A 111362-nucleotide genomic window follows, 5' to 3' on the forward strand; every position below is an offset into this window, starting at 1 on the left:
TAGGGTAAACAAAGAATTCTTATCAAGTCCTGGGATGATGCTGTTTCCTGGACAGAAACCTGAAAAAACCCAAAAACCAGGAATAATGTCTATAATGCTTAAAAATATTTAATTTTAGCTTTTAAATAAAATGGATGGTATTTAATATAAATAATATTTATTAAAATAAGTGCATCATCTGTTTTTTTAAATAAATTTAACATGCTATTTAAGTATAATAAACAGCCCAATGATTATTAAAACAAATGGGAAAATAATATGGCCATATTTTTTGATTTTATCTCTTAAAATCTCGTTATTTGTAAGACTATGGCTAATAAAACACCAAATTCCAATCATTAAAATAAATATTCCCACCACTTCCAATGTTTGATACAAATCCATACTTGCAAATAAAGGCATATAAACTCCAATATTGTCTCCTCCGTTTGAAAAAGACACTAAAGCCACTAAAAATATTGACGATGATTTAAATCCCTTATTTTGGCTCATTTCATCTACATGAATTTTTTCATTTTTTTTCAAGTTTATAATGGCTTTAATACCGATAAGTATGGGAATTATGCCCAGCAATCCTAAAAAGGATATAGGTATAATAAATTTAAAGAAATATCCCATTAAACTTATCATAATTAGAGATAGAATTCCTATATACTGACCAATAACTACATGAGCATTTTTAATATTTGGATTTGCAAAAAATAACGTTAAAATAAAAAGATCATCTATATTAGTAGCTACAAATGCCATAATGCTTGTGAAAATTAAAACTATATCTACCATGGGAATTCTCAAGATATATATTGGGTTAATTTAAGATTTAAGGTGAAATATTAATTAGCTATGTCCATATAAAGCTATTTGGAATCGAGTTAATTGTATAAATGTAATTAAATTAAACTATATACTTTTATATTAGATGTTTATATATAAAACAAAATAAAATGTTGTGGAGTGGAGATATAATATGAATATTGGCAATTTAAGCGAAGAGTGCCCTAAATGTGGTTGTATGGATAAAACAATTAAAAGAGACATAGAAAGAGAGCACAGGGCAAGGGCAACGACCGGAGCAGTGCTTTGTTCTGAGTGTGGACATGAATTTAAATCCAGGGAAGAATGCCAAGAAGAAGATTAGTTTATAATGGTTTAATATCTCTAAAATTCTGGTTTGTATTTAAATGTGTTTTGTTTTAAATCTATAGAACAAAAATTTCATGTTATTTATACAATTTAAATATATTTACACAAAGGTTGTATAATTCCATTACATCTTTTTAAAGATGTGTTAAATTTTACACTTGAAATGGACGTCTGGAGTAGTATTTAAATTCAAATTAAAGAAAGATATAATAATCCTATAAACTAATTTATTACTCATGGGTCTTTATAAATTAAAGTTTTTATACTTTCTTTTCCAATTAAATATTCATGTTTATTTTATAATTTAAGTTTCAAGAATTAGAGAATATGAAGATTAATAAATGAGTTGTAATAAAGTGAACAAAGGTTGAATCAGAGTAAATAAAATAAAAAAATAAAAAGGGATAATATGATAGTGAAGGAATGGTGTATGTATTGCGGAGAATGCGCGGGTGTATGCCCACGATGCCTAATAGAAGTAGGCGAAACAAGCATAAAATTTGATGAAAGTTCATGTAAAGATTGTAAAATATGTGTACAAGCATGTCCAGTTCGTGCTTTGGTAAAAGAATAGGGGCAAGGTGAATTTAATGTTAATTGAAACTGATGTTTTAGTAGTTGGGGCAGGTCCTGCAGGTTCATCTGCGGCCAAACATGCAGCTTTAAACGGTGCAAAAGTCTTAATGATAGAAAAGAAGTCTGAAATAGGTGCACCTAAAAGATGTGCTGAAGGAGTATCTAAGGACGGATTAATAAAGTTAGGAATAGAACCAAGCAGCAGATGGATAACCTCAGAAATTGATGGAATACGCATGGTATCGCCGGGCGGTACAGATGTCTGGCTTACTGAAGATACAGTAAAACTTCCTGAAATGGGCTATGTAGTAGAAAGAAAGGTTTTTGACAAGTTTATGGCAATGGATGCAGCAAGAGCTGGTGCAGATATAATGTTAAAGACTCTTGCTAAGGGTTTAGAAATAAAAGATGGCCATGCATTTGTGAAAGCTGAAAAGATGGGCGAGGAATTTGAAATTAAAGCAAAACTTGTTATAGGTGCCGATGGGCCAGAATCGCGAGTTGGAAGATGGGGCGGACTTAAAACTGCAATAAAACCTAAACACATGGAATCTGGCGCTCAATTTGAGATGGTGGGCGTTGAAATGCAAAATCCAAACGCATTGGAATTCTATTTTGGAAGTGTTGCTCCTGGAGGGTATGCATGGGTATTTCCAAAGGGAGATGACATTGCAAACGTAGGTTTAGCAGTTATATCTACATTAACAGAAAAAAGTGCCTATGAACATCTTGTTGAATTTGCAAAAACATGTCCAACCACCAAAAATGCTACAGCAGTGGAATTAAATATAGGTGGAGATCCAGTAGGGGGAATACTAAAAAAGATAGCTACTGACAATGTAATGGTTGTTGGAGATGCAGCAGGAATGGTAAATCCGTTAACTGGCGGAGGCATAATAAGCGGTATGCAAGGCGGGCTTATTGCTGGTGAAATTGCAGCAGCAGCTATTAAAGAAGATGATGTATCTGAAAAAAGGCTTGTTGAATACGAAAAGAGATGTGAAAAAGAACTTGGGGAATCATTTGACAAGTATATTAAGGCAAGAGATTATCTTGATTCTCTTGCTGATGATGAATTAGATTCTATTGCAAAAGCTTTAAATGAAGCCGAATTTGAAAGAATTAGCACAAATGAGCTTCTTAAAGTGCTTTTAAAGGTTTCACCTAAAGCTCTATTAAAACTTGGAAAATTATTTTAATTAGTTCGAATTATACAGTTTAAGGCATTTAAACTGTTTTTCTTTTTTAAATTCTTTTTTTAAAATAAAATAATCAATATACATAAAAGGAAAAATATATTAGCTATTTGATGGTATGCTTTATCTGCAATGTACACCATTTCTTCCTTTTTTGTAAAAAGAGAGAGATATAATGGGATCGTGGCTAAAAATGCAGGTACGATAGCAACTGCAAATTGAATGTAATTCATATCTCCAGAAAGCAGTATATAAATTAAAAGAGCACCAGCTATAACCCCTAGAATGCTTGCAGGCACAGGTTTTGATTTATACATAGTATATGTTCCCATACTTGCAATATACATGAAGATATAAACACTTAAAGGCACTATTAATACATTGCCTAGTAAAACACAGCAAGATGCTATTCTAAGAACGGTATTTGTTGCAGTACTTGTAAAAGGCGCTAATGATGTCTCTTTAAGTCTTAATGGAGGTAATGTATATGCTAATTGATTTAAAAGCATTAATCCTAAGATTATTGTAAATTCAGGGAGTAATGTGGTCAGTGAAATTATGAAAACAGATACTATTAAAATTCCACAAAAAAGAACAATCCATTTTTTATCAACATGATCCTGAATAAATGCCCTATTCCGTTTAGCATAATCTCTACGATCGATTTCAAGGTCAGTTAAATCATTCAGGCTGTATAAGGCTCCCCAAAGTATTGAAACTAGTAGAAGACCTTCTAATATTTGATAAGGGTTAGTGATAACAGTTCCTGAAAAATAAGCATATGTAAGTGCAAGTAAATAAGCATTAGCATTTTTAGATGCCCACGCTGTTCTTGTGGACTTAATAAGGGTTTTTAACATCTTTTTTTATCCTTTCATATTATTTAAATGTCACATACATGTTTTAAATCTATATCAATAGTTAATATGGTATGAAGCTTATTAATTTATTTTTCCAGAGCATCACATATAAATCTTGGTCTTTGACCATATTTATGGATATATTTTTCAATAATATCATCATCAGCATCTTTAATATGCATCTTAACGATTTTTATGGTTTCTTTCTTGGAATATGATATTTCAACAACATCAAAAAATATTTTAAGGATGTTAACAATGATTCTTGAAATTATACCAAAATCTGAGAATATATCATATTTTTGTCCTCTTATATAAATTCTCCAAGCAGTCTGAAGAAGTATATTGATGTTCTTAAATTTTTTCCTGTTTTTTAAATACTCTAAGATACAAAGCAAATAAAAATTAAAAGCCCTAAAACCTTTATAGTCAGTCCATTTACTGAAACCTACCATTTTTTTGTCTAATTTATGTAGATCATGAAAATTATCGGCAATTAGAACCACATCATATTCTGAAAGTTTTTTGTAGAGATCATCTTTGGATTTAGCTCCAGTATCTTTGATTAATTCTTTAAAAAGCAGATTAAAAACCTGTTTTGAGCTTAAATCTACTTCTTTTATATCAAATTTGACATCATAAACATTTAAATTAGAATTATTAAGCGCATGGAATATATTTGCAGATTTACCAACACCGGGAGCACCTACAACATGAATTATCATGCCCCTACGTGTTTTTAAAGTTTCAAGTATTTTACATAGTTTTTTGTAACAAGGGGTAATTAGGAAGGGAGCATGGTCATCAATAGAGTTTACTTTATATTTCTCCATGAGTCATTATATTGATTTTTGAGGTATATAAATATCAGACAATGATTTAACATAAAAAAAGCTCATTTATACATTAAAATTAAAAATTGGGAGATGAAGAAGTTATAATAAAAGATTTATATAAACCGCCGCAGAATATTAGACTATGCAAGAGTCTGCACAGATTAGAAAAAAAATTGAAGATTCAAAGGAAAACAGGAAAAAATGTGCATGTCCATATTGTCCAAGTTATCCTCATGACTGTGATGGAGAAGTTCTCTACTGTACTAAAGACAATGACTGTGAAATTAATGTAAATGGATGTATATGTAATGAATGTTCTATTTACAAGGAATATAAATTAAAAGGAATATATTATTGCAATAAACATGAAAATAGGCAAAATAAGTTTTTAATCCGTAAAAAGAAGCATGGTGAAGATGATCAAGCTTATCAAAATATGTTAAATATTAAAGATATGGCAATTTCAGGTAAAAGTACAGTGTCATCTATGGGATCACTTAAAAAACAGCCATTTTCATTTAATGACATTCATTTTATTCCAGCTCAAGTTAATAAAATTCCATTAAATGCAGATGAACATGTAAATAATGAAGTGTTAATTGGTCCTAAAGCAAAGAAACCATTTAAAGTTTCATCACCTATCATGATTTCAGGCATGAGCTTTGGAGCGGTTTGCAAAAATGTGAAATTAGTAATAGCAAAAGTAGCTCGTGAGCTTGAAATAGCATTTAATTCTGGCGAAGGAGGCATATTAAATGAAGAATTAGAAATTGCCAGAAATCAAATGATTATCCAGTATTCAACAGGAAGATTTGGGATCAATGAAAAACTACTTAAATCTGCCGCTGCAGTTGAAATACGTTTTGGTCAAGGCGCATATCCTGGTAAAGGTAGTTATTTACCTGCAGACAAAATAACATCTGAAATTGCAGAAATAAGAGGTTTAAAAGAGGGAGATGCAGCATATTCTCCAGCAAATCATTTTGACATGAAAAATCCAGAAGAAATAAAAGAAAAGGTCTTTGAACTTAGAAAAATCACAGAAGGAGCTCCAATAGGTGCAAAAATTGGATGTGGAGATATAGAAAAAGACATTGAAGTTTTGGTTAATTCAAAAGTGGATTTTATAGCTCTTGATGGATTCGGTGGAGGTACAGGTGCAACTGATCTTTATGTAAGAGAAAATGTGGGAATTCCAATTATTGCAGCACTCCCAAGGGCCTATAAATATCTCGATGAACTTGGAGTTAAAGATGAAATTTCACTTATTGCCAGTGGAAAACTATTTGATTCAGCTGACTTTGCAAAATGTTTAGCTCTTGGTGCAGATGCAGTTTATATAGGTACTGCAGCGCTTATAGCTATAAATTGTGAACAATACAGGATTTGTTACACGGGTAATTGCCCTACAGGGATTGCAACTCAAGATCCAGAATTAATGAAACAGTTAAATATTGAAGAAGGAATTTTAAAGTTATCAAATTTTATCAATATATCAACAGAAGAAATTGCTAATTTTGTAAGGATAGTAGGAAAAGAAGATGTGAATAAATTGGATAAAAATGATCTTATTTCACTTAATAAAGATTTATCAAGGATTACAGGTGTTAAATGGATTAATGGAGGAATAATTTTTTCTTAATTTATTACTTGGTGATTGTTTAATTATATTTTTAAAATTTATTTCTCATTTTTTCATAAAAAATGCATATATGTGTTAATATTATTTGATTATGTAAATATATTATTTATTAATTTTAGATTTTGTTGAAATAGGAAAATATTAATATTGGAAGATGATCATTAAAAAATATAATAATCCAGACTAAAAACACTTGTCATATGCACTCATAATTAATGATATATTCATATTTGATGGAAAATTCACTCAAAAATTTTTATTTTCTTTTATTTGGTGCACCATCATCAAAATAACATTCAAATATCATTTATTCCTGGCATAAAGGAGTAAAGAATGGAAAAGCAACTTAAAAATAATATTAAACCCTTTACATTGATAATAATTTTAAGCTCATTTTTTTTCTTTTTAGGTAGTCTTAACGTTGTTTCAGCGGATCAGAGTGCAATTTATGTCTCAACAGAGGGAAATGATAGTTGGGATGGTGAATATGCTGCTCACACTCCTGATACTCTTTTTGGTCCAAAATTAACTATAAAAAATGGTACAGGAACCGTTCTTGAAAACGGAATTGTTAACATTGCTTCAGGGACCTATAACGAGCATGATATAAACATTGATAAGAATATGACTATTAATGGATCAGGCAGTAGTTCTACTATAGTTAATGGAACATACAGCGGAAGAATATTCAACATAGCCAGTAATATTAATGTTACAATCTCTAATATGACAATCACCTGTGGTAAAGCACTTGATGGAGGTCAGGGAAGCGATGGAACTGAGAGTAATCCTGATGGTGGTTCTGGTGGTTCTGGTGGTTCAGGAGGGGCCATTTATAACGCGGGAAATCTATACATAAAAAATTGTAATATTAATTTTAATAATGCAGGTAGTGGTGGTTCTGGTGGCGATGGTTATTCTATGGGCCCAGGTTTTGGAAAATTAGGTAGTGGTGGTTCTGGTGGTTCTGGAGGCTCAGGTGGAGCAATCTATAATTCAGGAATTCTTCAAATAACTGACTCTAATTTTATAAATAACTATTCTGGTTCTGGTGGTTCTGGTGGAGATGGGGGCAGTGGTATAGTTGTCGTGGGATCATACAATGGAGGAGATGGTGGTTCTGGAGGTAGTGGTGGTTCTGGTGGGGCCATTTATAACACTGGAACTATGAATATGTCTAACTGCATTTTTGACAATAATTATAATGGAAACGGTGGGGCTGGAGGCTCAGGGGGCAAAGGTAGTGAAACTATTGAAGGATTTGATGGAGGTAATGGTGGTTCTGGTGGTTCTGGTGGTTCCGGGGGAGCTATATGCAATAGTGGAACTGTGCATATAACTGGAAGTACATTAAATAACAATTATAATGGTGCTGGAGGAAAAGGCGGCGAAGGAGGTCGTGGAGGAAACGGTGAATTTTCTGCAGGTTCTGGGGGAAACGGCGGTTCAGGTGGAGCTGGAGGCTCAGGAGGAGCCATATATAATTCAAACTACCTAGATGTACAATCCTCTTCTTTAAACAATAATCATAACGGTAATGCAGGTTCAGGTGGAAATGGAGGACATGGTGGAGGTAGTCTTGATGCAAAACATGGGGGTAATGGTGGTTCTGGAGGCCAGGGTGGTTCAGGAGGAGCTATTTATAACACTGGAACTTTGAATATAACTGGAAGTACATTAAATGATAATTATAATGGTGCTGGTGGTTCTGGTGGTAGTGGTGGTTCTGGTGGCGATGGTGCTGATGCAGGTACTGGAGGCGATGCAGCTAATGGCGGTTCTGGCGGTTCTGGTGGGGCCATTTATAACACTGGAACTATGAATATAACTGGAAGTACATTAACTGGTAATTTTAATGGTAATGGCGGAGTTGGAGGTAATGGTGGTTCTGGTGGCGATGGTGCTGATGCAAGGGCTGGTGGTTCTGGTGGTTCTGGTGGTTCTGGTGGTTCAGGAGGGGCCATTTATAATACAGGCACATTAACCATAAATACATCTAATATTAATAACAATCATAATGGTAATGGAGGAGATGGTGGTTCTGGTGGTTCTGGTGGTTCTGGAACGGATGCAGGTACTGGTGGAAATGGTAATAGTGGCGGTTCTGGCGGTTCTGGCGGAGCCATCTATAACATTGGAACTTTGGATATAACTGGAAGTACATTAAATGATAATTTTAATGGTTCTGGTGGTGCTGGTGGCAATGGTGCTGACGGAGGTCATGGTGCAAACCCACGACACGGCGGTAACGCCGGTTCTGGTGGTGCTGGAGGCTCTGGAGGAGCTATATTTAATTCAGGTTCCATTTTAACAGTACGATCTTCTAATATTAACCGGAACCGTAATGGTAATGGTGGAAATGGAGGTATTGGTGGTGATGGAGGCAGCACCAGTACCATATTTAAATATGGCGGTGACGGAGGAGCGGGCGGTAACGGTGGCTCTAGCGGACATGGTGGTGCCCTTTATAATTCTGTAAATGATTTTTCCAGTACGCTCTATGTTTTAAACTCAAATCTTACCGATAATCATGCAGCTAATAGTGGAAATGGTGGACGCGGTGGTTATGGGGCGTCTGGTGGATGGTTAGGAGGTTCCGGACACGACGGTCCTGCTGGAAGAAAAGGTTTCAGTGGTTCTGGCGGCGCTATTTGGAATTTGAAGGGTACAGTATATATAATAGGTAATAATATACTTAATAATAAGGTTGGTTCTGGTGGCAGCGGTGGAGCTATTTCTTCTGAATCTGCTTTTAATTATATAAATTTTAATAGGATAATGGGAAATGATCCAATTCAAGTTGAAGTATTTGGATGGGGAGATATAAAATATAACTGGTGGGGTTCAAATGCACGTCCCAGTGGAGCTGTTATAGGAGGACTGAGTTTTGATCCTTGGATAATCCTTACTATTACTCCAGCAAATACAGTTCCATATGAACATATTTTAAATGGTCAATTTGCAGGAATTACTGTTGATTTATTACATGATTCAAATGGTGTTTATCATGATCCTGCAGAAGGTCATGTTCCAGACCTGCCTATAAGTTTTACAAATCCAAGTTGGGGAAGTTATCAAGGTATAGTGCCAACTATTTTGACTAATGGAATCGCACAGATCACTTATCATGCAAATGGCGCTTTACCATTACCTGATTCAGTGCAGATTGCAGCGACTGTAGATGGAAATAACATATTAACTCATCTTGTTATTGAAGAAGATGATAGTGTGAGCATTTCTGTTACAACAAACGGAGGAGGGCATTATCTCGATTTAAACGTTGGCGATACAGGTATATTCACTGTAACTTTGCATAATGATTATGATACTACTGTTTCTAATGTACAACTTAAATTAACTGTACCTGCAGGATTCACTGTTAATCCTCCTTCTGGAACTAATTATGATCCTACAAGTGGTATTTGGACAATACCTAATTTAAATCCAGAAGAAACAATATCAATCACAATTACTAAATTATTTAACTCCGCTGATGCATCAAATAGCTTTATTTGTTCAGCAGAAATTTATTCTGGTCACCAGACAAATCCACCTATACCAGCAACAATTCATGTTAAATATGCTCCAGTTGAGCTTATAAAATCCGATAGTGCTAATGGAAGAGTAAATGTTGGCGAAGTATTCTACTATGTTATCACTATTCATAATCCGGGCCCAGATTCAGCAACAAACGTGACTTTAACTGATGTGCTGCCAGAAGGTCTTGAATTTGTGAAAGCTTCAGGGGGAGGAATATATGACTCTGTAACCAGAACAGTGAGATGGACTGGATACAATATACCTGTAGGTGATTATTTATTTTATATTTACGTTAAAGCATTAAATCAAATAGCAGGAGAAGATATAACCAATAATGCATCTGAAACTCAAGCTGAATACCCATATCAAGCTCCAGTGCATGTAATATCAAATAATGATGTTGTGCATGTAAAAGAAGCCATTGTAACTGTTACTAACACAGCTAATGGTGGATTACAAAATATCCAGTTAAATGTAGGTTATATGGGAACTTTCACTGTAACTGTAACTAATAATGTTGGGGACGATGCTACAGGAGTTATTGTTTATGTTGATGCTCCAGATGGATTTACAGATTGGTATCAATCATCTGGAATTTACGATGGCCATGTATGGGATATTGGAACTCTTAAGGTTGGTGAAATTGTAACTCTTGTTGTAAGCGGTATTATGACACCTGAAATGGCGGGAACAACAATTACAAATAATGCTAATGAGATTCAGAATGAATTTCCATTCCAGGCTGTTGCATTACCTGCAACAATTTATGTTAAAAAAACAAACATTTTATTTACAAATACGGTTGATAAAAGCCGTCCTGATGTCGGTGATTTAGTAACATTTACTATTAAAGTTAAAAATGTCGATGGGCCTGATCAAGCTACTAATGTGGTTGTAAACGATTTATTAACAGGTTTTAATCTTGGAACAATTAGTAAAGGAACATATGATAATGGAATATGGACCATAGGCACATTAGATATTGGAGAGGAAGCGATACTGACTCTTGTTGGTATGATAACACCAGACATGGCAGGTACAACCATTACTAACACTGCAGTGGAGACTCAATCTGAATATCCTCAATATAACATTACAAATACCAGCATATACGTGCCTAAATCAGATTTATATATTAAAGCTTCTTTAAGCAAAAAACCAATTGTAGGGACTATAATAACTATAAAATTCAAATTAGGTAATAATGGGCCAGATCCGGCAGAAAATGTAAAAATAATATTTACAATACCAAAAGAACTTAAATATGTCAGTTTAAATGTAGATCAGGGTTCAGTGGCTTATGATCCAACAACAAGGATAATAACATGGACTTTAGATAACGTACCAGTAGGGGACCCTTATTTATACCTTACAGTGAAAATAATGGAATCAGGAACATATATAATCGATCCTTTAGTCTTTTCAGCAACCTATAATGTCAATACGCAAAGTAATCCTGGATATATTAAATTCAAAGCGTATAAATCTTCAAGTAAAACAGTTAAAATGCAGAAAACTGGAATACCAATAAACTGGGTTTTATTGGCAGTGTTAATGGTTATAAGTGGGTTGTTAATGCCAAAAAGAAGGTAAGTTTTCAGCTAAAATCTTATTTTTTATTTTTATTAATTTAACTTGAATGAGGTATATGCTTAATTTTAATAATAATTTTAAATAAAGATAATTATGATTAAATAGTATTGACATTGGAAATAAAATTAATTTTAAACCTTATTTTAGAGGAAAACATTATGAAAGTTTTATGTATAACTGAAGAATCTCTCTTCCGGCCTGAAGCTGTAAGATGGAGAAAAAGAATGGGTCTTTTAGAACCAATAGGGGATACAGTGGTTATTTTACCCTGCAGCATGAGAAAACCTTATTCATCATCAAGATCCCACATGATCTTCCAGAAAGCCACAAAAGGCATTCAGGAAGTTATTTTAACTTCTCCCTTTGGAATCTGCCCTCGTGAAATGGAAAAAACATATCCAATACAATCCTATGACACTTCAACCACAGGAGAATGGTCACATGAAGAAATTAAAGTCGTTGGTGAATGCCTTAAAGATTATGTTGGCGAAAAAGAAGTAATTGCACATGTAGAAGGAGGTTACAAGCAGGTGTGTGAAAAATATCTTGAGGAAGCTGTTTATACATGTAAGGATGGTAAAACCACATCACGAGAATCATTTTTAAACCTTAAAGAGGAAGTGAAAAAACATCCAAGGATTAAAGGAAGAGTTAAAACATTAAACATGCTTAGATCGATTGCAAGATATCAATTTAACAGTAAAGAAGCTGATGCTTTGATACCAGACGATGTTAAAGTTCTGGGGAGATTTGATAGAAGAATAATGGTAAATGGAAAGCAAATTGCTACGTTACATTTTAAAAATGGTCTTTATTCATTGAATTTAGAAGGAGGAAATATATTAAAAAATATCCATAAAAAATGGATTAATATCAACTTTGAACTTAAAACAAACTCTCTTCTGTCTCCAGGGGTGGCTGAAGCTGATCATGATATAATTCCCGGTGATGAAGTCGTAATTTTAAAAGATGAAGAAGTTATAGGGGTGGGAAAGGCTATTTTAAGTGGAAAAGAGATGGAAATGGCTAGTAAAGGAGTTGCAGTTAAAGTAAGGCACAGAAAAAAATAGGCCATTACAAAAATATAAATAACTTTAAGTAATATAAATAAAGACATTAAAACACCCTATTTTTAAATAATATAAAATTAAAAAGCAGATTTATTTGGAAGTATGGGGTAAAATAAACTAAAATAAGTTTAACTAATTAAAAAAATAGGTAAATCTATTAAATTTACTAATTATGAGGAGATATTATGTCAGAAGAAATAATAGGAAAAATTAAAGAAGCATTATCAACAGTAGCTGACCCTCACATGGGTATCAGTATAGTTGAAATGGGAATTGTCCAGAACATTGATATAGATGAAAATGACACTACTGTTGCAAAAATTACTATTAGACCAACAAATCCTGGCTGTATGAGTGCTGCAAACATTGCTATGAACGCAAAAATGGCAGCAGAAAAAGTAGATGGAATTGATAAGGTCGAAATAGTTGTTGAAGGCCATATGATGGCTGATGCAATTTCTGAAATGGTTAATAAATAACTTTTTTTAATTTTTTAACGGGGCAGTAGATGGAATTACCTTATAACGTTGTAATCGTTACAGGCGTTCCGGGAGTTGGTAAAACAACAATCTGCAGACGAATATCTGGAACTTTAGGCTATGAATATGTAAATTATGGGGATCTGATGCTTTCTATTGCAAAAAGCAGAGATCTTGCTTCTACAGATATTGAAATGTTCTCTTTGGACATGGAAACTCAACATGAAATCTGGAAAAGCACAGCATTAAAAATAAAGGAAAAGAAAAACGTTCTTGTAGATTTGCATGGTGTAGATCAATCATTAATTGGATATATCATTTCACTGCCAGTTGAAATTATAAAACCAGATATAATCTTTGTAATAGAGTCTTTGGAAGATAAAATACTTAAACAGAGAAATAAAGACACAAAAATAAGAATTGTTGATAATATAAAAAGCTTAAAAGAACATATGGGTATTTTAAGGAATACAATGGCAATATGCTCTGTTTTATTTGCTTGTAATCTAGTAATAATGAAAAATGATGATTTAGAGGAATGTTTAAATAAAATGGAAAACATTCTAAATAATAGCAACACTGCTTAAAACAAAACAGGTTTCATTAGCAAAGTTTATATATGATGAAACCTAAACCTTGAAACTACCTTTTTACAGGTTTTGAAATCTTTAAAAAAGCCAATTAAATATTTGGATTTTAATTAATTGATGGGGGGCCCGTGGCTCAGGTGGTAGAGCGCACGGCTGATAACCGTGAGGCCCTGGGTTCGAATCCCAGCGGGCCCATTAATTATTAATTTTAATTATTTTAATTTTCAGTAAATATTAAATTATTTAAAAAAATGAAATGTAGTTGCAAAAAATTTATAACTGAAAATGTTATATATTAATAGTTGGAGCAATGTGGTAATTAATTACCTCATTTTATTCTATTTTTTTTATTACAGATTTATATGGTATTTATTTAGATTATATTCATGTCAGCGCTGCATTTTGCAAATTCACGGAGTTTTTTAACGGCTTCTCCAGATTTAACTGATTTAAATCCAAGTTTAACACCATCTTTGAAGTTGTCGACAATTCCTGCTACAAAAAGAATTGCACTGACATTTACAAGGCATAAATCAAGTCTGGCGCGGTCTGTTTCAGTTTCATCTCTGCATTTTAAAACATCAAGAGTAATCTTCTTATTTTCATCAAGATTATCAGATGCTTTTATAAGTTTTTTATCTGTTTTTACAATGCCAAAATCTTCAGGATAAACATATTTTATTTCAATTTTATTATTATCAAGTATTGCAATCTTAGTTTTACCGATAGTGGATATTTCGTCCATTGCAGGGTTTCCTTCCCCATCAAATCCATGGACTACCATTGCTCTTTTAACACCTAAATTTTTAAGAACATTGGCCATTATTTCAACATATTCAGGGTCAAAAACTCCAAGTAATTGAATATCTGCATTTGCAGGAGAGGTAAGCGGACCTAAAATATTAAAAACAGTTCTAATACCAAGTTCTTGCCTTACAGGCATCACATGCTTCATTGCTGGGTGAAAATTAGGTGCAAACATGAATCCAATATTCGTTTCTTCCATGCATTTTTCTACTTGGCGAGCATCTGTATCTATGTTAACACCAATAGCTTCCAGTATATCAGCACCGCCGCATTTACTTGTAATACTCCTATTTCCATGTTTTGCAATCACCACTCCACAAGAAGCTGCAATTATGGCAGAAATCGTGCTTATATTGAATGTTTTAAGCTTATCTCCTCCAGTTCCACATGTGTCAACTAAAGGCTTAGTTATATTTGGTGAAACAGGTACGCAGACTTTGCGCATAGCTTTTACAAATCCAGTGATTTCTTCAATTGTTTCTCCTTTCATGGAAAGTGAGGTTAAAAAAGAAGCTATTTGAATATCACTGGCATTACCACTAACTATTTGCATCATACATTCATAAGATTCTATTTCACTTAGATCTTCATAAGCTACTACATTTTTTATGCATTTATTTATCATAAAATCACGTAATTTTAAATTTTGGTTGATTCATTAAGTTCCCTGCAGAATTCACCAATTTTTTTAATTATTAAATCTTCATCGTTAAGATTTTCAGTGATTATGTTTAATATGGCACTTGCAACAATTGCACCATCACCACCAGCACCTATAACTTCTTTTACTTGTTCGGGCTTAGAAATACCAAAACCCACACTAATTGGAAGGTTAGTATGGCTTTTTATCCTCTTTATTAGTTCAACAGTGCTTGTTTTAAGTTCAGATCGTGCTCCAGTGATTCCCATCACTGCAACAACATAAAGAAAACCAGAACACATATTATTTATCTTCTGTAACCTTTCGTTGCTTGTAGTTTGGGCCGCCATGAAAATCTGTTGAATATCATGCTTTAGGGCAGCTTTAACAGCATCTTCTGCTTCTTCTGGAGGTAAATCTGCTGCAAGAATTGCATTTACTCCATTTTCATTTGCCATTTTATAAAATTCATCAATACCCATTTTATATATTAAATTATAATAAGTGAGAACTCCTATGGGGATATTGGTAAATTCTCTAACACGTTTTATAAATTCAAAACCACGGGTTGTGGTCATCCCGGCTTCAAGTGCCCTAATATCTGCTAATTGGACTGTAGGTCCATCTGCAACAGGGTCACTGAATGGAAAACCAATTTCCAGTGCATCAGCACCATTATCTACAAAGGTTTTAACTATTTTGAGGGATGTTTCAAAATCAGGGTCACCTGCAACAATAAAAGGGATGAATGCGCCTTCTTTTTTAGCTTTAACTCTCTGGAACATGTCTTCATAACTTTCTATATTCATAATTTCACCCCCATAAGGTCTGCAAGTATGTTAACATCTTTGTCTCCCCTGCCTGAAAGATTTACAACAATAGTTTTTCCTTTATTCTCATTTGCATATTTTTCTGCCATTGCAACAGCATGAGAACTTTCAAGGGCTGGAAGAATGCCTTCATATTCTGAAAGAAGCTTAAATCCCCTAATAGCTTCATCATTTGTGATAGGATAATAATTAGCTCGTCCAGTAGTCTTTAAGAGAGAATGTTCAGGCCCTACACCGGGATAATCCAAACCTGCAGATATGGAATGGGCTTCAGCAATCTGACCATGATCATCCTGGAGAACAAAGGATAAAGAACCATGAAGAACTCCTTCAGTACCTGCTGAAAGGGTTGCACCATGTTTACCACTTAAACCTTCGCCACCGCCTTCAGCACCAATTAACTCAACTTCTCTGTCATCTATAAACTCTGAAAATATTCCAATTGAATTACTTCCACCACCAACACATGCAATTACAGCATCTGGAAGTTCACCTTCTTTTTCAAGGATATCTGATTTTGTTTCTTTCCCAATTACGGTCTGGAAGTGTTTTACCATCATAGGATAAGGATGGGGTCCCATAGAAGACCCGATTAAATAATGGGTATTTTCTACATTTGTAATCCAATCCCTTAGAGCATCATTAATAGCGTCTTTTAAGGTTCTTGAGCCTGTTTTAACAGGTATAACTTTAGCACCAGATAATTCCATCCTAAAAACGTTTAATTTTTGTCTTTCTACGTCTTCAATTCCCATATATACTTCTGTAGGCATCTGGAACAATGAACCAATCACTGCAGTTGCAATTCCATGTTGTCCTGCACCAGTTTCAGCAATTAATCTTTCTTTTCCCATATATTTTGCAAGAAGTCCTTGTCCAAGGGTATTATTTATTTTATGTGCTCCTGTGTGAAGTAAATCCTCTCTTTTAAAGTATATTTTACATCCAAGTTTTTGGGAGAGATTTTTAGCATAATAGAGAGGTGTAGGTCTCCCTGCAAATTCCCTTAAATAATATTCAAGTTCTTCATTGAATTTTTTATCATCTTTGTACTTTAAAAATGATTTTTCAAGTTCTTCAAGGGCAGGAATAAGGAGTTCTGGTACAAATACTCCTCCGTATTTACCGAATTTACCATCTAACATCATGAGATCACCTTACAATTTTTCATAAATTCTTCTATTTTAAGCGTGTTTTTTACTCCAGGACCATCTTCAATTCCTGAATTCACATCAACATAATCAAAAATTTCTTTAATTACTTTTCCTTCCTTTTTAATTCTATCTGTATTCATTCCACCAGCGATAATAAGTTTAATATTTGGATTGCTATTTTTAGCAATTTTTCCTGCCTTCAGGGCAATTTTAAGTGGAATTTGTTTTCCAGTTCCTCCGCTTTTTCCTGAAACTTCAAAATCAAACAATAAATACGGGCAAACTTTTGCTAATTCCTTTATTTCTTCTTTTTTTAAAGAATCAATTTTTTCAGAGATTCCAATAGCCTTAATAATGTTAATTCCATGTATTTTACTTATTTCATCTGCAGATAAGGAGTGTAATTGAACATTGCAGATACCACATTCTTCTGATTTTTCCATGGCTTCTGCAGCGGTTTTTGGTTCAATTACAAGCACTAATTTATTTAAATCATTTATTGAGTCTTTTAATTCCCTTATTTTTTCAATATCAATATACCTTTTGGATCTTTTTATGTTTATAAATCCAATAAAAGCAGGATTAACTTTTTTACAAGTTTGAAGGTCTTTTAGACTCGTAATTCCACAAATTTTAACTTTCATTTTTATCTACCTTCATATTTTTTCCTGCTTTTACTATTTCTTCTACTTTTTTCAGCATATTCGATGATTCCATAATGATTGATCCTACTAAAATAGCATCGACACCGAAACTTGCCAGAAGTTTAACATCTGTGGCATTGTTAACTCCACTTTCAGATACAAGCACTGTATTTTCATCTACGTACTTTGCAAGTTTTCCTGTTCTTTTAAGGTCAATACTAAAATCTTTGAAGCTTCGATTGTTTATTCCGATTATATCTGCACCAGCTTTTTTAGCCATTTCTATTTCTTCTCGGTTCTTACATTCCACTAATGCATCCATTTCAAGATAATGGCATAAATCGATTCCAAATCTGAGATCATTATACAAATCTGCCATTAAAAGCACTGCATTTGCCCCACATGAACGGGCTTCATAAATCTGGTACTCATCAATTATAAAATCCTTTCTAAGAAGTGGTAAATCAGTTATTTTAGATGCAATGCGCAAATTTTTAATACTGCTTTTAAAGAATGACTCTTCAGTTAATACGGAAACTGCACTTGCTCCTCCTTTATCTAATAATGGAACAACATCTTCAACCAGGAGATTGGAGATATTACCTTTAGAAGGAGACGCAGGTTTATATTCACAAATTACAGAGAGGTCATTTTTATTTAAGAGTGCTTTTTTAAAGTCTGCCTTTATTTTTGTCCGCTTGATATTTTCTTTTAATTCAGCTAAAGGCCTGTATTTCATATCTCTTTTTAGAATATTCTTCCGTTCTGCAATTATTTGTGATAATGTTATCATGTTTTGATCTCCAGGAAGTTTTTAATTATTTTAACACCTTCAACAGTGCCTATTGACTCTGGATGAAATTGAAGACCAAAAATAGGACTTTTAACATGTTTTATTCCCATTATAATGCCATCATCTGTTTTTGCTGTGATTTCAATGCATTCTGGAATGCTTTTTTCATCACAGACAAGTGAATGATATCTTGTTGCAATGAGTGAGGTTTCTACTCCTTTAAATATACCATTGTCTGAGTGTTTAATTTGGCTTAATTTACCATGTATAGGATTTGATCTGGTAATTTTACCTCCAAAAGCTGCAAAAATCCCTTGATGTCCCAGACAAACTCCCAAAATAGGAATTTTTCCTTTAAATTCATTTATCACATCCATGCAAATTCCAAAATCTCTTTTTTCCAATGGATTTCCAGGACCAGGAGAAATTATTATTTTATCTGGCTGAATCTGTTTTATTTCTTCAATAGTTATTTCATCATTTCTTTTAACTAGAATGTCCTTTTCAAGTTCTCCCACTAACTGGTACAGGTTATATGTGAAAGAATCATAGTTATCAATTATAAGTATCATCTTTATTTTCCCTCTCTGGATTTTCTACGGCTTGCAAAATCTCTCAAAAATTCTTTGAATTTTTGGAGCGCAAAACCCGAAGGTTTTTGCAAGCTTTGATTTTGATTGTTTGCAAAACTTTCAGTTAGAGAAATGCGTAGCATTTCTATACCACAAAAATCATAGATTTTTGAAGTTTTGCAACCGTAAAAATTCATAGAATTTTTACATGCCCGAAAATTCGGAGAATTTTCGACGGCTTGCAATTTCAAGTGCTCTTATAAGAGCTTGTGCTTTGTTTTCACATTCGAAATACTCATTTTCAGGGACGGAATCATGTACAATTCCGGCCCCGGCCTGTAATTTAGCTTTATTCCCTTTAAAGACAAGTGTTCTAATAGTAATTGCAAAATCGGCATTCCCGTTTAATGAGAAGTAACCTAAAGCGCCAGCATAGGGTCCTCTTGCAATTCCTTCAAGTTCGTTTATTATTTCCATTGCCCTTATTTTAGGGGCGCCGCTTACGGTTCCTGCAGGGAAAATGGAGCCAAATGCATCAACAGCAGTCATATTTTTCCTTAATTTTCCTGTTACGCGGGAAACAATATGTTGAACGTGTGAAAACTTCTTTACTGTCATGTATTCTGGAACCTGGACAGAATCAAACTCACTTACTTTTCCCACGTCATTTCTTGCAAGATCAACAAGCATAAGATGTTCTGCAAGCTCTTTTTCATCATTTAAAAGCTCAATTTCTAATTTTTCATCTTCTACTTTGTCTTTTCCACGTTTTCTGGTCCCTGCAATTGGATATGTTTCTATATTATTATCTTCAACCCTTACAAGCATTTCCGGGCTTGAACCTATTATTTCGTGGTCTTTAAGTTTTAAATGATACATATAAGGTGAGGGGTTCATTTCACGAAGTGTTTTATAAATTGAAAGTTTATCTCCAGTAATTTCATATTCGCTGGCGTTAGAAATAACGCTTTGAAAGATTTCTCCTGATTTTATTTTTTCTTTAGCATTTATAACCATATTTTCAAATGTTTCCTTTGAAAAATTATGCTTTTTGAATTTAAACTCAATATTACCTATTTTGTAGGATTTTTTTGCTATTTCATTAATTTCATTTACTCTGTTTTCTCCAAGAGTGATATATTTACATTTATTTTGCAATCTGTCAAAGATAATAGCATCCAAGAATAAACCAAATTCAAAGTCAGGGTATGGGGAATCTTGAACTTCAATATTTTCAAAATGTTTAACTGCTTCGTAGGAAATGTAGCCTACAAGGCCACCTATGAATCCTTTTTTTAAAATATTTCCAGATATAATCTTTTTTATTTCTTCAAAAGGGTTATCTGTTTCTATTTCTTTTTCAATTCCGTTTTTTTCTATTTTTAAAATATTCCCTTTAGCTTTTAGGATTGCAACGGGCTTGAAACCTAAAACTGATAGTCTTGCAAGTCCACTGTCGCTTTCCATTGATTCAAGGAGAAAAGAGCTTTCTGAATTGTGATAAATACTTTTAAATAGTTCAAAAGGGGAATCAAAGTTTAATTCAATAATTTGTGGTTCGTTTAATTTAATATCGCCAAAAACATTCACTGCCTTTCATATTAGTTCACCATGTTATTTTAGTATAGTAAGTTGTATACTATAAAGTACTATTTAAAGCTTTATAGTACATAAATATACATTAAACAGAAGTCTTAAAATATAATAAACGACATAGCTATCTTTAGATCATATATGTACGCTGATGATAAAATAGGAGATTTCTATGTGGGAAAAAATTAAACATAAATTTGAAAAATACCCTGCCCGTATGAGTGTAGCACGGAAAATAGTGGAATATGGGCTTAAAGTAGGTGAAAATGGAAAGATTTACTGTGGCGAAATCGAAATAAATGATGTGGCTATTGCAAGGGCAACAAATGTAGATAGGAGAAGTATTAAGGCCACTGTAGATATTATACTTCAAGATGAACAGCTTGCAAAGATATTTGGAAATATTACGCCGGCAGGGCCTTTAGTTAAGAATGTTGCAAAGGATCTGGGTTTTGGAATAGTGGAAATAGAGGCTGAAGCTGAAAATCCTGGAATAATTGCAAAAGCAACAGATTTAATATCCAGTAATGGAATAAGCATAAGACAAGTACATGCAGGAGATCCAGAATTTGAGGAGAATCCTCGTCTTATTATCATAACAGAAAAACCACTTGAAGGAAACCTTATAAATGAATTTTTAAAAATTGAAGGTGTAAAAAGGGTTTCTATTTATTAGCAATGATTAAATATATAAATATTAAAAATATAAATTAAAAAAAGTTATTCAATTTAATATAACTCTTAAAATAGCATAATTTGGTGATAAACATGGATGACGTATTATTAACATTAATAGTTTGTTTGGCAGGATTCATTGGAGTATCTTTACTCATATTTGGACTAAACAGAAATGTAGAAATTTAGATATTCTTAAAATTCTTTTTTTAATTATATAAATTATTTTTTCTAAAATTTAATGGTGAATTTTATTTCGTTGCATTTTGTAAACATTTAGCTATCTGCAATTAGATTTTAATATCTTATTAATTATAAATAAATGGTTTAAAACAATAATGTGCTGATTAAAATATATAAAAAGTAAAAAAAAAAAGATTGAAATTTAAAATAAAAAATAGAAGTTAAAAAAATGATGACTTATTTATTATCTTCTTCATCTAATACTTTTAAAAGCTCTTCCCATGCTTCTAATGATTCTTTAGCTTCCTGGTCGCTTAAAACCTCTATAGCATATCCGGAATGAACAAGTACATATCGACCTACGTCAACATCTTCAACTAAATCTAATTTGGCATTCTGTCTGACTCCACCGAAGTCAACAACTGCTACATTATCGTTAATTTCTACTATTTGAGCTGGTGCTGCGATACACATTGAAAATCTCCTCTTTAAGTTTTAAATAGATTAAAATATAAAATATTTTTATAAAAATTTCTAATTTTAATTCAACTCATTTTTTTTAATAATTTTAATATGTGTTCCTTACATATAAAAATATGTTGAGGAGGATTGGTTATGGACATCACAGTTATTGGCGGAGGGCCTGCAGGTAGAACTGCTTCTATTGAAGCAGCAAGCATTGGAGAAAATGTAACTCTAATTGAGGGAAGTGCTATTGGGGGCACATGTCTTAATGAAGGGTGTATGGTTGTTTGTGGATTAAATGATGTTTCAAAATTTTTAAATGATGCAAAAAACTTTGAAAATCTTGGAATAATTAAAAATAATTATGAATTTTCATTTAAAGAAGTCACAAAAGGAGTTAAGAAGACAGTAGGTAAAATAAGCCATGTTCTTGAAACTGAAACTAAAGATGCTGGTGTAAAAATAATAAATGGTGTGGGAAAGCTTAAAGAGGATTATGTTGTTTTAAATAATGAAAACCTCAAATATGATAAATTAATAATAGCAACAGGTGCAAGACCCTTTATTCCAGAAATTGAAGGTGCTGAAAATGGTATTACTTACAAAGACATATTAAATTTAACAGAAATTCCAGAAGAATTAATTATTATTGGAAGTGGAGTAATTGCTGCCGAATATGCAAATATATTTTCTAATATGGGTTCAATAGTCCATGTTTTATGTAGAAATCAATTTTTAAGTATTCTGGATAAGAATATAAAAAAATATGTAACTAAAAATCTCCTTCCAGATGTTAATATCCATGAAAATCTGCAAACCAATAAAATTTACAAAGACCATGTTTCTACAGATAAGGGTGAAATAAATGGTAAAGTTCTCTTTGCAACAGGAATGACACCTAATTCAGAAATAGCAGTAGATATGGTGGATATTAATGAAAAGGGCCATATAATTGTTGATGATGGGATGCAGACAAGTCATGAGAGTATATATGCTGCAGGTGATGTTGCAGGTAAAATTGGAAACACTCCTATTTCAAGGGCAGAGGGAGTTATTGCAGCAAGAAATGCTTGTGGAATCCATTCCAAGATGGAATATACTTATATTCCTCAAGCAATAAATCTTTATTACGATGTTTCATTTGTAAGCTCTAACAATAAAGATGAAGGCGTGGAAGGGTATATCCCAGGATCTGCAGGGCCTGGCTCTTTTTGGAGAGTGCTTGAAGGCATGACAGGGCTTACAAAGATTAATATTAATGAAAATCGAGATATAAATGAATTATATTCAATATCCCCATCATCACGCACCAGCATGGCGTATATATCAAAGTTACTTAAAGAAGGGCAGAATATAGATGATTTTGATGATTTTATTGAAGTTCACCCTTCAACTGATGCTATATACAAGTTAATGAGATTTTTTGCAAGGTTTGAATAAATGCAAATTAGATAAGCTAAAATTTAAAATTTAATTTTTAAGTATAATCAAATAATTCAAAAATAAAAAAAATAAGTAATTTAATCTATTCTTTAGGCGTTTGCATTTTTTTATATAAGAAAAATGCAGCTACAGCTAATATAATTAGTACAACTACTACAATTGCAACAATTCCTAAAATTCCAAGCTTTCCAAGAAAACTGAGACTTATGCCTTTCAATACAGAACCAAGTAACATATTTATCACAAAATCACCTTTTTTTTAAATATATCCTTAAATAGTAGTGTCAAACTTAAATACTTTCTCCATTTAGATATTTTTTACAAAATTCTAAATAACATTATAAATTATATAACTAATTAGTCATAATTCTATTAAAAGAAACATTATAGGTGAAAAAATATGTTAAATTGGAAATCTTTAGGTATAGGAATTATTTTAGCTATTACATTATTTTTTACATTTTTATCATATAATATGGGCTATATAAGTGCATTGAGCTTTTTTATTTCTGCTTTTATTGGAGGTTATTTAGTTGGGGGCAGTACTAAAACTGGGGCAATCCATGGGGTGCTTATAGGCCTTTTTGGTAGCATATTATCTGTTTTAATATTATTGGTATTAGCTAGCTTCTATTCAAACAATGCTGTATCATTATTAAGCATACTCCTTACAATACCTCTATTCTTTATTTATGCAGTTATAGGATCGATTGGAGGAATAATTGGGGCATTAATCAAAAATAGACTTAGTAATGGCCAATAACTCATTAAATTTAACTTTTCCATTTATTTTTAAAAGTTAAAAAAAATATAATTAATTATTTAATATTCTCATAAATTATTTTTGCAATTTTATCAGCAGATTCAAGGACATCTTTTGCATATTGTGAAGCTTTATGTTTTGTTTTATCCATATTTTCCATAAAATTCGCTACATTGTAATGGAGATTATCCAAATCACTTTCAACCATTGCTCCTTCAAATATTTGACTCATATCATGATAACGTCCGTATTTTACACCTAAAAGAGTTATAATTGGTAAATCACAGGCAATAGCTTCATGAAGCATCACACCATCGTCAGTGATAATAACAAAGTCTGCTAATTTGTATAAATCACGTACCCAATCAATATAGCCTAAATACAAAATTCCAGGAGTTTCAAGGTATTCAAGATATTTTTCATCAAGAGGATGCCCAATAACAACTATATTGGCTTTGAGGTTACTATCGCGAAGTTTACAGGCTGCAATGGCCATCTTTTCAAAAAGTGTAGAGCCTGATGATAATAAAATAGTAGGTAATGATGGATTGTACTCATCTGGCATTAATTTCAGTGCATTTTCTTTATTTCCATTGATAATCTCTGTGTTGATAGGCATAAAAGTTTTATACACATTTTCAGAAGTATTTTGATAATTAAATAGGGGAGATTCTGGAAGGGCTATTACAGTAGTGAACTTAGATATTTTTGAGTCAGAAGGGGTTGAAACAACACCTACTGAAGGAATACTTGCAATTTTAGCAGCCATACAACCTACTATGGCTCCACCACCGATTGTTCCAATAACTACATCTGGTTTTACATTTCTGTATAATTTAATTGCATCAAAAATAGCTTTGACAGTTTTAAGTCCGCCCTTTATTAAAGTAGATTTTGTAGCAGCATGTCCTCCTGCTTGAGGAATACTTGTTTCATGCCATTTGATGCCATTTTTTTTAAATAATAAGCCTGCTGATCCATGATTTAGGGCAAATTCACATTCAACACCATATTTAGATAATGATTTGGAAATATTAATGGCAATTGCTGCATCTCCTCCAATACCACGTCCTGTAACCATAAATAATGCCTTCATTTAATCACCATCAATTTAAATGTTTTTTAAATATTAACCATGTTTTTTATTAACTTATTTTCTTTTATTAGACTAATTAATGATATAGATGGAATAACAAAAAAAAATTAATAAATGTTATGGGATGTTATTCGTATAAAACTGCATTGCCTCCTACAGTTACAATCATTGTACTTCCTTTAAGTCCGCCAATGCTTTCATAGTTAATATTAACGCCTAAAACTGCATTTGCACCAATTTCTTTTGCTTCATATTCTAAATTTTTTAATGCTTCATTCCTAACTTTGCTCAAGTCATATAACTTATTGTTGGTTGGTGTCATTTTTTTTAAAATAGAAGATTTTTCTCCATTTTTATCTTCTTTTAAGATAGCTTCTGCAGTTATTAGGCCAAAATGTTTGATTATATTTTTATCTTCAATAACAGGCACAGTAGAAAATAGAAGGTCCATTTTAGGTAGATCAACAGTTTGTTTTTCTTCTTCTATTTCTTTTCCCAATAATCGGGATATAAAATTGCCTATTAAACCCATAACATAGGTTATTGTTCCAATAAAAACTACAAATAGTAAATAATTTACAAGTATAGGAACTGCAGCTTGAATAGTAAGTGCAATACCTCCTAATGTGAATAAATTTAGGACAAGTGGGTCTTTAGGGAAGAACCAACCGTAGATATTGATGATAAGGAATATTAGAAGGGCGCTTATAGCTCCAGTGCTTTTTCCATGTTTCCTTCGGGCAATAAATGATTCACTAAAACCTGCAATTAATGGAGATACTATAAACATTATATTAAACCCAAAAACAACTAAATTAGCATAAACACAAATAACAGCAGATATAAACCCTAATACAGTTCCGATGAGTATTGCAGCGAATCTCCATCGATTATCTACAAAAAAACTTTTTATTGAAGCAAGCAATGTATCTATCTCCATTATCAAACGTTATTCAGTTATTTATTCATATTTTACGGCAGTACCAAACACGGTTACCATGATTGTGTTTCCCATGGTTCCTCCAAGGTTATGGTATCCTATATTAACGCCTAATATTGCATTAGCACCGAATTTTTCTCCTTTTTCTTCCATGCTGTTTATTGCAATATCTCTTGCCTTTTTTATTTCTTCTTCATATGCAGAAGTTCTACCGCCAACAACGTCCCTAACACCAGAAAAGAGGTCTTTATAGACGTTTGCTCCAATAAGAGCTTCTCCGGTTACTAAACCGAAATATTCTGTTATTTTTTTGCCTTCAATATTTGGAGTGTTTAAAATTAGCATTTTATTTCTTCCTTTTGATGTATGGCCAATAATATAATATTTATGGCATATTAATGATTTGGTTTTAAAGAAGAGGTCAAAAAGGAGTGAAATTAGTTTTTTTGAAGATTTAGGAGGAACACAGCTGGAAATTATGAGTATAACTCCATATAAAATAGAAAATAATTTAATAATTAAATTATTTTTTTTATTTAACCATATTGGCTTATCAAAAGCCATTTTAAGGCCTTAATTAAAATACCAATAATAATTCCTGCTAAAAGTCCTGTAGAAAATCTCAGTAGGTTATTGCTTTTTTCTGTAACCAAACTTTTGGGTTAAACCATCTAAAAAAGTTGGAATAATCGCTAATATTCATATTAACATAATTTCAGGATTGTAATTAATAATTACCATGTATGTGTAAATATAATATGAAAAAAAGCCCATATAAATGCCTGTGCATCTTGAACATACTGGCATGTACCATTTACCGATTTAAATGTTCTTCCAGGGGTTCTGTGACATATGTATACTGGCATCAATTTTGGATCTTTTGAGATTTAATTTCCTCCTTAAAATGAATTATAATGGGTTTTTTGTTTATATCTATTTGTTTTATTTTATTCTCTTTCTTTACACAAATTATATTAATAAATTCGGCCCCATTAAAATCTGAAAGTGATAGAATGGAATATGCCATAAAAACATCTAATTTAACTAAAGATTTTGGAGATTTTAGGGCAGTTGATAATTTAAATCTCAATGTTAAAAAAGGAGAAATTTATGGGTTATTAGGGCCAAATGGCGCAGGTAAAACCACTGTAATCAAAACATTATGTGGACTTTTAAGTTGGACTACTGGTGAAGCTTATTTGTTTGGTCATGAGCTTCCTGATAAAAATTTAGCTTCTTCTATAGGTTATATGCCTCAAGAAACAGCACTTTATGTAGGTTTAACTGTGCATCAAAATATTAAATTTTACGGTGATGTATTTGGCATCTCACAAGAAAAGATTGAAGAAAAAGAGAGGGAACTTCTTAAATTTGTGGACTTGTGTGACTGGAAAAATGAACTTGTCCAAAATTTAAGTGGAGGAATGAAACACAGAGCATCACTTGCATGCACATTAATACATAAACCAGAACTTCTTTTTTTAGATGAACCAACTGTAGGTGTCGATCCAGAGCTTAGGGTCTCATTTTGGAAATATTTCAACCAATTAAAGGCCGAAAAAGTTACTATTTTAATTACAACTCATTATATGGATGAAGCAAGGCGATGTGATCGTGTAGGATTCATGAATCACGGAAAACTTATTGCAGAAGGCACACCTCAAGAACTTCTGGATAAAGCAGGTGTGGATTCTCTTGAAGATGCATTTTTAGAACTTTCAAGGCAAGAGGGAACAATATGAAATTTTATAGAGCTCTTGCAGTTACAAAGAGAGTGTTCAGTGATATAAGGAATGATAGGCGTACACTTGCCCTTATTTTTTTGGCACCAATACTTGCAATGTCTGTTTTTGGACTTGCATTCAGCGGGGATGTTGAAAATGTTCATGTAATAGTAGTAAATCATGATAAAGGGTTTACAGCTCCAGGAGGTAATTATACATCACTTTCAGGTGAAATAATATCCAATTTGGATAAGAAAGTGCTTGATATTGAGTATGTGGACAATGAGGAAGTTGCTATAGAACAAGTAAAGAATGGTAAAGCTTACGCTACTATTATTTTCCCTGAAAAATTTACAGAAAATGTATATACCAAAATTAAGAACCCTAATTCTTCAGCAAACACCAGAATTACCATGAAAGCAGATGAAAGTATTGTAAATGTAAAAAATGCAATATATGGTACTGTAACTGATGCTATTACCATAACAATGGATGATAATGGATTTAAATCTCCAATAACTGTTAATTTAAATCCAGTTTATGGGAAGGATGCCCAGTTCATTGATTTCTTTGTTCCGGGAATAATGGCATTTGTAGTATATCTTTTAACCACATTACTCACCCTTATAACTTTTGTTGGAGAAAGAGTGTCGGGTACCTTAGAAAGGCTTTTAGCAACTCCTCTAACTGAAGAAGAAGTTGTGGTAGGATACGGGATTGCTTTTAGTATACTAGGAACAATACAAGCTACAATTCTGTTATTAATAGGTATTCTTGTCTTTAATATAATGATAGTCGGCAATGTGTTATATGCTTTTATTACAATAGCTCTCCTTGCTATTGTGTGCCAGTCTCTTGGAATCCTTCTTTCCAGTCTTGCAAATCGGGTTGAACAAGCAATTCAATTTTTACCATTTGTAGTGCTTCCTGCATTTCTGCTTTCAGGAGTATTTTGGCCAATAGAAGCAATTCCATATTGGTTAAGGCCTTTGTCTTATCTTGTCCCGCCTACTTATGCTGCAGATGCATCAAGGGCTGTGATGCTTAAAGGATGGGGACTGAGCATGATCTGGACAGATATAGCTGCACTGATTCTATTTGCAGCTGTATTTCTAGGGATAGCCATATGGTCCCTAAAGCGAAAAGGTTAGATAATCCCTATTTTTGAAAAGATTTAAATAGATGGCTTTATGAATAAGATTTATGGAAACAAGAACAAGAAGAATAATTGTTTATATATGTGCGGCTTTCCTGGTTGTACTTGGAATTTACAGCATGATCTATATGAAAGATTACTATCAAGGACTTATCTGGACAGTAATAGGGATATTTTTCATAGTTTTAGGCTATTTTAAATTAAAAGGATAATTCCATTAAAAAAAAAGACTATTTTTAACTTTATTTATTTTAATTCTGTTAAAACAAGCTAAAATTCAAAAAAATAAAAAAATGAAAATAAAATGGTTTGAGGAAAATTGTTTATTCCTCATTTTCTAGCTGCAAGTAAAAACCAAAGCAGTCCACCGCCTATTAAAAGCAGTATTATTAATATTACCCACCAATAGGATAATAAACCGCTTAACCCGTTTCCTTGTGTTCCCTCAGGTGTAGTTCCATATGAATTGGGAGTAGTGTTATTTGTTGTTGGGGCAGGTGTAGTTGTTGGGTCTGTGTTTCCTGTAGTTCCTGTATTTCTGCCTGTTTTTGCTGCATTTACTGTTATAGGTAATGGTTTTATTGTAATGGGAGCAGTTACTGTAGCTAGTGGATTAGCAATATCTGCTACTGAAGCTGTTGTAATAATTGGACTGGATATTGGGCCGCCGTTTGCTGTGAAAGTAGCTGTAGCAGTACCATATTTCAGTTTAGACTGACCAATACTTCCCCAGGTAGTAGCGAAAGTTACTGGTATTCCAGAAGGATACTTAGCAAACTCGCTGTTATGAATAATACCATTTGAATCTGCGTATAAATCTGCAGTAACCTGAGAAGTCATAGTATTAAATATTTCTGTGGGATTAGCAGTTATGGAAAGTTTGAGCCATGGATCAGCATCCACATTCCCAAAAATAAGGTTAATAACCGTTTTTGGATCTGTATTAGAACCCCACCAGTTATACTCAGCATTCACCAAACCAATGGGACTGTAAATAGAACTACCTGTAGTTGCTGTGTTTCCTACAATCCTGCTGAAATGAATCTCACAATTACTACCATCATTGTTGATAGCACCACCGTTAGTAGTTGCTGTGTTTCCTGTGAAGGTACAGCCAGTCATAGTGTTTGTAGCAGAAGCAATACTACCCACGTAAGTAATAATTGAGTTTTGGTTGTTGATAGCACCACCGTTAGTAGTTGCTGTGTTTCCTGTGAATGTACAGCCAGTCATAGTGTTTGTAGCAGAAGCACTACTACCTACGAAAGCACCAATTGAGTTTTGGTTGTTGATAGCACCACCATTAGCAGTTGCTGTGTTTCCTGTGAATGTACAGCCAGTCATAGTGTTTGTAGCAGAAGCACTACTACCTATGAAAGCGATAACTGAGTATTGATTGTTGATAGCACCACCATTGGTTGCCGTGTTACCAATGAAAGCACAGTTATTTAGATTTAATGTCCCCTGATTGTTGATAGCACCACCGTTACCTGCGGTATTTCCGTTTTTTAATGTTAAATCGGATATGGTTACTGTGCACCCTGAATTTATTGTGAATATTCTGTCATGACCTCCAGCATCGATTATGGTCTGGTCTTGGCCTACACCTTTGATATTCACATTTTTACTGATTGTAATCCCATAATCTGTGTGTGTAGGGTCTGTATTGGTGTTGAAAGTCTCTGGGGCAAGAATTACAGTATCTGTACTTGTAGTACTTGCATGTGCAATCCCGAAACTAATAGTTTTATAAGGATTATCTATGGTCCCTGCTCCTGTATCATCACTTCCAGTACCATTAACATAAATATCAGTTGCTGAAACAGCACCAATGAGTAAACTAACTGAAATAATAACAAATAAGAGTAAAATTAATGTTTTTCCTAATTTTTTGTTCAATTTTTCACCTCCTTTATGCCCTATAATATGCTAATATATCATCTTTATTTTATTTTAATATAAAAAATTATTGTTAGGTTTCGTGACGTTTTTCATGAGTATAAGTAAATTGTCAATGTTAATAAACGAATATTGGGGAGAATCAAATAAAATCAAGCAAAAATAGGGTAATTTAGATAAAAAAATATTTTCAAATGTTATAAAAAAATTTTGAGCTAATTTTCAGCATAGGGGTTATAAAAAAGCCTTCTAAACCCTAAAACTTTAAATATATTTCTTTTTACAACTATATCACGTTTTCCTATTAATATGCGGCGCAATAAATCCCCAAGGCCGCCTCCAGTTAAAACATCCATTACATAATCAAAATAATGAGGATTTTCAATTCCAAGCTTCTTTTCAAGGAATATCTTAAGAGTTCCACGCCTGATAAATGCTATAACTAATACGGTAATGAGAAATAGGGCTAAAGTAACAAAAAAACTGCCATAAATGTATCCAATACCATAATACATTCCTAAAGCGCCACCTAAAATAGCATAAGCGATTCCAAGACCCACTGCAAATGAATGATTCCCTACCTCGCCCATCATAACTTTTCCTTTATAATCCAGGGGAGCATATCCTATACACGCTGCCAAAATGATTAAAGGAACAATTAATCCGTTAAAACCAGCTAAAATCATGGAAACGATTACAATAAAACACATGGTGATTATTGTTGAGCAGGCAGCACCTGGCTGCATATCTGCAATGTTTAAGGGCTGGATCATAAGCCCGATAAGGATGGATACAGGCCCTAAATAATAATAACCAACAGCAATCACAAGAAGCATCCCTATACCTCTTGAAATCTGTCCAATTTCAATGGAAATATTTTTAATTTTTTTTCTACCAATAATATCATCAAATAATGCAAAAATACCAATAATAGCGATTAAATAATTATAAGGGATCGGTAAAAAGATTACCATGGCTATAAATGGTGCAATTCCAACGGCACGTGGAGTGCCACCTCTAATTGTTGTATACAAACTTCCGCCGGATTTCTGGATGATCCATTTTAAAAGCAATGTTAAAACAGCAGATATTAAAAATGTAAAAATGATTTCTGTATACATTAATTCACCTATTAATAAAATAGAAAAAAATAGTATATTAAATTTGTTAAATTTACCGTACTATTTTCATAATTTATCTAAAACCTCAATAAATTGACTGGCATCAGAATATTTCCTTTCATATGAATCATCCTTATAGGTTTCATATACTATGGCATGAATTCCTTTCCTGGCAAGTGGTTTTGTAACATATAATGGGCTTGATCCACCTGGAGAATACATATTTAAAAATGGAATCTTCTTGGTAATATTATTCACATAATCTATAGTTTCATCATCTTTGGATACAGGATATATGAATCGAGAGTATTTATAACCGATTTCCTTCCCTAAATCTTCATGGATATCTACAACAAGTTGAGGTTTGGCATTTATAACATCAGGCACCACTATTTCATTGGCGATCAATTGACCATTCATCCTACCAATGGTGAAATGCAAAGGACTTTTGGTTACATGAATCTTGTAAAGAATGAATTTTTTAGATAATGTATTTGATTTATCTTTAAGTACGGCTTCGGTAGCATTATGGAACTCAGATTCACGGGGATGGACTCCTGTTATTAATATAACAGTTTCTTTAGAGTTTTGATTTCCATAAACTACTTTTTCAGCCCATCCGTAACTTTTATTTCCTAGATTCACTGCTGAACTTTTACTTTCTAAAGGATTAGCGTTCATGGCAGTATTCCAACTAATTCCAATGATTGAAAAAGTTAAAATTAGAAATATAGCAGATATAATAATGATATTTGTTTTTTCTATTTGTATTCCTCCGAAAATATTGAAAATACTGTCTATTAAATGCTGAAAATGATTTTTGGGTATGTTAATTCACTAAAAAAAAAATAAAAGAAGGTATGAAATTTTTTAATTGATCATAGCTGGTCTAATGCAGTAACAAATTGACTGGCATCAGAATATTTGGTAGCGTATGAATCAAATTTATATGTTTCATAGACCAATGTAGGAATTCCTCCTTTGGCTAGTGGATTTGTAACGTATTTGGGGCTTGTACCTTTTGGTGAATACATTGCCAAAAATGGCATTTTTGAAATGATTACATTGGCATAGTTTCTTGTTATCCAAGTTTTTGATATTGGATCTAAGAATTTAGCATATTTATACCCACTTTTTTTTCCCATGTTTTCATGTATGTCTACAGCAATTTTAGGACGGATTGCTTTTACATCCCGAACAACAAACTTGTTTGCAAGTAACTGTCCGTACATCCTGCCCCTATTGTAGTTCCACGGGCTTTTTGTTACATGAACTCTGTAAACCACGTATCTTTTTGATAAACTGCTTGATTTATCACTTACCGCGGCTGCAATAGCATCATGGAACCCGTATTCACGGGGATGGACTCCCGTTATTAATACAACAGTTTCTGCAGCGTTAGGATTTCCATAGACACTTTTTTCAACCCAACCATATTTGGTTCCACCAATGCTAGATCCTGCAAAACTCACATCAACAATGGAAATTACAAATAATAAACAAATGAGAACTCCAATTATTTTCCGCATTTTCCGCCTCCCATATTATAATAAAGAATGATTTTTAATTCTTAATAAATAAATTTTGCTTTTTTTTTGAATTTAAAATAATTATTTCAGACCATACCTTAAAAGTGCTGCAATCCCTCCAAGAGATTTTAATTGTTTCCCACCTTCATGTTCACTGCTTATAACCATCACTTTACCGCCAGTATTTTCTACAAGGTTCATAATTCCTTCAACATCATCTTCACGTACCATTTCATCTAAAACAAGTAACATTTCTGCAGCACCAGCATTAGAAGCATCCATAACTTCTTTTTTTCCATATGTAACTAAATTTGATGATTTTCCAATTTCCTCTAAAACTTTATTAATAAACCTCATTTCTTGAGCTATACGATTTTCAGCAGCCATCTCCTCAATAGTGCCCTTCCTAAGGACTTCCTGTATTCCTACTCGTCCGCCAGTTCCTGTACTCTCAACTCCTGAAATTTTGGCAAGTTCCGGGTATTTACCACCTAAAAAATTGTAAAATTCGCCCTTAGTAAATCCTGGGCCTGCTATAACAATCCCTTGAATGTCTTTAAATCCAGAAAGTGCTTTTGCAACTTCGTCAAAGAAATTAGCTATATTTTTTCCTCTATCCTTTTGGATAATCCGTTTTCCAGATATTCCGCCTATGATGGGACCATAATAATCTATTCCATACTGTTTGATAATTCCTAAATCTGCTACATCATCTTCAATTGCAACAATAATTGCCGATGGTTTTTTAGATGAATCTACAGCATTTTTAACCCTTTTTATAGCCCATCTTGACCATTTTTCCTTGGTGATCTTTATTGAATAATTTAATTTTAAATCAAGTGTGTGATGAGATCCAAGGGGGACTAAATCTTCAGGCCCATGTTCTATTATGCCAGTGGCTCTTAATTTTCCTGTGTATTTATGGAAATTTATACTTTCAACAAGTATTCCCATAAAAAATGTTTTTTTAATTCCCCTATCACTTCTTAAACGTTCCCCTGTGGAATCTTGGATTCTACGGGTTGTTCTGGATGATATTAAATCGCCAGTTTCTATTATATGTGATAAATGCCACAAATCGTCTAATGTTTCTGGAACAAGTTCAATTACTCCTTTTTTTGTATCTTGATGAACAATGCGCATATTATCACCGCTGAATTTATAATTATAATAATTGTTTACTAATTAAATCTTGAAAACTTTTCAATTCTTAGGTTTTTAATTTATTAATTTAGGTGGAGGATGTTTTGTTGTATTTAGATAATGATTATGTCATTTTCAATTAAATATTTTCTTATTAAATTTTTTAGGGTTCATAATCTTTTTTACATAGTTTATTAATCATTGATAATCCAGTATGAAACCTTTATATATATGATTATAATAAACAAAGTTCAGGAGGTAATAATTTGACTAAAGAATTAGAAAACAAAATAAAAAGCACAATGAAAGATGTAAAAGCATGGCAAAGAGTACCAACGTCTGTAAATGGGGTTTATATTGTCAAAGCTCCGGGGAATACAGATAATGATACATTAATGATAGAAATAAATCCATTGAACGATAGAGGTACTTCTATGAAACGGAAAGGTTTATTTTTAAAAAGTTCTTTAGAATTTGAAGGTTTTGAGGAAGTTTTTAAAAGTGAAAATGTGATGGTGCTTTTGAACACCATTGAAAATATTAATGGAGGGTCAAAAAAGGAAGAAATTAAAGCAATAGAACTATAGAATAATATTAATCAAATATGGGACGAATTTAAACAATATTTTTATTTTATTTCTTTTTAATTAGAACTGTTTTTTAAATTAAATCCTCTGGCATTTTGCTTGTTAACTTATTGTGTATTTATTCTTTAAAAGCAATTAGGTTAATTTTCAAAATAAAGTTAAAATAAATTGATTGAAATATAATATTAAATTATAATAAAAAGAAAATCTAATTAATATATAAAAAAGGTGGAGATTTTTCATTGAAAGTAACAGTAATTGGTGGAACAAGAGGATTAGGCAAATGGATAGCCCAATTTTTGAAGGATAAAGGTTTCAGTGTAGTTATAACTGGAAGAGATGAAATAGCTGGAGAAAAAATATCTAAAAAACTTGGGGTCAAATACACTTCAAATAATGCTGAAGCTGTATCTAACGCTGATATCGTTATTTTAGCAGTTCCTATTGATGCTGTATCAAGTGTAATTCCAAAAATTGCTCCTTTTTTAAAAAGAGGTTCTCTTTTTATGGATGTTACTTCAGTTAAGGAAAAACCTGCTGAGATCATGAAAAAACATGTTTCAGAGGGTATTGAGATAATTCCTACACACCCCTTATTTGGGCCACGAATCAGGTCATTGGATGGTCAGGTTGTAGTTTTAACTCCTGAAAATAGGGGTGAATGGTACAAAAAAGTCTTTAAATTTCTTGAAAATGAAAATGCAAGAGTATTAGTTACTACGCCTCAAAATCATGATAAAATGATGAGTATAGTTCAGGGATTAACTCATTTTGCATACATAGGTATTGCAGCAACTATTGAACGGCTTAAAATAGATGTTAAAGAATCCCGGAAATTTGAAAGTCCAATTTATGGTTTGATGGTGGATATGATAGCACGTATAGTTGCACAAAATCCTTATCTTTACTACTCGATACAGACTCAAAACAGATATGTTAAAGAAACTCATGAAACATTTATATCTGTTTACAATGAGTTAAATGACATGATTTTAAGAGAAGATGAAGCAGGATTTGTTCATGTTATGGGAACTGCTGCTAAACACCTCGATGATTTAGAAGCAGCTCTTGGAAGGTCTGATAAGGCAATATCTGCTTTAACAGAAGAAATTAGGATTCTAAAAAATTCTATAGGGAATGAAGTTGGATTAAAACATATTTATTCTGATAATATCCATGTTGGTGTCTTAAAAAAAGTATCTTCTGATTTTATTGTCTTAAATGAGAATAATAAGAAAGTAAACTTAAAATTATCAAATGTAGAAGTCATGGATGATAATGAACTTATTAAATGGAAAACTGAGAATCTTCCAAGGAAATCTTATGATATTTCGGCTGTTTTTCCAGAAAACTGCGATCCTGATATAATTGTAGAGACTATGGGAAATTTAAAGGATGTAGTTGATGTATCAATTGCTGATAAATATCAGGGAAATCAAATTGCACCGGGAAATATAAGTATCACCTTTAAATTTGAAGTTATAAATCCTGATGCTAGATTTGAGGTTGAAAATCTTTTGAAAGGTTTTGGATCGAAGATTCGTTAAAATATATTTAATTACACTTGTTCATGGGTTTGATTAATCTGTGACACTCTTTTATGTCTAATTTTGATGAACTACCGTTAAATTTATAATATTTTAAGATAATATTATATATCGTAGTTATTTAATATGGTATATATGTATAAAAACAAAAGCTTTATATATTAGAATATATCAAATATTATAGTAACTCGAGTTAACTAAAACATTATTTGAATTTAAAATTAATTTTAACAGATATAACTCATTATAACTAAATAAAAGGGGGATTATTATGGCAAATAAAGAAATGAAACTAAAAGTCGCAGAAGCATTCTCACAAGCAGATGTAGGAGTCTCTGTTGCCAGAATTGATCCAGCATGTATGGAAAAATTGGATCTTCTTGATGGAGACACAATAGAAATTGAAGGGAATAAAATAACTTCAGCTACAGTGGTATCATCTCAATCAGATATTGGCTTAGGGATTATAAGAATTGATGGATACATAAGGAAAAATACTGGGGCTTCAATAGGAGAAGAAGTAACAGTAAGACATGCAGATGTTAAAGAAGCTCAAAAAGTAGTCTTAGCACCAGTTGATCAACAAATAATGGTTCAAGGAGATGTAAGAGGAGCTTTTGCAGGTAGAGTTCTATCTAAAGGAGACTTAATCATATCTGGTTTTAGAAAACCAACAACTTCAATGAGAGGAAGCCTTTTCGATGAATTTTTCCAAGATATGTCCCCAATGGGCGAAATTAAACTTGCAGTTGTATCAACAAAGCCCACAGGAATAGTTAAAGTCATACAAACCACTGAAGTTGAAATACAACAAAATCCTGTGGATATTTCCAAATTAGAAGGCATAAAAAACATTGTGGATGTAACCTATGAAGATATAGGTGGGCTTAAAGAAGAAGTTAAAAAAGTAAGAGAAATGATAGAAATTCCTCTTAAAAGACCAGAACTCTTTGAAAGACTGGGAATAGCACCACCTAAAGGAGTGTTAATGCACGGACCACCAGGTACAGGTAAAACATTACTTGCAAAGGCAGTTGCAAATGAAAGTGATGCTCATTTCATTACAATCAATGGGCCTGAAATCATGAGTAAATATGTAGGTGGTTCTGAAGAAAGATTAAGAGAAATATTTGAAGAAGCAGAAGAAAATGCCCCGTCAATAGTATTTATTGATGAAATAGATGCTATTTCACCAAAAAGGGAAGAAGTAACTGGAGAAGTAGAACGAAGAACAGTAGCACAACTTTTAACTCTTATGGATGGCCTTAAATCCAGAGGACAGGTAGTGGTAATAGGTGCAACTAACAGACCTGATGCCCTTGACACTGCAATTAGAAGACCTGGAAGATTCGACAGAGAAATTGAGATAGGAGTTCCAGATAAGGATGGAAGAAAAGAAGTACTCCAGATACACACCAGGGGAATGCCATTAGAAGAAAATGTGGATTTAGATGAAATTGCCGATGTTACACACGGATTTGTAGGTGCAGATATAGAATCTTTAGCTAAAGAAGCTGCAATGAGAGTTTTAAGAAGAATACTTCCTGAAATAAAATCCGATGAAGAAGAAATTCCTAAAGAAGTTCTTCAAAAAATAATTGTAAAAAAAGCAGATTTCAAAGAAGCATTAAAAGAAATTCAACCTTCAGCACTTCGTGAAGTTATTGTACAGGTTCCTGATATTAAATGGGAGGATATAGGTGGGCTTGAGAGTGCTAAACAAGAATTAAGTGAAGCAATCGAATGGCCGCTTAAATATCCAGAAAATTTCGAGAAATTTGGTGTAAATCCACCTAAAGGAGTCTTGATTTATGGTCCGCCGGGCACTGGTAAAACATTACTTGCAAAGGCTGTTGCTAATGAAAGTGATGCTAACTTTATTGCAGTTAAAGGCCCTGAACTTCTATCAAAATGGGTTGGTGAATCTGAAAAAGGTGTAAGAGAAGTTTTTAGAAAAGCAAGACAAACAGCACCTACAGTAATCTTTTTTGATGAAATTGATTCAATTGCATCTACAAGAGGTGGAAACACTGATTCTGGAGTTACTCAAAGAGTTGTAAACCAGCTTTTAACAGAAATTGATGGGATGGAAGAACTACAGGATGTAGCAGTTATTGCAGCTACAAACAGGGTAGATATACTAGATCCCGCTTTAGTACGGCCTGGAAGATTTGACAGACACATCAAAGTGGAAGATCCTGATGAAAATGCAAGATTTGAAATATTTAAGGTTCACACCAAAAACATGCCTCTTGCTGAGGATGTTAATCTAAAATATCTTGCTAAAAACGCAAGCGGATATTCTGGAGCAGATATAGAAGCAGTATGCCGTGAATCAGTGATGTTAACACTCAGGGAAGATATGGAAGCAGATCATGTGAAAATGAAATTCTTTAGGGAAGCAATGAAGAAAGTTAAGGCAGAAGAAAAAGAAGTGGAGTTAATACAGTACCACTAATTGGAATTTAGGGAAGTTAAAGTATAACTTTCCTTACTTTTATTTTATTTTTTTAATTAAAATTGTAATTGATTAGAATAAGAAAATTTATTAAATATTTACCTAAAATAGATTATTTATAGTTTAAAAAAAGTTTAGGGAGTTATTTATCTTCTTTTTTTACTTTAGTGTATTTTGGGGAGGAATATGTCTCTAAAGCTTCACGTTTAATATACTTTCTTAGATCTTCAACCTGCAGAATATAATCATCGATTATTTCAATAATTTCTTCATAAGGCCTGAGTTGCCTGGCACGTTCTGATAATAATTTTTTACGTTTTTCTGTATGGCTTAACTCTTTTCCAATACTTATTATACCTAAAATTTTAGGTTTTTCAATTATTGACTCGTTCAGATACAAATTTCTAAGAGATCTAATATCTTTAGTTATTTCACGTCTTAATTTTAAAATATCGCTTTCAAGACGCTGTAATTTAACTAATGTGGATCTAGCCTCAAAATCTGAAGATAAATTTAATTCAGATTCATCAATATACATTTCCTGAAGTTTTTCATAGTACTCTTCAGGACTTATTATTAAAAATTCATCTTCTTCCATATCTACTGATTATGAAGAATCATTATATATAGATATCGGTGGATTATTATTTTTAATAAAAAAGGATTTATTGTTCATCATATCTTTAACAATGTGCTTAGAAGCCTTTTTTAATCTAAAATTAGAAAATACAAGTTTCAATGTAAAATCCATAATAAAGTTTTACAATATAAAATGAAAATGATATAATTAGGCTTTTTAATGATTATTATCCCTTTTTTTAATGTTTGGATTGTATATAAAAATACCAATCAGACTAAACTTAAATATAATTAACCATATAATTAGGTGAGAAACTGTTAAGTAAAAATAAATGATTTTAAGCTATTTTAATAAAAAAAGATTTTATCAGGTGAAATAATGAGTAATGTAAAGGATATGTCGCTTGCGCCAGAAGGAAAGAAAAAAATAGAATGGGTACAAAGACACATGCCGGTTTTAGAGCATATAAAAGCAGAATATGAAAAAGAAAAACCATTCAAAGGAATAACAATAGGTTCATGTTTACATCTTGAACCAAAAACCATAAACCTTGGATTAACACTCCTTGCAGGCGGTGCAGAGGTTGCAATGACTGGATGCAATCCTCTTTCAACGCAAGACGATGCCACAGCAGCAGGAGCAGCAATGGGCCTTAAAATGTATGGTTGGAGAGAAGAAACCACAGAAGAATACTATGAAACCATTCATAAGGTGCTTGATCACAAACCTGATATTTTAATAGATGATGGCGCGGACATGATATTTTTAGTGCATAAAGAAAGACCAGAACTAATAGAAAGTATAATGGGTGCATGCGAAGAAACAACAACTGGAATTCACAGACTAAAGGCAATGGCCGAAGACAAAGCACTAAAATTCCCTGTAATAGCAGTAAACGATGCATACACTAAATATTTATTTGACAACAGATATGGGACAGGCCAATCAACATTTGACTCTATAATGGGCTCAACCAACATCTTAATCGCCGGAAAAACAGTAGTTGTTTGCGGATATGGCTGGTGCGGCCGTGGGGTTGCAATGAGGGCAGATGGTCTCGGTGCAAATGTTATTGTAACTGAAATCGATCCAATAAGAGCATTAGAAGCTAAAATGGACGGATATAGGGTTATGAAGATGGAAGAGGCTGTTAAACATGCTGATCTTCTTTTAACTGTAACTGGAAACATAGATGTGGTTAAAGGGGATCATTTCAAAAATATGAAAGATGGATGCATACTTGCAAATTCAGGCCACTTCAATGTGGAGATAAACAAAAATGACCTCCTAAAAATGGCAGTTAAACATGAACAGATTAAAGCAGATATTGAAGGCTTTGTAATGGAAGATGGAAGAACATTATACTTACTTGCAGATGGAAGACTTGTTAATCTTGCAGGCGAGCGTGGACAGGGTCATCCGGCAGAAATTATGGATATGAGTTTTGCTGTACAGGCTTTATCAGCTAAACATTTACTTTCAAGTAAATTGGAGAATCAAGTTTATAAGGCTCCAGATAAAATTGATGATATTGTGGCAAGACTTAAATTAAAAGCAATGCATATTGAGATTGATGAATTAACCCCAAGACAAATCGAATACACTGAAAATTGGGAAGAAGGAACCTAAAAACATTCCATATTCTCTTTTTAACTTAATTTTTATTTTTTTTAATTTAAACAGGTTTTTTCGATGGTTTACAAAAAAGTAATAGATAAAGGAGAAAAGCCTAAACGTCTTTTTATTGGAGGAGTACATGGACATGAAGGGCTAACAACCATAAAAGCATTATCACAAATTTCTGATGTTGACGTTAAAAATGGAAATCTTACAATTTACAATTTTGATGAAAGTCATTATATTAGCACTCTTGACAGGCATTACTACAACTTGGATATGGGTAAAAAGATTGTATCCATAATTAGAGATTTAAAACCTGAAATGTATGTGGAATTGCACTGTTATAACTCCAACAGTTTTGAAAGATTAACAGATACAAACAGAAAGGAACATACAGGAGTTCCACCTTTGATACACCTTGAAAAAGGCGTTTTAATAGGTTCAATATCTCCATATATCCGCACATCTCTTTTTGATGAATGGGATGTTTGTATAACTCTTGAAATTCCATGTAAACCCTCAAAAGAATCTATGGATGTTTATTTGAATGTGATGAGGGCTGTTGCAACTTCAAAGGATAAGTATGAGTTACTGGATAATTTAAGGGTTGATTATTCTGATCAGGTTGATACTGCAGCTAAGTATGCTGTGGAATTGTATTGGGATGGATATCCTCCATTATAACTCAAATTTAGTAGAATTATAAGTATCTAAAACTTTTGTTCTGATTCCCATTTTTCAATGCAATCTTCAATACTTAAACAAACTTCTCCTTCCACGATTTCCTGTTCCAGTTTGGTTTTTCTGATGGAATCTCTTAAAGACCCATGCATATTGGCTGCTTTAATTTTAATACATCGACGTTTTAATTCATCGTTAAGTTCTTCCAGCATTTTAATTCCAGAGTAATCAATGAAAGCTGAAGCTTCAAAATCCAGAACAAACAATTTAGTATCTTTATATTTTTTATCTACCAGATCTATAATGGTATTTTTTACACTATCTGTGTTTAGGAATATCTGAGAGCCATCAACCCGGACAATTAGTGTATGGGAGATTATTTCACTTTCAGGGTGGCGTCTTATGTCTAAAAACTGGTCAGTGCCAGGAATACGCCCCAATATGGCGATATCTGGATTGTACATGTTTTTAATTAGCCCCATGATGGATAGTATCACTCCTATAACGATTCCTTCCAATGCACCAAAAAATAACACTGATAATAATGTTACGATGGCAATGGAGAATTCTATCCTGCTGAATTTATAGATAGAACGAAAATGAGGGATGTCAACAAGGGCTTTTATAACAAACAATACGATAGCTGCCAGTATGGTCTCTGGTAAGTTGTAGAAGATGCCTGTGAAAAATAAAAGGACTAATAGAATAAGTAATGCTGATATTCCTCCTGCTAACTGTGTTTTAGCTCCACTTTCGTCATTTACTGCTGTACGTGATAGGCTTCCTCCAATGGGCAGCCCTTGGAAAAGTCCCACGGCCACATTAGATGCTCCTAAAGCCAGCAATTCCTGGTTTCCATCAATTTTATATCTGTATTTGGCAGCATATTCTTCAGCAAATAAATATCCTTCAATGTAGCTAACCAGAAAAACAGTGGCCGCCAGGGTAACTAACACATTAACATCTATTAAGCTGGGATCGGGAATAATCAGGCCAGGTAATCCTTGGGGGATGTAACCAACTAATTTAACACCTAAAGAAGCCAGATTGGTTAAAGTAATAAGTATTATTGATCCTATAACTAGAAACAATGTATTAGGGAGTTTAGGGAACTTTTTAGTGGCTACATATAAGAAAATAATCCCACCTATGCCTATGATCAGGGTGTAGAGATTTGTCTGATCAATATGCATTAAAAGATAATAAATACGCTCGAAGAAATTTCCTGAAGAGCCAGGTATTCCAAATAGTTTAGGGAGCTGTCCAGAAGCAATAAATAAGGCAATACCTGCTAAAAAACCAGTTAAGACAGTTTTAGAAATAAATTTAACTATGAATCCCAACCTTAAAGTCCAGGAAATCAGGGCCAGGGCACCCGCTGCCACTGCAATCAATGAGGCCATCATGAGATATTGGCCAGCACCTGTAATCGCCAAAGAGCCCAGAGTAGCACCAACCAGTATGGAAAGGGTGGAAGTAGGCCCAATTGATAGATGACGGGATGATCCAAGAACCATATAAACTAACAAAGCAACCATGGCGGAATAAAGGCCCACTTCGGGCGGTAAATTTGCCAGAGAAACAAAAGCAATGACTTCAGGAATGGTAAATGCGCCTACGGTAATTCCTGCTATTATATCTGGCCGCAGCCAGTCTTTATTGTAGGATCGAGCCCATTTGGTTATTGGAAAGTATGATGAAAGGTTTTTCATAATATTTGATCCATAATATGATTATAGTACTTTAAAAGTTCCAGATAACATTAGATTTGGCCTTTTTCATATATGAATTTTATTTAAAACAAACCACTTTTCTTTAATTTTTCTGCTATTTATTGTGCTAGTTTATCCATCTTTTCTTTAATTAATTACTAGAAAATGAATTAATTTTATTTTGGTAAAAAAAATTTGATTAAAAATTTAATCAAATAAATACATTTTAACTATTTTATATCATCTAAATTTTATCTTTTATTTTCCCTTTAACTTCTTTACCTTTTCCTTTTATTTTCCCTTCAGCTTCTTTAGCTTTTCCTTTAATTTCTCCTTCCATCTCTTTAGCCTTTCCTTTTATTTTTCCTTCCATTTCCTTAGCTTTTCCTTTAATCTCACCAGTTTTTTCTCCCATAAAATCCCTCCATTGAATTATTTTACAATTGTTTAGTTAATATTAATTTTATGTACTTCTTTTTCTATTTTAGGTAGTTTAATGGTTAAAACGGAGTCTTTAAAATCAGCTGATGCCTCTTTGACCTTTATTTCTGATGGAAGTTTTAGTGTTCTTTTTGTTTCACCGTAACTCCTCTCTTTTTGGATATAATTGATGTCTTGACCTTCACTTTCCTCTTCGAACTTTGCCATGATATCTATACTTTCCCCTGCAATTCCAATGTCTATGTCTTCCTTTGTCACACCAGGAAGGTCTATTTTTAGTATTATGCTATCATTGGTTTCAATAACGTCTGCTAGTGGTTTTTGAGGTGTTGTATAATCTGATAGAGTTTTTCCAACTTCTACTTGCTTTACTTTAATAGTATTCATTATTTCATTCAACAATTTCTCTGCCTGTGTCTTCCTTTTTCCAACTTCTTCTTGCATATCATCTGTTTTGTCCATGACATCTTCTTTCATTTCATTTACTCTATCACTAACATCATCTGTTTTATCAGAGGCACTTGATTTAATGTCACTCATCTTATCTTTCACATCTTCTTGCATATCATCTGTTTTGTCCATGACATCTTCTTTCATTTCATTTACTCTATCACTAACATCATCTTTTTTATCAGATACACTAGACTTGATACCGCCCATCGTATCTTTTACTTTTTCTTGCATATTGTCTGTTTTGTCCATGGCATCGTCCTTCATTTCATTTATCCTATCACTAACATCATCTTTTTTATCAGATACACTGGACTTAATGTCATCCACTTTCTTTTTCACATCTTTTTTATCTACCATCATATCCCCTCTAACTTTTTTTATTTGATAAAAAAAAATAATAAATTAAATTTTCAAACTGCAAATGGTTATTCGGTCTTGAAAACTATGCCTTTAATTAGAACTTTATCGCCAATAGTTTCAATCATTTCATAGGGCACTATTTTTTTATCACCTAAGCCAATTTTTGCCGATATTCCTGCTTCTTTTAAAATAATAGATTTTACAGTGTTGGTTTCAAAATCCCAATCTACATCGTTTACTAATCCCACTTGGTCTCCAGATTCGTCTATAACATCTTTCCCAATCAATTCATCCGATATTTTCATTTTTTTACACTCTCCAACGAATTAATCTCCAATTAAATTTTATAATTGAGTTCTATTTCACCTATAATATCATATGTTCATAGTTACTGTTAAAACCTTTTATTTATGTTGATAGTTATTATTAAATATTTCTATATTTACATATAAAAAAAGATATTTTGCTGCATGAGGAATGATAATCAATTAATTAAAAAATAATGTTTTTTATGAATTTTTTGTATTTAATCACTTTTTACAAGTTTTATTATGAGTCGATGGAAATCTTCATCGTCCATTTCTAAAGTTACTTCATCTCCAACGTGTATATCTACAGCCTTAACCCACTTGGATGGGAGTATGACGTGGTATTTGCCGTTACAATATACTAGTGTGCGTTTTTTCATCTTTTTTCACCATCCTACGAATCAATCGCCAATTTAAAAATAAAAATATATGAATTAAAAATATTAAAAAAAAGATTTTAATGAATTATTTGGGCAACTAAGTGGCCCGGTATTTTAAGGTATTATAAACCTATTTATCATATTTTTCAAGATATTCTGCAATAGCTATCCTTATATGATGGCTGATGGGACTTCCGCCTTTACGCTTAGCATATTCTTTCAAGTGTTCTAATTGTTTTTTATCCAGTTTTAAACCTACAGCTATTTTTTTTGACATAAATAATCAACTCTATTTCATAATTAACATTTTGTGTATTATTATGTACTCATAGCGTATATAATGAGTTACAAGGTTATACAAAATATAGCTTTTATAAACATATAGGTTTATTCAAGATTGGATAATAAACTACTATTTAAGGAATCCTCATTTTAATACACATACTATGTTATATTCACTTGATCGATAAATTCGCAGTAATAAACCACCAACAACAGCAGCTAACGTTATAATCATAAAAAACAAGTAATAATACGTTTCCATGCAAGAACCTCTTTTTTTTTATTGTTAAAAATAGTTAATGGACTCGAATTACTGGAGTATTGTCATATAAATAAAAAAAATGTGTGATTAGAAGTTGTCTATGACTTCTCCTAATAGTTTGATGGATTTTTCTTTATCTGGTCCGATTGGTGAGCCGGCTACGTATTGAGTTACACCCATTTCACCTAGTGCTTCGATTTTTGGTACGAAGTCTGATGGTGTTCCTACTACAGAGAATGCGTCCATGAGTTCGTCAGTGACAGCTCCGATTGCTCCACCGAAGTTTCCTTCACCAAGGAATTCTCCGAATTTAACGCCAGTGTTAGGATCCAACCCGTGTCTTTCGAAAACTGGAGGCGGAGATCCTGCTGCAATGAAGGCAACAACGATTTTTGCTGCGCCTAATGCTTTACCTGCATCGTCATCTATAGAACAGCACGTGTATGCTGCAATATCTACATCGGAGATGGATTTACCTTCTGCTTTTGCTCCTTCTTCTATTAGCGGAACAGCCGCTTCAAAATCTTTAGGATTGGATGCGTTGATTAAAGCACCGTCTGAGAATCCTCCGGCTGTTTTAAGCATCATTGGTCCTTGGGCTCCCATATAAATAGGGATTTTTTCCTGAACTGATTTTACTCCCATGAGGCTTGCGCCAGTTTCGGTTTTTTCACCAGCCATTAAAGTGGTCATCATATCAATGGCGCCTTTTATGGTGCTTACTGGTTTGGTCCATTCAATTCCTAATGCATCGAATGTAGCTTTGTCACCAGGACCGATACCTAAGGTTGCTCTTCCGTTGGATATTTCATCTAAACTTGCAACTGCGGATGCGGTTATGGCAGGACTTCGCACGTAGGGGTTGGTTACACCAGGACCAAGCTTAATGGTTTCAGTTCCTGCTGCAATCAATGCCAATGTTTCATATACATTTTTGTTGTTGTAGTGGTCAGTAATCCACGTGTATTCAAAACCTACATCTTCTGCTAGTTTAACCAGCTTTACAATCTTGTCTATAGGTTCATTTGGAACAAATTCAATACCAAATTTCATACTATTCATTATACCACCTCTGCATGTTACTATGTACTTCATAGTATATATAATGATTTATAATGTTATACAAAATTTAACTTTTAAAGTACCATGAAATACGCCTATCAATGAAGATATGATGAATTTAATTGAAAATTCTTTTTAAACTAAAAACAAAACAATAAAATAAGCTATTTAATCGAAAATAGGTAAAAAGAGATTCATGTAAAAAGAGAATAGAAATTCAGAAATTATAAATTTATTATATTAACCTTATTTGATGGTTGCTAACCAGTTAACTACTTCATCTGCGATATCATCTGAAATATCTTCAATCAGATCTTTTTCACTCCAGCCGCATACTTCTGATTCATCAATATCGCCAACAACATCTTCCATACGTTCCTGGTCACTGTAGGTTCCCATTTCGGATTTACAAAAACTAAAATCATTGTCGTGATTTTCAAAGAGAACATCCCATTTTTTTGTATCTCTAAGCTCCCAATACCAATAATAATTTTTAACAGTTTCTTCTTCGGGGTCCTGCTTATCTGGGTTTTCTTCTTCTTCATAACCAACAATTAACACAATATTATTATCTAAATATATATGTTTTTCCCAAACATCCTTATCTTCGTGCATACGTTCTAATTCTGTTTCTTCTATCATATCTACAAGTTCTTTTTTGTCAATCATTTTTAAATCCCCCAAGATGAAAATATTATACGAAGTTAGACAATAATTACGTTTTTTTCAAGAAACAATTACATTTCTTTATATATATTTATTTATTATCATTAATTAAGATTTTTACATTAGCCTTTACCATTTTTTTGAAACTTTTTTTCCTAAATTAAATATTATTTTATTAAAAGTAATACCAGTAACAAAAAATTTATACCAATAAGAACATAGCGTAATGTATGTTTTTATGGTCATTTCTAGATTTTTTAAATCTTAACATAATTAGTTTTATATTAACATTAATTACCATATGCATAGTTTCTTATGGAGTATACGTGTCCAGAAAAAGTTATAAAATACTTAATACTCACATAAAACTTAAAATTTTAACTGATGAAGAGTCCATAAAGAGCGGAAGTAAAAAAGAGACTATAATTCTATATATAATGAACTTAAGTGATCAAAGTCATGGTATTATAGAGGGAGGATTTATTACAAGAGGTTTAAAGCATAACTTCGGAGATATAAGCCTTAATTTGAATGGAACACCCTTATTTGTTACACATAAACGGATTAATGATCGGGTAGTTCTTGATAAAACTGAAGTTTTTAATTATTTTAACAAGGAAGGTTATAAAGGTAAAATTAAAATAAAGGCTTTTTTAGTGGATGATTTTGGAAATGAATATAGGAGCGATTCTGTAATTCTTAATCTAAACAATATGGAAATTAAATTCGCTAAATTTCATGCATTTAATTTTTTATAATTATGGAAAAGCTTCTTAATATTACAATTTTTTTCAAATTAAGATATTAATCTTTATCTTATAAAATTAAAAAAAAAGATTTTTTTATTTAAGGATCTTCAAGTGTTTCATTTATTTGTTGAGTTGTATTTCAATTGCTGAAACGTTACTGTTTGATCCTTCCCTGTTTGATACTTCTTCTGTGCTGATAGCGATTGATCCAAGTTCTACATCTAAAATAAACTTGTTTCTTACAATTTCTGCTACATCGACTGCTCTCGAAATGGCTCTTCCTCTGGCTTTCAACATTACTTCAGATGTTCCACTGTTCATTTGAGTCACCACAGCTAACACGTAATTCATTACTGGTTTTGTTCCTATGTACACTACATTTTCTTCTGACATCACTTTTACCTCCAAGAAATAATGATTATTATAAGATTTGGCGTATTATTATATACAACCTTCGATTTTAAGGTCATAATAATTGAAAATTTTTGTTTGAGTTTTTAGCAAAATAGAGTTTAAATTTGACTAGGGAATGTTTTTTAAGCTTATATGCGAAAATTATTTATTTTATATTCTTTTATCAGGAATTCTTTGATGATCAGAAGCACCTTTTCCAGGTGTGTCATCAACATACTTTTTAGGTACTTTTTTGGACTTTTTATCTGGTAGTGGCCTTATAAGTCCACGTTCCATAGAATAGCCTTCTTTCAGCAAGTTATCTAAAACTTCCTTGAAATCTGCCCTTGATAATTCAGGGAATTCACGTTTTAAGTTAATATATAATTTTTTTTCAAGATAAACGCCATTATGATCTTTTAAGAGCTCGTTGGCTTTTGTTTCTATTAAGGATAGCTTATCATTATCAGTCATATTTTATCTCCAGGATAACCTCTAATTTAGAGGTTTGTAAATTAATCATTATTTTAATTGTATATGTTTTTTATAAATAATGTATTTTTATTTAGTTTTAATCCAGAACCATATCAGACTTTAATGGGTACTTAAAGTTATCACAGAGAATTTCAGAAGATTACTGAATAAAGTAAAAGCTTTAAAAAAAACTTTTCATGAGTGTTTATTTTTTATATTCCATAATAAGCATTGTAATATCATCAAACTGTTCTCTATCCCTTACAAAAATATTAATTTTATCCTGGACATAAAATAACAACTCTTTAAGACTGGAATCCTTCTTAGTATTCATAATTTTTAGCAACCTTAAATCTCCAAATAATTCATCATCACAATTAATAGCTTCTGTTACACCATCAGTATACAAATAGATTCTATCTCCCTGTTCTAACGTAATCTCCTCTTGATAATATTTGATGTTCTCCATACCTGCTAAAACAAACCCTGGTTTTGATTTTAGCCAATTATAATCTTTATTCGCATGTTTTAAGAGTGGGAGATTATGTCCGGCATTAACATAGGTAAATTTACCAGTTTCTATTTCTAAAATGCCCATCCATGCAGTTACAAACATGTTTTCATCATTTCCTTCACATAACTGATTATTAACTGTTGCAAATACTTCTTCCGGATTTTTTCCAAGTTGTGCCTGGGTTTTAATCAATGTTTTTGCAATTACCATAAATAATGCTGCAGGTACGCCTTTTCCAGAGACATCTGCAATTACAATTGCTAAATGGTTTTCATCTATCAAAAAGAAATCATAAAAATCTCCACCAACCTCTTTTGCAGGTATATTGGTTGCATAAATATCGAATTCATCCTGACCAGGAAAAGCAGGGAATTTTCGAGGTAACATGTCCGCTTGTATTTTTTTTGCAACATTTAACTCTGTATTTATCCTTTCTTTTTCAGCAGTGACTTTTTCCAGGTTTTTAATATATATCTCTAAATCTCTGGTCATTTTTTCAAATGAAAGGGCTAAAATCCCAACTTCACTTTCATCTGTTGCATAATGTTCGAATTTGGATATAATCTGGCTACTATCTGCTATTTTGGAATCGCTAACATAATTTTTGGCAATATCTGATATTGATTCTATGGGGGTTGTGATATTTTTTTCTATGTACCATAAAAATCCGATTGAAGAGATATAAAAAACAGAAAGTATTAGAGTAATGTTTAAGTAAACAGACTCCCAAAACCCGTTTCCTATAGCCGAAACAGTAAAAAATGATCTAATCCCTGTTAATATGGCAATAATCGTGCCAATAATAATAAAAATTACAATTAACTTTTCTGTTAGGGAGATCTTTATTTCAGCTGTCTTTTCCTTTACTTCTTTCGTAATTGGCTTGAAAACATATGCTGCAATTAACAAATAAAATATAATTCCTATAGTCATTCCCCAAGTGTCAGTTGCAGTAACTACTGAATAGATACCATAAATGATACCAATTATAGCTGCCGTTATCAGCATTCCGTCAAATATGTTAGGTGGTATCAATATCTTCTTTGTTTTACTTGGTTTATACATTGAAATACCATAAAGATTAGCTCCAATGATAATTAAAGTTCCCAAAATTATAGAAAAATCAAAGTTATTAAATGCAAATATCAATGTTGTAAACGAAACTAAGTTATATAGTCCTAATCCGTCCATTAAAAATCCAAGTAATCCTGCCATGATAGATGAAGTTATAAATATGATTATTACAAATTTTGTTAGATTTTTCACAGTATTTAATCGTGGTAGGCTGTTATCTTCACCAATATTCCATGTGTACCATAATTTGTAAGGGATATAGCCATACAGGAACTGTGCAATAAAACTAACAATATAGATTTCTGGAGGGTAGCCTGCTATTAAATCTGATGCCAAATTTCCAAGAGCTGCCCCTGCTGCTCCCCATGGGCCAAAAACCAACCCTAAAGCAGGAGGTAATGCACTGGCAGGACGTAATTCTGTTACAGAGATTATTTGAAAGAAATAATGAAATGGAACTGTTAAAATAAAAGTGATTAAACTGGAAATAACTAATCGCTTAACATTGGATTTAATGCCAGAATTATTCATTTTAATCAGTATATCCTCTTTAATAAGCATCTAACTATTTAATTTCTTTTGAATGGTTAAAATATTCTTTCCATCCTTATATTCATATGCAATATTGTCCACGTTCTTTTTAATCAGGAGAATTCCTAATCCTCCAACTTTTTTTTCTTTTATTTCCAAAGAAATATCGGAATTTTCATTTTTTAATGGATTATATGGGATTCCACAGTCTATAAACTGTACTGTAATCTGTAAAGGATTTTTATTTATATTACAGCAAATTAATACTTCTCCATCTTCTGATTCATAAGCATAATTTGCAATATTTACATATGCTTCTTCAATTGAAAGTTCAAGCTGCAATAGTGCTTTTATATTGTACTCTACAGAATCTAATTCTTTAATTACAAAATCCAATACATTCTGTAGGTTTTCTATTTTTGCAGGTACTGTTATTTTATTCATAAATACCTATCTTTTCTAAATTTGTTACTATTTGGAAAATTACAATATTATAACCAATTACAGTAATATTTTAGTTTATATCCTGATTTATATATCATTTAACGTTATCTAATTGTTAAAATATCTATAAATCCTGTAGCTTCAAAAACTTCCATAACGAAATCATTTACATTCTCAATTACCATATTACCTTGCTTATTCATTACTTTTTGTGTTGAAAGAACTACACGAAGTCCTGCACTTGAAATATATTTTAATTCTTCAAAATCCAAAACCAATTCTGTAACATTTGGAAGATCTTTTTTTAACTCGTTTTCTAACTCCGGTGCTGTGTTAGTGTCCAGTCTACCGTCTAATCTAATTATTAACTTATCTTCTTCTAATATTTTATCAATATTCATGATTTTCCCCCTATATGAACTTTTTAGATATTTTACAATAAATCTATTAAAAAGCTAATTATTCTATCTCTTTATTGTAATAACTGTACTGTTTAAACCTATAAGTCTGGCATAACTTATATTATCTGCCATCTTTTGTAATACATCAATATTTTCAAATGAATCTTTTTCTTCAGCCAAATAAGTTGATGGATTAAATTCAACCCCTGAATCTTTAAAAGAAATTGTTATTTCATCTTCTCCTATTTTGGATATAATATCAATACATTCTATTTCATTATGATTATATTTTATTGTATTTACAGCCATCTCCTCAATGGTAAGACCTATACGTAATGCTATTTTTTCATCTACCCCATTTTCTTTTGCAAAGTTAATCAATTTTTCAGATAATCCTACTGCATCATCAATGGAATTTTCTATGGTCACATCCAGAGTAGGTGCATCCTCATGATTTCCCAATAAGAAAAATCCTGAAAGCTTCCCATGGGAGCGTTTAGCAATTGTCTTTGTTACAAAGTATATCATTATAATTGTGACTATTTCAGCTATTAAGAATGATATCCAAATCCCATCAGCACCCATAACTCCAGAGAGTATATATGCAGATATTACAGGGATTAAAAGGCCTTCTGTTAATGAAATTATAAATGATAGTTTCTTTCTAAGTATTGCCTGTGTATAGAACATCATTAAAAATGTTATACCTGTACCGATAATACTTAATGAAAATATTCGTATAGCGTTGATTCCCACAGCAATGTCGACTGGATCGTTTACACCGAATAAATTTAATAATGTGGTGGGGAATGCCAGTAATATTATTGTAAATACAGTTCCTGATAATAAAACTATTTTAAGGGATCTGTTAATAGTGAATTTTACTCCTGAATAATCTTTTTCTTGGAAGTATATGGAGACTATAGGGGACATTGATTGAGCAGTTCCAATTAAAAATATGTATATTATAAAAAGACAGTTGTAACACACTGCAAAGGCTGTTAAACCAGGTTTACCTATTACAAGGAATATGAGTGTATTGAAAAAGAATAGTTTTAAAGTTAAGAATAGTTGTCCAGATGCTGCAGGGAATCCTGATGATATAATATCCCATATTGAGGATAATTTACATTTTGTTAGGGATATTAGGTGTAATGTCCGATCTTTAGCAAAGAAATATTGCATTACAAATATAGTGCCGACTGTGTATCCGGTTATTGTAGCAAGAGCAGCTCCTTGTATATCCATACCTAAAACTAATATATAAAATAGGTCCATTATTAGGTTCACCACATTTGCAAGTAGAAGAGCATAAAATGATAGCCTAGGTTTCCCGTCTGCTCGTATAAAATAGGCAATTCCCATTAAAATAAATAGGAAAGGTGATCCTAAGAGATATACTCCTAAAAATTTCTTAACCAATATTGCAAGTGCGGGATTGGTGGTGAGTGCACCAACAATGTTATTTAGGAAGAGTAGTCCGAAAACAGAGAACATTAATCCAATAATTAATAACATGAGCATGGAAATGGTAAAATACATGTCTCCTTTTTCTTCTTTTCGCTCTGCTTTTGAAACAGATGCAAGTAGAGAACCTCCTAAACCAACCATCCAATAAATCAAATTAATAAATGTGATTATTGGAGCAATAAGGGCCATAGCGGAAATATTAATTGGTCCTAAGAAGTTACCTACCATTAAAGTGTCTACAAACGTACTTATGTTCATAGCCATTGACATCAATAAAGTAGGTAAGAAAAATTCCTTAAATTTTTCAGATATTAATTTATAATTTCTTTCGTACATTTGGGCTCCTCAATTAAAGAAATTCATCTCTTTAAGGTACTGTATAAACATTACAAGGTATTCATCACTTATTAAAGGCCATTTATATCCTAAACGATATAAAATTTGTATTGTATAATTATTTACAACAGAAACCAGGGCACGCCCTTTACCTTTACCCATACCAACAGCAGTTACAAGTCCTGAAATTGCTTCTTGTTTTGATTCATCTTCCATAGCTTCAGCAAATGCAATTTTAAATTCATCTTCTTCTGCACCTTCAATGTCAAGGCCCACCGAATTCATGATTTCTATAATATCGGCAATGTAGATATTGTGGTTATTGTAAGTATGGAATAATGTACATTCTTTAGGAGTTCTTGCTAATGTTAAAATTGCTCTTGCAGTACTATCTATTGGTGTAAGCTCTACTTCTCCTCCTAATGTAGAGTAAGGTACTTTTCCAATGGCACCATATGCCTTTAAACGGTTAATAAACCCATTAGTTTCAAAGTTAATCTGGAATTCACTATCTGATTGTCTGGCCATTAGATTACCGGCACGCATAATTTTACCGTTCAATCCGTTACTAACAGCTTCTAATACAACACGTTCAGCTTTGAATTTACTGCTAAGATACTTATTATCCAATGCCTGGCCCACATATAATGTTTGTTCATCAAATATAGTGTCTAATGGTGGGAAATTATCTACACTTTCTCCAGCAACACTTGTTGTTGAAACCTGTATAAATTTACAACCTTTCTGCATGCAGAATTCAACACCATTAACCACACCACCTATGTTAATATCTTCAATTTGAGTTCCTGAAGCGAAATGCTTTACATTTGCAGCACAATTAATAACAGTGTCTATAGGAAGCGGTAAAGACTTTTCAAAGTCAGATTTATTTGTAATATCTCCTTCGATTATATGAATCCGCAAACCAAACAACTCTTCATAATTTTTACTGAAGTAATAGAAGAGAAGGGTTTTTAAACGTTCTTCAGGAGTTGTACGCCTTCCTTTTCTAAGCATACAGTAAATAGAGCCTGTTTCGTTTTCTAAGAAGTCATGTAAAACATGTATTCCTAAAAATCCAGTTGCACCAGTAAGTAAAACATTTCCAAGCTCCTCTTTTTCTCCATTTACAAAATTCTCTATAGTATTTTTTTCTAAAATCTCATTAATGCTGTCGTATGAATAATCTTCATGTTCTTCTGCAGATTCTTCTGCACCTGTTATGAAATTAGCTAAATCACGAGGAGTAGGATGTGCAAAAACATCACCATACTTTATTTCATATCCTTCATTCATTGCTTCAATTGTAATTTTAGTAACTAAAAGCGATGTACCTCCTAAATCAAAGAAATTATCAGTTGCCCCTATTTTAGGCATACTTAATATCTCCTGGAATATTTCTGCAAAGAATTCCTCAACATCATTTTCTGGAGCAACATAATCTTTCTCTGCTAAAACAGGTTCTGGAAGCGCTTTAACATCAGTTTTACCATTAGGAGTTTGAGGTAACTCATCAATTTGCATAAATATTGTGGGAACCATATATTTAGTTAATCTCTTCTTTAATTCATCCCTTAAACCATCAACACTGATTTCATGGTCACCAGTGAAATATGCACATAAATGATCATTAGATTGTACCTGTTTAACAACTACAACAACAGATTTGACACCATTATACTCTGAAATTGCATTTTCAATTTCGCCAATCTCAATCCTCAATCCTCGAAGCTTAATTTGATTATCAAGCCTGCCTAAAATGGAATACTCACCATTCTTTTCTTTCTTGGCAAAGTCTCCAGTTCTATAATAACTACGACCATCAATCATCACAAAACTCTTATCGGTAAGTTCATCTTTATTCCAGTAACCTCTAGAAACCCCCACACCAGCTACATACAATTCGCCCACAACACCAGAAGGCAAAGGATTACTATCCATATCCATAACTCTTTCAGCAACGTTTAATAATGGTTTACCAACAGTAATGTTATCGTCAGGGACGTGTTTGGTGTTACATGAAATTGTGGTTTCTGTTGGACCATATACATTGTATATTTCTCCATCAGTACAATTTTGGAGCATTTTATGTAATTGTAAAGGATATTTCTCTCCAGCTACAGTAATCACCGTACAATCAGCTAATACATCACTTATACCATCAATTTCCAAATATTGTAGCATTCGGGAAGGTGTTGCACTAAAAGAATCTGCATTTGTCCGTTTGAATAATTTTATAAGCTCTAATGGATTGTTAGCTTCTTCCTCATTGGCAAAGACCAAAGTCACACCATTCATAAGGGGAATAAAGGCTTCATGTAGGAAAAGATCAAAAGATACAGTTGCTATAGAAATGATTTTATCTACTTTATTAACAAAGGCATGTGCATAGCAATTTTCCGGGTCAGGAGATACATAATTTGTTATGTTATCATGAGTTAACATTACTCCTTTTGGGTTTCCTGTAGAACCAGATGTATAAATGAGATAACATAGATTTTCAGGTGATAATTCAGGATTTGGATTTTCTTCGTTCTCTTCCTGGAGTAATTCATCAATATCCAATGCATTAGGTATATCTGCCTTGGTAATGATATATTTTGCATTACTATCCTCTAAAACATATTCTATCCTATCTTCTGGAAATTCAGGGTCAACAGGAATGAATGCACAGCCTGCTTTCATAATACCCAGTATGGTGGCGATAAGGCGGCTGTCACGTTTTAACATGAACATAATTCTATCTTCAACATTTACGCCAAGTTTAATCAGGGCATTGGCAATACGATTAGCTTTTTTATTTAATTCATCATAAGTAAACTCCCCGTCTTCAGCGATTAAAGCAATTTCATTTTTATGTAATTCTGCCTGTTTTTCAAAGACTTTATTCAATAATTGTTCTTCCACAGGGTTTATTTTGAAGTCTTCAGCATCTTCTTTGTCTATAATGGAAATATCTTTAATTAATGCCTTAGGATTTTCCATTAACTTATCTAAAACAATATTAATGCTTCTAATAAATGTCTCTATTAAATATTCAGAATAAAGGGCGTCATTATACTGTGAAAATATATTAAAGCTCTCACCAGTATCTACAATGTTAACACTTAACTTAAATTTCAGTGCTTCGTATTCTAAGCTTTCACGTTCTACAGTACGGCCATTAATGGTTATATCTTCAATAATTTTTCCATGATAGGCATATAAAAAGTCAGGGAACATGTCATATTTATCAGAAATCTTTGTAAATGGATAACATTCATATTTTAGTACATCTAACCAGATATTTTCCACATAAGCAAAATAATCTGTTGCCTGCATATCACTATTTATATTTAAAGGAACAGGCAATGTTTTTACCATCATAGCAAGACTATTTTGAAATTGTGGATTACCTCTACCATTAGAAATTGTAGAAATCAGAATATCTTTATGATATACAAATTTACTCAATGTAAATACAGTTGCTGCTAAAAATAGATTATTAGGAGTAATTGCATTATCTTTACAGAAATTTTCAACCATTTGTTTATCTAAAGAAACACTATACTCTCCTAATTCGCCATCTTCTTCTTTTCCAGTTAAATCTGGAGTAATAATTGTTGCACTATCATAATTAGGGATTCTATTTGCAAAATATGATTCTGCTTCGCGATATAACTCACTATTTTCAACTGCAAGCTCCTCTAAGCTAAAATCAAAACCATTATACTCCTCGTTGTCTACAATTCCGCCATCATATATACTTGCAAGATCATTAAAGAGGATATTCAAAGAAGTACCATCCACAATTATATGGTGGAAATCAGATAACAAACAGATTTCATGGGGACTTTCATAAATTTCAAACCTGAATAAAGGCCCATCAAATAAAGAGAATGGTTTTATAAAGTCTTTTATAACTGCATCATTAACTATTCCTTCTTTAATGTTTACATTGGCCTTAAAGTCGTCACGCCGTTCTTGATATATTTCACCCTCTCTCATAACAAACCTTGTTTTAATATAGGGATGTTTCTCAATAACGTCTAATATGGCAGTTTTTAGTTTCAGAGGGTCGATATCTTTCTTGAAACGTATACATTTAGGAAGATTATAGGTTAATTTCTCCGGATTTTTAACACAATCGAAGTATACACCTAACTGATTTTGAGTTAAAGGATAGAAATCCTGTATCGCGTAGTGTTTTTTGCTAACGCTGGATGATGCTGAAACTTCATTTGCAATTTCCCGTATAGTTCTAGCCCTCATAATGTTGGTTACATTAACATTAACGCCAAATTTCTTTGAAATCTTGGCAACTAACTTTAAAACAGATAAAGAAGTAAGACCTAACTGGAACAAGTCTGTTATTACACCAAAATCAGTTGTATCTAAAATCTCAGAACACATATCAAAAATATCTTTTTCTAAATCAGTTTCAGGAGATATAATTTCATCAAGCCCATAATCATCCATTTCAGGGGCAGGGAAATTCATTAAATCTGCCTTTCCATTAGGAGTCATAGGGAAAGCATCCATTCTAACAAAATAGGATGGGACCATATATGAAGGTAGTGTATCTATAAGATTATTCCTTAAATCATTAATATCAATTTCATCATCCTCAATAAAGTAAGCACATAAATGTTCAGTATCCTTCACATTTTTAACCAATACAATCACGGATTTAATTCCATTGTACTCTGTGATGGCGTTTTCAATTTCACCAAGCTCAATTCTTAAACCCCTAAGCTTAATCTGGTTATCCATACGACCTAAAACATATAATTCACCAGTACTATCCCTTTTTGCCAAGTCCCCAGTGTTATAATAACGAAGACCATTATACATGATAAAACGCTCTTTAGTTAGCTCCTCTCTATTCCAGTAACCTCTGGCAACACCTGCACCAGCTACATAAAGCTCACCTACAACATTATAAGGCAAAGGATTAGCATCCATGTCCATAACTCTATCAGTAACATTTAAGAGAGGAACACCAGCAGAAATATCGTCACTGGTTATGAGTTTCCCGTGGGATGCAATTGTAATTTCAGTTGGACCATAGGAATTGTAAATTTCAGCATCAGTGTACTTTGAAAGGGTGTTATAGAGCTGTGGAGGGAAGCCTTCTCCCCCTACAATTATCACATTGCATCGGGGAACTGTTTTTTGTATTTCCTCAATTTCTAAGTACTGTAATAATCTGGTTGGCGTTGCCCCAAATGCATCTGCATCAGTTTTATCAAATAGCTTTACAAGCTCTAAAGGATTAATAGACTGTTCTTCATTGGCAAAAACAACAGGCATACCATTGGTAATTGTTGCAAAAATCTCACGTAAAAATACAATAAATGAAACAGTAGATATTGAAATCATCTTATTTGATTTAGTTAATAAAGCATGGATTGGAATGTTTTCAGGGTGTGGAGACACGTAATTGGTGATACCTCCATGAGTTAACATTACTCCTTTAGGTTTTCCAGTAGAACCAGAAGTATAAATGAGATAACACAAGCTTTCAGGAGTTAATTCGGGGTTTGGATTCTCCTCGTTGTCTTCCTGGAGTAACTCATCAACATCTAATGCATTAGGCATATCTGCCTTTGTTATAATATATTTTGCATCACTATCTTCTAAAACATGCTTAATTCTTTCTTCAGGGTATTCTGGGTCAACAGGAATAAAAGCACAACCTGCCTTTATAATACCAAGCACAGCAGCAATAAGACGGCTGTCACGTTTTAACATAAACAATATTCTGTCTTCAACTTCCACGCCACGATTAATCAAGGCGTTAGCTATACGATTAGCTTTTCTATTTAACTCATCATAAGTAAACTCGCCATCTTCAGCAATTAAAGCAATTTCATCCTTACTTTGCTCTACTTGCTTTTCAAAAAGCTTATTTAGTAATGGTTCTTCCACAGGGTTCATCTTGAACTCTTTTTCTTTTCCATCATCTTCTAAAATAGAAATATCTTTTAGTCGCGCCTCAGGATTTTCCATTAACTTAAATAACAGAGTGTTAATGCTTTCTGTGAATGTATCCATTAGTTCTTTAGAGTAGAACGCATCATTATAATTGGAAATTATTTTAAACTCATTATCATCATTATTATCTTCAATACAAACAGTGAGTTTAGGTGGTTTGAAATGCCCTTGATTTATATTGCCTGATAAGCCGTAGACATATAAAAATTCAGGTAAAATATAATTTAAACTTGAAATCCGGGTAAAAGGATAATAATCATAATCTAAAACATCCAGAAGAGAATCCTGCAGGCTTGTTAAATAATCATTCACAGTTTTATCAGTATCAATATTTACACCAAAAGGTAATTCCTGACCTATATGAAGGTTATTAGAGATAATGCCAATTAAAATATCTTTATTAAACACAAATTTAGCTAAAGCAAACAGTGTAGCTCCTAAAAACAGGTTGTTAGGAGTAATTACATTATCTTTACAGAAATTTTCTATATTTGATTTATCAAGAGAGATAGAACTCTCCTTCAAGACTCCCTCTTCTTCTTTTTTATCTTTAATGTCTGATGAGATGGCTGTTGCACCATCACTGTTTTGCATCATGTTTTTGAAATATGTAGAAGCATCATAGAATTCGCTTGTTTCTATTTCAAACTCATCACAGGTCTTATCAGGATTATCTGCAATATCATACAGCAATTTTTCAATATTATCTACCATATGCGTGATTTGAGCATCGGAAAAACAGTCTTTGTTATATTCAACCAGTAAAAGCTGTAAACCATCTTTATCTTTTAGGGATGGATTTACACGGATATGAAAAGGAAATTCGCTTTTAGAGTTATTAATCAGGTATTCTACATTTGCATCTGTGGAATTGGATACCATAGAATACATGGAAAGCATTGCAGGATCTATGCCTTTTTGCTGTAATTTTGCACTGTACATATTAAAAGATAACTTACCATGGGTCAGACCAGCTTTTAGCACCGATTTTGTGTATAATAAGACATCTTTAAATGTTCTGTTTTTATCATAGTCCAATTTAAGAGGCATCATATTTACAAACATGCCTAACATATCATGGATTTTTTCTCCAAAATCCCTACCATGGTATACGCTGTTCCAGACCATTTCATCGCTGCAGTTACTTTTTGCAAAGTATAATGATACAGCAGATAATGCTAATACAAATGTAGATATCCTTACACCATTAACTGAGGATAATTCCTTTAATTTATCGCGTAATTCTGGTTTTAGATGGAAATAATTTCTTTTAATGCTTAGATCATCAGATGAATACCAATCCTTTGAATATCCATCTAAATTAGAAAGCCAAAATTCTTCATCCGCTTTAGCTTCTTCGCTTTTAAGGTATTCTTTTTCTTTTTTAACATATACTTCGTATGAAATATCGGATGGTTTGTATTTTTCTCCTTTTTTTAAGGCTGATACACAATCTGTGAGGTTATTTGCAAAAATATTTACAGAAGTTCCATCAATGATTAGATGATGTGCACGACCAAGCACAATAAGTTCTTTTCTTGTTTTAATGAGTAAAAACTTGTAAAGGGATGCATCAAAGATTTCCTTAAAAGGCGTTAGTGAAAAGGATTTTATAAAATCATTAATTTCATCTTCACTCTTATCCTGCATATCTAAATATGAAAATAAATCCCTATCATCAGCATAATACTGCATAAAATTCATATCTTCATCTTTGGTTATGCGCAGGCGAAGATTTCCACCTATGCAGGTATCTAAAGCTTTTTTTACATATTCTTCATCAAAAAGTGGAAATTTAGATTTAAATGGAACAATATAAGCTTCATTACCAGGGTTACTAATCTCTGTTATAATAGTCCTTTTTTGTGCATTTGATAAATCAAAGAAATCCATATATGTCCAACTCCTTTTATGCAGTTTCTCCTATTTTTTCATGATTTACGTTTTCAATATCCTCTAGATTTATTAAAATAGGTTCAGTGATCTTGTTTTTTGAGCATATGCCCAGCATGTATTCTCCACCACAAACATTCCATAATCCCAATTTAACTGTATTATCCTTATGTATAAGTTTTATTTCATCATCAATTTCAATAGAAAATTCATCAAGGGGAAGATGAAATCCTAAGCCTGTCATTTTCATATAACTCTCTTTTAAGACCCATAAACTAAAAAAAGCTTCTTTTTTGTTGCTGTTATTTAAAATATATTCATATTCGCTTCCAAAAAAATAACGCTCGGCCACATTTAAATCTACTTCATCAACGTATTCAATATCCACACCAACAGGAGAATTACTAACTGCACAGGCCACATATTCCTCTGAATGAGACAGGTTAAAATGAATATCAGAATAATTTTTTAAATAGGGCTTACTATATTTATCCACGTCAAATATTGGATCATAGATGCCCATTTCACCTAATGCATGGTTTAGGAGAATTTCCACACCAAGAGATAATTGTTTGTCTTTTTGGTGGAAATACCTATCGGCCTTTTTTAGCCTCTCGGAGGATACAGAACCCTGCAATTTGTTGAAATCAAGCTTGGATACGTCCATGTAGTATAACAACATTTTATTCACAATCAGAATATGCCTATCAACGTATATATACTTGATTTATGTAATATTGTCAGTTAATACTGTTGGGGTATTATGTCTTCTGTAATTTTAAAAAAAGAATATTTGTGTTTTTAATGGGTTTAAAAAAGATTTAGTTGTTAAGACGGTTTTCAAGTGCTGCCTTATAGGAAAGCTTATATTATTTTCAATCAATTTATTATTAGATATCTAAATAAATATTATTCTAAGATGTGATTAAATGGAATATCAAGAAAATATTGTTGCATATATAGATTTTTTAGGAGTATCCAGCGATTTAATGTCCGTTGAACATGATATGAGTCATCTTATGGGTAAAAAGATCATGTTTGACGCTATTCGAAATTTAATTACAGACACTATTAGGGAAGTTATAGGGGATAGTATAACTCTTTATTGGATGTCAGACTCCTTAATTTTGTCTTCTCCTTTATTGTTTAGCATTGAAGAACCGTTAGAAGAAAAAATAAAATATATTGAAGATACTTTTTATAAAATATCTGTAGGTGCAGGTATTTGCCAATGTATATCTGCATGTCAAATATATTTTGCTAGAGGAGGCATAGCTATGGGTCCAATGATCTCAAGTAAGGTTAGCGAGGAGCCATTTGGAACGGGTTTAGTTAGGGCTACTGAACTAGAGAAAGAACTAGCTGATTTTCCAAGAATAATATCATCTGCTATACTTAGCCCTTTTGCATTGAAATTAAAAAATCCAATTAATGATATGAAAATGTATGTATTTGATATTAATTTACCTTTTATTGATTATTTATCGTTTGCTGAATATGCACATGGTGAAGGAGTAGATAGGGGCGATGGTCCTGTTAGATTAATGTTAGCTGGCCATGCTGAAGGAGTACATGATTTAGTGATTAAGTCAAAAAAGAATCCAACTCTTCGCGGGAAAGCAAAATGGCTTTTAACTTATCATAATCTACATATTGAAAAACGTGGGGGTTTCAGCGATCTTATAGTTGATCTAACAATAGATTAATACATTTTAATATTTTGAATTAACGAACAATATTAGAATTTAAAAAATTTTTATGAAGTAAATTTAATCTAATCACATGTTCTCATATAAAACAACGATTAACCCTACTAAAATTAAACCAATGCCCAAAATTTGAAATCCCCTACTATCTTTTTTGTGAAAATTATTTATGTAAGTTATAACTATACTTAATTTGGCTTATAGAAAGCTTTTATGCTTTATTTTAAGGAGGAGAGAAAAATGGCGAAATTCTGTCCAGGTTGCGGTAATGAAAATAAAGATGCTTCCAAATTCTGCGAAAATTGTGGATATGATTTAGGTAGCTTAGAAAAAGCACCTATTGAGGAAACTAAAGTTGAAATTAAATCAGAAAAAACAGTTGTAAGTGAAACGGAAAGTCATGGAAAAGTTAGAGAGCTTATTGGAAAGCTTGAAGATCCAAATCCTCAAGTAAGGTTTAATTCTGCCTTGGAACTTGGAGTTGTTGGTGGAAGTGGGCTTGATCTTTTACACGAGGCTTTAATTAGTGAAAGTCTTTATACACGTTGGGGGGCTGCTTATGCACTGGGAGGCGTTAAAAGCCCTGAATCTATTCCTTATCTTATAGATGCACTTAGAAAAAATGATCATGAAACCAATATCAATATTGTGAAGTGGATACTTCATGCAATGGGTGAGATTGGGGGTGAGGAGGTTATAGACCCACTGCTTGAGGTAATAGATAAAAAAGTAAAACTTGATTATGATTATAGTGTTCAGGGATGGACTACACGTGTTTTAGGTTATGTTGGAAATGAAAGAGTCATTAATATATTGAAAAATAAGATACAACGTGACTGGAGAAGATATGTATGGCTACGTGCTGAGGGAAGATGGGCTATTGGAAAAATTGAGGATAAACTTCAAGATAAAAGGATGGAACCAGGTTCAAAAATTCAATATGCTAATTCAGATTTTAAATCATTAAATCTAACTCCCGGTGAGACTAAACTCCTTAGATCCTATAATCTTAGGGATAAAGATGATGTTGGAGAGATGATGATGAGTTATACGCTCCTTGATCTAATTATAAGGGGGGTTTTGACCACTGAACAGCATATCAAATTAAAGAATGTAAGAAAAATTATTGGAAAATCATATACATCGCTGGTGGAGAGCTGTGTTATCAAGCAAGGAGATAATTTTGAAAGTACAAATCTAAATCCACTTGAAAAGGAAGTTGTTTCCTATGTAAAAAAAGATAAAGGAGTCACTTTTGAAAAATTTGCAGTTATCATGGATAATGATAGGATAGGAAAAAATTTCAGGAATAAATTTGTTAAATACCTTGTAAATGAAGGTTACTTTAAGGGCGGCTTTTCTGGAATGATGGGTGCCAGTTTAACTGATAAAGGCAAAGAAACACTGAATATCGTGAATGAAGCATTATATGAAGGAAATGATCTTAGAATTTGGCTTAAATACAATCCAGAAATGGCTTATGAATATTTAGATAATATGGGAGGGAATGTCCTTTTTAAAAGGCATTGCCTTACTAATCATGAAGATATTCCTATACTAACACGAAAACTTTTTGAAGCTAAAAATCATCAAGAAATATTATATTGCTATTACTGGCTTTTAGAAGGTCCAAATACAGATCTAACTCCATAATTTCTTTATTTTTTTAAGAGTTGGTCTTCAAGATATTATTGGTAATCAATCTTAAAACTTCTATAATGGTTGATACAACAAGACCAATAACAGCCAGTATTAAGAGTAATTTAAGGCCGATTGCAATCCATTCTGTTTGAATAATAAAAGGAAATACCACATATAATTCGTAAACCACTACAAATCCAATGATATTCAATATTATTTGCACCAGGGTTCTAAACCATCCTCTTTGATATATTAAAAATCCAATATTTGCTAATATATTGGCAACAATAGAAAGGTTCAAAATAAAGAGTACCTGGGTCCAGGTAGGTGCAATAAAGAATATATTCCAATTCAGGAGGTTATTGACAATATATAAAAAAATTATATTAACTATAATTGCTCCAATAAATCCGGAATTTTTAAATTCTTTTTCTTTTAATATTTTATTCTTTACAGATGATTTATTTTCATTGTCATTATCCATGATAACACCACATGTCTACTTATTATTTTAAAAAACTATGAATATAAATTTTATCAATCTTTAAAACATTAAACCAGTTCATTTTTCAGGGTGGCTTTCATGGATATACTTTTCTCCTCGAAGCGCAGAGAAAATAGCTGCTAATGCAGGCATTGCTGCTTCAATGTAAAATGCAAGCTGAAGTGCAGGATATGCATTGCTCGAGAAGTCTTAAAATCATTTTGAATGAATCTAATAGTTTATTTATATTTATCTCCACAGGGATAGCTTTAAACTGATTTTGGAGGTTTTATAAACAACGATAAAAAAAATCCAACAGCAAGTATTAATGCGATAAAGTCGAATGCTGTTTTAATAGAAGATATTATTGATTTATTAACTATTATAGCGTTTTTTGATTTATCTGGACTTTCTATTTTTTCAATATCTACAGATTTAGCATTATCTACCCATGATTCTACCTCATGCTTTAACTGGGTGGTGTCATTATCTGGAAACTCGTTTTCCATAGCAACATAAAGTCCACTGAAGATGCTTAATATAAATATAATACCTACAACTGCAGTTCCCATTGAAGCGCCTAAATTATTAATGGAAACCATGAAACCAGATGCATCAGAAATTTTTCCCTGATTTACTGAAGATAGAACCAGGTGCGATGCTTCGGTGAAGCAGAGGCCTATTCCAATACCAATTATGAAGATACCGGGGATCAAATCAACAATTTGGGTATCTAAAGAAAATTGGAATCTTAAAATGAGGATTCCAATAATTCCAATAATAAAACTAGAAGATAAAACCCATTTATATCCAAATATATTCGATATTCGGGTGGATATATAGAAAAATATAACTGCAGATACTGCTAGAGGTATGAAGGTTACGCCTATTACTATACTTTCCAATCCCAGAACCAGTTGCATGAATAATGGCATTATAAAAAGAATACCATATAAACTGAGGGTCATGAAGGATCTTAAAATGGATGATACTAAAAATGTGCGATTACTGAGTAAATTAATGTCAAAAAGGGGTTCTTCATCCTTCTTTAAAAGATTCTTTTCCTTGAAGTAGAATAATACCAGTAGAATTATTCCAGTAGCTATTAGTAAAGGAGACATTTTCCATGTTGAAATGTTATTAAACATCAAAAACCCGGCTACCAGAAAAGACAGTCCCAGGGTAGATGAAATTGATCCCCACCAATCAAAGTCAGAGCGTTCCAGTATCGGTTCATCATCCTCTAATTTTCTTGAATAAACGATTACAGCAGCCATTAATAGAATTAAGATAATAAATGCTCCTTTCCAACTGAAGTATGTTGTGAAAAACCCACCTAATAATGGCCCGATTATTATACCTACAATGGCCAATGATGCCCAAAGACCTATTGCAAATTCATGGTCCTTACCAGAATAAGAATCCGCGATAATAGAAGCTGTGGCTGGGATCATTAAGGCAGCTCCAACTCCTGCTATTAAGGAATAACCAATGAACAAAATGGATGGATTGAAACTTAATATGGATATAAAGGCCCCTAAAATGTATATAATGGCACCAATCATAAGAATTCTCTTTTTACCTAAAAAATCCTGAATTTTACCTGCAGAAAGCATCAAAGCACCTACGATTAGAGAATAAGTTGCAATAATAATTTGCAGCATCCTTATAGTAGTATTCAAATCTTTAGTTATTTGAGGTATGGCAGCGTTTAAGAAGGTTGAACCTAATAGGGCTATAAAAAGAGTAATTGACACGATTATTAATGGAATCCATTTACTGTTAGAATTCTTCATACATCTCACTAATCAATTAAATAATACAAAGAGTACTATTAAATTATATGGAGTTATTTTTATTTAATTTTTATTCTTGAAAAAAACAGGGATTCTATATTTTCCACTTAAAAACGCAGAAAATATGGCACTAATACTTGTAATTAGAGCTATAATGGGATCTTATTCTATTCATACAAGCATTTCACATCTTATCATTGATTAGATTTCTATTTCCATGAATAAGGGTCAAACTCAGAAGGGAGAATATACATGATTTCTGCATATCCTCTTTTTAAAAGCTCTGCATTTACATTGGTATCTCCAGCATATACAACAGCAAGAGTTCTTCCATACTTATCATAATGCTTGGCATCATCTATATCTAAACCAACTGTTTTTCCAAGACATAAACTTGTCACGAAATCTTTTGCTCCCTGATATCCTGCTTCATCCCTTTCTGGTGTGTTTACACCTGAAAGCCGTATTCTTCCAATTCCTTCAATATTAATGGTATCTCCATCAACCACATAGTTGCAATATCCGCTTGCTTCATAATGAATATTGCTTGAGGGTGTGGAGGTGCCGTTTAATCCGCTTGGGGAAGTTTTGGATTGATTATAATTTGAATCAGAATTATTTTCGCTTAGGCAACCTGAAATCCCTGTTATGCTGATTATTAAAATTAAAACTAAAATTGATTGTATCCATTTCCAATTTTGGCCCCTCATGATGAAAGGATATTTACTAGCTGCTTATTATGATTTGTGATTTTAAAAAAGGGTTATATACCAAATTCAAGGTTAATATTAATTTAAAGCCGATAAAAGAATTTTAATTAAAAAACAGATTAAAATGGTTCTTTAAACATTTATAAACCTATTAAATCGCCTGAAACATAGCAAAAAAACTTTTATTTAGCTTTCAATATGTTTTTTTGATGTTTGAATAAAAGAATTTATATGCCATGATCTACTAAACTATGAAAAATCGTTAAAAAATCAAAGATAAATCTATTTTGTTATTTACAATTACTGAGATTTAAAAAAGAGAATTTTTTATGAGAATAAATAAAATTTATGAAATTATGGTCTAAAGAGGTTTTTATCCATGTTTGCAGAGCTAACACTTTTTTTAGAAGAGTTTATAATAAATTATGGGTCATTAGGTATCTTTTTTGGGAGTATTCTTGAAGAAATTATTGCTCCCATCCCTTCTACAGCTGTTATAATGGGATCGAGCTTTTTTATAATGGAGAATTCCCAAATTTCATTTCAAGCATTTGAAAAACTTTTCATTAACATAGCTTTACCAGCTGCTGCTGGCGTTACAATTGGATCTTTACTTATTTACGGAGTTGTTTATAAATTAGGTAAGCCTTTTGTTGATCGTTGGGGTAAATATCTGGGATTATCCTGGAATGAAATAGAAAAGACAGAAGAAAAGTATTCTAAAAATAATTTAATGGATGTATCAATCTTTACTGCAAGGGCTCTTCCTATAGTGCCCAGTGTTGTTATCAGTGCATTTTGCGGTTTTATTAAGTTTGATATTAAAAGATATATTACTGTAACTTTTTTAGGGACTTTAGTGAGGGCATTTATTTTAGGATTTATAGCATGGCAGTTTGGAAGTTTATATAGAGCCATAGAATCGGAATTGGCAATTTCAGAAGAAATAGTGGTAATTAGTTTAATAATGGTCGTGATAGGCTTTATTATTTACAAAAAATATAAAAAATAGAATTTAAAAGAGTTTTTGTAAGGAATTAAATGGAAAACTCTTTTAAACATTAATATACTAAAATTAATTATAACAAACTAAAATGTTTTTATATGGTGGATAAGTTCATGAATGAATATTACCGTACTGTCAGAAGGGTTCTCATTATTATTTTGGTGCTTAATATAGCTGTAGCTTTGGCAAAGGTTTTGTATGGTTGGTATTCTAATTCATTGAGTATGCTTACTGATGGGTTTCATTCCTTTTTCGATGGCGCGTCTAATGTTGTGGGTATTGTGGGGATAACTTTGGCTGCAAGACCTGCAGATGAAGAACATCAATATGGTCATTGGAAAATTGAAACATTTTCTTCAATAATAATTGCAGTTCTCTTATTTTTGGTATGTTTGGAGATTGTTCAATCAGCTGTAGGTCGATTTTTTAACCCTTCTCCTCCTGAAATAACTACAATCAGTTTTTTAGTCATGGGCATTACTATTCTAATAAATATAGGAGTTTCATGGTATGAATATAGGAAAGGGAGAGAAATTGATAGTAAAATATTAGTTGCAGACTCTATGCACACTAGAAGTGATATTTATGCTTCAATTGCAGTTATTATAGGATTCTTTGCAATCAATGCAGGCTATGTTTTTGTAGATCCTATTATTGCATTAGCAATAGCCGCATTAATTGCCAAAACAGGTATTGACATTATAAGGGAAAGTTCTGAAGTGTTACTGGATAAATCAACTATTAACATAGAAACTATTGAAAACATTGTTAAATCTGTGCCGGGTGTTTGTGAAAGTCATAGTATACGAACACGCGGAAAAAAATCCCAAAAATATATAGATTTACATATCACAGTTGATTCGTCATTTTCAATTGAAGAAGCACATGAAATTGGAGATAATGTAGAAGTAAAACTTAGAAAATCAATTCCAGGAATAAAAGAAGTTTTAATACACATAGAACCTGAAGAATAACGAAGAGGATAATGCCATTTAAGTAATCCGTAAATTCTTCAATACTTTATTGAAAGTTTATCTTATTTTAAGCCGAATTTTAGCAGAATTGAACCCATTATTATCATGATTTTAAGAAAACTTCTAAATCCTCTGATTTTTTAATTTAAAAAAATGATAATATTCATATATTTCCATGTATTAGTAAGTTTTAATATGATGAAATAGAGAATGTTTAAATCCATGTCTTAAACTAATTATAATAAATATAATTTAAATTATTGATTTTACCTCATTAATTTAGAAGTTACATTGTAAGGAGAAATAAATTGACCAATAATCAAGCTAAAAAACTTTATCAAACAGGAATAGAATTAATGGGCTATGGGAAGTCTCAAGAAGCCATAAATTACTTCCGCGAAGCAGTAGAAGCAAATCCTTCTTGTATGGAAGCCAATTTAGAATTGGGATACCTTGTAGGTGCCACTGAAAACTATGAAGAAGCCTTAAAAGCATTCGATAATGCTTTAAAAATACAGAAAACATTTCCGGGGCTTTTTGGGAAGGGTATCTGCCATTTTTTCATGGAAGAATATGGAAAATCATTGGATGCATTTATGGACGCCCAGGAAATCGGTGAAAACGAAGACCTATGGTACTATTTGGGGAGTCTGCATTTAATTTATACAGACAACATTGAAGGTGCTATTAATTGTTTTGATATGGCCATATCTATTAATGAAAAATTTATTGAAGCATGGAATGATTGTGGCGTGGCTTACAGTATCTTAGAAAATGATGAAACAGCTCTTGTACATTTCAAAGATGCATTAGATATTGATCCTGAGTTTAAGCCCGCAATTTATAATATGGGTGCTACATTAGTTGATATGGAGCGTTATGAGGAATCATTAAAGTATCTGGATCGAACATTAGAAAGTGAGCCTGATAATTTCAAAGCCTTATTTTACAAGGGAAACGCGTTATATTCTATGGAAAAAGAGGAAGAAGCAGTAGAATACTTTAAAAAAGCTCTAAAGGTTGATAAAGACCAGGAAGAACTTTGGAATTACCTGGGCTATATTCAATCAAGCATTGGACAAAATCATGAGGCAATAGAATCTCTAAATCAGGCAATTAAACTCAATAATGATTTTGAAGAAGCTTATATTAATCTTGGAAATGTTTATCTGGCTTTAGGAAAAGATGATCTGGCTTTAGATCGTTTTAAAAGAGTATTAGAAATTTATCCAGATAATGAAGAGATCTTAAGGGAAATTGAGGATTTAAAAGGTAATTAGATATTATTTTGTTTTATTTTTGATATTTTATGTTTCTTTTTTTATTTCAACTCTATTTTCCAGATTATCATCTTATTTTGGTAGAAAAAAATAGGAAGATTTATTAATCGTAATATATTAACAAATTTTTAAAGGATCATATATTTTTTATCTGTTTCCAAGTAAATTAGTTATAATCCAACACTCTTAATCTACAAATAAATTTATACAGGTGTTAAAATGGTTTCAAATGAAGAAATATCACGAAGACTAAGAAATAAAAAAGAAGGAAAAGACATAAATCATTATTTGGTATGTGATTCTTGTGGTGGTTATTATGAATTGAAGCCCGGTGAATCACCAAAGGACTTTAATTTGGATTGTGAATGCGGGGGACAATTGATAACCAGTCCTTCTAATAATTTATATTCCCATGAAGACGAATATGTAAATTCTGAAGAAGAATATAAAAATTATGATTCAATTATACTAATAGGGTATATTTCACTTTTGGTATGTCCAATAGCCTTGATAATATCATTATATCTTCTTACAAGAGGTAATGAAAAGGCTAAAAAACATGGTATAATAATTTTAATTATTGCAGTTGTAATAATTTTTATTGCGATGTTTTTGTTACCTAGTTTATTAATATATAACTCATATTTTGGCTCTGATCATGGTCTTAGCTCATCAGCAGATGTTGTCCCTGTCAGATCTTCAATAAATGATACTGTAGCGCACCGTTAAACAACTAATTTCATTTAATTCTATGATCGGGTGATAAAATGGTTACTAATGAAGAAATATCCAGAATGCTTCAAAATAAAAGAGAAGGAACAAATAATAATGGTTATTTAGTATGTGATGCATGCGAAGGGTATTATGAGTTACAGCCTGGAGAATCATCAGAAAAATTTAATTTGGACTGTGAATGTGGAGGACGTTTAATTCAAAGTAGTTTTCATACTTTATTTCCAGATGAGTACTATAAAAAAGATTATAAAAGTGAAATATTCATTTCTTATTTCTTATTGCTTTATGGGGGATTTTTAGGAATTGTATGTGGAATTTATCTTTATACAAGGGACGATGACCATGCTAGATTTCATGGAAAAATAATAATTGGAATTGGTTCAGGTTTCCTGATATTTGTTGTCTTACTTTACACGTTATTATATTTTAAATAAAGTTATTTTAGTAGCATTCTGCTCTGCTTTTTTTTTAATTAATATTAAAATTATTTTTTGGGTAAATCCTTTTTTAAAGGATTGAACCATTGTTCCAGGCTTTTTTGTTCAAGATTTAATTTTTTAAGCTTTTCTAAAGCTCCATCAACACGATCCACAGAAAAATCATGCTTCTCGCATAAAAAGTCAATTACTCCTTCTCTATCAGCTTTCACCCATTTTATTTTATAATCATCAACAAAGTCATGATCAAGGAATATGTCCCTAATTTCCTGTGGATCAACATCCATTTCAATTTTAAGATGTTTCAATGCCTTATAAACATCGCCGTGTTTTTTAATTAAATTACGCCCTTTTTTTGCTCCAATTCCTTTTATTCCTTCATTAAAATCGGTTCCAACAAGTATTGCAACATCAATAAGCTGTTCTCGTGTTAATCCATTCTCCTCTAAAACTTCGTTAAGGTGAATCATCTCTAATTTGTATTTAGCGTTCCTGCTTGCAAGATTTTTAACCATTCTTGGTGCACCAAAGAGGGTGCAGTCATAATCTTGTGATGCAACACACCATGCATCTCCTTTACTTACCATGTATGATGCTTGGGCTTCTCCTTCGGATTTAGCTTGAATATAAGGGATTCCCATTAATTCAAGCAGTGCTTTGGATCCTTCAATGATTCCAGTTGACATTCTTGATGATCGAACTGCAAATTTACGTGCATCATCAATTCTTCCCTCTTCCAGGGCGTTTTTCCACTTTTTTTCTGCATCTGTTCTTATTTGACGCCTTTCATCCTGTGTGTCTTTTTTTAATTCATGTGCTTTACCGTCAAAAACATATACTGGTTTTATTCCATTATCCACAAGTGATGATGTTCTGTAGAGAATGCCGCTGAAATGTGAGGTGATATTCCCATCATGATCCATTAATGGAGTGCCGTCCATCTGCCTGATACTTGCTAAAAACTGATAAATTATGTTTGCAGCGTCTAATGCTACTGTTTTGCCCTTTAAATCCTTTAGTTTTATTTCATGAGCAGAAACAATATCTCTAAACTTCAATCCCATCATATCACCCGTTAATTAATAAAAAAATTGAAAATTATAAAAATTTGATTTTATTCTCTAAATAAACTATGTGGAAATGTCTCTTTTATCCTAATTAAAATGTCATCTTTGTAGATGATGTTATAGGTTCGTGTAAGCATCATTGAATCTGTGTTGAATATATCTTTAAGTTTGGCATCTGGTGTTTCAGCATCTATATTGGTTACTTCTCTTCGTGATTCAATGTTATACTTTTTTAATATGCGACCAATTGGAATATCTGCCTTTAGGAGATCTTCTTTGAAGTTATTATCAAGCTTTTTAATTGGAGTTAATGAAATAGCATGTATTAAAGGTTCTTCAGCTTTGTGTCTTATAATAACTGCTCTGTAATTAATTATATCTCCTTTATCAATGCCTAAATCCTGAGCTGTTTTGTCATCTGCTTTTCGGAATTCTTGAATAAGTGTTTTAACTTCTATACGTCCTTTCAAGACGTCAAGTATGGTCGTTACTGATCCATCGGTTGCAAGCAGTATTTTTTGTGCACTGGAAAGATTTCCAACGTTGTTTTCTAATTCTTTTATTTTTTCCATTATATTTATGTTCATGGTGTTCCCTTAGAGCGTTTTTAAGTATAAATGAACTTAATGGTTGATGGATCATTCATTCATTTTGTGGATTCCTTATTTCTCCAAATATGGCTGAATAAGCAGTTACTGCAGGATTTGCAAGGTATACAAATGATTTGGGGTCTCCCATTCTACCAATAAAATTCCTGTTCGTGGTGGAAATACACACTTCTTCATTTCCTAAAACTCCCATATGTGCTCCAAGACATGGTCCACATCCAGAATTACATACTATGGCTCCTGCATTAATAAATATATCAATTAATCCTTCACGCATTGCATTTAAATAAATATCAGATGATGCAGGTACTACAATTAGTCTAACATCTTCATGTACTTTTTTATCTTTTAATACTTCTGCAGCGGCTCTTAAATCTTCAAGACGTCCATTGGTGCATGATCCAATAAATGCCTGGTCTATGGAAGTTCCTTCAACTTTAGAAATACCAGAAACGTTATCTACATTATGTGGACACGCTATTTGAGGTTCCATGTCATTAACATCAAAAGAATATTCTTTTTCGTAATGTGAATCTTTATCTGATTTAACTACTTCAAAATTATTAATATTTAGATTTTTGAGGTATTCAAGGGTATTTTTGTTTGGTTCCATAATCCCATTTTTGGCTCCAAGTTCAATTGCCATGTTACAGATGGTCATTCTCCCTGAAACATCCATTGAATCAATTGTTTCACCGTGAAATTCCAGTGTTTTGTATGTTGCTCCACTTGAACCAATTTCACCAGCTATATTTAATATTATATCTTTTGCTGTTACAAATTTACTTAAATCGCCATTAACATTTATTTTAAAGGATTCAGGCACCATAAACCATGTTTTACCTGTTGCATAAACCATTGCCATGTCTGTGGCACCCATGCCTGTTGCAAAAGCTCCAAAAGCACCATAAGTGCACGTGTGTGAATCTGCACCTACAATAATGTTTCCTGGCTTAATATAACCTTTTTCTGGGAGTACCTGGTGGCAGATGCCTTCTCCATGAGTATAAATATTTTTAATGCCCTGTTTTTTGGCGAATTTCTTTGTTACCTTTTGAAATTCAGCTGAACCTATATTATTTGCAGGAATATTATGATCAAAAACAATAACAATTTTTTCAGGGTCCCAAACTTTATCAGCAATTTTATTAAATGTTTTAATAGTAGGGGGCGATGTTCCATCGTGTGTCATTGCTAAATCTATATTAGCTTCGATTATTTCTCCAGGGTGTACTTCATTTTTCCTTGAAGCCCTTGAAAGTATTTTTCGAGTGATATTCATTTAATTAACCTTTGGTTGTTATTCTTTCAAAAAGAGTTATGTGAGATTTTATAAATCTGCAAGACCACGTACAGATCTTACAATATCATTAAATAGTTCATCGTTAATGTATTTGCCCTTTTCTCTGCTCATCTTTATTTGTTCAACAATTTTACAAAGTTCATCCTTCGTAACTTCAATTCCGCATCCTTCAAGCTTTGCTTTGACAGCTCTACATCCGGAGTGTTTTCCAAGGACAATTCTTCTGTGATGTCCAATCATTTCTGGTAAAAATGGTTCATAAGTAAGTGGTTCTTCAATAACTGCGTCTACATGTATTCCTGATTCGTGTCTGAATACATTTTTTCCAACTATTGGTTTATTTTCAGGGACTTTAACATTTGTAAGCTCTTCTACGAGGCCTGAAAGTTCACAGAATTTTTTAATATTTAAATCTAATTCTACGCCGTAAACCAGTTTAAGTGCCATTACAAGCTCTTCAAGGGCAGCATTTCCTGCTCTTTCTCCTATTCCATTTACAGTTGTTGAAACGGCGGTGGCACCTGCAGCAAGACCTGCAATGGAATTAGCAATTGCCATTCCAAAATCATTATGACAGTGCATAGCTATTCCTGTTTTTATATCTTTTCTTAGCTCTCTTACAAGGTAATCTACACCTTGAGGGCTAATTGCACCTACTGTATCGGCTATATGTACCCGATCCACGCCATATTCTTCGGCTTTTTGATAAATCTTTTTTAGAAAATCCAAATCAGTTCTTGTAGCATCTTCAGCTGAAAAAGCCACGAAAATACCGTGATCTTTAGCATGTTCAATTGATTTCATACATATGTTTAAGGCCTGCTCTTTGGTCATCTTCAATTTATGTTTTAAATGGAGATCAGAAGTTGCCATGAATGTTATTATGCCATCAACATCGCAATCTATGGCTACATCGATATCTTCTTTCTTAGTCCTGGATAAAACAATTATATCTGCATTTAAATCCTCATTTACAATTGCTTTAATTGATCTTTTCTCTTCATTTGAAACTATGGGAAAACCGGCCTCTATTTGATGTATGCCAAGTTCGTCAAGTTTTCTAGCGATTTTCAACTTTTCAGGTGTCCTCAAACATACTCCCGGAGTTTGTTCTCCATCTCGCATGGTAGTATCATATATTGTAATGTTGTCTGGAAATTTTAAATCTGCGGCTTTATTGAAAGGGCTTACAAAATACTTCAAATCGTTCCCACCTTTATTTACTTAAAATAATCATTTATATTGAAACAAAATCCATAATGAATTTAGAAATCATTTTTTTGGGTTTTATCAAATTAATTTAGTTTTTGGATTGATGTACTTTTTTGTTTTTAATTTATATAACAATATGGTTTAAATAACATTTTTTGTTATATTTTATCTGTTTTTCCTTCTTTATCTTAAATAACATTATTAAAAGAAATTAAATGTATAATAAGGTGATTAAACATAGGAAATAAGTTATAATTTTATATTTGCGCGTTTTTTTCATTTAAAGTTAATTATAATTTTATTTAGAATTTATAATGATTTATTTATCCTTTATATATTCCCATAAGTTCTAAATAGGATTTTCTTTCAAATCCATCTTCAATACCAATTTTTTTGTATATTTCAAATATTTCCTCAATGATCTCTTCAAACTCTTCCCCTTCAGCAGCTTCTTTTTCTATTTCAACAAATTTACCTACTTTAAATACATTGTCCAACGATATAATAAACTCATTAAACATATAGGTTGTTCTTTCTTTTTCAACATCTGCAACAGGTTTGAATCCGAGGTTTTCTAATATAGAACTCATTTGTTGGAAGTTTTCTACATTAACTTCTAATTCTTTTCGTGTTTTACTCACATCATCCATTTTAGCGCCTTTATATGTGAGAATTATTTCTGATTTCCCATCAGTAGTAGTATTTCTTATTCTTAAAGCTTCATCAGTTATTTCAAAATCTCTATAGTTTGGATTATTAAAATAAGTGTCTTTTTGATGTTCAAATTTTGTTTTTATTGCATTAATTTCTTCTAATTTTCTTTTAACATCATTAAAATTTTTTGCATGTGCTTTAACTTCTACTTCTATCATACAATCGCCACATTTTTTAATTTATATAATCATTTTAATTTTAAAGTATTTATTTAGAAAATTAGAGTTAATGGATATTTAATTATTGGTAAAAACGGGAAATATATGATTTTGCATCATTTATTTGTATTAAATATTCATCTATTGCATATTCTATTGACTCATAAGAGGCAATTCTTAAATCTCTTTCATCAATTAATTTCCTTTTTTCTTTAATCTTATCTTGTACAGATTTCTGTCGGTTATACAAACCCAATACCTTAGAAGATTCATTTATTTCTTTTATTCGCTCAATATATTCCATTCTAAGGGTTCTAATATCCATGCGAATGTTATGTCTGATTTTTTCTAAAACTCTTTCAATTGTATATAATTTATCAGATAAAATAGAAGCTTCATCAACATTTTCTATGTCAATGATCATGCCTTCAATACCCAGCTCTTGAATTTGTTTTTCATAAAATTTTGGACTTATCATGATCTTCACAAGGGTATATTTTTGAGATTTTTAAGAAACATATATAAATAAATTTTATCTATTATAAATATTGTTGAGAAATCTATATTGAAATAATAATTTAGATACATTAAACAATGAAAAACAATAAATACTAATTAATAGTGATTAAGTTAAAGCTACGTTTTTGAATATATTATTATTTCAAAAAAGGTATTTTATGATTTTATACAGGAATTATGTCCTGTGATCCTATTCAAAATACATAAAACAGTTTTTTAATGTAAATTGACAACAATTTAATATAAAAATACATTAATTATAATGAATTAAAATCGTGGAGGAATATGCTTGTCGGATGTACCAATCAAAGTTGAAAATATTGTTGCTTCTGCAACCCTAGGGAAGTCAATACAACTTCCTAATGTAGCCCCGGCACTTGAAGGTGTCGAATATAATTTAGAACAATTCCCAGGACTTGTTTACAAACTTAAGGAACCTAAAACTGCAGCACTAATATTTGGATCAGGAAAATTAGTGTGCACTGGTGCAAAATCCATTGAAGACTCTATTAAAGCTATTCATATAGCTGTAGATAAAATGAGAGACCTTGACCAGGAGATACCAAAAGAATTTGAAATTAAAATACAGAACATAGTTGCTTCTGCAAATCTTGGAAAAACTTTAAATCTGGAGGCAGTAGCCTTAGATTTAGAAAACACAGAATACGAACCAGAACAGTTCCCAGGTCTTGTTTACAGACTTGAAGATCCTAAAGTAGTATTACTATTGTTTGGTTCTGGGAAAGTAGTATGTACTGGTGCAAAAAGCTTTGATGATGCCCAGCTTGGTGTTGAAAAAACGAAAGAAAGATTAGAAGAATTGGATTTAATCTAAATCCTTCAATTAGATTTAATATCGGTGATCTTTTGATTAAACTTATAGCCTTTGATCTTGATAATGTATTGATAGACGGTGAAGCCATTGACGAAATTGGCAAACTAGTTGGAATAGAAGACAAAATAGCAGAAATTACAAAAAAAGCCATGGAAGGAGAATTGGATTTCGAAACAGCCCTTAAAGAAAGAGTAACTTTACTTAAGGGTGCTTCAGTGGACGATATTAAAAATGTAATTGATGATATTCCCCTTATGGAAGGGGCCAAAGAAACAGTTGGGGAGCTTAAAAAGAGAGGATATAGGATTGCAACTATAAGCGGTAGTTTTGAATTTATTGCCAACCGCATGAAAAATGAATTAGATCTTGATTATACATTTGCAAATGTTTTACACGAAGAAGACGGTTTTTTAACCGGAGAAGTAACTGGACCTCTTGTAGGTGGTTCAAAAGCAGATGTTTTAAAAGAAATAATGAAAACAGAAAATTTATCTGCAGATGAATGCGCAGCAGTTGGCGATGGAGCAAATGATATTTCCATGCTTGAACTGGCTAAATTAGGTATAGCTTTCAATGCAAAGCCCGTTTTAAGAGAAATTGCAGATGTAATAATTGAAAAAAGAGATTTAAGAGAATTATTAGAATTATTTGAAGTAAATAATAAAGATGTAGATAATAAAGAGGTTTCTAAATTGCCTGAAGAAGATAACTTTGACGAACTCCTAGCTGAAAAAAGAACACTTGAAAAGAAACTCAGTGATCTTACAAAAGAACGTGATAAATTAAATGACGATGCAAAATCACAAAGAGAAATAAGAGACGAACTTAATGCAAGTATAAAGGATAATCTGAATACTGCTATTAAATACAGGGATAAACGTGACAAAATTAATGTCGAAGTTAAAAAATATAAAAAACTTCGAGATGAAACCAATGAAAAGCTTAAAAGTGTGGAATGGGCATCTGGAAAGAGAGATATAATAAATATCGAAAATGAAATCAAAAAACTTGAAAAAACCATAGAAACCAGAGTACTGGACATAAGGAAAGAAAATGAATTGGTTAAAAAAGTTACTGATTTAAGTAAAAAACTTCAGGATATGCATCAAGATGAAAAAATTCAAAAAGAAGCAATAGAGCTTAAAGAATTATCAGAATCATATCATGCTAAAGTTGTGGAGTTTTCAGATGAGGCTCAATCTACACACGAAAAAATGATTGAATACTTCCATAAAATAGACGAAATAAGAAATAAGGCTGATGAGGCTCATAATACGTTTATGGAAATAAGGAATAATGCATCTGGCAAACATGATGAAGTAAAGGAAGTTTTAGGCCATATACGTAAAATAAACAAGAAATTAGATAAAGTTAGGTCTAAAAAACGAAATATTGAAACTGAAGCAAGCAATAAAAAGAATGCTAAAGAAAAAGAGCATGCAGAAGACATATATCAGAAATTTAAAGATGGTAAAAAGTTAAACACAGATGAACTGTTGCTTCTTCAAAAACATAATGTTATTTAATTCATAATTTGAATTAAAAAGCATTAATATTCTCTTTTTTTTAAATAAACTATTGATTTTATTTTCTTTTTAAATTAATATTTAATAAGTATACTAATTCAAAATACATGTTGTGGTTGTTTAATCAACTTTTATTTAAAGATGATAAGAGATCCATTGTAACTGTTTCTGCAGATTTATCATTTAATTTTTTAAATAGTTCAATGGCCTTTCTAAAGTTTGAACTTACTTTTGCCATATCTCCAAGCACAAAATCCACTGTTCCAATTAAAACCAGAGAAATAGCTTCTCCTTTCTCATCTCCTAACATGTCAAAAATTTTATATGCATTATCAAAATATTTAAGTGCTGCACTAGTTTTTTCATTTTTAAGGGAAACATCTCCCATTATAAGCAATGATATAGCTTCTCCTTTCATATCGCCTATGTCACGGGACGTGTTGAAGATTTCCTGCAGTTCTTCCATTGGATCTTTGGCTTTAATATATATTTCATAAGCACGTGCTGATTCAAGCAATTTTATGACATTATCTATTTTATTTCCAATTTCTACAAAATCTGGGCTGTAATCTTCTTCAGCTGAAATTTCAGAGGGAAAGTCATCTTCTTCATATTTATCTTTTTCGGATTTTGCAGAGTCCATAGCATCTTGAATATCCTCTACTTCCCTTATTTTTTCTAACATATCTGCTTTGAGGGATGATCTAATAGAAGTATATGCTTTATATGCATCATTATAATATTTTAGAGCTGTATGGGTTTCACGCGTGCTGAGGTACGTATCTCCGATTAAATCTAATACAAAAGCTTCTGCTTCGCCATTTTCAAGTTCCCGATATATTTCAAGTGATTTATTTAGATTTTCAATAGCATAATCAAAATCTTCTTCTTCATTGTATAACATTCCCAGATTCATAAAGGTTTCAGCTTCAGTTTCCTTGCATAACTGGATTTTTTCCATGTAATGCTCAACAGAATGTTCTTTTTTCTTTAAAATATCAAATATTCCTATAAAAAGAAGATATTTCAGGTTCTTCGCCTCCTATTTCATGGATTTTCTAAATATGTGGTGCATACGCCTTTTGGTTGGCTTGGTGGGTCTGCTTTAAGTGTATATGCATAATCTACACCTGTTGCATTCTCAAGCATGGTGGCAAGGATGATGGATCTTAAGCATACTTGGGGCATAATATTGTTATTAACAAGTTCTTTGCATGCGTTGGCACCGCAACCGGTTATTGCAATTGAAAAGGTGTTTTTATCTTTTTGAACAGTTATATCGCCTTTTTTTATAAAATCCATATCTTCTAAACATTTTACAATACTTTCTAAAGTATCTAATTTGTTTTCTCCATCGAAATCTATCTCGCACATTTTTTTTAGATGTTTAAGTATGAATTCTGTTGCATTCCACCCTATTCTTTTAGTGTAAGCTATATTATTTCCAAGTAACTCCTCACGGGTCTTTTCTATGCTGTAAATCCAACTGTTCATTAGAAGATAAAATAGTTCTGTTCTTTCAAATTTATTTTCACTCATTTAACTCCTCTCCAATAATTATGCCGCTATCAGTGATTTCATAATGAGCTTTCTTTTTCTTTATTCCAATCATAGATTCTATTGTTATAAATTCTCCGTCGAGTCGTATAATATTGTCCACATTTTCTTTAATCATCTCTTCGGTTTCAGGAGTGGCTACTCCTTCTGTATACATTATAACTGATGTACCTCCTGCATCTTTTATACGTTTTATATAAGCTTTTAAAATCCGAATTACAAGTCTATCAGGATTAAATGCAAATGAAGTTGTAAGTGAATCAAAAATTGATCTAAATTTAGGGGACTTTGAAAATACGAATCTGGTTCCTACTCCAACTTTAACCATTAAATCTGTGGGGTTATTGAGTGAAGATAATTTATAAGTATTAGTATCAGAAATTTTACCTCTTGATAGCTTAGATAATGCATCTACTACGTATAATGTTTCTTTTTGCACGTACTGTTGTAAAAATAGATTTAAATTCACGCCATTTTGATCTAATTGGCTTAAACCGTAATCTGTGAGTAGGTATAGGCATGGTTCATCTTTTTGTAGTCCACGGTACATGAATTGGTAGCAGAATATGGATTTACCTGTTTTTGGTGGTCCGTAGATGAGTGTGGCAGTGCTTTCTGGAATTCCACCTTCATCTGTCTTTTTATCCCAGGCTAATTCATCAAATCCGGGAATCCCTGACTCAAGACGAGGAATTTCATCATCGCCTTTAAATGATACTTTCACTAAATCTCCCTCTCTTTAATGTTAATACCTTCATCAGTAATTTCATAAGGAGCTTTTCTTTTCCCACAACCAACCATGGCTTCAATGCTAACATTTTCTCCATCAAATCTGATAATATTATCTACAAGAGCCTTTAGCATGGTTTCAATTTGTGGATCGGCTGATCCTTCTGTATATGTAATTATCAGCGTTCCGCCGGCTTCTTTTACACGTAGTATGTAAGCTTTTAGAACTCTTATAACCAGCATATCGTCATTGAACGCTAATAATGTGGTCATTGAATCCAGTAAAGATCTAAATAGAGAATATTTCTTAAATAAAAACTGTGTACCTGTTTTTAATTTAATCATTATTTCAGTGGGATTATTCACAGAAGAAGTTTTATAAGTTTCAGTTTCACTTATAGCAGTTTCTGAAATGCCTGAAGCAGTATCGATTATGTATAACATTTCGTTTTGAATATATTCATCTAAATTAAAATTAAAATGCTTTGCATTTTGATCTAATTGGTTTAAACCGTAATCTGTGAGTAGGTATAGGCATGGTTCATCTTTTTGTAGTCCACGGTACATGAATTGGTAGCAGAATATGGATTTACCTGTTTTTGGTGGTCCGTAGATGAGAGTGGTGGTATTTTCAGGTAATCCTCCAATTCCTGTTTTTTGGTCACTGGTTAATTCATCAAATCCAGGGATTCCAGACTCAAGACGAACTATCATTTAATCACCATATAATAATCTTAAAAGGGCATCTAGTGCATCATTAACTCCTTTTTTCTCAGGTATAACTGCAGGAATTATGGGTATGTGTTCACCTAATTTCATTCTTTCCCTAATTTCTTCGGGGGATAAAGCACCTTCGAGGTCTTGTTTATTTGCTATAACTACTTTGGGAATTGCTTCGGCTCTACATTTGCTTATCATTTCTTTTGCTCTTGCAAATGTTTGTGGAGCAGTGGAATCTACTACAATAAAGGCCCCAACAGCTTCTTTTGATAAAACATCAAGTATCAAATCAAAACGTTCCTGACCCGGTGTTCCAAAAATATCAGCATAGAATCCTTTATAATCCACATGTCCAATGTCCATGGCAATTGTTGTTGGAAACTCTCCAAGAGCTTGCTTGTCAACAGAAACAGATGCTGTTGAAATTCCCTTTACAAAACTGGACTTTCCAGCATTGAATGGACCTGTAACAAGTATTTTGGGGATATATACTTTTACTCCTCCTGGCTGGAGAACAAAGAATAGAACCATGTTATCTGAAGGTTTAGTCCAACCTGCCTTTGCAACCATAAATCCTTGACCTATTATTACTCTTTCTTCAATAGATCTAAGCTGAACCACGCCATCCATGGCGTTTTTTATTTTATCAACCAATTCTTTTTCGTAGTCCCATTCAGTGAATATATATATCAATGTGACATTTTTTTCTTTTGCATATACATTCCATTTATTTACTGTTTCAATTGTATCATCATCGCCTAAATAATCTATAAGCATGGATAAATTATTTATTATCCCAATACCTTCGGGAATGTCGTTTATTGCCTTTAAAATAACTTCTTCTATCTGTGAATATTCATCTATGGAATATTTTCCTTGTGCAGGGGCTCCTATAAAAGTGGAACTTCCATCCACAAAGAATGCTTGATCATTATCTACTTTTGTTTGCAGATCCCATCCATACTTGTTGAATTCATAAATAATAGTATCTGGATCTGCTACATTGGTAAAAATAAAACCTTTGTCTTCTTCTTCAAGTCGTCCATGGAGCATTTCATAACCAAATGTTTCACAGTCAACACCAGGATATGCGCAAAATAGCAAGGAATCTCCTTGGGGGACGCCTCCTCCCAGGAAATCATCCAATTTGGGAATGTAGCTTTTTTTTATCAATCTTTACATCTCCTTGAGTATTGTATCCACTTGATTTGCACGGGATTCCATTTCAAAGAGGATAAGTCCAAGTTGAGCGTCTATTTCAGTTAATGCGGTTAATATTGCTTTGTCTCCTGCAGGCATTAAAACTATGGTACCTTTTTCAGTCTTTACAGATATTTCTTTTACAAATCCGGTGTTCATTTGTCCTGATGCTGCTTCTGCAGCACCCATTATGGTTGAACACAGAGCAGAAAATATTCTAGCGTCAACATCGGGAGGAGTTCTTGAATTTATTAACAATCCCTCTTTTGAAACTATTCCACTAGCTTTGATCTGTCCGACCTGCATAAGGCCGGTAAGCACATCATCCAGTTTTTCTTTTTTTGTTTTTGTCATATCCTTACCTCACGTACTTTTAGGCGAATATTCATATAAATTAATTTCCATAAGTTTAATTAGTTTATATGATAAATAACTTGGATAAAATTTAATTGGAGTCAAATAAACAAGTAAAAATGGATTTAAAGAGGTCAAATATTTATTATAGGTTTTAGGTAAAAAAAATAGGTAATAAATCAGCATCAAAGCTATTATAAATACAAATGAACATGTAACCTCTAAGTAAAGGCTCATTATAACATCATCTCCAAGTGAAATACTGCATTTGAATCTATTCATTTGGGTATATTACTATGATTTTGGTTTCATTAAAATTGGTTTAATGAAAATTATGATTGATAATTAATTTAATACTCATTATATAAATCTCTTTAGTTTGTTATCAAATGACTAAAGAGACTTATATCTCAATACTTCTTAATTTGAATATATTTAATCCAATAATCTTGTAATATATATTTTGATAAACAATTGTTATTAGATTAGCATGAATTTGGAAAATTGGATTTAAAAAAAAGGTTAATAATTAAATTAGAGAAAATAAATATAAAAAATTAGTATTCTAACTCTTCTTTTGTAGATTTAATATCAACTGTCCGCGGATTACGACCCATCTCAAGTATAAATTTGTTTACACGTTCCATCATATCTATATAATCTTTTTTGGAGATTTTAAATTCTTCAACCATTATATAATCAGGCATTTTTTTATTCAACTTTTTATATTCAATTATTTCTCCAACCATTTTTCGGTATTGTTTAAGATTAATTCTCTCCATTAAAATCGCCTTTTTTGAAATTTAAAGATGATATCTGATTCATTTTTATTGTATGTTTTTTTATTTATATGTATAATTAATTTGAATAAATATCTTGGATTTCTACTTTTGCATCTGGATCAAAAGGATTAGTTCTCATAGCCAGTGAAAAAAGGTAAGGATAATTATTCATTAGATGTTCCATGTATTGTAGCCATTCATATACTAATAAACTGTATGCTCTTTCTGTATCTGTTGCCAGGTGTTCATAATCAGCATTGGGAAGATTTGTCAGATCATCTCTGTTTTCAAGCTCCTCAGTAAGGTGAAACACTGCCCAGAGAAGATCTGTAAAAGTATCATGCTCCAGTAAATTAGGATTTGCAAGAAGGCTTAACATAAATCCTCTTTTATTTATTAGGAATTTCTTTAATTCGTTAAGATAATCTATGGAATTGGAATTGTCTTTTCCAATATAAACATTATAATCATAGTTTTTAATTTGCTCACTAATATCTAAAAAATCTTTTTTATCCCAGTTTTCAGTTATAAGAAGTTTTTCCCTTATTTTTTCAGTTTTCAAATCAAAATTAGAAATTCCTTTTAATAAATCTGTTCCAACTTCACTGAAAAATGATCCTATGACCATGTTAAGTTTTTGAAGTAAATTTCTTTTTTCCCGCTCACTTATAGCCCATTCAATGATTAAAATTACAAATAAAACTTCAAGGGGGATGTAGGCTACATCTATGAAGATATAGAACACGAGGTCATAGATTTTCCCAAAAACAAGATAATTCATTAAATAAATGGCTGCAGAAAGTAAGACCAGTGTTATTCCTAACTTGACTCTCCAGCTTATTTTTTTTAGTAATTCCATTAGAACCGCCTTTTAATCCATATAAATTATTTTTTTCCAACGATAATGGTTATAGGGTTATTTGCAAGCATCATGGTTCCTCTTTCTATGAGTTTACCCTTAGATATTGATACATTAACCACATTTAATTTCATATTTAGCTTATTCATAATTTTAATTGCTTCAGGAGGAGTTTCAACTAAAATAGATGTTACAATAATCTTTCCATTGGAACTGATTTTTTTATGACCTTCTTCTATAATTGAAGTTAAATTTCCTCCACTCCCTCCAATCATTAAAATATCTATTTTGGCAATGTTTTTAAAGGCTTCAAGAGCATCAATGTGCATAAGTTCTACTTTTTCTTCTAAATTGTGCTTTTTAAGGTTTTCTTCTGTAGTATTGATGGCTTTAATGTTTTGATCGATTGCATATACTTTTTTAGCTCTTTTTGCAAATTCTACAGTTAGTCCGCCAGTTCCACAGCCTACATCAACTACAATGTCATTTTTGGCTACATCTGATTTGCAAATAACAAGACACCTAATCTCTTCTTTTGTTGGCCCTGGAACATCTTTATTGGTTATAAAATCGTTGTCTGGAATCATATAAATCATTAAAAATACTTTTAATTATAAATTTTCATCATGCCATCGTTTAAAAAGATTATTATCAATTTCTAAGGCATCTAAAATTTTACCAACAACAAAATTACATAGATCATCAATATTTTCAGGTTTATGGTAAAATCCAGGCATTGCAGGTAAAATTATTCCACCTTCATTACTTATTTTAAGCATATTTTCAAGATGGACAGATCTAAATGGAGTTTCACGAGGTACAAGTACTAATTTCCTTTTTTCTTTAAGTGTCACATCTGCAGCTCTTGTAATGGCGTTATTTGCGTAACCATTAGCTATTGCTGAGACTGTCTTCATTGTACAGGGAGCTATAACCATTGAATTAAATCTACAGGATCCGCTGTTAATTGAAGCTGTTAAATCTTTGGGATCATAAATTACAGTTGTAAGCTGTCTTAACTCTTCTTCTTCCATGTTCATTTCATATTTAAGGATTATTTTGGCAGGATCTGTCATTAAAAGAGCTGTATCTCTATTTAATTTATTTAGGGCTTCAAGTAGTTTTACTCCGTAAACAACTCCACTTGCACCGGTAATTGCAATTACTATCATTATATCACTTTTTTTATTTTAATTAAAATATTAATCTGGATTAATATTGATTATAACCAGTCTTTTATATTTTTTTGCATTGTAAGTTCAATATAATTTTCAAATGGGAAATTTGAGGATTTTTGGGCATATTCATCTGGAACATAAATACATATATCTGCATAATTGAATCTAACATTTTTAAGAGCGTTAACCAGACTTGATATTTCACTTAATTTTACGTGTTCATCTCCAACAGATACCAGTGTTCGCATTTCGTTAAAAAAGGGATATTCGGGTATATCTATTATAGTGTAATCTGCTGGCGAGCCTAAATCTTCTGCAATTTCCAGTTCGATTTTTTTAAGTTTACTTTCTTTAATTTTAAATACGTCTTTAGGTTCTTCAAGATCGCTGAGTTTCACTGAAAATACTCTTTTAAATAAATCACGGTTATCTAACCGTTGGATAATATCTTTTACCCTACCTTTTTGTGACCTTGCAATTGAAACAATATCTGCATCGTCATAATTATAAATTTTTTTAGGATCAATTGTTTGGGTGTCAAATAACCATTTCATACATCTTCTAAACATTGAATTTATTATTCGTGTTGTGTGGTGCTGATAAACGCTGGGATACATTAAATATCTTGCAATAAGCGCAGATTCAGCAGCTTGAAGTCCTTTTAATTCAATAATTAAGTTTTCTTCTAATTTCATGGAATTTATAAGCCTTTCAACATCGATCATTCCATAAGCAACTCCTGTATAATAGGAATCTCTTACAAGATAATCCATACGATCTGCATCCAATTCTCCACTCATTATTTGGCCTAATGGGCCTTTTCCATTTATAATTTTGATAATTTCTTGTGGATCAAACATTTCAGACAATATGTCTGATAATTGGGACTCTTTAATCACATGGGAGGTTAAATATTCATGGGGAGTTTCCAATACTCCTTCTGAAACATGTGAAAATGGGCCATGACCTGTATCATGTAAAAGAGCACATGCTCTAATCATTTTTTTATCATAATCATCCAGACCAACATTATCTGCAATCTGGGATGCAATGTGCATGGTTCCAATTGAATGCTCAAAACGTGAGTGATTTGCACCAGGATACACAAGACTGGTAAATCCAAGCTGTTTGATACGTCTTAAACGCTGAATTTGGGGAGTGTCTGCTAATTTAATCTCAAATTCATCTACATCAAGATTTCCATGTACACTGTCACGTATAAGCTTCAAAATCACTCCTCCACCAAATTTATTCATTAATTTAGGTTTATCCGCCGGACATAATAATATTTGTTCCACTATCTGTAAATTCTTCTTTTTTAAAGTCAAGATCAAACTTTATACGTTCAATAGTCTCTTTTAGAGCATCCCGTGTTTCCTCGCGGTGTCCTCCAGCTACAACCACAAGTAAAAGTGAGTCTCCAGTATAAAATTCACCAATATAATGCACTGCTGCTATTTCAGCCACTTTATACTTATCTTTAGTTTCTTTTATAATGTTTATAAGTTCTTCTTCAGTTTTTTTAATATTGGAAGTACTTAAAATTAATTTCTGGACATTTTTATCCTTTTCTTTGCCTCTAACAATGCCTTCAAATGAGAATATTGCCCCGCATTCATCAATTTCAGGAATCTTTTTAACTTGCGTAATCAGATCACACAATGTAACTTCTGCATCATCTTTTGTTAAGATCTTTACATTTAAAGCCATATAATCACCGTAATATTAATTTAAGCCTATATTTTTAGATATTTTATTTAATTCTTTCAGATACTTCTTTTCTGGATAAATGTTTAAGTCTTGAAACGCCATCTATCTCTTTTATAACATTTACAACAGATTGAGGAACAAGTGACTCCCAATCATCATCTTCAAGCATTCTTTTCCTAACTTCGGTTCCAGAATAAATTTCACGATTAAATAAAGGCGGCTCTGTGACTTCAAATCCATCTTCAATAAAAAGACGTTGAACCAGGGAATTTCCAGAGTATATATGCTCAAATGGGGGTGTTAACATTTTAATATGTGCAACCCAAATAGAATTGCAAGCAACATCCTGTACTGGTATTATATAATATTTTGAAGCTGAAATACCATTATCAGTAAGGGCCTTGGTAAGCATCATTACTCTTTCACCTGCAGTAAATGGGTCTTTTGAGGTATGGCTTAATTGTGCACTTCCAATACCAATTATAACTTCTTCAACCTCTTTAAGAATGCTTTTTATTACCTGAAGATGTCCTTCATGAACTGGCTGCATTCTTCCAACAAGTAATCCTCTCAAAACAATCACCAATAATTTAATATGTTTTATATACTTTAATATTTAAGTATAAAAAATCGGATTTCATTATTTTATTTAATTTTAAAAACAAATTTTATTTCGCTATACACTTGCAAGTTATGTCAAAAATAGTATTTTTTTATTATCAATTGTTTATTTCATTCAATATTTTCTATTGAATATAGCATCAATTATGATCTCTAATTGGTTTTTTAAAAAACAAATAGAAAGAATATTATAATATTCTTTACAAACTGTATTCACTAGTTATAATGCTTATATTTCAAGGTGTAATCAATGATAGAAGTGAAAGACTTATCGAAAACTTATAAAATGGAAAACAGTGATGAAATCAAAGCACTGAAGGATATTAATCTTAATGTTAAAGAAGGAGAGATATTAGGAATAATTGGAATGAGCGGATCCGGAAAAAGCACACTTTTAAGGATTCTAAGAGGGGTGGAACCCTTTGATAGTGGTGAAATAATTCTTGATGACATAAAAGTGTCTTTTGATTCAACTCCTTACTACTATACAAAGCTTAAAAAGGTAACAGCGATCCATCTTCAAAGATCATTTGGTTTATGGGCAGAAACAAGTTTACAGAACGTAATAAGAAAATTATCTGGAGCTAAATATGGAGATGAATCATTACAGGATTTTGAAGATGCTAAAGAGGAGTTTGATGAACAGGCAAGGGAAATACTTAAAATTGTAGGTCTTGATCACAAAGCTGATCATTTTGCTCCTGTTTTAAGTGGCGGGGAAAAACAAAGACTAATTATGGCAAGACAACTTGCAAAACAGCCAAAAGTACTTCTGCTTGATGAACCTGCCACAATGTCATGTCCAAAAACAAAACAAGAAATTTTGGATTCTATAAAGAATATAAACAAGGAATTAGGAGTCACTGTTGTATTGGTATCTCATCTGCCGGAAGTTCACGAATATCTTGTTGATAGATTAGTTCTTATGGAAAATGGAGAGATTATTGATGAAGGTTCTCCTAAAGAAATAGTCACAGAATTTATGAAAGATATGGCACCAATGGAACCTTTAGCAGGGCCAGAGAATATAGGAGATCCTATAATTAAAGTAGAGGATTTAGACAGGCGATTTTTCCTTATTAAAGGTGGCAGTACTCTTCGAATTAAAGATATAAGCTTTGATATTAAAAAAGGAGAGATAGTGTCATTGATAGGGCCGAGTGGGGCAGGAAAAACAGTTTTACTTAGAATGATAGCTGGTCTTGATTTCCCGGATTCAGGAGATGTTCTTTTTAAATTGAACAGTAACTGGGTTAATATGCAAGATCTAGGGCTTGAAAGAATGAAGGTTAGGAGAAAAATTGGATTCATGCACCAGGAATTTTCTCTTACTCATTTTGCAACTATTAAAGACCAGATAGCGTCTCGGCTTGGGGTTAAAGACGAATATGTTTTATATGAAGCCCGTAAAAAAGCTGAAGAATTAGGAATTAGTGAAAAAATACTTGATATATTATATCAGCTTACAGATCTTCCAGAAAACGAAGCTAAATCACAATTAGAAAAAATTGGACTTTCATCTAACATTTTAGAAAAATTGTTCCCTAAATTTCCAGATAAAGAAGTTAAAAAATATGCTGAACCTGTATTTGAAGCACTTGATTTATCAATGGATATTCTGGATAGAAAATCTTATGAACTGTCCGGAGGCCAAAAAGTCAGAGCTACACTGGCCCTTGTATTAACATCCAACCCTGAAGTTTTAATATTAGATGAACCCTTTGGAGATCTTGACCCTATCACACTTAGAATGGTTTCAAATTCTCTTAAAAGAATAAATAAAAAATTTGGCACAACTATAATAATGGTCAGTCATCATGTAGACTTTATTAGAGAAGTTACAACAAGAGCATTGATGATTGAGGAGGGTAAGCTTATAGGAGATGGTGATCCTAAAAAACTATGCGATGAATTCCTCAAAATTTGTAATGCTAAATATCTGATGCAAAAAAATTAAATCATGAAAATTTAATAATATACATGATGAAATTTTATTTGAAATTTATTTAAACTAATAAGGTGATAAAAATGGATTTTGAAGAAATAGGCACTGAGAATGCATATAGAATACTCGCACCACGTCCCACTATTATTGTAACAACCATAAATAAGAAAGGAGAAGTGAATGCTGCTCCATTTTCTTTTACAATGCCTGTTTCAATGAATCCTCCCCTAATTGCCTTTGCATCAGTTACCAGTCATGATACATACAAAAATATAGCTGAAGTGGATGAATTTGTGGTAAATATTCCCAATGAAAACATTTTAAAGGAATTGTGGATAACAGGGGAAAAATTTCCCTATGGTATAAACGAAATAGAAAAAGCTAATCTTACCCCAAAATCTTCAAAAAAAGTTTCACCACCGGGAATTGATGAATGTGTAGCATGTATAGAATGCAAGGTGCATTGGATTAAAAAAGCAGGAGATCATGATATTATAGTGGGAGAAGTTTTGGATGTAAGTATTCAAAGTGATTCCCTAAAAGAAGGTCTTCTCGATGTTAAAAAGGTAAAACCAATCTTGCATTTAGGTGGAATGAATTTTGTAGTAGGGGATCATCTTAAAAAGGTAGAATAATCCTTAAACTAAAAGGAAGTGTATTTAATGTTTGAAACAATCGTTGTTCCCACTGATGGCTCAAAATTTGCTCAAAAAGCTGAGGATATGGCAATTTCTATTGCAAATAAGTATGATGCAAAGATTGTTGGGGCTTATGTCATTGATGATAAGCTTATTTATCCCTATGAAGTTCTTGAAGAAGAGGGTAAATCCATATTAAAAAATTTAAGCGACAAAGCAAAAGAAAAAGGAGTAATTGTAGATGAAATTCTTGTTGTGGGAAACCCTGCAAAGGATTTGGTTACAATTATCCGAAGAATGGATCCAGACATTGTTGTAATAGGAACTCATGGAAAAAAAGGTTTAGAAAAACTTTTAATGGGAAGTGTGGCTGAAAACATTTTAAAAACAGTAGAAAAACCAGTTTTACTTGTAAAATAATTTATTTTCTCTATTTAAGAATTTTTTTATTTGTATTGCTACTTAGATAAATCTAATTAGTATTTAGATGGTTGTGAATGATAATGAGGCTCTGGAGTCTTCATCCAAAATATCTTGATATAAAAGGTTTTGTTGCACTTTGGAGAGAAGGAATAATGGCTCGAAATGTCATTAGTGGCAAAAAACATGGTTATAAAAATCATCCTCAACTTGAAAGATTTAAAAAACAGAGATATCCCTTAATTGCGCTTGATACATATTTATTAAATGTTTATATGGAATCAAAACAGAGGAAATACAATTTTAATCGTGATTTAATTGGTTTTGAATTTAGTAAATCTAAAATGGAAGTAACCCAAGGCCAGATGTTATATGAACTAAAACATCTAAAAAGAAAGCTCAAATTAAGAGATTTTAAAAGATATGAAAAATTAATGGAAGTAAAATTTCCAGAGCCAAATCCTATTTTTAAAGTAGTAACTGGTAATATAGAGTCATGGGAACGCGTTTATTAAAAAAAAATCAGCATTATACCTATGATTTAGATAATTGATTCTACAAAATTTATATTAATATCAAATAACAATAATTAAAGTTAGTATTAAATTGAATTTATTGTTAGTAAAACATATCTGGAGAAATTAAATGGCAACTAAATACAAATGTGGAGTATGTGGTTACATATATGACCCTGAAACAGGCGAACCAAGAACAAAAACAGATCCTGGAACTTCATTTGAAGAATTACCAGATTTATGGCGCTGTCCAAAATGTGGTGCGGGCAAAATCAGATTTACAGCCCTTAAATAATAATTTAAATTATTAGATTCTTTAAACTGAATTTATGGATTTAATAGTTATAGTTTAGTGTAATGGAACATTTGGAGGTTAAAAAAATGCAGAAGTATATATGTATAGCATGTGGTTATGTATACGACCCTGAAGAAGGCGATACAATGTCAGGAATTGACGCAGGCACAGCTTTTGAAGATTTACCCGATGATTGGGTCTGTCCAATGTGTGGTGTTGGAAAAGATCAATTTGAACCTGTGGATTAAGCATGGTACTCCGAATTATTAAACCCGAAATTTACTATACTGGCGTTATAGATTGGGATAGGAGATTATTTGATGAAATAATCCCTCTCCCTGAGGGTACAAGTTATAATTCCTATTTAATAAAGGCCAGTAAGAAGAATGCACTTATAGATACTGCTGATCCCAATAAAAAAGAAGAATTTTTAGATAATCTGAAAAAAGTAGATATTAAGATTGATTATATTATTTCTAACCATGCAGAACAAGATCACTCTGGTTTAATAGGTGAAGTTCTTGATATTTATGAAGATGCAAAGGTTATAACCTCTCCAAAATGCAAAGAACTTCTAAAAGAACTTTTTTTAATTGAAGATGATAAATTCATAACAGTTGAAGATGGAGAAACACTCTCACTTGGAGATAAAACACTTAAATTTATTTACACTCCTTGGGTGCACTGGCCAGAAACAATGGTTACGTATCTTGAGGAAGAAAAAATTCTTTTTTCATGCGATTTCTTTGGATCACATATTGCAACAAGTCAACTATTTGTAAAAAACGAAGAACATGTCTACAACGCCGCAAAAAGGTACTATGCAGAGATAATGATGCCTTTCAGGCTTTTTATACGTAAAAATATGGAAAAAATCAATGAACTGGACATTGACATTGTAGCTCCAAGTCACGGACCATTATATCCAAAACCAGAACTTATTTTTGAAGCATATAATGCTTGGATAAGTGATAACACTAAAAATGAAGTAATCATACCTTATATATCAATGCATGGTAGTACAAAGAAAATGGTTGATTATTTAGTTAGTATCTTAATTGAAAATGGAATAACAGTAAAACCATTTAATTTGACCGTTTCAGACATAGGAGAATTAGCTATGTCTTTGGTGGATGCATCTACACTGGTTATTGCTACACCAACTATTTTAACTGGCCCTCATCCAAGTGTAGTTTATGCTACATATCTTGTTAATGCACTAAGACCTAAATTAAAATTTATATCCATAATAGGTTCATATGGATGGGGCGGAAGGACAGTTGAAATTCTCAAAGGAATTTTAACAAATTTAAAGCCTGAAATTATAGATCCTGTCATAATAAAAGGATTTCCAAAGGAAAATGACTTTAAAAGTATTGATAACTTAGCAGATGAAATTTTTAAAAAGCATAAAGAAATTGGTTTAATTGATTAATTTTAATGAAATTAGTTATCAGGAGGAGTAATATGATTAAAAAGAAGGTTTTGGATGCTTTGAATTCTCAATTAAATGCAGAACTTTATTCTGCATACCTCTATTTGTCAATGGAGGCATATTTTGAATCAATAGATTTAAGTGGATTTGCAAACTGGATGAGAGCGCAGGCACAGGAAGAATTAGCCCATGCAATGAAGTTTTATGACTATATAATTCAAAGAGGAGAAAGAGTTATTTTGCCATCTATTGAAGAACCACCATCTAAGTGGGAATCAGCTCATGCAGTTTTTGAACATGTTTACAAACACGAACAGAAAGTAACTGGTTTAATAAACTCTTTAGTGGATTTAACTGCTTCTGAAAGTGATCATGCTACCAATAATTTTCTCCAGTGGTTTGTAGCAGAGCAAGTAGAAGAAGAAGAGTCTGCTAGCAGTGTGCTTCAAAGAGTTAAACTTACAGCAGATTCACCTGGTGGATTGTTTATTTTAGACAATGAACTTGGACAAAGAGTATTTAATCCGCCTACCAAAGGAGAATAAATCTTTTTTTATTTAACATGATGATCATAATGTAATTTCTAAAAAATGAGGGTTTAAAATGGGTAAAAAAGTAAAGATATATGAAGTAAGGAAAACCAAGAAGATTGATGATGGTGGAACTGGTGGAATGCCACTTATTGGCTCAAAATTCCCTAAAATTAAGGATGTAAAAACAACAAAAGGTATTATAAAACTTCCAAAAGCCTTTAAAGGAAAATGGTTTGTTTTATTCAGCCACCCTGCTGATTTCACGCCAGTTTGTACAACCGAATTTTTAGAATTTCAAAGAAACTACAGTAAATTCAAGAAACTAAACTGTGAATTAATTGGATTAAGCATTGATCAGGTCTTTTCACACCATAAATGGATTGAATGGATAAAAGAAAACTTCAAAGTAAAAATTGAATTTCCAGTTATAGCTGATACTGGTGAAATAGCAAGTAGATTAGGTTTAATCCATCCAGCTAAAGGAACAAATACTGTAAGGGCTGTTTTTATTGTAGATCCTGAAGGAATCATCAGAGCAATGATATATTACCCACAAGAGCTTGGAAGAAACATGGATGAAATATTAAGGGCAATTGAAGGTCTTAAAGTTAGTGAAGAAGAGGGAGTGGCTATTCCAGCTAACTGGCCTAAAAATGGATTTTTTGGAAGTGATGTCATAATTCCACCAGCTGGAGATGAAGAAACAATCAAAGAAAGACAGAAAAAATCTAAAGCCGGAGAATATGAATGTGTTGACTGGTGGTTATGCCATAAGAAATGGTTTAAAGCCTATGAAACATCTAAATGGAGAGATATTTAATTAAAGACGAAATATATCCAATTAAGTCAATAATTAAGTAAAGGAGGTAGTTAATGTGTTAAGAAATTATTATGAGCTACCAAAATTAGATTATGAATATAATGGGTTAGAACCTTATATTTCAGAAGAACAGCTAAAAATACACCATCAAAAGCATCATCAAGCTTATGTTGATGGTGCAAACGCGCTTCTTAAAAAGTTTGATGATTCTAGAGAAAAAGGAAATGATTTTGACATAAAAGCCACTGCTAAGGAACTTTCATTCCATGTAGGTGGATTTGTGCTCCATAAATTGTTTTGGAAAAACATAGGCCTTGCAAGTGAAAATGGTGGAGAACCCCATGGAAAAATAGCAGAATACATTAAAAAAGATTTTGGAAGCTTTGAAAGATTTAAAAAAGAGTTTTCACAGGCAGCAATTAGTGCTGAAGGTTAGGGATGGGCAGCATTAGCATTATGCAGATTAACTGACAGATTATTCATAATGCAAATTGAAAAACATAACTTCAATGTAATTCCCAACTTCAGAATAATGCTTGTTCTCGATGTGTGGGAACATGCGTATTACATTGACTATCAAAACAGAAGGCCTGATTTTGTTGAAGCATTCTGGAAAATTATAAACTGGGATGAAGTAAACAAAAGAACAGGAACGTGGCTGAACTCTCCACTTTAAATTATTTTTTTTATTTATTCTATCATTAATTTATTTTAAATATATAATTATTTCAAAGACTGAAATGATATGATAAAATATATTAGTTTATAAATTAGATTTCTAACCAGTTTTAATGATAAATAATTCAAACTAACTCATTGATAGGCAGGGAGATAAATGATCTGGAATGAAGAAGCAGAGTGCATGTCCAAAGAGCAGAAGGAAAAATTACAGCTTGAAAGATTAAAAGATGTTGTAAAAAGAGCATATGAAAATGTTCCCTATTACAAAAAGCGATTCGATGAATTAAATATCAAACCAAGTGATATTAAAACTCTTAAAGATATTGAAAAACTTCCTTTCACTGAAAAATCTGATTTAAGAGCAGCATATCCTTTTGGAATGTTTGCAGTTCCAGAAGATGAAATAATAGAAGTGCATACATCATCAGGGACAACAGGAAAACCCACAGTTTCAGGATATACACAAAAAGACATTAAAATCTGGGGCGAAGTGATGGCAAGGGCCTTGACTATGGCTGGAGCCACAAAAAAAGACTTTATTCAAAATGCTTATGGATATGGCCTATTTACTGGAGGATTAGGCGTACATTATGGTACACAAGAAATTGGGGCTACTATTGTTCCTATTTCTGCGGGAAACACCATGAGGCAGCTTGAAATAATGACAGACTTTGGAACAACCATAATTTCATGTACGCCATCTTATGCACTTTACCTGGCAGAAGTCGCCGAAAAAGAAGGAATAAATACAAATGAGATTAAATTAAGGGCAGGAGTATTTGGGGCTGAAATGTGGACTGAGGAAATGAGGAATGAAATTGAAAAACGTCTTAATATTATTGCACTTAATATTTATGGGCTTACAGAGATTATAGGGCCAGGAGTGGCTATGGAATGTGAAGATAAGGGAGGATTACATATTTCAGATGATCATTTTTATCCTGAAATCATAGATTCTAAAACACTGAAAACACTTTCTGAAGGGGAAAAAGGAGAATTAATTCTTACTACGTTAACTCGAGAAGGAATGCCTATAATTCGTTTCCGTACTAAAGATTTAACATCTTTAAAAACGGGTAAATGTAAATGTGGAAGAACTCTTATTAAAATGGACAGAATCACTGGACGTACTGACGATATGCTGAAAATAAGAGGAGTAATTGTATTCCCATCACAAATTGAAAAGGCGCTTTTAAAGATTGAAGGCCTTGAACCAATTTATCAGATAATAATCACAAGACCTCATCATCTGGATGAACTCGAGGTTCATGTTGAAACCTCTGAAAAACTCTTTTCAGATGAAGTAAAACATGTAGAAGAAGCTAAAAAAATGATTGAAAATCATATACATAGCGAAATAGGATTAAGAGTAAATGTAACTCTTGTTGAACCGCAGTCAATTCCAAGAAGTGAAGGAAAAGCAGTAAGAGTTATTGATAAAAGAGAATTTTAAGATTAATTATTGAAAAAGAATTAAGGAGCTTTAAATATGAAATTAAAACAAATTTCAATATTTTTAGAAAATAAAAAAGGAAGACTCTGGAAGGCATTAAGTATCATAAAAGATGCAGGAATCAACATACGTGCTCTTTCAATTGCAGATACATCTGAATTTGGGATTTTAAGAATTATAGTCCCAGAACCTCAAAAAGCTAAAGCAGCACTGGAAAAAGGTAACTTTGTAGTTAAAATGAATGATGTAATTGCTGTTGAAGTGCCTGATGAACCTGGAGGGTTAGATGGAATCCTTGAAATATTAAATAAAGGCGATATCAATGTGGAATATATCTACGCTTTTGTTGAAAAAAAAGGGGAAAAAGCAATAGTTGTTCTACGTACAGAGGATGTTGATGCAGGTATAATGGTTTTAAGTAAAGGTGGAGCTACAATGCTCTCATCAGAAGAAGTTTATGTTTTATAACTCAGTTTATAGATTTCAAATAATCAAAAAAGTTATATCTTAAATTTCCATTGGAGATATTTACCATCAATTGTGATATGTAAACTTTTTGGAATTTAAAATGAAATTCTGAACTTAATTAATGCGATAATAAAGTTTTATGTGGTGAAAAATTGAAATGTCCTGAATGTGGATCTGAAAACCCTAAAAATGCAAGATTCTGCGAAGAATGTGGAAAAAATTTGCCAGAAGAAGAAATAAGAAAGCCAGGCACATTTAAAGCTACTTATAGAAAAAATAAACCTTCATCAAATGGAGGAATAAAAAATAAAGTAATAATTGCATTAGTATGTATATTTGTAGTAGCAGCTTTTGTTGGTCTTTATGCCATTTCTCAAAACTTTAATACAACAACATCTCCTCAAGGTGCGACGGTTTTCATTTTAAATCAAGTTTCAGGTGCTTCTGAAGTCACTGACACAAAAACAGGTGCAGTTTACCCCATAACAGTTGAAAATTATAGTATTGGAGGTGGTTCAGGGTTTATTATTAGTAAAGAGGGATATATTGTTACAGCAGCCCATGTTATCAGTGACCCCAAATCAGTGGATTATGAAGATAAGATTAAAAAAATGGACAGTAATGATTTACAATTTTATGTAAACCAGGCAGCAATCTATATTTTCCTGGAGCAAACTCAGCCAGATTTGGTGTCTAACATAAGTGATGAACAGTTAGATAACTTAACAACAAAAGCAATGGCAGATGGAACTGTAAGAGCAACAAGATATGAGCAAAACATTTATGTAATGGGTCCTGCATTTCCAGATAGTAACGAAACTCCGTCTAAAGTAGAATTGATAGATATGGGAAATGTAGACGCTGGAGTTGATGTAGCGCTCTTAAAATTGGATGAGATAAAAACCAGTTTACCTACATTGTCATTAAGTTCTGAAAAAATTGAAGTGGGGGAAAATGTACGTACTTATGGTTATCCCACTGAGCAATTTGACTTTTATGCAAGCTTAGATGAGAAAAATCAAACAAAAGATATATGGAAAAGCATGCTAACTGCATCAATAACTAAAGGTATTGTAAGTGCAGAAAGAACATGGACAAATGGAACCAAATTTTATCAAACTGATGCTGCTGTAGACTATGGAAACAGCGGAGGGCCAGTAACTGACGATAACAATAAGGTTATAGGTGTTCTGGTTATGGGTTTTGAAAAACAGGGATTCAACTTTTTCTTACCTTCAGAATATGTAATAGAACTATGTAATAAAAATAAAGTTTCTTTAAATGGAGGATCATTTTTTAACTTCTAAATAAACCATAATTATTGTTTAAACCATTATAATTCTTTTTTAAAAAAAAGGAGAATATAACTTTATTTTTTAGTTAAATAAGTTAATAAAAAAGAAAGATAATATTAAATGTCATTCATTATTTTCCTTTTTATTTTCTCAAACTCTTCTTCATCTATAGCTCCCATATCCAGAAGTTCTTTTGCTTTTTCAATCTTAACCATTGATTCAGCAGTTTTTTTTGCTTTTAATTTTTGAGTTGCATGCCTTTTTTGAGCAGAAGCTGCAAATTTACTTCCTAAATCTGCATCAACACCTTTTATTTTAATATTACTTTCATCAGTTAATATTTCAATAGTTTTAATTCCAGATTCTTCCTTAAATGATATACTGTTAATGTCTTCGTATTTAAGCATCTGAATTTCATCACCTAAACCTTCAATAAATCCATTCCTGTTAAAATTCAAACCATCTTCACCTAAAACCAATTCTCCAATTACTAAATTTTCAGAAGTATCTTTGGATTTTTCTTTCTCTTTCACAAGTTCATTTTCAGGTTTTTTTAAGGTTTTTTCCTCTTTTGGTTCAGTTTTAACGGTTTCTATTAAAGATTCTCCACAAACAACACAGAACTTTGCATTTTCTGGATTTTGGGCGCCACATGCAGGACATTTTTTGGTGTTTACATTTTCTTTAATATCCTGAGGCTTAATATCAACAGTTTTTTCTACAAAACTTTTTCCACATCCAACGCAGAACTTCGCATCAGCATGGTTTACAGTACCGCACTCAGGACACTTCTTTTTACTAGTTACTTCAGCCTCTACAACCCTCTCCTTTTCAGGACGTTTTCCTTGTCTACGTGCTGCAAGTCTGCTACTTATTTCATCACTTGAAACCACAAAAATCACCTCATTTTAAACTTAAATAAATTTATGAAACTGATTTAAAGTACCTTTCATTCCATATTTAATACTTTCTCTTGTAAAAACTCCTGCATTTTTAACTGCATTTTCTAAGTTATCTCCTTTTACAAGGGATGATGTTACAGCTGATGAATAAGTGCAGCCACTACCATGGGTATTATTACTTTCAATAAGCTCCCCCTCAATGACTTTAATTGAACCATCATAAAGCACGTCTGTTCCTTCAAGATGACCTCCTGTTATTACCACATTACATAATTTTCCAATTTTTAGGGCAGCTTTTATGGAATCATCAACATTTTCAATAGTTATTCTGGAAATTTCCTGAGCTTCATATATATTAGGTGTAGCTATCGTTGCTATGGGTAAAAGATGTTTTTTTAAGGATTTAACCATATCTTTTTTTGATAAAAACCCTCCAGAACCTGCAACCATCACGGGATCTACCACTGCATTCAAATCATATTCTGAAATTTTTCGAGAAACCGTTTTTATGATTTCATCAGAATAAAGCATCCCTGTCTTTACAAATTCAATATGCTCCTGTTCTAAAAGGGTATCAATTTGTTTTTCAATAAATGATGTTTCAACAGCTTGAATTCCAGATACTTTTTCTATATTTTGGGCAGTGATTGCTGTAATAACTGCAGTTCCGTAAACACCTAATGCTGTAAATGTTTTAATATCGTTTAATATTCCGGCACCACCAGACGGGTCAAATCCGGCAATACTCATCGCAATCATGCAGAAACCTCTCGGTTAACATTCAAACGTTCTGAACCGTGATTAGATCTTACCTTTAGATGTATTTTTCTTAAATATGCTCTTGCTTCAGTTTCATCTCCATGTAACATTATTTCTCCAAGATCTTCAGCAGTATTTACGTCTAATGATAAATAAAATGAATCATATATTTTAAAAATTAAATCTTTCTTTTTAGCTTCTTTAATATGTTCAAAAAAGCTATAATCTCCAAATTTCACTGAAAACCCAGATGAAGGACAGAGGAGAGTGTTTGTTCCTCCTCCTTTTGCTGGAGCTATAATAACATTAAATTCTTTACTTTTATTTAATATGTCATTAACATGGCTTTTTTTGATTAAAGGAACATCAGAAGGTATTATAAGTACATTATCACAGTAATTAGAACAATATCTCATGGCCTGAGCTAAAGCACCATTTAAATCAGTAACACCATTTTCTTTTAATGTTATAACTCCCAAATCATTTGCATAATTTAAAACATTATCATCTGAGCTTATAATCACAGTATTTTCTACAGAACCATTTAAAGCTTTTATAACATCTTTTAACATGGCTTTTAGTAGGTTTTCACGCTCTAATACAGTTAGTTTTGGAGATAATCTGGTTTTAGCATCTGAAAATTTTGAAACTGGAATTATTGCAAATGTTTTCTTCATTTTCAACTCTCTGTGACTTTTTATTAGTAAAATTGGCTAAACTGCTATTAAATGGTTTTATAAAGTATTTAATTATTTATTACATTCCCAGTAATCCTTTTAACCAGTTTGAAAAGTTATCTATCCAAGTTTGGGGATTTCCAACATTTAAACCTTGTTTTTGGTTTAAATCTTTAATTTCAGATTCATTCACATTAAAAGTTTTCATAAGGTCACTTTTAGCATTAGATACATCTTGCCGGAATTGTGTCCATGATATTTTCTTTGTATCTACAATAGCCACAGGCTCTCCAGTGTAAATATTCAAATTTCCTCCAGACATAATTAAATAAATTTGAAGCTGTGCTTTATAGGCACTTTCTGGATCTAAAGGATTAGAATTCCGTATAACTTGAGTTACACCATTATAAGTGCTGTTTACAGGTAATAGTTTCGTGTTAGCAACTGCTCTTTGGGAAGGCTCGATACAGTAAGCTTTTACAGTTTCATTTGAATTTGAAGCTACTTTTTTATCTTCTCCAATCACCAAATCCTGTGAAGGAGTGCTTGATAAAACATCTCCTTTTTTAACTTTAACTGCCACATTTCCATCATTTGTTATTATAACCTCATGAGGAACGGTTCCAGCAGAGGTTTTTTGAATTACTTTAATATTTCCATTGCTGTAGGCGTCTTTAAGCGCTGTTCCTCCAGATACAGAATAACTTAAATATCCTGAACCTAAAGCAAATATTAAGATTACAAATATAATGCTTAAAACCCTTATATTCATTTAATTTTCTCCATAATTTAATTAATATGTTTTAGCAATTAATGTTTTGCATTTAGCAGGTTTTTTACAGTTAATACACTCTTCAGTGGCTGCATTTTCATCTTGAATACCTAAAATATCTACTTTAACTTTTTCTTCTAACTCTTTTCCACAGGCTTCGTCACCACACCAGTAGAACCGAGCTATGCCTTTATTGTCTTCAATTTCACTTGCAGCTTCTTCAATTGTTTGAACATCTTTTATATGTTTATTAAAAGCGTTCCATGCATTTTCTTTCATATCATGACTTATATTTTCCAGTATTGACTTTATATTATTTATAAATTCATCTGATTCAATAGAAATGGTTTCTTTTTCGAGTTTATCTCTTCTAAAGATGATGGCATTTTTATTTTCAATATCACGAGGACCTATTTCCATTCTTAAAGGAACTCCTCTCATTTCATACTCATAATATTTTTTACCAGCCCTAATGTCTCTACCATCAAAATAAACTCTTAAACCTGCTTTCTTTAGTTTATCTGTCATCTGCTGGCAAAATTCTAAAACTTCTTCTGCTCTTTTTTTAAAGATTATTGGAATAATAACGATTTGGTAAGGTGCCACTGCAGGAGGTAAACATAATCCTTTTTCATCGCCATGAATACCTATGATAGAGGCTATAACTCGGTCAGATACACCATAACATGTTTGATAAACATATTCATGTTCGCCTTCAGCTGTTTCATAAGTTATGTCGAAAGTTTTAGCAAAAGTTTGCCCTAAATTGTGTACAGTTCCAATTTGAAGTGTTTTACCGTCTGGAAGAATGGTATCAAATGCCATAGTGTATTCAGCACCAGGGAATTTATCCCATTGAGGTCTTTTACTTATTGAATAAGGAATTCCAAGCATATCAAAGAATTCTCTATAAATTTTAATTGCTTTCTGTACTTGTTCTTCACATTCTTCACGAGTAGCATGCACTGTATGAGCTTCTTTAAATGTAGTGATTTCCCTTACCCTTATAAGGGGCCGTGTATGTTTTGTTTCATATCTAAATGTGTTAACAATTTGATAAAACTTCATGGGGAGATCGCTATGGGATCTAACCCATAATGCAAACATAGGGTACATTGCAGTTTCGCTTGTAGGTCGAAGGGCAAGTTTTTTATTTAATTTGGTGAGTCCACCGTGTGTAACCCAATAAACTTCTTCTTCGAATCCTTTGACATGTATAGCTTCTTTTGCAAGCTCATCTTCAGGAACTAATAATGGGAAAAGTACTTCTTCATGAGTTTCATCTAAGATTTTTTTTAAGATATCTAATGTATATTTTCTTATTTTGAATCCTTGCGGTTGCCATACGTGCATTCCTTTTACAGGATATCTAATATCGATTATTTCTGCTTCTTCTAAGATATTGTGGAACCATTCACTGAAATCTGTCATTTATTCACCTGATTAATCTAATAATAAACAGTATATATTGTAATTGAATTTCTTTGTAAATAATATGTAAATATTGTTATTTTAGTTATTTAAAATTAAGTAAAATTAAAATATTTTTTAGATATTCATAAAAATTAAAAACAAAAAAGAAATTTCAATGTCAATTTCCATCTAAAAATCTAATAAAACATTTCATTAATTTTAAAAAGCTGTTTTATTGAAGAATAAAAAGTAATAGTACATAATTAATGAATATAACATTTATAATCAATTAGGGCATGATATACAGATGATCTAAGGATTTTCAATACTTATTATTAATGAAAAATCTCTGCAATATAATTATGCATAAATTTTGAATGAATAGGGAGTTAAAACTATTTTTTTTACTGTAAAACTCCCTAAAACAGGTTTAAATCCATTAACTTTTAACGTGTTTAACTCCTCTTCCTCTTTTACTTCCAGCTTTTCTATAGTTGGGTTTTTGTCTTGTTCTAACTTTAGTTCCTTTCACTTTTGCCATTTTTTCAACTCCTAATTTATTAATTTTATTATTTGTAACTGTTACTTGAATTGTATCTGCAACACTCAATAAAATGTTTGAGAGCAGTACTCAAATTTTCTTTTTTAACCTAAAAAGCTATTGCTTATTTTTAGTCTTGTATTGTGATTAGAAATAGTTGTGATTATTAGATCACTATTATTTATCATCTATTTTATTTTTAATATAGTTTATATAATTTGTTACTTTTACTTTGAGATTATTTTTTTTAATTTTTTCCTTTTTCAATTTAGCTTTTATGAATTGAAATAGTAATTTTCCAAAAATTTGATAAAAAATAGAAAAAGATATTTGATTGGTTAAGAATAAAGATTGTAAAGAGCATTATATACTATGTTAAGAGATATTTACAGTTAGATATATTGATAAATCTTTATTTAACACTTTATCATTAAAGATAATATAACATAATTTAAAGCAGATAAATTGCAAAAACAATAAAATAATAAATTTATTAGGATATAAGGACGATAAAATGGATTTTAGAAAAATTCAACTACCAAGAGAAATTTATACAGGAGCAGGAGTAATTGAGAAAACAGGCTCTATTTGTAAGGGTTTAATGTTTAAAGGCAATGTTTTAGTAGTAAGTGGACCCAATACTCTTAAAATTGGTGGAGAAAAGGCTATAGAAAGCCTTCAAAACGAGGGATTTTCTGTTGAGACTTTTATAATTGATAAAGCTTCCCAAGAAATTGTTTTACAGGTTCAAGATATTGCAAAGAATGTTTCTGTGGTTCTGGGAGTGGGCGGTGGAAAAGTAATAGACACTGCAAAACTTGCAGCAACAAGAAACAATATTCAGTTTGTCAGTGTTCCAACAGCTGCTTCTCATGATGGAATAGCATCGCCAAGGGCCTCAATAAAAGATGAAGGTGGATCAGTATCTCTTGAAGCTCAAGCACCAATTGGAGTAATTGCTGATACAGAAATTATAAGTAAAGCTCCATTTAAACTGATTGCAGCAGGATGTGGAGATATAGTATCAAATTATACTGCTGTTTTAGACTGGAAATTAGCATATAGGCTATTAAATGAATATTATAGTGACTCAGCAGCAGCTTTATCACTTATGACTGCAAAAATGACATTAGAATCAGCTAATGCTATAAAAGAAGGCCACATTGAAAGTGCAGCTCTTGTTGTTAAAGCATTAATAAGCAGCGGAATGGCCATAAGTATTGCAGGAACAAGTAGGCCTGCAAGCGGTTCTGAACATAAATTTAGTCATGCTTTAGATATCATTGCACCTGAGCCTGCGCTCCATGGTGAGCAATGTGGACTGGGCACCATAATGATGATGTATCTCCATGGTGGGGACTGGAAATTTATAAGAGATACATTAAAAATCATAAAAGCTCCAACAACTGCTCGTGAATTAGGAATAGAACCAGAATACATTATTGAAGCTCTTAATATGGCACATACTATTAGAAAAGATAGATATACTATATTGGGAGATAGGGGACTTACAAAAGATGCTGCAGAGGAACTTGCAGCTGAAACAGGAATTATATAAACTCGCATGTGTTTTAAAAAGAGCTAACTCAAATATCTTAAAGAAAAGATGAACTATATGCCCAAACACATAATGATTTTTATAGTGAGAAGTATAAACATGGGTATGACAGAGTAATATTCATTGATTTAATTTTATATAAAAAAATATTATTTAAAGGAGATAAACAATGATAACGCTTATTGGAAAAGATCTTGCAGAAGAAGGACTTAAATTCATTCAATATGGGGCTTCTGCAGAATGTGAAGCGTGTAGATTTAGAAATACGTGCATAGATTCTCTTGAAGAAGGAAAAATGTATGTAATAAAGGATGTAAAGGATACAGAACATCCCTGCCCTATTCACAACAATGGAAAAGTAAAAGTAGTTGAAGTGGAAAGAGCAGATATTGAAACACTTGTTGATTCTAAAAAGGCTTTTGAGGGATCTATGATTGTAGTTGACTTTCCAGAATGTGATAAAGAGTGTACTATGAGAGATTTATGTTTTCCCGAAGGTTTATACGAAGGGGACAAATGTAAAATTATTAAAACAATAGGAAAATCTCCTAATAAGTGTTTAAATGGTTTAAATCTTAGTTTAGTACTTTTAAGGCAATAAAATATATTTACATTTTCATATTACTTGTTATTATTTATATTTTAAAATTATAGGATAGAGGTTTAATTTATGGAACTAAAAAAAATAGTAGGATATGCTGCTGCAGAATTAGTAGAAAATGGAAACGTGGTTGGACTTGGAACTGGATCTACAACCCATTATTTTATAGAAAAACTGGGTGAACGTATTAAAAATGAAAATATGGAAATATTAGGTATCCCTACCTCTTATCAGTCATTTTTACTTGCAAAGGATTCTGGAATTATAATTACAACTCTTGAAGAAAATAATATTGACATTTCAGTTGATGGTGCAGATGAAGTTGACAGTAACTTTAATCTAATAAAAGGAGGAGGAGCTGCGCATACAATTGAAAAAATCGTTGATGAAGCTGCAACAAAGTTTGTAGTCATTGTAGATGATTCAAAAATAGTTGATAAACTTGGAGCATTCCCTGTTCCTCTTGAAGTGATACCTCAAGCTTGTAGAACTGTAAGTAATCATGTAAAAAAATTTGAAGGAATACCTTCTTTAAGAATGGCAAAAATGAAAGACGGGCCAGTTATAACAGATAATGGTAATTTCATTGTTGATGTTCAGTTTAACGCCATAGAAAACCCTGCAAATTTAGAAAAAGATCTTAATGCAATTCCTGGTGTTGTAGAAAATGGAATATTTGCCGGAATTGTAGATGAAGTTTTAGTAGGGACTGCTGAAGGTGTTAAAACTTTAAAAAAAGTGTAAATTAAAAATAAAAATATTTTTTTTATTTATTTTGATGGTCAGATATTGATTTTTCAACCACTCTAATTATTGCATCATCTAAAAATTGGGTTCCACCATCAATTTCATCGGAAACAATGGGGATATTATCACAGTATACTACATCTAAACCTGATTTTAGGGCATCTTTAGTTGCTACGTCAACTGCAGCAGCTTTTAACTCTGTAAGCATTATATCTGCATCATCAATATATTTAACAATGTCTTTTTGAAGTAACGGTCTGTTAGAAAGATGAGGTGTTGTGCCAACAACTTTACAGCCATAATTATCTTCAAGATGTTTTACGAGCACTTTTTTTACTGAATCTGGAGCAGTTGTTGCAAATAGAACATTCTTATTGGTTATATCATCTAAAGGCTTTGGTCTAAAAAAGGTAGGTATAACTTCAGCTTCAGGATTAATTTCCTTTATAAACTCCATAATTCGTTTAACTTTTTTTGGACTTGCCATTGGCTCTTCACACATAGTAAGAATCACTAAATCTGCTAATTTTATTCTGTAAGGTCCAAAAAACATTTCTATATTGTATATCGGCTGATTAGCTCCTACGAGCACGATATGTCTGTTAGTTTTAATTGGGGGAATTGCAGCTCCGCTACCTTCCATAATTATAAAATCTGCATCAACTTCATTTGCAAGCTGAGCACCTTTTTTCATGTTGGTGATAAAAACATCCCCAGCCATACCACCACCGCATCTACGGCATCCAATAGTTAAAACACGGCTCATCAAGGCATCTTCCCAGTGATCTGAAGCAGCGTGTACACCTTTATCTGATTGTTCCATCAAGTATTGAGGAGTGATTTTTATTTGATCTCCACGGACAATTTCAGGATTTTCAGGACCGCCTCTACCCATAGCTACAATACAAGGGTTATATTCTTTTTCATGAATTAATCTTGCTGCATAAGCAGATACTGCTGTTTTTCCAATTCTTTTTCCAGTACCTAATATTTTTAGAGATGGTTTTTTTAAAATATCATGTTCAGAGAGGGGGTCAAACTTAAAATCAGGTCCTTCATATGAAATTCCGTTTTCAAGTGCTATAGTTGCCATTTTAAATCTTTTAGAGTAATCAACTATGGGTTCATCACTTAAATCCATAACAACATCAGCATCATATTTTTTTATCATTTCACCGATAACATTATATGGAATTTTGTGATGATCATCACCAAAGTGTACTGGTCTTTCTAATTTTTCAGAGATTCCTTCTTCAGAAGCATCTCTTAATTTTTCAGTACCACCTATAAAAACAACAGCAACAATTTCATTGTGCTCTATATTATCAAGCATGTCTAGAGCAGACTTTGTAACAGGCAAATAATGTTCTCCATCAACTAAACATATCATTTTCCTTAAACTTTTCATAAACATACCAGCCCTATGTTATAATTAGAATATTTCCAATTTACGAAGTTAATATGCATCTATTTTAAATCAATAGAATTAGATTATTTCTAAATTTCTATTTCTTTCATATTTTAGGACATTATCCTCATGCATGCGAATTATTTCCTTTCTTGACCGTTTAGCAAGTTCTGATAAGCCATTAACAACATTTGTGGGTGCTGCACCGTTATTCTTCCTGGCTAGTACCTCAGAAATTGAACTTGATAATACAAAAATAGCATATTTATGTTCGGCTTTTGTCCTGTGAATATGATGAGGACTTATATTAAGGCGGAAATATTCCTCGCATTCGTCTTTAACTTCGTATCCATCTTCTAAATATTTTAAAACATATACTAAAAACTGGTGTATTTGTATAAGCTCATCTTTATACATATTTACCGTGCCCCTCCGTTTATCAATCTGAAATTAAATTGCATGCTTTAGATATATTGTGTTGTATGCAACATCTAAAAAAGAATGATGAAGAATGTGCTCAACTAAAAATATCCTTTGACCTTTATGATTCTAAGAATTATCTATGATATACTTTTTGATGGTATTAATAGTATAAAACAATGTAAAATTTTTAAGTTAATTACTAATAGAATAGTAATAATATAAATAAAATCACTTTTTTGGGTAAATATTTAAATTTAATTCAACAACTAACAATTGTGATATGATGGAAATTT

Annotated in this window: 111 protein-coding genes, 1 tRNA gene and 3 pseudogenes (1 of these 115 running past the window's edge); 47 read left to right on the forward strand and 68 right to left on the reverse strand. The window is 32.1% G+C overall.

Translation table 11 applies throughout. From position 1 onward, the window contains the following. On the forward strand, positions 1 to 112 hold the final stretch of the coding sequence (locus HZC47_10570; protein ID MBI5681328.1) for a TIGR04083 family peptide-modifying radical SAM enzyme. Its footprint begins 1043 nt before the window's first position; the window shows 112 of its 1155 coding nt (coding positions 1044-1155); its start codon lies beyond the left edge, outside the window; its stop codon occupies positions 110 to 112. Positions 113 to 204: 92 nt separating this feature from the next. Here HZC47_10570 and HZC47_10575 read toward each other — a convergent pair whose 3' ends face one another. Then, positions 205 to 783, reverse strand: a complete 579-nt coding sequence (locus HZC47_10575; GenBank protein MBI5681329.1) for a cadmium resistance transporter — start codon at positions 781 to 783, stop codon at positions 205 to 207. A 184-nt stretch (positions 784 to 967) separates the two neighbouring features. Between HZC47_10575 and HZC47_10580 the strand changes: the two genes are divergently transcribed. The 3 genes from HZC47_10580 to HZC47_10590 all read left to right on the forward strand — a co-directional run bounded on the left by HZC47_10580 (position 968) and on the right by HZC47_10590 (position 2918). After that, positions 968 to 1138 carry a TIGR04165 family Cys-rich peptide gene (locus HZC47_10580; protein MBI5681330.1) on the forward strand — a complete coding sequence of 57 codons (171 nt, stop codon included), beginning with the start codon at positions 968 to 970 and terminating at the stop codon, positions 1136 to 1138. 414 nt (positions 1139 to 1552) lie between these two features. Beyond that, the gene (locus tag HZC47_10585) at positions 1553 to 1717 is read left to right on the forward strand and encodes a 4Fe-4S binding protein (protein ID MBI5681331.1); all 165 of its coding nucleotides are present in this window, start codon (positions 1553 to 1555) and stop codon (positions 1715 to 1717) included. A 16-nt stretch (positions 1718 to 1733) separates the two neighbouring features. Further along, complete coding sequence (locus HZC47_10590; protein MBI5681332.1) at positions 1734 to 2918, forward strand: NAD(P)/FAD-dependent oxidoreductase; 1185 nt, start codon at positions 1734 to 1736, stop codon at positions 2916 to 2918. Between the two features lie 59 nt (positions 2919 to 2977). On the opposite strand, the gene HZC47_10595 is transcribed toward HZC47_10590, so the two are convergent. Both HZC47_10595 and HZC47_10600 read right to left on the reverse strand, forming a co-directional pair. Beyond that, the gene (locus HZC47_10595) at positions 2978 to 3775 is read right to left on the reverse strand and encodes a UbiA family prenyltransferase (GenBank protein ID MBI5681333.1); all 798 of its coding nucleotides are present in this window, start codon (positions 3773 to 3775) and stop codon (positions 2978 to 2980) included. Between the two features lie 86 nt (positions 3776 to 3861). Further along, positions 3862 to 4608 carry a hypothetical protein gene (locus HZC47_10600; GenBank protein ID MBI5681334.1) on the reverse strand — a complete coding sequence of 249 codons (747 nt, stop codon included), beginning with the start codon at positions 4606 to 4608 and terminating at the stop codon, positions 3862 to 3864. 145 nt (positions 4609 to 4753) lie between these two features. Between HZC47_10600 and HZC47_10605 the strand changes: the two genes are divergently transcribed. From HZC47_10605 to HZC47_10630, 6 genes are all read left to right on the forward strand, one after another. Beyond that, positions 4754 to 6253 (forward strand): DUF2769 domain-containing protein, encoded by a 1500-nt coding sequence (locus tag HZC47_10605; protein MBI5681335.1) that lies wholly within the window; start codon positions 4754 to 4756, stop codon positions 6251 to 6253. Positions 6254 to 6586: 333 nt separating this feature from the next. Next, positions 6587 to 11386, forward strand: coding sequence for a DUF11 domain-containing protein (locus tag HZC47_10610; GenBank protein ID MBI5681336.1), 4800 nt, complete (start codon positions 6587 to 6589; stop codon positions 11384 to 11386). Positions 11387 to 11544: 158 nt separating this feature from the next. After that, positions 11545 to 12456 (forward strand): DUF5591 domain-containing protein, encoded by a 912-nt coding sequence (locus tag HZC47_10615; GenBank protein MBI5681337.1) that lies wholly within the window; start codon positions 11545 to 11547, stop codon positions 12454 to 12456. 185 nt (positions 12457 to 12641) lie between these two features. Beyond that, the gene (locus tag HZC47_10620; GenBank protein MBI5681338.1) at positions 12642 to 12935 is read left to right on the forward strand and encodes a metal-sulfur cluster assembly factor; all 294 of its coding nucleotides are present in this window, start codon (positions 12642 to 12644) and stop codon (positions 12933 to 12935) included. A gap of 29 nt (positions 12936 to 12964) precedes the next feature. Continuing rightward, positions 12965 to 13522 carry an AAA family ATPase gene (locus tag HZC47_10625; GenBank protein ID MBI5681339.1) on the forward strand — a complete coding sequence of 186 codons (558 nt, stop codon included), beginning with the start codon at positions 12965 to 12967 and terminating at the stop codon, positions 13520 to 13522. Positions 13523 to 13647: 125 nt separating this feature from the next. After that, a tRNA-Ile gene (locus tag HZC47_10630) sits at positions 13648 to 13720 on the forward strand. A 178-nt stretch (positions 13721 to 13898) separates the two neighbouring features. Here the strand turns inward: HZC47_10630 and trpD are convergent. From trpD to trpE, 8 genes are read right to left on the reverse strand one after another with little or no spacing between them, the layout of a single operon-like run. Then, the gene (gene trpD, locus HZC47_10635; GenBank protein MBI5681340.1) at positions 13899 to 14957 is read right to left on the reverse strand and encodes an anthranilate phosphoribosyltransferase; all 1059 of its coding nucleotides are present in this window, start codon (positions 14955 to 14957) and stop codon (positions 13899 to 13901) included. Positions 14958 to 14971: 14 nt separating this feature from the next. After that, on the reverse strand, positions 14972 to 15781 hold the full coding sequence (trpA, locus tag HZC47_10640; GenBank protein ID MBI5681341.1) for a tryptophan synthase subunit alpha: 810 nt from the start codon (positions 15779 to 15781) through the stop codon (positions 14972 to 14974). Then, positions 15778 to 16950, reverse strand: coding sequence for a tryptophan synthase subunit beta (gene trpB, locus HZC47_10645; GenBank protein ID MBI5681342.1), 1173 nt, complete (start codon positions 16948 to 16950; stop codon positions 15778 to 15780). Before trpB ends, trpA begins: the two co-directional genes overlap by 4 nt. Then, complete coding sequence (locus HZC47_10650; GenBank protein MBI5681343.1) at positions 16947 to 17600, reverse strand: phosphoribosylanthranilate isomerase; 654 nt, start codon at positions 17598 to 17600, stop codon at positions 16947 to 16949. Before HZC47_10650 ends, trpB begins: the two co-directional genes overlap by 4 nt. Continuing rightward, positions 17590 to 18393: an indole-3-glycerol-phosphate synthase gene (locus HZC47_10655; protein ID MBI5681344.1), complete on the reverse strand. Its 804-nt coding sequence runs from the start codon at positions 18391 to 18393 to the stop codon at positions 17590 to 17592. Before HZC47_10655 ends, HZC47_10650 begins: the two co-directional genes overlap by 11 nt. Next, positions 18390 to 18965, reverse strand: a complete 576-nt coding sequence (locus HZC47_10660) for an aminodeoxychorismate/anthranilate synthase component II (GenBank protein MBI5681345.1) — start codon at positions 18963 to 18965, stop codon at positions 18390 to 18392. Before HZC47_10660 ends, HZC47_10655 begins: the two co-directional genes overlap by 4 nt. Positions 18966 to 18967: 2 nt before the next feature. Beyond that, complete coding sequence (locus tag HZC47_10665; protein ID MBI5681346.1) at positions 18968 to 19162, reverse strand: hypothetical protein; 195 nt, start codon at positions 19160 to 19162, stop codon at positions 18968 to 18970. Between the two features lie 7 nt (positions 19163 to 19169). Then, positions 19170 to 20555: an anthranilate synthase component I gene (trpE, locus tag HZC47_10670; protein MBI5681347.1), complete on the reverse strand. Its 1386-nt coding sequence runs from the start codon at positions 20553 to 20555 to the stop codon at positions 19170 to 19172. A gap of 175 nt (positions 20556 to 20730) precedes the next feature. On the opposite strand from trpE, the gene HZC47_10675 reads away from it, so the two are divergent. Beyond that, entirely contained in the window at positions 20731 to 21234 is a 504-nt protein-coding gene (locus HZC47_10675) for an amino acid-binding protein (GenBank protein MBI5681348.1), read from the forward strand. Between the two features lie 419 nt (positions 21235 to 21653). On the opposite strand, the gene HZC47_10680 is transcribed toward HZC47_10675, so the two are convergent. Beyond that, a complete protein-coding gene (locus tag HZC47_10680) occupies positions 21654 to 21890 on the reverse strand; it encodes a HypC/HybG/HupF family hydrogenase formation chaperone (protein ID MBI5681349.1) in 237 nt (78 codons plus the stop codon). A 141-nt stretch (positions 21891 to 22031) separates the two neighbouring features. Here HZC47_10680 and HZC47_10685 point away from each other — a divergent pair, with 141 nt between their 5' ends. Beyond that, on the forward strand, positions 22032 to 23321 hold the full coding sequence (locus HZC47_10685; GenBank protein ID MBI5681350.1) for an NAD(P)/FAD-dependent oxidoreductase: 1290 nt from the start codon (positions 22032 to 22034) through the stop codon (positions 23319 to 23321). 85 nt (positions 23322 to 23406) lie between these two features. On the opposite strand, the gene HZC47_10690 is transcribed toward HZC47_10685, so the two are convergent. Continuing rightward, the gene (locus HZC47_10690; protein MBI5681351.1) at positions 23407 to 23568 is read right to left on the reverse strand and encodes a hypothetical protein; all 162 of its coding nucleotides are present in this window, start codon (positions 23566 to 23568) and stop codon (positions 23407 to 23409) included. Between the two features lie 156 nt (positions 23569 to 23724). Between HZC47_10690 and HZC47_10695 the strand changes: the two genes are divergently transcribed. Beyond that, positions 23725 to 24087, forward strand: coding sequence for a DUF5518 domain-containing protein (locus HZC47_10695; GenBank protein MBI5681352.1), 363 nt, complete (start codon positions 23725 to 23727; stop codon positions 24085 to 24087). Between the two features lie 55 nt (positions 24088 to 24142). On the opposite strand, the gene HZC47_10700 is transcribed toward HZC47_10695, so the two are convergent. The 4 genes and pseudogenes from HZC47_10700 to HZC47_10715 form a co-directional block, all read right to left on the reverse strand. After that, positions 24143 to 25183 (reverse strand): glycosyltransferase, encoded by a 1041-nt coding sequence (locus tag HZC47_10700; protein MBI5681353.1) that lies wholly within the window; start codon positions 25181 to 25183, stop codon positions 24143 to 24145. 127 nt (positions 25184 to 25310) lie between these two features. Beyond that, on the reverse strand, positions 25311 to 26108 hold the full coding sequence (locus tag HZC47_10705) for a heavy metal-binding domain-containing protein (protein ID MBI5681354.1): 798 nt from the start codon (positions 26106 to 26108) through the stop codon (positions 25311 to 25313). A gap of 36 nt (positions 26109 to 26144) precedes the next feature. Continuing rightward, positions 26145 to 26468: a heavy metal-binding domain-containing protein gene (locus HZC47_10710; protein ID MBI5681355.1), complete on the reverse strand. Its 324-nt coding sequence runs from the start codon at positions 26466 to 26468 to the stop codon at positions 26145 to 26147. Positions 26469 to 26659: 191 nt separating this feature from the next. Further along, positions 26660 to 26989: pseudogene (locus tag HZC47_10715) on the reverse strand (DUF2085 domain-containing protein). 147 nt (positions 26990 to 27136) lie between these two features. On the opposite strand from HZC47_10715, the gene HZC47_10720 reads away from it, so the two are divergent. The 3 genes from HZC47_10720 to HZC47_10730 are packed head-to-tail and all read left to right on the forward strand — an operon-like array spanning position 27137 to position 29215. Continuing rightward, positions 27137 to 27865, forward strand: a complete 729-nt coding sequence (locus HZC47_10720) for an ABC transporter ATP-binding protein (GenBank protein MBI5681356.1) — start codon at positions 27137 to 27139, stop codon at positions 27863 to 27865. Beyond that, positions 27862 to 28998: an ABC transporter permease gene (locus tag HZC47_10725; GenBank protein MBI5681357.1), complete on the forward strand. Its 1137-nt coding sequence runs from the start codon at positions 27862 to 27864 to the stop codon at positions 28996 to 28998. The genes HZC47_10720 and HZC47_10725 overlap by 4 nt, the downstream gene beginning before the upstream one ends. 52 nt (positions 28999 to 29050) lie before the next feature. Continuing rightward, positions 29051 to 29215 carry a hypothetical protein gene (locus HZC47_10730; GenBank protein ID MBI5681358.1) on the forward strand — a complete coding sequence of 55 codons (165 nt, stop codon included), beginning with the start codon at positions 29051 to 29053 and terminating at the stop codon, positions 29213 to 29215. 118 nt (positions 29216 to 29333) lie between these two features. On the opposite strand, the gene HZC47_10735 is transcribed toward HZC47_10730, so the two are convergent. The 5 genes from HZC47_10735 to HZC47_10755 form a co-directional block, all read right to left on the reverse strand. Further along, positions 29334 to 30902, reverse strand: coding sequence for a hypothetical protein (locus HZC47_10735; GenBank protein ID MBI5681359.1), 1569 nt, complete (start codon positions 30900 to 30902; stop codon positions 29334 to 29336). A 215-nt stretch (positions 30903 to 31117) separates the two neighbouring features. Beyond that, a complete protein-coding gene (locus HZC47_10740; protein ID MBI5681360.1) occupies positions 31118 to 32023 on the reverse strand; it encodes a cell wall biosynthesis protein in 906 nt (301 codons plus the stop codon). A gap of 66 nt (positions 32024 to 32089) precedes the next feature. Continuing rightward, entirely contained in the window at positions 32090 to 32704 is a 615-nt protein-coding gene (locus tag HZC47_10745; protein ID MBI5681361.1) for a hypothetical protein, read from the reverse strand. 197 nt (positions 32705 to 32901) lie between these two features. Beyond that, complete coding sequence (locus HZC47_10750; protein MBI5681362.1) at positions 32902 to 33552, reverse strand: hypothetical protein; 651 nt, start codon at positions 33550 to 33552, stop codon at positions 32902 to 32904. 81 nt (positions 33553 to 33633) lie between these two features. Further along, positions 33634 to 34695, reverse strand: a complete 1062-nt coding sequence (locus tag HZC47_10755) for an mRNA surveillance protein pelota (GenBank protein MBI5681363.1) — start codon at positions 34693 to 34695, stop codon at positions 33634 to 33636. Between the two features lie 266 nt (positions 34696 to 34961). Between HZC47_10755 and HZC47_10760 the strand changes: the two genes are divergently transcribed. The 3 genes from HZC47_10760 (at position 34962) to HZC47_10770 (ending at position 39287) form a co-directional block, all read left to right on the forward strand. Then, positions 34962 to 35282: a hypothetical protein gene (locus HZC47_10760; protein ID MBI5681364.1), complete on the forward strand. Its 321-nt coding sequence runs from the start codon at positions 34962 to 34964 to the stop codon at positions 35280 to 35282. A gap of 242 nt (positions 35283 to 35524) precedes the next feature. Continuing rightward, on the forward strand, positions 35525 to 36829 hold the full coding sequence (locus HZC47_10765) for a prephenate dehydrogenase (GenBank protein ID MBI5681365.1): 1305 nt from the start codon (positions 35525 to 35527) through the stop codon (positions 36827 to 36829). Between the two features lie 271 nt (positions 36830 to 37100). Then, positions 37101 to 39287 carry a CDC48 family AAA ATPase gene (locus tag HZC47_10770; GenBank protein ID MBI5681366.1) on the forward strand — a complete coding sequence of 729 codons (2187 nt, stop codon included), beginning with the start codon at positions 37101 to 37103 and terminating at the stop codon, positions 39285 to 39287. A gap of 142 nt (positions 39288 to 39429) precedes the next feature. Here the strand turns inward: HZC47_10770 and HZC47_10775 are convergent, their stop codons facing one another. Next, positions 39430 to 39885, reverse strand: coding sequence for a hypothetical protein (locus tag HZC47_10775; protein MBI5681367.1), 456 nt, complete (start codon positions 39883 to 39885; stop codon positions 39430 to 39432). A gap of 360 nt (positions 39886 to 40245) precedes the next feature. Between HZC47_10775 and HZC47_10780 the strand changes: the two genes are divergently transcribed. Together HZC47_10780 and HZC47_10785 are read left to right on the forward strand one after the other, a co-directional pair. Continuing rightward, positions 40246 to 41496 carry an adenosylhomocysteinase gene (locus tag HZC47_10780; GenBank protein ID MBI5681368.1) on the forward strand — a complete coding sequence of 417 codons (1251 nt, stop codon included), beginning with the start codon at positions 40246 to 40248 and terminating at the stop codon, positions 41494 to 41496. A gap of 63 nt (positions 41497 to 41559) precedes the next feature. After that, positions 41560 to 42171 carry a DUF2119 domain-containing protein gene (locus tag HZC47_10785; protein ID MBI5681369.1) on the forward strand — a complete coding sequence of 204 codons (612 nt, stop codon included), beginning with the start codon at positions 41560 to 41562 and terminating at the stop codon, positions 42169 to 42171. 26 nt (positions 42172 to 42197) lie between these two features. On the opposite strand, the gene HZC47_10790 is transcribed toward HZC47_10785, so the two are convergent. The 8 genes from HZC47_10790 to HZC47_10825 all read right to left on the reverse strand — a co-directional run bounded on the left by HZC47_10790 (position 42198) and on the right by HZC47_10825 (position 48097). Beyond that, complete coding sequence (locus tag HZC47_10790) at positions 42198 to 43880, reverse strand: SulP family inorganic anion transporter (GenBank protein ID MBI5681370.1); 1683 nt, start codon at positions 43878 to 43880, stop codon at positions 42198 to 42200. A 244-nt stretch (positions 43881 to 44124) separates the two neighbouring features. Further along, on the reverse strand, positions 44125 to 44295 hold the full coding sequence (locus HZC47_10795) for an LEA domain-containing protein (protein ID MBI5681371.1): 171 nt from the start codon (positions 44293 to 44295) through the stop codon (positions 44125 to 44127). Positions 44296 to 44327: 32 nt separating this feature from the next. Next, positions 44328 to 44885: an Hsp20 family protein gene (locus HZC47_10800; protein MBI5681372.1), complete on the reverse strand. Its 558-nt coding sequence runs from the start codon at positions 44883 to 44885 to the stop codon at positions 44328 to 44330. Positions 44886 to 45199: 314 nt separating this feature from the next. Beyond that, the gene (locus tag HZC47_10805; protein MBI5681373.1) at positions 45200 to 45439 is read right to left on the reverse strand and encodes a PRC-barrel domain-containing protein; all 240 of its coding nucleotides are present in this window, start codon (positions 45437 to 45439) and stop codon (positions 45200 to 45202) included. 221 nt (positions 45440 to 45660) lie between these two features. Continuing rightward, a complete protein-coding gene (locus HZC47_10810) occupies positions 45661 to 45822 on the reverse strand; it encodes an AbrB/MazE/SpoVT family DNA-binding domain-containing protein (GenBank protein ID MBI5681374.1) in 162 nt (53 codons plus the stop codon). Between the two features lie 130 nt (positions 45823 to 45952). Beyond that, on the reverse strand, positions 45953 to 46099 hold the full coding sequence (locus HZC47_10815) for a ribbon-helix-helix protein, CopG family (GenBank protein ID MBI5681375.1): 147 nt from the start codon (positions 46097 to 46099) through the stop codon (positions 45953 to 45955). A gap of 354 nt (positions 46100 to 46453) precedes the next feature. Continuing rightward, positions 46454 to 47419 carry a 5,10-methylenetetrahydromethanopterin reductase gene (gene mer, locus HZC47_10820; GenBank protein MBI5681376.1) on the reverse strand — a complete coding sequence of 322 codons (966 nt, stop codon included), beginning with the start codon at positions 47417 to 47419 and terminating at the stop codon, positions 46454 to 46456. 255 nt (positions 47420 to 47674) lie between these two features. Next, entirely contained in the window at positions 47675 to 48097 is a 423-nt protein-coding gene (locus tag HZC47_10825; protein ID MBI5681377.1) for a hypothetical protein, read from the reverse strand. Positions 48098 to 48420: 323 nt separating this feature from the next. Here HZC47_10825 and HZC47_10830 point away from each other — a divergent pair, with 323 nt between their 5' ends. After that, a complete protein-coding gene (locus tag HZC47_10830) occupies positions 48421 to 48852 on the forward strand; it encodes a hypothetical protein (protein MBI5681378.1) in 432 nt (143 codons plus the stop codon). 111 nt (positions 48853 to 48963) lie between these two features. Here HZC47_10830 and albA read toward each other — a convergent pair whose 3' ends face one another. From albA to HZC47_10870, 8 genes are all read right to left on the reverse strand, one after another. Continuing rightward, complete coding sequence (albA, locus tag HZC47_10835; protein ID MBI5681379.1) at positions 48964 to 49236, reverse strand: DNA-binding protein Alba; 273 nt, start codon at positions 49234 to 49236, stop codon at positions 48964 to 48966. Positions 49237 to 49407: 171 nt separating this feature from the next. After that, the gene (locus HZC47_10840; GenBank protein MBI5681380.1) at positions 49408 to 49710 is read right to left on the reverse strand and encodes a hypothetical protein; all 303 of its coding nucleotides are present in this window, start codon (positions 49708 to 49710) and stop codon (positions 49408 to 49410) included. Between the two features lie 205 nt (positions 49711 to 49915). Continuing rightward, positions 49916 to 51439, reverse strand: coding sequence for a SpoIIE family protein phosphatase (locus tag HZC47_10845; GenBank protein MBI5681381.1), 1524 nt, complete (start codon positions 51437 to 51439; stop codon positions 49916 to 49918). A 420-nt stretch (positions 51440 to 51859) separates the two neighbouring features. Further along, complete coding sequence (locus HZC47_10850; protein MBI5681382.1) at positions 51860 to 52273, reverse strand: ATP-binding protein; 414 nt, start codon at positions 52271 to 52273, stop codon at positions 51860 to 51862. Between the two features lie 104 nt (positions 52274 to 52377). Next, a complete protein-coding gene (locus HZC47_10855; GenBank protein MBI5681383.1) occupies positions 52378 to 52674 on the reverse strand; it encodes an STAS domain-containing protein in 297 nt (98 codons plus the stop codon). A gap of 63 nt (positions 52675 to 52737) precedes the next feature. Further along, positions 52738 to 54480, reverse strand: a complete 1743-nt coding sequence (locus HZC47_10860) for an ATP-binding protein (protein ID MBI5681384.1) — start codon at positions 54478 to 54480, stop codon at positions 52738 to 52740. 9 nt (positions 54481 to 54489) lie between these two features. Then, on the reverse strand, positions 54490 to 62349 hold the full coding sequence (locus HZC47_10865; GenBank protein MBI5681385.1) for an amino acid adenylation domain-containing protein: 7860 nt from the start codon (positions 62347 to 62349) through the stop codon (positions 54490 to 54492). A 16-nt stretch (positions 62350 to 62365) separates the two neighbouring features. Next, on the reverse strand, positions 62366 to 63031 hold the full coding sequence (locus HZC47_10870) for a 4'-phosphopantetheinyl transferase superfamily protein (protein ID MBI5681386.1): 666 nt from the start codon (positions 63029 to 63031) through the stop codon (positions 62366 to 62368). Positions 63032 to 63278: 247 nt separating this feature from the next. On the opposite strand from HZC47_10870, the gene HZC47_10875 reads away from it, so the two are divergent. Beyond that, positions 63279 to 64055 carry a hypothetical protein gene (locus HZC47_10875; protein ID MBI5681387.1) on the forward strand — a complete coding sequence of 259 codons (777 nt, stop codon included), beginning with the start codon at positions 63279 to 63281 and terminating at the stop codon, positions 64053 to 64055. 240 nt (positions 64056 to 64295) lie between these two features. Further along, on the forward strand, positions 64296 to 65708 hold the full coding sequence (locus HZC47_10880; GenBank protein MBI5681388.1) for a HEAT repeat domain-containing protein: 1413 nt from the start codon (positions 64296 to 64298) through the stop codon (positions 65706 to 65708). A gap of 13 nt (positions 65709 to 65721) precedes the next feature. On the opposite strand, the gene HZC47_10885 is transcribed toward HZC47_10880, so the two are convergent. From HZC47_10885 to HZC47_10895, 3 genes are all read right to left on the reverse strand, one after another. Beyond that, positions 65722 to 66183 carry a hypothetical protein gene (locus tag HZC47_10885; GenBank protein MBI5681389.1) on the reverse strand — a complete coding sequence of 154 codons (462 nt, stop codon included), beginning with the start codon at positions 66181 to 66183 and terminating at the stop codon, positions 65722 to 65724. A 266-nt stretch (positions 66184 to 66449) separates the two neighbouring features. After that, the gene (locus HZC47_10890; protein ID MBI5681390.1) at positions 66450 to 67976 is read right to left on the reverse strand and encodes an MFS transporter; all 1527 of its coding nucleotides are present in this window, start codon (positions 67974 to 67976) and stop codon (positions 66450 to 66452) included. Between the two features lie 209 nt (positions 67977 to 68185). Continuing rightward, complete coding sequence (locus HZC47_10895) at positions 68186 to 68686, reverse strand: thermonuclease family protein (GenBank protein MBI5681391.1); 501 nt, start codon at positions 68684 to 68686, stop codon at positions 68186 to 68188. 379 nt (positions 68687 to 69065) lie between these two features. Between HZC47_10895 and HZC47_10900 the strand changes: the two genes are divergently transcribed. The 5 genes and pseudogenes from HZC47_10900 (at position 69066) to HZC47_10920 (ending at position 73115) form a co-directional block, all read left to right on the forward strand. Next, complete coding sequence (locus HZC47_10900; GenBank protein ID MBI5681392.1) at positions 69066 to 69698, forward strand: VTT domain-containing protein; 633 nt, start codon at positions 69066 to 69068, stop codon at positions 69696 to 69698. A gap of 107 nt (positions 69699 to 69805) precedes the next feature. Beyond that, entirely contained in the window at positions 69806 to 70666 is an 861-nt protein-coding gene (locus HZC47_10905) for a cation transporter (protein ID MBI5681393.1), read from the forward strand. A 308-nt stretch (positions 70667 to 70974) separates the two neighbouring features. After that, positions 70975 to 71946 (forward strand): tetratricopeptide repeat protein, encoded by a 972-nt coding sequence (locus HZC47_10910; protein MBI5681394.1) that lies wholly within the window; start codon positions 70975 to 70977, stop codon positions 71944 to 71946. A 237-nt stretch (positions 71947 to 72183) separates the two neighbouring features. Further along, a pseudogene (locus HZC47_10915) lies at positions 72184 to 72342 on the forward strand (protease htpX). Between the two features lie 371 nt (positions 72343 to 72713). Next, on the forward strand, positions 72714 to 73115 hold the full coding sequence (locus HZC47_10920) for a hypothetical protein (protein ID MBI5681395.1): 402 nt from the start codon (positions 72714 to 72716) through the stop codon (positions 73113 to 73115). A gap of 50 nt (positions 73116 to 73165) precedes the next feature. Here the strand turns inward: HZC47_10920 and fen are convergent, their stop codons facing one another. The 6 genes from fen to HZC47_10950 form a co-directional block, all read right to left on the reverse strand. Then, positions 73166 to 74182, reverse strand: a complete 1017-nt coding sequence (fen, locus tag HZC47_10925; protein MBI5681396.1) for a flap endonuclease-1 — start codon at positions 74180 to 74182, stop codon at positions 73166 to 73168. 50 nt (positions 74183 to 74232) lie between these two features. Next, positions 74233 to 74772, reverse strand: coding sequence for a DUF98 domain-containing protein (locus HZC47_10930; GenBank protein ID MBI5681397.1), 540 nt, complete (start codon positions 74770 to 74772; stop codon positions 74233 to 74235). A gap of 55 nt (positions 74773 to 74827) precedes the next feature. After that, the gene (locus HZC47_10935; GenBank protein MBI5681398.1) at positions 74828 to 76075 is read right to left on the reverse strand and encodes a 3-isopropylmalate dehydratase large subunit; all 1248 of its coding nucleotides are present in this window, start codon (positions 76073 to 76075) and stop codon (positions 74828 to 74830) included. Positions 76076 to 76123: 48 nt separating this feature from the next. Beyond that, the gene (locus HZC47_10940; protein MBI5681399.1) at positions 76124 to 77299 is read right to left on the reverse strand and encodes a 2-isopropylmalate synthase; all 1176 of its coding nucleotides are present in this window, start codon (positions 77297 to 77299) and stop codon (positions 76124 to 76126) included. Between the two features lie 332 nt (positions 77300 to 77631). Continuing rightward, positions 77632 to 78180 carry a class IV adenylate cyclase gene (gene cyaB, locus HZC47_10945; protein MBI5681400.1) on the reverse strand — a complete coding sequence of 183 codons (549 nt, stop codon included), beginning with the start codon at positions 78178 to 78180 and terminating at the stop codon, positions 77632 to 77634. Positions 78181 to 78262: 82 nt separating this feature from the next. Continuing rightward, on the reverse strand, positions 78263 to 78658 hold the full coding sequence (locus tag HZC47_10950) for a hypothetical protein (GenBank protein ID MBI5681401.1): 396 nt from the start codon (positions 78656 to 78658) through the stop codon (positions 78263 to 78265). Between the two features lie 330 nt (positions 78659 to 78988). Here HZC47_10950 and HZC47_10955 point away from each other — a divergent pair, with 330 nt between their 5' ends. Together HZC47_10955 and serB are read left to right on the forward strand one after the other, a co-directional pair. After that, the gene (locus tag HZC47_10955; protein MBI5681402.1) at positions 78989 to 79534 is read left to right on the forward strand and encodes a TATA-box-binding protein; all 546 of its coding nucleotides are present in this window, start codon (positions 78989 to 78991) and stop codon (positions 79532 to 79534) included. 32 nt (positions 79535 to 79566) lie between these two features. Then, positions 79567 to 81060: a phosphoserine phosphatase SerB gene (gene serB, locus HZC47_10960; GenBank protein MBI5681403.1), complete on the forward strand. Its 1494-nt coding sequence runs from the start codon at positions 79567 to 79569 to the stop codon at positions 81058 to 81060. A gap of 124 nt (positions 81061 to 81184) precedes the next feature. Here serB and HZC47_10965 read toward each other — a convergent pair whose 3' ends face one another. The 13 genes from HZC47_10965 to HZC47_11025 all read right to left on the reverse strand — a co-directional run bounded on the left by HZC47_10965 (position 81185) and on the right by HZC47_11025 (position 90732). Next, complete coding sequence (locus tag HZC47_10965; GenBank protein MBI5681404.1) at positions 81185 to 82021, reverse strand: tetratricopeptide repeat protein; 837 nt, start codon at positions 82019 to 82021, stop codon at positions 81185 to 81187. An 86-nt stretch (positions 82022 to 82107) separates the two neighbouring features. Continuing rightward, positions 82108 to 82599 (reverse strand): hypothetical protein, encoded by a 492-nt coding sequence (locus tag HZC47_10970; GenBank protein ID MBI5681405.1) that lies wholly within the window; start codon positions 82597 to 82599, stop codon positions 82108 to 82110. Next, positions 82592 to 83311: a recombinase RecA gene (locus tag HZC47_10975; GenBank protein ID MBI5681406.1), complete on the reverse strand. Its 720-nt coding sequence runs from the start codon at positions 83309 to 83311 to the stop codon at positions 82592 to 82594. The genes HZC47_10970 and HZC47_10975 overlap by 8 nt, the downstream gene beginning before the upstream one ends. Positions 83312 to 83340: 29 nt before the next feature. Then, complete coding sequence (locus tag HZC47_10980) at positions 83341 to 84060, reverse strand: ATPase (protein MBI5681407.1); 720 nt, start codon at positions 84058 to 84060, stop codon at positions 83341 to 83343. Next, positions 84061 to 85236, reverse strand: coding sequence for a GTP-binding protein (locus tag HZC47_10985; GenBank protein MBI5681408.1), 1176 nt, complete (start codon positions 85234 to 85236; stop codon positions 84061 to 84063). A 6-nt stretch (positions 85237 to 85242) separates the two neighbouring features. Then, complete coding sequence (locus tag HZC47_10990) at positions 85243 to 85620, reverse strand: roadblock/LC7 domain-containing protein (protein MBI5681409.1); 378 nt, start codon at positions 85618 to 85620, stop codon at positions 85243 to 85245. Positions 85621 to 86177: 557 nt separating this feature from the next. Continuing rightward, positions 86178 to 86402: a pseudomurein-binding protein gene (locus HZC47_10995; protein MBI5681410.1), complete on the reverse strand. Its 225-nt coding sequence runs from the start codon at positions 86400 to 86402 to the stop codon at positions 86178 to 86180. 76 nt (positions 86403 to 86478) lie between these two features. Continuing rightward, positions 86479 to 87261 (reverse strand): hypothetical protein, encoded by a 783-nt coding sequence (locus HZC47_11000; protein ID MBI5681411.1) that lies wholly within the window; start codon positions 87259 to 87261, stop codon positions 86479 to 86481. A 26-nt stretch (positions 87262 to 87287) separates the two neighbouring features. After that, positions 87288 to 87848 carry a precorrin-6Y C5,15-methyltransferase (decarboxylating) subunit CbiT gene (gene cbiT / locus HZC47_11005; GenBank protein ID MBI5681412.1) on the reverse strand — a complete coding sequence of 187 codons (561 nt, stop codon included), beginning with the start codon at positions 87846 to 87848 and terminating at the stop codon, positions 87288 to 87290. A gap of 24 nt (positions 87849 to 87872) precedes the next feature. After that, positions 87873 to 88433, reverse strand: a complete 561-nt coding sequence (locus tag HZC47_11010; protein ID MBI5681413.1) for a UbiX family flavin prenyltransferase — start codon at positions 88431 to 88433, stop codon at positions 87873 to 87875. A 50-nt stretch (positions 88434 to 88483) separates the two neighbouring features. Further along, the gene (locus tag HZC47_11015) at positions 88484 to 89668 is read right to left on the reverse strand and encodes an HD domain-containing protein (GenBank protein ID MBI5681414.1); all 1185 of its coding nucleotides are present in this window, start codon (positions 89666 to 89668) and stop codon (positions 88484 to 88486) included. Between the two features lie 37 nt (positions 89669 to 89705). Further along, positions 89706 to 90149, reverse strand: a complete 444-nt coding sequence (locus tag HZC47_11020) for a molybdenum cofactor biosynthesis protein MoaE (protein ID MBI5681415.1) — start codon at positions 90147 to 90149, stop codon at positions 89706 to 89708. Positions 90150 to 90192: 43 nt separating this feature from the next. Beyond that, complete coding sequence (locus HZC47_11025; protein ID MBI5681416.1) at positions 90193 to 90732, reverse strand: nicotinamide-nucleotide adenylyltransferase; 540 nt, start codon at positions 90730 to 90732, stop codon at positions 90193 to 90195. Positions 90733 to 91020: 288 nt separating this feature from the next. Here HZC47_11025 and HZC47_11030 point away from each other — a divergent pair, with 288 nt between their 5' ends. From HZC47_11030 to HZC47_11090, 13 genes and pseudogenes are all read left to right on the forward strand, one after another. Then, positions 91021 to 92727, forward strand: coding sequence for an ABC transporter ATP-binding protein (locus HZC47_11030; GenBank protein MBI5681417.1), 1707 nt, complete (start codon positions 91021 to 91023; stop codon positions 92725 to 92727). 71 nt (positions 92728 to 92798) lie between these two features. After that, positions 92799 to 93350: a flavin reductase family protein gene (locus tag HZC47_11035; GenBank protein MBI5681418.1), complete on the forward strand. Its 552-nt coding sequence runs from the start codon at positions 92799 to 92801 to the stop codon at positions 93348 to 93350. A 27-nt stretch (positions 93351 to 93377) separates the two neighbouring features. Further along, positions 93378 to 93773 carry a universal stress protein gene (locus tag HZC47_11040; GenBank protein ID MBI5681419.1) on the forward strand — a complete coding sequence of 132 codons (396 nt, stop codon included), beginning with the start codon at positions 93378 to 93380 and terminating at the stop codon, positions 93771 to 93773. 83 nt (positions 93774 to 93856) lie between these two features. After that, entirely contained in the window at positions 93857 to 94288 is a 432-nt protein-coding gene (locus HZC47_11045; GenBank protein ID MBI5681420.1) for a hypothetical protein, read from the forward strand. A gap of 130 nt (positions 94289 to 94418) precedes the next feature. After that, the gene (locus tag HZC47_11050; GenBank protein MBI5681421.1) at positions 94419 to 94583 is read left to right on the forward strand and encodes a rubredoxin; all 165 of its coding nucleotides are present in this window, start codon (positions 94419 to 94421) and stop codon (positions 94581 to 94583) included. Between the two features lie 86 nt (positions 94584 to 94669). Further along, a complete protein-coding gene (locus HZC47_11055) occupies positions 94670 to 94831 on the forward strand; it encodes a rubredoxin (GenBank protein ID MBI5681422.1) in 162 nt (53 codons plus the stop codon). Positions 94832 to 94833: 2 nt separating this feature from the next. After that, positions 94834 to 96018, forward strand: coding sequence for an FprA family A-type flavoprotein (locus HZC47_11060; GenBank protein MBI5681423.1), 1185 nt, complete (start codon positions 94834 to 94836; stop codon positions 96016 to 96018). A 32-nt stretch (positions 96019 to 96050) separates the two neighbouring features. Beyond that, positions 96051 to 96563 carry a ferritin gene (locus tag HZC47_11065; GenBank protein MBI5681424.1) on the forward strand — a complete coding sequence of 171 codons (513 nt, stop codon included), beginning with the start codon at positions 96051 to 96053 and terminating at the stop codon, positions 96561 to 96563. Between the two features lie 58 nt (positions 96564 to 96621). After that, a complete protein-coding gene (locus tag HZC47_11070) occupies positions 96622 to 97371 on the forward strand; it encodes a peroxiredoxin (GenBank protein MBI5681425.1) in 750 nt (249 codons plus the stop codon). Between the two features lie 55 nt (positions 97372 to 97426). Next, positions 97427 to 98047, forward strand: a pseudogene (locus HZC47_11075) (superoxide dismutase). 159 nt (positions 98048 to 98206) lie between these two features. Next, a complete protein-coding gene (locus HZC47_11080) occupies positions 98207 to 99505 on the forward strand; it encodes a phenylacetate--CoA ligase (protein ID MBI5681426.1) in 1299 nt (432 codons plus the stop codon). A 36-nt stretch (positions 99506 to 99541) separates the two neighbouring features. Further along, positions 99542 to 99973, forward strand: coding sequence for an ACT domain-containing protein (locus HZC47_11085; protein MBI5681427.1), 432 nt, complete (start codon positions 99542 to 99544; stop codon positions 99971 to 99973). Positions 99974 to 100125: 152 nt separating this feature from the next. Continuing rightward, on the forward strand, positions 100126 to 101280 hold the full coding sequence (locus HZC47_11090; protein MBI5681428.1) for a trypsin-like peptidase domain-containing protein: 1155 nt from the start codon (positions 100126 to 100128) through the stop codon (positions 101278 to 101280). Between the two features lie 104 nt (positions 101281 to 101384). Here HZC47_11090 and HZC47_11095 read toward each other — a convergent pair whose 3' ends face one another. The 5 genes from HZC47_11095 to proS form a co-directional block, all read right to left on the reverse strand. Further along, positions 101385 to 102170 (reverse strand): zinc-ribbon domain-containing protein, encoded by a 786-nt coding sequence (locus tag HZC47_11095; protein ID MBI5681429.1) that lies wholly within the window; start codon positions 102168 to 102170, stop codon positions 101385 to 101387. Between the two features lie 12 nt (positions 102171 to 102182). Next, a complete protein-coding gene (gene thiD / locus HZC47_11100) occupies positions 102183 to 102929 on the reverse strand; it encodes a bifunctional hydroxymethylpyrimidine kinase/phosphomethylpyrimidine kinase (GenBank protein MBI5681430.1) in 747 nt (248 codons plus the stop codon). Then, positions 102926 to 103606, reverse strand: a complete 681-nt coding sequence (gene cofC / locus HZC47_11105) for a 2-phospho-L-lactate guanylyltransferase (protein ID MBI5681431.1) — start codon at positions 103604 to 103606, stop codon at positions 102926 to 102928. The genes thiD and cofC overlap by 4 nt, the downstream gene beginning before the upstream one ends. A 79-nt stretch (positions 103607 to 103685) precedes the next feature. After that, on the reverse strand, positions 103686 to 104378 hold the full coding sequence (locus HZC47_11110; GenBank protein ID MBI5681432.1) for a hypothetical protein: 693 nt from the start codon (positions 104376 to 104378) through the stop codon (positions 103686 to 103688). Between the two features lie 21 nt (positions 104379 to 104399). Beyond that, positions 104400 to 105809, reverse strand: coding sequence for a proline--tRNA ligase (gene proS, locus HZC47_11115; protein MBI5681433.1), 1410 nt, complete (start codon positions 105807 to 105809; stop codon positions 104400 to 104402). 1037 nt (positions 105810 to 106846) lie between these two features. On the opposite strand from proS, the gene HZC47_11120 reads away from it, so the two are divergent. The 3 genes from HZC47_11120 (at position 106847) to rpiA (ending at position 109235) form a co-directional block, all read left to right on the forward strand. Continuing rightward, positions 106847 to 107890 carry an NAD(P)-dependent glycerol-1-phosphate dehydrogenase gene (locus HZC47_11120; protein ID MBI5681434.1) on the forward strand — a complete coding sequence of 348 codons (1044 nt, stop codon included), beginning with the start codon at positions 106847 to 106849 and terminating at the stop codon, positions 107888 to 107890. 169 nt (positions 107891 to 108059) lie between these two features. Then, positions 108060 to 108491: a UPF0179 family protein gene (locus HZC47_11125; GenBank protein ID MBI5681435.1), complete on the forward strand. Its 432-nt coding sequence runs from the start codon at positions 108060 to 108062 to the stop codon at positions 108489 to 108491. Between the two features lie 69 nt (positions 108492 to 108560). Continuing rightward, a complete protein-coding gene (rpiA, locus tag HZC47_11130; GenBank protein ID MBI5681436.1) occupies positions 108561 to 109235 on the forward strand; it encodes a ribose-5-phosphate isomerase RpiA in 675 nt (224 codons plus the stop codon). Positions 109236 to 109257: 22 nt separating this feature from the next. Here the strand turns inward: rpiA and HZC47_11135 are convergent, their stop codons facing one another. Beyond that, on the reverse strand, positions 109258 to 110646 hold the full coding sequence (locus tag HZC47_11135; protein ID MBI5681437.1) for a 2,3-diphosphoglycerate synthetase: 1389 nt from the start codon (positions 110644 to 110646) through the stop codon (positions 109258 to 109260). Positions 110647 to 110724: 78 nt separating this feature from the next. Next, complete coding sequence (locus tag HZC47_11140) at positions 110725 to 111063, reverse strand: UPF0058 family protein (protein MBI5681438.1); 339 nt, start codon at positions 111061 to 111063, stop codon at positions 110725 to 110727. Between the last annotated feature and the right edge of the window lie 299 nt (positions 111064 to 111362).

This window comes from Methanobacterium sp. (assembly GCA_016222945.1).
Classification (GTDB): Archaea; Methanobacteriota; Methanobacteria; order Methanobacteriales; family Methanobacteriaceae; genus Methanobacterium_D.

Bases quoted from the DNA above. Each gene is read 5' to 3' on its own strand.
- HZC47_11030 (MBI5681417.1), top strand. From the start codon at position 91,021: ATGATAGAAGTGAAAGACTTATCGAAAACTTATAAAATGGAAAACAGT.
- HZC47_10700 (MBI5681353.1), bottom strand. From the start codon at position 25,183: ATGAAGGCATTATTTATGGTTACAGGACGTGGTATTGGAGGAGATGCA.
- HZC47_10805 (MBI5681373.1), bottom strand. From the start codon at position 45,439: ATGAAAATATCGGATGAATTGATTGGGAAAGATGTTATAGACGAATCT.
- HZC47_11040 (MBI5681419.1), top strand. From the start codon at position 93,378: ATGTTTGAAACAATCGTTGTTCCCACTGATGGCTCAAAATTTGCTCAA.
- cyaB (MBI5681400.1), bottom strand. From the start codon at position 78,180: ATGATAGAAGTAGAAGTTAAAGCACATGCAAAAAATTTTAATGATGTT.
- HZC47_10710 (MBI5681355.1), bottom strand. From the start codon at position 26,468: ATGCTAATTTTAAACACTCCAAATATTGAAGGCAAAAAAATAACAGAA.
- HZC47_10970 (MBI5681405.1), bottom strand. From the start codon at position 82,599: ATGAGTGAAAATAAATTTGAAAGAACAGAACTATTTTATCTTCTAATG.
- HZC47_10680 (MBI5681349.1), bottom strand. From the start codon at position 21,890: ATGTGTATCGCAGCACCAGCTCAAATAGTAGAAATTAACGATAATGTA.
- HZC47_10615 (MBI5681337.1), top strand. From the start codon at position 11,545: ATGAAAGTTTTATGTATAACTGAAGAATCTCTCTTCCGGCCTGAAGCT.
- HZC47_10850 (MBI5681382.1), bottom strand. From the start codon at position 52,273: ATGAATAAAATAACAGTACCTGCAAAAATAGAAAACCTACAGAATGTA.
- HZC47_11060 (MBI5681423.1), top strand. From the start codon at position 94,834: ATGGTACTCCGAATTATTAAACCCGAAATTTACTATACTGGCGTTATA.
- rpiA (MBI5681436.1), top strand. From the start codon at position 108,561: ATGGAACTAAAAAAAATAGTAGGATATGCTGCTGCAGAATTAGTAGAA.
- HZC47_10935 (MBI5681398.1), bottom strand. From the start codon at position 76,075: ATGAATATCACTCGAAAAATACTTTCAAGGGCTTCAAGGAAAAATGAA.
- HZC47_11080 (MBI5681426.1), top strand. From the start codon at position 98,207: ATGATCTGGAATGAAGAAGCAGAGTGCATGTCCAAAGAGCAGAAGGAA.
- HZC47_10685 (MBI5681350.1), top strand. From the start codon at position 22,032: ATGGACATCACAGTTATTGGCGGAGGGCCTGCAGGTAGAACTGCTTCT.
- HZC47_10740 (MBI5681360.1), bottom strand. From the start codon at position 32,023: ATGTATACAGAAATCATTTTTACATTTTTAATATCTGCTGTTTTAACA.
- HZC47_10905 (MBI5681393.1), top strand. From the start codon at position 69,806: ATGAATGAATATTACCGTACTGTCAGAAGGGTTCTCATTATTATTTTG.
- HZC47_10785 (MBI5681369.1), top strand. From the start codon at position 41,560: ATGGTTTACAAAAAAGTAATAGATAAAGGAGAAAAGCCTAAACGTCTT.
- HZC47_10810 (MBI5681374.1), bottom strand. From the start codon at position 45,822: ATGAAAAAACGCACACTAGTATATTGTAACGGCAAATACCACGTCATA.
- HZC47_11000 (MBI5681411.1), bottom strand. From the start codon at position 87,261: ATGGAATTACTAAAAAAAATAAGCTGGAGAGTCAAGTTAGGAATAACA.
- cofC (MBI5681431.1), bottom strand. From the start codon at position 103,606: ATGAAGAAAACATTTGCAATAATTCCAGTTTCAAAATTTTCAGATGCT.
- HZC47_10795 (MBI5681371.1), bottom strand. From the start codon at position 44,295: ATGGGAGAAAAAACTGGTGAGATTAAAGGAAAAGCTAAGGAAATGGAA.
- HZC47_11125 (MBI5681435.1), top strand. From the start codon at position 108,060: ATGATAACGCTTATTGGAAAAGATCTTGCAGAAGAAGGACTTAAATTC.
- HZC47_10750 (MBI5681362.1), bottom strand. From the start codon at position 33,552: ATGCGGAAAATAATTGGAGTTCTCATTTGTTTATTATTTGTAATTTCC.
- HZC47_10575 (MBI5681329.1), bottom strand. From the start codon at position 783: ATGGTAGATATAGTTTTAATTTTCACAAGCATTATGGCATTTGTAGCT.
- HZC47_10815 (MBI5681375.1), bottom strand. From the start codon at position 46,099: ATGTCAAAAAAAATAGCTGTAGGTTTAAAACTGGATAAAAAACAATTA.
- HZC47_10775 (MBI5681367.1), bottom strand. From the start codon at position 39,885: ATGGAAGAAGATGAATTTTTAATAATAAGTCCTGAAGAGTACTATGAA.
- HZC47_10990 (MBI5681409.1), bottom strand. From the start codon at position 85,620: ATGACAAAAACAAAAAAAGAAAAACTGGATGATGTGCTTACCGGCCTT.
- HZC47_11085 (MBI5681427.1), top strand. From the start codon at position 99,542: ATGAAATTAAAACAAATTTCAATATTTTTAGAAAATAAAAAAGGAAGA.
- HZC47_10855 (MBI5681383.1), bottom strand. From the start codon at position 52,674: ATGAATATTGATAAAATATTAGAAGAAGATAAGTTAATAATTAGATTA.
- HZC47_10745 (MBI5681361.1), bottom strand. From the start codon at position 32,704: ATGAACGCTAATCCTTTAGAAAGTAAAAGTTCAGCAGTGAATCTAGGA.
- HZC47_10995 (MBI5681410.1), bottom strand. From the start codon at position 86,402: ATGGAGAGAATTAATCTTAAACAATACCGAAAAATGGTTGGAGAAATA.
- HZC47_10730 (MBI5681358.1), top strand. From the start codon at position 29,051: ATGGAAACAAGAACAAGAAGAATAATTGTTTATATATGTGCGGCTTTC.
- HZC47_10845 (MBI5681381.1), bottom strand. From the start codon at position 51,439: ATGGCAGGATTACTTGGATTTTTAATGGACGGATTAGGACTATATAAC.
- HZC47_10650 (MBI5681343.1), bottom strand. From the start codon at position 17,600: ATGAAAGTTAAAATTTGTGGAATTACGAGTCTAAAAGACCTTCAAACT.
- HZC47_10625 (MBI5681339.1), top strand. From the start codon at position 12,965: ATGGAATTACCTTATAACGTTGTAATCGTTACAGGCGTTCCGGGAGTT.
- HZC47_10965 (MBI5681404.1), bottom strand. From the start codon at position 82,021: ATGGAAAAAATCCAGTTATGCAAGGAAACTGAAGCTGAAACCTTTATG.
- HZC47_10980 (MBI5681407.1), bottom strand. From the start codon at position 84,060: ATGATAGTTCGTCTTGAGTCTGGAATCCCTGGATTTGATGAATTAACC.
- HZC47_10665 (MBI5681346.1), bottom strand. From the start codon at position 19,162: ATGAATTTTTACGGTTGCAAAACTTCAAAAATCTATGATTTTTGTGGT.
- HZC47_10610 (MBI5681336.1), top strand. From the start codon at position 6,587: ATGGAAAAGCAACTTAAAAATAATATTAAACCCTTTACATTGATAATA.
- HZC47_10585 (MBI5681331.1), top strand. From the start codon at position 1,553: ATGATAGTGAAGGAATGGTGTATGTATTGCGGAGAATGCGCGGGTGTA.
- fen (MBI5681396.1), bottom strand. From the start codon at position 74,182: ATGGGATTGAAGTTTAGAGATATTGTTTCTGCTCATGAAATAAAACTA.
- HZC47_10720 (MBI5681356.1), top strand. From the start codon at position 27,137: ATGGAATATGCCATAAAAACATCTAATTTAACTAAAGATTTTGGAGAT.
- HZC47_10595 (MBI5681333.1), bottom strand. From the start codon at position 3,775: ATGTTAAAAACCCTTATTAAGTCCACAAGAACAGCGTGGGCATCTAAA.
- HZC47_10875 (MBI5681387.1), top strand. From the start codon at position 63,279: ATGGAATATCAAGAAAATATTGTTGCATATATAGATTTTTTAGGAGTA.
- mer (MBI5681376.1), bottom strand. From the start codon at position 47,419: ATGAAATTTGGTATTGAATTTGTTCCAAATGAACCTATAGACAAGATT.
- albA (MBI5681379.1), bottom strand. From the start codon at position 49,236: ATGTCAGAAGAAAATGTAGTGTACATAGGAACAAAACCAGTAATGAAT.
- HZC47_10800 (MBI5681372.1), bottom strand. From the start codon at position 44,885: ATGCAAGAAGATGTGAAAGATAAGATGAGTGACATTAAATCAAGTGCC.
- HZC47_10840 (MBI5681380.1), bottom strand. From the start codon at position 49,710: ATGACTGATAATGATAAGCTATCCTTAATAGAAACAAAAGCCAACGAG.
- HZC47_10900 (MBI5681392.1), top strand. From the start codon at position 69,066: ATGTTTGCAGAGCTAACACTTTTTTTAGAAGAGTTTATAATAAATTAT.
- HZC47_11045 (MBI5681420.1), top strand. From the start codon at position 93,857: ATGAGGCTCTGGAGTCTTCATCCAAAATATCTTGATATAAAAGGTTTT.
- proS (MBI5681433.1), bottom strand. From the start codon at position 105,809: ATGACAGATTTCAGTGAATGGTTCCACAATATCTTAGAAGAAGCAGAA.
- HZC47_10580 (MBI5681330.1), top strand. From the start codon at position 968: ATGAATATTGGCAATTTAAGCGAAGAGTGCCCTAAATGTGGTTGTATG.
- HZC47_11055 (MBI5681422.1), top strand. From the start codon at position 94,670: ATGCAGAAGTATATATGTATAGCATGTGGTTATGTATACGACCCTGAA.
- HZC47_10920 (MBI5681395.1), top strand. From the start codon at position 72,714: ATGGTTACTAATGAAGAAATATCCAGAATGCTTCAAAATAAAAGAGAA.
- HZC47_10930 (MBI5681397.1), bottom strand. From the start codon at position 74,772: ATGAACATAAATATAATGGAAAAAATAAAAGAATTAGAAAACAACGTT.
- HZC47_11020 (MBI5681415.1), bottom strand. From the start codon at position 90,149: ATGGCTTTAAATGTAAAGATCTTAACAAAAGATGATGCAGAAGTTACA.
- HZC47_10825 (MBI5681377.1), bottom strand. From the start codon at position 48,097: ATGATTGACAAAAAAGAACTTGTAGATATGATAGAAGAAACAGAATTA.
- HZC47_10725 (MBI5681357.1), top strand. From the start codon at position 27,862: ATGAAATTTTATAGAGCTCTTGCAGTTACAAAGAGAGTGTTCAGTGAT.
- HZC47_10780 (MBI5681368.1), top strand. From the start codon at position 40,246: ATGAGTAATGTAAAGGATATGTCGCTTGCGCCAGAAGGAAAGAAAAAA.
- HZC47_10755 (MBI5681363.1), bottom strand. From the start codon at position 34,695: ATGCGCATTGTTCATCAAGATACAAAAAAAGGAGTAATTGAACTTGTT.
- HZC47_11070 (MBI5681425.1), top strand. From the start codon at position 96,622: ATGGGTAAAAAAGTAAAGATATATGAAGTAAGGAAAACCAAGAAGATT.
- thiD (MBI5681430.1), bottom strand. From the start codon at position 102,929: ATGATTGCGATGAGTATTGCCGGATTTGACCCGTCTGGTGGTGCCGGA.
- HZC47_10895 (MBI5681391.1), bottom strand. From the start codon at position 68,686: ATGAGGGGCCAAAATTGGAAATGGATACAATCAATTTTAGTTTTAATT.
- HZC47_10660 (MBI5681345.1), bottom strand. From the start codon at position 18,965: ATGATACTTATAATTGATAACTATGATTCTTTCACATATAACCTGTAC.
- HZC47_10950 (MBI5681401.1), bottom strand. From the start codon at position 78,658: ATGATAAGTCCAAAATTTTATGAAAAACAAATTCAAGAGCTGGGTATT.
- HZC47_10865 (MBI5681385.1), bottom strand. From the start codon at position 62,349: ATGGATTTCTTTGATTTATCAAATGCACAAAAAAGGACTATTATAACA.
- HZC47_11035 (MBI5681418.1), top strand. From the start codon at position 92,799: ATGGATTTTGAAGAAATAGGCACTGAGAATGCATATAGAATACTCGCA.
- HZC47_10880 (MBI5681388.1), top strand. From the start codon at position 64,296: ATGGCGAAATTCTGTCCAGGTTGCGGTAATGAAAATAAAGATGCTTCC.
- HZC47_11140 (MBI5681438.1), bottom strand. From the start codon at position 111,063: ATGTATAAAGATGAGCTTATACAAATACACCAGTTTTTAGTATATGTT.
- cbiT (MBI5681412.1), bottom strand. From the start codon at position 87,848: ATGATTCCAGACAACGATTTTATAACCAATAAAGATGTTCCAGGGCCA.
- HZC47_10790 (MBI5681370.1), bottom strand. From the start codon at position 43,880: ATGAAAAACCTTTCATCATACTTTCCAATAACCAAATGGGCTCGATCC.
- HZC47_10590 (MBI5681332.1), top strand. From the start codon at position 1,734: ATGTTAATTGAAACTGATGTTTTAGTAGTTGGGGCAGGTCCTGCAGGT.
- HZC47_10655 (MBI5681344.1), bottom strand. From the start codon at position 18,393: ATGATAACATTATCACAAATAATTGCAGAACGGAAGAATATTCTAAAA.
- HZC47_10890 (MBI5681390.1), bottom strand. From the start codon at position 67,976: ATGAAGAATTCTAACAGTAAATGGATTCCATTAATAATCGTGTCAATT.
- HZC47_10770 (MBI5681366.1), top strand. From the start codon at position 37,101: ATGGCAAATAAAGAAATGAAACTAAAAGTCGCAGAAGCATTCTCACAA.
- HZC47_10675 (MBI5681348.1), top strand. From the start codon at position 20,731: ATGTGGGAAAAAATTAAACATAAATTTGAAAAATACCCTGCCCGTATG.
- HZC47_10695 (MBI5681352.1), top strand. From the start codon at position 23,725: ATGTTAAATTGGAAATCTTTAGGTATAGGAATTATTTTAGCTATTACA.
- HZC47_10605 (MBI5681335.1), top strand. From the start codon at position 4,754: ATGCAAGAGTCTGCACAGATTAGAAAAAAAATTGAAGATTCAAAGGAA.
- trpB (MBI5681342.1), bottom strand. From the start codon at position 16,950: ATGATGTTAGATGGTAAATTCGGTAAATACGGAGGAGTATTTGTACCA.
- HZC47_11010 (MBI5681413.1), bottom strand. From the start codon at position 88,433: ATGATAGTAATTGCAATTACCGGTGCAAGTGGAGTTGTTTACGGAGTA.
- HZC47_11135 (MBI5681437.1), bottom strand. From the start codon at position 110,646: ATGAAAAGTTTAAGGAAAATGATATGTTTAGTTGATGGAGAACATTAT.
- HZC47_11050 (MBI5681421.1), top strand. From the start codon at position 94,419: ATGGCAACTAAATACAAATGTGGAGTATGTGGTTACATATATGACCCT.
- HZC47_11120 (MBI5681434.1), top strand. From the start codon at position 106,847: ATGGATTTTAGAAAAATTCAACTACCAAGAGAAATTTATACAGGAGCA.
- trpD (MBI5681340.1), bottom strand. From the start codon at position 14,957: ATGATAAATAAATGCATAAAAAATGTAGTAGCTTATGAAGATCTAAGT.
- HZC47_10600 (MBI5681334.1), bottom strand. From the start codon at position 4,608: ATGGAGAAATATAAAGTAAACTCTATTGATGACCATGCTCCCTTCCTA.
- HZC47_11065 (MBI5681424.1), top strand. From the start codon at position 96,051: ATGATTAAAAAGAAGGTTTTGGATGCTTTGAATTCTCAATTAAATGCA.
- HZC47_10870 (MBI5681386.1), bottom strand. From the start codon at position 63,031: ATGTTGTTATACTACATGGACGTATCCAAGCTTGATTTCAACAAATTG.
- HZC47_10620 (MBI5681338.1), top strand. From the start codon at position 12,642: ATGTCAGAAGAAATAATAGGAAAAATTAAAGAAGCATTATCAACAGTA.
- HZC47_11110 (MBI5681432.1), bottom strand. From the start codon at position 104,378: ATGAATATAAGGGTTTTAAGCATTATATTTGTAATCTTAATATTTGCT.
- trpA (MBI5681341.1), bottom strand. From the start codon at position 15,781: ATGAATATAGAAAGTTATGAAGACATGTTCCAGAGAGTTAAAGCTAAA.
- HZC47_10860 (MBI5681384.1), bottom strand. From the start codon at position 54,480: ATGTACGAAAGAAATTATAAATTAATATCTGAAAAATTTAAGGAATTT.